Source organism: Flavobacterium sp. UBA7680, from assembly GCF_002482975.1.
Classification (GTDB): domain Bacteria; phylum Bacteroidota; class Bacteroidia; order Flavobacteriales; family Flavobacteriaceae; genus Flavobacterium.
Genome location: NZ_DLHA01000036.1, coordinates 312 through 108,429, shown reverse-complemented (window position 1 = coordinate 108,429; position 108,118 = coordinate 312). Strand labels below are relative to the sequence as shown.

Annotated in this window: 96 protein-coding genes (1 of these 96 running past the window's edge); 40 read left to right on the top strand and 56 right to left on the bottom strand. The window is 32.2% G+C overall.

Translation table 11 applies throughout. The features are described from left to right. From B3C18_RS17290 to B3C18_RS17275, 4 genes are all read left to right on the top strand, one after another. Positions 1–598, top strand: a 598-nt coding sequence (locus B3C18_RS17290; protein ID WP_291149366.1) for a toprim domain-containing protein, incomplete at its 5' end; no start/stop codon positions are given. 113 nt (positions 599–711) lie between these two features. Then, entirely contained in the window at positions 712–1,647 is a 936-nt protein-coding gene (mdh, locus tag B3C18_RS17285; protein WP_053470983.1) for a malate dehydrogenase, read from the top strand. Positions 1,648–1,874: 227 nt separating this feature from the next. Continuing rightward, on the top strand, positions 1,875–4,865 hold the full coding sequence (gene secDF, locus B3C18_RS17280; protein ID WP_291149362.1) for a protein translocase subunit SecDF: 2,991 nt from the start codon (positions 1,875–1,877) through the stop codon (positions 4,863–4,865). A gap of 85 nt (positions 4,866–4,950) precedes the next feature. Further along, positions 4,951–5,565, top strand: a complete 615-nt coding sequence (locus B3C18_RS17275; protein WP_291149359.1) for an acyloxyacyl hydrolase — start codon at positions 4,951–4,953, stop codon at positions 5,563–5,565. Positions 5,566–5,626: 61 nt separating this feature from the next. Here the strand turns inward: B3C18_RS17275 and lgt are convergent, their stop codons facing one another. The 5 genes from lgt to B3C18_RS17250 all read right to left on the bottom strand — a co-directional run bounded on the left by lgt (position 5,627) and on the right by B3C18_RS17250 (position 10,571). Next, a complete protein-coding gene (gene lgt / locus B3C18_RS17270) occupies positions 5,627–6,559 on the bottom strand; it encodes a prolipoprotein diacylglyceryl transferase (RefSeq protein ID WP_291149358.1) in 933 nt (310 codons plus the stop codon). Positions 6,560–6,626: 67 nt separating this feature from the next. Next, entirely contained in the window at positions 6,627–6,866 is a 240-nt protein-coding gene (yidD, locus tag B3C18_RS17265; RefSeq protein WP_291149357.1) for a membrane protein insertion efficiency factor YidD, read from the bottom strand. 20 nt (positions 6,867–6,886) lie between these two features. Then, the gene (cysS, locus tag B3C18_RS17260) at positions 6,887–8,365 is read right to left on the bottom strand and encodes a cysteine--tRNA ligase (protein ID WP_291149355.1); all 1,479 of its coding nucleotides are present in this window, start codon (positions 8,363–8,365) and stop codon (positions 6,887–6,889) included. A gap of 134 nt (positions 8,366–8,499) precedes the next feature. After that, a complete protein-coding gene (gene folE / locus B3C18_RS17255) occupies positions 8,500–9,171 on the bottom strand; it encodes a GTP cyclohydrolase I FolE (protein ID WP_056204093.1) in 672 nt (223 codons plus the stop codon). 203 nt (positions 9,172–9,374) lie between these two features. Continuing rightward, the gene (locus B3C18_RS17250; protein WP_291149352.1) at positions 9,375–10,571 is read right to left on the bottom strand and encodes a pyridoxal phosphate-dependent aminotransferase; all 1,197 of its coding nucleotides are present in this window, start codon (positions 10,569–10,571) and stop codon (positions 9,375–9,377) included. Positions 10,572–10,693: 122 nt separating this feature from the next. Here B3C18_RS17250 and B3C18_RS17245 point away from each other — a divergent pair, with 122 nt between their 5' ends. The 5 genes from B3C18_RS17245 to B3C18_RS17225 all read left to right on the top strand — a co-directional run bounded on the left by B3C18_RS17245 (position 10,694) and on the right by B3C18_RS17225 (position 18,519). Then, positions 10,694–12,019 carry a PDZ domain-containing protein gene (locus B3C18_RS17245; RefSeq protein ID WP_291149349.1) on the top strand — a complete coding sequence of 442 codons (1,326 nt, stop codon included), beginning with the start codon at positions 10,694–10,696 and terminating at the stop codon, positions 12,017–12,019. A 158-nt stretch (positions 12,020–12,177) separates the two neighbouring features. Next, positions 12,178–14,805 carry a gliding motility-associated C-terminal domain-containing protein gene (locus B3C18_RS17240; protein ID WP_291149348.1) on the top strand — a complete coding sequence of 876 codons (2,628 nt, stop codon included), beginning with the start codon at positions 12,178–12,180 and terminating at the stop codon, positions 14,803–14,805. Between the two features lie 19 nt (positions 14,806–14,824). Beyond that, positions 14,825–15,754 (top strand): PorP/SprF family type IX secretion system membrane protein, encoded by a 930-nt coding sequence (locus B3C18_RS17235; RefSeq protein WP_053470973.1) that lies wholly within the window; start codon positions 14,825–14,827, stop codon positions 15,752–15,754. A 10-nt stretch (positions 15,755–15,764) separates the two neighbouring features. Then, positions 15,765–17,894, top strand: a complete 2,130-nt coding sequence (locus tag B3C18_RS17230) for an OmpA family protein (protein ID WP_291149347.1) — start codon at positions 15,765–15,767, stop codon at positions 17,892–17,894. Between the two features lie 139 nt (positions 17,895–18,033). Continuing rightward, entirely contained in the window at positions 18,034–18,519 is a 486-nt protein-coding gene (locus tag B3C18_RS17225; RefSeq protein WP_291149344.1) for a hypothetical protein, read from the top strand. A gap of 115 nt (positions 18,520–18,634) precedes the next feature. On the opposite strand, the gene B3C18_RS17220 is transcribed toward B3C18_RS17225, so the two are convergent. Next, positions 18,635–19,015: a DUF1573 domain-containing protein gene (locus tag B3C18_RS17220; protein WP_053471178.1), complete on the bottom strand. Its 381-nt coding sequence runs from the start codon at positions 19,013–19,015 to the stop codon at positions 18,635–18,637. A gap of 243 nt (positions 19,016–19,258) precedes the next feature. Between B3C18_RS17220 and B3C18_RS17215 the strand changes: the two genes are divergently transcribed. The 3 genes from B3C18_RS17215 (at position 19,259) to B3C18_RS17205 (ending at position 25,395) form a co-directional block, all read left to right on the top strand. Beyond that, on the top strand, positions 19,259–21,895 hold the full coding sequence (locus tag B3C18_RS17215) for a valine--tRNA ligase (RefSeq protein WP_291149341.1): 2,637 nt from the start codon (positions 19,259–19,261) through the stop codon (positions 21,893–21,895). 175 nt (positions 21,896–22,070) lie between these two features. Next, entirely contained in the window at positions 22,071–23,096 is a 1,026-nt protein-coding gene (locus B3C18_RS17210) for a hypothetical protein (RefSeq protein ID WP_291149340.1), read from the top strand. Continuing rightward, a complete protein-coding gene (locus B3C18_RS17205) occupies positions 23,056–25,395 on the top strand; it encodes a hypothetical protein (RefSeq protein ID WP_291149338.1) in 2,340 nt (779 codons plus the stop codon). Before B3C18_RS17210 ends, B3C18_RS17205 begins: the two co-directional genes overlap by 41 nt. 65 nt (positions 25,396–25,460) lie before the next feature. Here the strand turns inward: B3C18_RS17205 and B3C18_RS17200 are convergent, their stop codons facing one another. Both B3C18_RS17200 and B3C18_RS17195 read right to left on the bottom strand, forming a co-directional pair. Further along, positions 25,461–26,777 (bottom strand): APC family permease, encoded by a 1,317-nt coding sequence (locus B3C18_RS17200; RefSeq protein ID WP_291149336.1) that lies wholly within the window; start codon positions 26,775–26,777, stop codon positions 25,461–25,463. A gap of 177 nt (positions 26,778–26,954) precedes the next feature. After that, positions 26,955–29,249, bottom strand: coding sequence for a TonB-dependent siderophore receptor (locus tag B3C18_RS17195; protein ID WP_291149333.1), 2,295 nt, complete (start codon positions 29,247–29,249; stop codon positions 26,955–26,957). 326 nt (positions 29,250–29,575) lie between these two features. Between B3C18_RS17195 and B3C18_RS17190 the strand changes: the two genes are divergently transcribed. After that, a complete protein-coding gene (locus B3C18_RS17190; RefSeq protein ID WP_291149331.1) occupies positions 29,576–30,529 on the top strand; it encodes a DUF6252 family protein in 954 nt (317 codons plus the stop codon). Positions 30,530–30,647: 118 nt separating this feature from the next. Here the strand turns inward: B3C18_RS17190 and B3C18_RS17185 are convergent, their stop codons facing one another. Further along, complete coding sequence (locus tag B3C18_RS17185; protein ID WP_291149328.1) at positions 30,648–31,373, bottom strand: DUF4198 domain-containing protein; 726 nt, start codon at positions 31,371–31,373, stop codon at positions 30,648–30,650. Between the two features lie 332 nt (positions 31,374–31,705). Continuing rightward, positions 31,706–34,135 (bottom strand): TonB-dependent receptor, encoded by a 2,430-nt coding sequence (locus B3C18_RS17180; RefSeq protein WP_291149325.1) that lies wholly within the window; start codon positions 34,133–34,135, stop codon positions 31,706–31,708. Positions 34,136–34,406: 271 nt separating this feature from the next. Here B3C18_RS17180 and B3C18_RS17175 point away from each other — a divergent pair, with 271 nt between their 5' ends. Further along, positions 34,407–35,567: an MFS transporter gene (locus B3C18_RS17175; protein WP_073482855.1), complete on the top strand. Its 1,161-nt coding sequence runs from the start codon at positions 34,407–34,409 to the stop codon at positions 35,565–35,567. Positions 35,568–35,737: 170 nt separating this feature from the next. Here the strand turns inward: B3C18_RS17175 and B3C18_RS17170 are convergent, their stop codons facing one another. From B3C18_RS17170 to B3C18_RS17135, 8 genes are all read right to left on the bottom strand, one after another. Further along, positions 35,738–36,109: a DUF4844 domain-containing protein gene (locus B3C18_RS17170; protein ID WP_291149319.1), complete on the bottom strand. Its 372-nt coding sequence runs from the start codon at positions 36,107–36,109 to the stop codon at positions 35,738–35,740. Between the two features lie 65 nt (positions 36,110–36,174). Beyond that, positions 36,175–36,651, bottom strand: a complete 477-nt coding sequence (locus B3C18_RS17165; RefSeq protein ID WP_291149316.1) for a DUF6265 family protein — start codon at positions 36,649–36,651, stop codon at positions 36,175–36,177. A gap of 318 nt (positions 36,652–36,969) precedes the next feature. Beyond that, on the bottom strand, positions 36,970–39,273 hold the full coding sequence (locus B3C18_RS17160; RefSeq protein WP_291149315.1) for a type IA DNA topoisomerase: 2,304 nt from the start codon (positions 39,271–39,273) through the stop codon (positions 36,970–36,972). Positions 39,274–39,531: 258 nt separating this feature from the next. Beyond that, positions 39,532–40,980, bottom strand: coding sequence for a hypothetical protein (locus tag B3C18_RS17155; RefSeq protein ID WP_291149314.1), 1,449 nt, complete (start codon positions 40,978–40,980; stop codon positions 39,532–39,534). A gap of 275 nt (positions 40,981–41,255) precedes the next feature. Next, positions 41,256–41,765 (bottom strand): hypothetical protein, encoded by a 510-nt coding sequence (locus tag B3C18_RS17150; RefSeq protein WP_291149312.1) that lies wholly within the window; start codon positions 41,763–41,765, stop codon positions 41,256–41,258. A 1-nt stretch (position 41,766) separates the two neighbouring features. After that, a complete protein-coding gene (locus tag B3C18_RS17145) occupies positions 41,767–42,225 on the bottom strand; it encodes a hypothetical protein (protein WP_291149309.1) in 459 nt (152 codons plus the stop codon). A gap of 3 nt (positions 42,226–42,228) precedes the next feature. Then, entirely contained in the window at positions 42,229–42,657 is a 429-nt protein-coding gene (locus B3C18_RS17140; protein WP_291149307.1) for a copper resistance protein NlpE N-terminal domain-containing protein, read from the bottom strand. Between the two features lie 15 nt (positions 42,658–42,672). Next, a complete protein-coding gene (locus B3C18_RS17135; RefSeq protein ID WP_291149304.1) occupies positions 42,673–43,470 on the bottom strand; it encodes a PhzF family phenazine biosynthesis protein in 798 nt (265 codons plus the stop codon). 213 nt (positions 43,471–43,683) lie between these two features. Between B3C18_RS17135 and B3C18_RS17130 the strand changes: the two genes are divergently transcribed. Continuing rightward, complete coding sequence (locus tag B3C18_RS17130; protein WP_291149302.1) at positions 43,684–44,685, top strand: hypothetical protein; 1,002 nt, start codon at positions 43,684–43,686, stop codon at positions 44,683–44,685. A gap of 71 nt (positions 44,686–44,756) precedes the next feature. Here the strand turns inward: B3C18_RS17130 and B3C18_RS17125 are convergent, their stop codons facing one another. From B3C18_RS17125 to B3C18_RS17115, 3 genes are all read right to left on the bottom strand, one after another. After that, entirely contained in the window at positions 44,757–45,251 is a 495-nt protein-coding gene (locus tag B3C18_RS17125) for an SRPBCC family protein (RefSeq protein WP_291149300.1), read from the bottom strand. Between the two features lie 16 nt (positions 45,252–45,267). Further along, entirely contained in the window at positions 45,268–45,624 is a 357-nt protein-coding gene (locus B3C18_RS17120) for a hypothetical protein (RefSeq protein ID WP_291149298.1), read from the bottom strand. 124 nt (positions 45,625–45,748) lie between these two features. After that, entirely contained in the window at positions 45,749–46,264 is a 516-nt protein-coding gene (locus B3C18_RS17115; RefSeq protein WP_291149297.1) for a hypothetical protein, read from the bottom strand. Between the two features lie 547 nt (positions 46,265–46,811). Between B3C18_RS17115 and B3C18_RS17110 the strand changes: the two genes are divergently transcribed. Next, the gene (locus B3C18_RS17110; RefSeq protein WP_291149295.1) at positions 46,812–47,189 is read left to right on the top strand and encodes a GreA/GreB family elongation factor; all 378 of its coding nucleotides are present in this window, start codon (positions 46,812–46,814) and stop codon (positions 47,187–47,189) included. Between the two features lie 178 nt (positions 47,190–47,367). Continuing rightward, positions 47,368–48,153, top strand: a complete 786-nt coding sequence (locus tag B3C18_RS17105) for a DUF5995 family protein (protein ID WP_291149293.1) — start codon at positions 47,368–47,370, stop codon at positions 48,151–48,153. A gap of 339 nt (positions 48,154–48,492) precedes the next feature. Here B3C18_RS17105 and B3C18_RS17100 read toward each other — a convergent pair whose 3' ends face one another. From B3C18_RS17100 to B3C18_RS17075, 6 genes are all read right to left on the bottom strand, one after another. Further along, positions 48,493–48,861 (bottom strand): hypothetical protein, encoded by a 369-nt coding sequence (locus B3C18_RS17100; protein WP_291149291.1) that lies wholly within the window; start codon positions 48,859–48,861, stop codon positions 48,493–48,495. 136 nt (positions 48,862–48,997) lie between these two features. Next, positions 48,998–49,201: a YqaE/Pmp3 family membrane protein gene (locus B3C18_RS17095; RefSeq protein ID WP_291149290.1), complete on the bottom strand. Its 204-nt coding sequence runs from the start codon at positions 49,199–49,201 to the stop codon at positions 48,998–49,000. A gap of 96 nt (positions 49,202–49,297) precedes the next feature. Then, positions 49,298–49,708, bottom strand: coding sequence for a DUF6157 family protein (locus tag B3C18_RS17090; protein WP_291149288.1), 411 nt, complete (start codon positions 49,706–49,708; stop codon positions 49,298–49,300). Between the two features lie 427 nt (positions 49,709–50,135). Further along, on the bottom strand, positions 50,136–50,702 hold the full coding sequence (locus B3C18_RS17085) for a DUF6705 family protein (protein WP_291149286.1): 567 nt from the start codon (positions 50,700–50,702) through the stop codon (positions 50,136–50,138). 57 nt (positions 50,703–50,759) lie between these two features. Continuing rightward, entirely contained in the window at positions 50,760–51,335 is a 576-nt protein-coding gene (locus B3C18_RS17080; protein WP_291149283.1) for a DUF6705 family protein, read from the bottom strand. A gap of 11 nt (positions 51,336–51,346) precedes the next feature. After that, positions 51,347–52,747, bottom strand: a complete 1,401-nt coding sequence (locus B3C18_RS17075) for a hypothetical protein (protein ID WP_291149280.1) — start codon at positions 52,745–52,747, stop codon at positions 51,347–51,349. A 285-nt stretch (positions 52,748–53,032) separates the two neighbouring features. Here B3C18_RS17075 and B3C18_RS17070 point away from each other — a divergent pair, with 285 nt between their 5' ends. Next, on the top strand, positions 53,033–53,365 hold the full coding sequence (locus B3C18_RS17070; RefSeq protein WP_291149278.1) for a hypothetical protein: 333 nt from the start codon (positions 53,033–53,035) through the stop codon (positions 53,363–53,365). A gap of 164 nt (positions 53,366–53,529) precedes the next feature. On the opposite strand, the gene B3C18_RS17065 is transcribed toward B3C18_RS17070, so the two are convergent. From B3C18_RS17065 to B3C18_RS17045, 5 genes are all read right to left on the bottom strand, one after another. Next, on the bottom strand, positions 53,530–53,931 hold the full coding sequence (locus B3C18_RS17065) for a hypothetical protein (RefSeq protein ID WP_291149277.1): 402 nt from the start codon (positions 53,929–53,931) through the stop codon (positions 53,530–53,532). Between the two features lie 200 nt (positions 53,932–54,131). Continuing rightward, positions 54,132–54,671 carry a hypothetical protein gene (locus B3C18_RS17060; RefSeq protein WP_291149274.1) on the bottom strand — a complete coding sequence of 180 codons (540 nt, stop codon included), beginning with the start codon at positions 54,669–54,671 and terminating at the stop codon, positions 54,132–54,134. 124 nt (positions 54,672–54,795) lie between these two features. Continuing rightward, positions 54,796–56,706, bottom strand: a complete 1,911-nt coding sequence (locus B3C18_RS17055) for an SEC-C domain-containing protein (protein WP_291149271.1) — start codon at positions 56,704–56,706, stop codon at positions 54,796–54,798. Between the two features lie 54 nt (positions 56,707–56,760). Beyond that, on the bottom strand, positions 56,761–57,255 hold the full coding sequence (locus B3C18_RS17050) for a nucleotide-binding protein (protein ID WP_291149268.1): 495 nt from the start codon (positions 57,253–57,255) through the stop codon (positions 56,761–56,763). After that, positions 57,224–57,868: a hypothetical protein gene (locus B3C18_RS17045; RefSeq protein ID WP_291149264.1), complete on the bottom strand. Its 645-nt coding sequence runs from the start codon at positions 57,866–57,868 to the stop codon at positions 57,224–57,226. Before B3C18_RS17045 ends, B3C18_RS17050 begins: the two co-directional genes overlap by 32 nt. Before the next feature lie 393 nt (positions 57,869–58,261). Between B3C18_RS17045 and prfA the strand changes: the two genes are divergently transcribed. Further along, entirely contained in the window at positions 58,262–59,338 is a 1,077-nt protein-coding gene (gene prfA, locus B3C18_RS17040; protein WP_291149261.1) for a peptide chain release factor 1, read from the top strand. 322 nt (positions 59,339–59,660) lie between these two features. Beyond that, entirely contained in the window at positions 59,661–60,992 is a 1,332-nt protein-coding gene (locus tag B3C18_RS17035) for a DUF5723 family protein (protein ID WP_291149259.1), read from the top strand. Positions 60,993–61,340: 348 nt separating this feature from the next. On the opposite strand, the gene B3C18_RS17030 is transcribed toward B3C18_RS17035, so the two are convergent. The 11 genes from B3C18_RS17030 to B3C18_RS16980 form a co-directional block, all read right to left on the bottom strand. Beyond that, the gene (locus tag B3C18_RS17030; protein WP_291149257.1) at positions 61,341–61,721 is read right to left on the bottom strand and encodes a hypothetical protein; all 381 of its coding nucleotides are present in this window, start codon (positions 61,719–61,721) and stop codon (positions 61,341–61,343) included. Between the two features lie 38 nt (positions 61,722–61,759). Continuing rightward, positions 61,760–62,113 carry a hypothetical protein gene (locus B3C18_RS17025; protein ID WP_291149254.1) on the bottom strand — a complete coding sequence of 118 codons (354 nt, stop codon included), beginning with the start codon at positions 62,111–62,113 and terminating at the stop codon, positions 61,760–61,762. 37 nt (positions 62,114–62,150) lie between these two features. Next, positions 62,151–62,435, bottom strand: a complete 285-nt coding sequence (locus B3C18_RS17020; protein WP_053474144.1) for a YtxH domain-containing protein — start codon at positions 62,433–62,435, stop codon at positions 62,151–62,153. 48 nt (positions 62,436–62,483) lie between these two features. After that, entirely contained in the window at positions 62,484–62,636 is a 153-nt protein-coding gene (locus B3C18_RS17015) for a lmo0937 family membrane protein (RefSeq protein ID WP_291149249.1), read from the bottom strand. Between the two features lie 33 nt (positions 62,637–62,669). Beyond that, positions 62,670–63,320 carry a porin family protein gene (locus tag B3C18_RS17010; protein ID WP_291149245.1) on the bottom strand — a complete coding sequence of 217 codons (651 nt, stop codon included), beginning with the start codon at positions 63,318–63,320 and terminating at the stop codon, positions 62,670–62,672. Positions 63,321–63,366: 46 nt separating this feature from the next. Beyond that, complete coding sequence (locus B3C18_RS17005; RefSeq protein WP_291149243.1) at positions 63,367–63,936, bottom strand: DUF4142 domain-containing protein; 570 nt, start codon at positions 63,934–63,936, stop codon at positions 63,367–63,369. A 141-nt stretch (positions 63,937–64,077) separates the two neighbouring features. Continuing rightward, on the bottom strand, positions 64,078–65,859 hold the full coding sequence (locus B3C18_RS17000) for a sensor histidine kinase (RefSeq protein ID WP_291149241.1): 1,782 nt from the start codon (positions 65,857–65,859) through the stop codon (positions 64,078–64,080). Positions 65,860–65,869: 10 nt separating this feature from the next. Further along, positions 65,870–66,319 (bottom strand): response regulator, encoded by a 450-nt coding sequence (locus tag B3C18_RS16995; protein WP_053474140.1) that lies wholly within the window; start codon positions 66,317–66,319, stop codon positions 65,870–65,872. A 21-nt stretch (positions 66,320–66,340) separates the two neighbouring features. Then, complete coding sequence (locus B3C18_RS16990; RefSeq protein ID WP_053474139.1) at positions 66,341–66,892, bottom strand: helix-turn-helix domain-containing protein; 552 nt, start codon at positions 66,890–66,892, stop codon at positions 66,341–66,343. 163 nt (positions 66,893–67,055) lie between these two features. After that, a complete protein-coding gene (locus tag B3C18_RS16985; RefSeq protein ID WP_053474138.1) occupies positions 67,056–67,241 on the bottom strand; it encodes a CsbD family protein in 186 nt (61 codons plus the stop codon). A gap of 105 nt (positions 67,242–67,346) precedes the next feature. Next, positions 67,347–67,820 (bottom strand): Dps family protein, encoded by a 474-nt coding sequence (locus B3C18_RS16980; protein WP_291149236.1) that lies wholly within the window; start codon positions 67,818–67,820, stop codon positions 67,347–67,349. A 160-nt stretch (positions 67,821–67,980) separates the two neighbouring features. Here B3C18_RS16980 and B3C18_RS16975 point away from each other — a divergent pair, with 160 nt between their 5' ends. From B3C18_RS16975 to B3C18_RS16960, 4 genes are all read left to right on the top strand, one after another. Next, positions 67,981–70,164: a DUF5723 family protein gene (locus B3C18_RS16975; protein WP_291149234.1), complete on the top strand. Its 2,184-nt coding sequence runs from the start codon at positions 67,981–67,983 to the stop codon at positions 70,162–70,164. A gap of 109 nt (positions 70,165–70,273) precedes the next feature. Continuing rightward, entirely contained in the window at positions 70,274–71,095 is an 822-nt protein-coding gene (gene pyrF, locus B3C18_RS16970) for an orotidine-5'-phosphate decarboxylase (RefSeq protein WP_291149231.1), read from the top strand. 128 nt (positions 71,096–71,223) lie between these two features. Then, positions 71,224–72,024, top strand: coding sequence for an ABC transporter substrate-binding protein (locus B3C18_RS16965; protein WP_291149229.1), 801 nt, complete (start codon positions 71,224–71,226; stop codon positions 72,022–72,024). Between the two features lie 832 nt (positions 72,025–72,856). Then, positions 72,857–74,350: a catalase gene (locus B3C18_RS16960; RefSeq protein WP_291149226.1), complete on the top strand. Its 1,494-nt coding sequence runs from the start codon at positions 72,857–72,859 to the stop codon at positions 74,348–74,350. A 925-nt stretch (positions 74,351–75,275) separates the two neighbouring features. On the opposite strand, the gene purU is transcribed toward B3C18_RS16960, so the two are convergent. From purU to B3C18_RS16935, 5 genes are all read right to left on the bottom strand, one after another. Beyond that, positions 75,276–76,130: a formyltetrahydrofolate deformylase gene (gene purU / locus B3C18_RS16955; RefSeq protein WP_291149224.1), complete on the bottom strand. Its 855-nt coding sequence runs from the start codon at positions 76,128–76,130 to the stop codon at positions 75,276–75,278. A gap of 101 nt (positions 76,131–76,231) precedes the next feature. Beyond that, a complete protein-coding gene (locus B3C18_RS16950) occupies positions 76,232–76,951 on the bottom strand; it encodes a DUF4197 domain-containing protein (RefSeq protein WP_291149222.1) in 720 nt (239 codons plus the stop codon). Between the two features lie 183 nt (positions 76,952–77,134). Next, on the bottom strand, positions 77,135–77,551 hold the full coding sequence (locus B3C18_RS16945) for a cytochrome c oxidase assembly factor Coa1 family protein (protein WP_291149220.1): 417 nt from the start codon (positions 77,549–77,551) through the stop codon (positions 77,135–77,137). A gap of 241 nt (positions 77,552–77,792) precedes the next feature. Beyond that, positions 77,793–78,134, bottom strand: coding sequence for a hypothetical protein (locus B3C18_RS16940; protein WP_073483061.1), 342 nt, complete (start codon positions 78,132–78,134; stop codon positions 77,793–77,795). A gap of 185 nt (positions 78,135–78,319) precedes the next feature. Beyond that, positions 78,320–79,927 (bottom strand): L,D-transpeptidase family protein, encoded by a 1,608-nt coding sequence (locus B3C18_RS16935; RefSeq protein ID WP_291149218.1) that lies wholly within the window; start codon positions 79,925–79,927, stop codon positions 78,320–78,322. A gap of 294 nt (positions 79,928–80,221) precedes the next feature. On the opposite strand from B3C18_RS16935, the gene B3C18_RS16930 reads away from it, so the two are divergent. From B3C18_RS16930 to B3C18_RS16920, 3 genes are all read left to right on the top strand, one after another. After that, positions 80,222–83,662, top strand: coding sequence for a methylmalonyl-CoA mutase family protein (locus B3C18_RS16930; protein WP_291149215.1), 3,441 nt, complete (start codon positions 80,222–80,224; stop codon positions 83,660–83,662). A gap of 153 nt (positions 83,663–83,815) precedes the next feature. Beyond that, entirely contained in the window at positions 83,816–85,813 is a 1,998-nt protein-coding gene (locus B3C18_RS16925) for an AAA family ATPase (RefSeq protein ID WP_291149211.1), read from the top strand. Further along, positions 85,803–87,113, top strand: coding sequence for a 5-methylcytosine restriction system specificity protein McrC (locus B3C18_RS16920; protein WP_291149209.1), 1,311 nt, complete (start codon positions 85,803–85,805; stop codon positions 87,111–87,113). The genes B3C18_RS16925 and B3C18_RS16920 overlap by 11 nt, the downstream gene beginning before the upstream one ends. Before the next feature lie 513 nt (positions 87,114–87,626). Here B3C18_RS16920 and B3C18_RS16915 read toward each other — a convergent pair. Continuing rightward, on the bottom strand, positions 87,627–87,944 hold the full coding sequence (locus B3C18_RS16915; RefSeq protein WP_291149206.1) for a hypothetical protein: 318 nt from the start codon (positions 87,942–87,944) through the stop codon (positions 87,627–87,629). 202 nt (positions 87,945–88,146) lie between these two features. Between B3C18_RS16915 and B3C18_RS16910 the strand changes: the two genes are divergently transcribed. Next, positions 88,147–88,569, top strand: coding sequence for a helix-turn-helix domain-containing protein (locus B3C18_RS16910; RefSeq protein WP_291149203.1), 423 nt, complete (start codon positions 88,147–88,149; stop codon positions 88,567–88,569). 335 nt (positions 88,570–88,904) lie between these two features. Here the strand turns inward: B3C18_RS16910 and B3C18_RS16905 are convergent, their stop codons facing one another. The 4 genes from B3C18_RS16905 to B3C18_RS16890 all read right to left on the bottom strand — a co-directional run bounded on the left by B3C18_RS16905 (position 88,905) and on the right by B3C18_RS16890 (position 92,123). Next, complete coding sequence (locus B3C18_RS16905; RefSeq protein ID WP_291149200.1) at positions 88,905–89,291, bottom strand: secretion protein; 387 nt, start codon at positions 89,289–89,291, stop codon at positions 88,905–88,907. 372 nt (positions 89,292–89,663) lie between these two features. Then, on the bottom strand, positions 89,664–90,065 hold the full coding sequence (locus B3C18_RS16900) for a secretion protein (protein WP_291149198.1): 402 nt from the start codon (positions 90,063–90,065) through the stop codon (positions 89,664–89,666). Positions 90,066–90,496: 431 nt separating this feature from the next. After that, entirely contained in the window at positions 90,497–90,853 is a 357-nt protein-coding gene (locus B3C18_RS16895) for a DUF3244 domain-containing protein (protein WP_291149195.1), read from the bottom strand. Positions 90,854–91,724: 871 nt separating this feature from the next. Beyond that, positions 91,725–92,123: a T9SS type A sorting domain-containing protein gene (locus B3C18_RS16890; protein WP_291149192.1), complete on the bottom strand. Its 399-nt coding sequence runs from the start codon at positions 92,121–92,123 to the stop codon at positions 91,725–91,727. Positions 92,124–92,573: 450 nt separating this feature from the next. Between B3C18_RS16890 and B3C18_RS16885 the strand changes: the two genes are divergently transcribed. From B3C18_RS16885 to B3C18_RS16875, 3 genes are all read left to right on the top strand, one after another. Beyond that, positions 92,574–93,446, top strand: a complete 873-nt coding sequence (locus B3C18_RS16885) for an AraC family transcriptional regulator (protein ID WP_291149189.1) — start codon at positions 92,574–92,576, stop codon at positions 93,444–93,446. Positions 93,447–93,811: 365 nt separating this feature from the next. Further along, positions 93,812–94,681 carry an alpha/beta hydrolase gene (locus tag B3C18_RS16880; RefSeq protein ID WP_291149186.1) on the top strand — a complete coding sequence of 290 codons (870 nt, stop codon included), beginning with the start codon at positions 93,812–93,814 and terminating at the stop codon, positions 94,679–94,681. 86 nt (positions 94,682–94,767) lie between these two features. Further along, a complete protein-coding gene (locus B3C18_RS16875) occupies positions 94,768–95,286 on the top strand; it encodes a hypothetical protein (protein WP_291149183.1) in 519 nt (172 codons plus the stop codon). A 63-nt stretch (positions 95,287–95,349) separates the two neighbouring features. Here the strand turns inward: B3C18_RS16875 and B3C18_RS16870 are convergent, their stop codons facing one another. The 3 genes from B3C18_RS16870 to B3C18_RS16860 all read right to left on the bottom strand — a co-directional run bounded on the left by B3C18_RS16870 (position 95,350) and on the right by B3C18_RS16860 (position 99,749). Beyond that, a complete protein-coding gene (locus B3C18_RS16870) occupies positions 95,350–97,158 on the bottom strand; it encodes a T9SS type A sorting domain-containing protein (RefSeq protein WP_291149181.1) in 1,809 nt (602 codons plus the stop codon). A 172-nt stretch (positions 97,159–97,330) separates the two neighbouring features. Continuing rightward, complete coding sequence (locus B3C18_RS16865; RefSeq protein WP_291149178.1) at positions 97,331–98,296, bottom strand: TerC family protein; 966 nt, start codon at positions 98,294–98,296, stop codon at positions 97,331–97,333. A 436-nt stretch (positions 98,297–98,732) separates the two neighbouring features. Then, positions 98,733–99,749: a glutamine synthetase beta-grasp domain-containing protein gene (locus B3C18_RS16860; RefSeq protein ID WP_291149175.1), complete on the bottom strand. Its 1,017-nt coding sequence runs from the start codon at positions 99,747–99,749 to the stop codon at positions 98,733–98,735. Positions 99,750–100,176: 427 nt separating this feature from the next. Between B3C18_RS16860 and B3C18_RS16855 the strand changes: the two genes are divergently transcribed. The 9 genes from B3C18_RS16855 to B3C18_RS16820 all read left to right on the top strand — a co-directional run. After that, positions 100,177–102,366: a glutamine synthetase III gene (locus B3C18_RS16855; RefSeq protein ID WP_263763762.1), complete on the top strand. Its 2,190-nt coding sequence runs from the start codon at positions 100,177–100,179 to the stop codon at positions 102,364–102,366. 406 nt (positions 102,367–102,772) lie between these two features. Further along, positions 102,773–103,618: a hypothetical protein gene (locus B3C18_RS16850; protein ID WP_173970448.1), complete on the top strand. Its 846-nt coding sequence runs from the start codon at positions 102,773–102,775 to the stop codon at positions 103,616–103,618. A gap of 69 nt (positions 103,619–103,687) precedes the next feature. Beyond that, the gene (locus B3C18_RS16845) at positions 103,688–104,209 is read left to right on the top strand and encodes a hypothetical protein (protein ID WP_291149168.1); all 522 of its coding nucleotides are present in this window, start codon (positions 103,688–103,690) and stop codon (positions 104,207–104,209) included. Positions 104,210–104,217: 8 nt separating this feature from the next. After that, on the top strand, positions 104,218–104,619 hold the full coding sequence (csgH, locus tag B3C18_RS16840) for a curli-like amyloid fiber formation chaperone CsgH (protein WP_173970407.1): 402 nt from the start codon (positions 104,218–104,220) through the stop codon (positions 104,617–104,619). 23 nt (positions 104,620–104,642) lie between these two features. Next, positions 104,643–104,945 (top strand): CsgE family curli-type amyloid fiber assembly protein, encoded by a 303-nt coding sequence (locus B3C18_RS16835; protein WP_173970408.1) that lies wholly within the window; start codon positions 104,643–104,645, stop codon positions 104,943–104,945. Positions 104,946–104,961: 16 nt separating this feature from the next. Then, positions 104,962–105,117 (top strand): curli assembly protein CsgF, encoded by a 156-nt coding sequence (locus B3C18_RS26045; RefSeq protein ID WP_414655352.1) that lies wholly within the window; start codon positions 104,962–104,964, stop codon positions 105,115–105,117. Beyond that, on the top strand, positions 105,092–105,373 hold the full coding sequence (locus tag B3C18_RS16830) for a curli assembly protein CsgF (protein WP_349680587.1): 282 nt from the start codon (positions 105,092–105,094) through the stop codon (positions 105,371–105,373). Before B3C18_RS26045 ends, B3C18_RS16830 begins: the two co-directional genes overlap by 26 nt. A 1-nt stretch (position 105,374) precedes the next feature. Beyond that, the gene (locus B3C18_RS16825) at positions 105,375–106,736 is read left to right on the top strand and encodes a CsgG/HfaB family protein (protein WP_263763766.1); all 1,362 of its coding nucleotides are present in this window, start codon (positions 105,375–105,377) and stop codon (positions 106,734–106,736) included. Between the two features lie 33 nt (positions 106,737–106,769). Next, a protein-coding gene (locus B3C18_RS16820; protein ID WP_422653616.1) for a carboxypeptidase regulatory-like domain-containing protein crosses the window boundary here: on the top strand, positions 106,770–108,118 show its 5' portion. It continues 88 nt past the right edge of the window; 1,349 of the gene's 1,437 nt are visible here — the first part of the coding sequence; it begins with the start codon at positions 106,770–106,772; its stop codon lies beyond the right edge, outside the window.

The window sequence follows — 108,118 nt, the reverse complement described above, 5'->3', positions numbered from 1 at the left end:
TAACTTTCAGGCGATTTTACCATTGCGTGGTAAGATTTTGAATGTGGAGAAAGCAATGCATCATAAAGTATTCGAAAACGAAGAGATTAGAAACATATTTACCGCTTTAGGAGTTACTGTAGGAACTGCAGAAGACAGCAAAGCCTTAAATCTTGAAAAACTAAGATATCATAAAGTAATCATCATGTGTGATGCCGATGTCGATGGTAGTCACATTTCTACCTTAATATTAACGTTCTTCTTCCGTTTCATGAAAGAGCTGATTGAAGAAGGTCACGTTTATATCGCAGCACCACCTTTATACTTAGTTAAAAAAGGAAACAAAAAAGAATACGCATGGAATGATGTTCAGCGTGATCAGGCGAATGAAAGAATGGGAGGAAGTGCAGCTATCCAACGTTATAAAGGTCTTGGAGAGATGAATGCCGAGCAATTATGGGAAACCACAATGGATCCAAACTTCAGAACATTACGTCAGGTTACAATTGATAGTCTTGCAGAGGCAGATAGAGTATTCTCTATGTTAATGGGAGACGAAGTTCCGCCACGTAGAGAATTTATCGAGAAAAATGCTGTTTACGCAAATATCGATGCCTAATAAAAATTAACTTTCAATTCGTTTAATTGTTTAAATTTACTTAAACGATTAAACGAATTGTCAATTTATAAAACAAACAAAAAAACAAATTAATAACCGATAAAGTATAAAATATGAAAGTTACCATTGTAGGAGCAGGAAATGTTGGAGCTACATGTGCAGACGTTATTTCTTATAGAGGAATTGCCAGCGAAGTAGTGTTGTTGGATATTAAAGAAGGCTTTGCCGAAGGAAAAGCGTTGGATATCACACAATGCGCCACAAATACGGGTTTTAATACTAAAGTATCAGGCGTAACCAACGATTATTCTAAAACTGCCGGAAGTGATGTAGTGGTTATTACATCAGGAATTCCGAGAAAACCAGGAATGACAAGGGAAGAATTAATTGGTATAAATGCAGGAATTGTAAAAACAGTTGCTGAAAATGTACTAAAGTATTCTCCTGACACTATAATAGTTGTAGTTTCAAATCCAATGGATACTATGACTTATTTAGCTTTAAAAGCTACAGGATTGCCAAAAAACAGAATTATAGGTATGGGAGGGGCTTTAGATAGTTCTCGTTTTAGAACATATCTTTCTCTTGCTTTAGATAAACCTGCCAATGATATTTCAGCAATGGTAATTGGAGGTCACGGTGATACGACTATGATTCCGTTAACACGTTTAGCATCTTATAACGGAATTCCGGTTTCGCAATTCCTTTCAGAAGAAGTACTTCAAAAAGTTGCTGCAGACACAATGGTAGGCGGTGCAACACTTACAGGGCTTTTAGGAACGTCTGCATGGTATGCTCCGGGAGCTTCTGTGGCTTATTTAGTAGATAGTATTCTAAACGATCAAAAGAAAATGATTGCATGCTCTGTTTTCGTAGAAGGGGAGTATGGACAAAATGATATTTGTATAGGAGTACCGTGTATAATTGGTAAAAACGGTATCGAAGAAATTGTAGATATTCATTTAAACGACCAGGAAAAGGCTTTATTTGCCAAAAGTGCAGATGCAGTTCGTGGCATGAATGATGCTCTAAAATCGATTTTAGTATAATAAAAACAGGAAAAAAAGAAAAAGGCTGCACTTTTGCAGTCTTTTTTTTGAGATTAATTAATAAATAAATTGGTTAATGTTTTCGTTAATTATATATTTGCTCGATTTAAAAAAAATGTTGTAATTCGTGATCTCGATTTTTTAGTTTTAAAAACTCATGTCAGGGCTTATTTTTAGGGGATTTAAAACCAAAAACAAACATAAAACATAATTAATTTTTAGTAATAATGCAGAATAAAGGACTTATTAAATTTTTCGCAATTCTATTTGCATTGGTAAGTATTTACCAACTATCATTCACTTTTGTGGCAAACAATGTCAAAAGTGAGGCTAAAGCTTTTGCAGGAGATAATCCTGATAAAGAGCTAAAATATTTAGATTCTATTGGTAAAGAAAAAGTGTTTAATCTTGGTTTTACTGACTTCACTTATAATGAAGTAAAAAACAAACAATTAAATAAAGGTCTTGACTTAGAAGGAGGAATCAACGTAATTCTTCAAATCTCTGTTAAAGATGTTTTAAAAGGATTAGCAAACAATTCTAAAAACCCAGTTTTTAATAAATCATTAGCTGATGCAACTGCAAATTTAGAAGGTAATAAGACCTATTTAAATAAATTCTTTGAAGCTTTTGAAGCAAACTCAAACGGAACTACAAAATTAGCTTCACCAGATATCTTTGCAAACAGAAGTTTACAAGGTGAAGGTGGAATTGATTTCCAAATGACAGATGCACAAGCTCAAAAAGTAATCAAAAGAAAAGTTGATGAGTCTATCGAAAGTGCTTACAAAGTATTAAGAGAGCGTATCGACAAATTTGGTGTGACACAACCAAATATTCAAAAATTAGGAGAAACAGGAAGAATCTTAGTGGAGCTTCCAGGTGCTAAAGATGTTGACAGGATTAAAAAATTATTAGGTGGAAAAGCTCAATTAGAGTTTTGGGAAACTTATAAAATTGAAGAAGTTGGTAACTTCTTAGTTGTTGCTAACGAAGCTTTAAAGAAAACTGAAGTTAAAAAAGTAGAAACTAAAACGGTTGCTAAAGATTCATTGAATGCTTTATTAACTGATGCTAAAGATTCAGTTGATACTAAAAAAGGAAACAATCCTTTATTTGACAAAATGATCACTCAAGGTGGAGGTCCTGTTTTAGGATACTTCGCTACAAAAGATACTGCAACAATTAATGCTTATTTCAAAAGACCAGAAATTAGAATTTTATTGGCTGCTGACCAACACAATGCAAAATTTGTTTGGAGTAAACCAACTACTGTAAAAGATCCTAAAGCAAAAGATTTAGCAAGCGCTAAAGATATTGAAGCAGTTGAATTATATGCTTTAAAAGGTAACAGAGATAACGTACCAGCGATGAGCGGTGGAGTTGTAACTGATGCAAAAGATACTTTTGACCAAATGGGTAAACCAGCTGTTTCTATGCAAATGAACAGCCAGGGAGCTAAAGTTTGGGAAGAATTAACAGGAAGAGCTTTCTCTCAAAAAGGTTATATAGCTATTGTATTAGATAACATCGTATATTCTGCACCAGGTGTTACAAGTGGTCCTATTGCTGGAGGAAGATCTGAAATTACAGGTTCTTTTGATGTTGCTGAAACTAAAGATTTAGCTAACGTATTAAACGCAGGTAAATTACCAGCTTCTGCAGATATTATTCAATCTACTGTTGTTGGACCATCTTTAGGTCAGGCTGCAATTGATGCAGGAACAATTTCATCTGTATTAGGATTCTTATTAGTTTGTGTTTGGATGGTATTCTATTATGGTAAAGCTGGATGGTATGCAAACCTTGCTTTATTATTGAACTTACTTTTCTTATTCGGAATTATGGCAAGTTTTGGTTTTGTATTAACATTACCAGGTATTGCAGGTATCGTATTAACATTAGGTACTGCGGTAGATGCGAATATTATTATATATGAAAGAGCAAAAGAGGAATTACGTGAAGGTAAATCATTATCTGAAGCTGTAGCTGCGTCTTACGGATGGCACGGTGCAATGCGTTCTATTATTGATGCAAACGTAACTCACGTTTTAACTGGAGCGATCTTATTTATCTTTGGAACAGGTCCAATCAAAGGTTTTGCTTTAACATTACTTATTGGTATCGTAACTTCGTTGTTTACTTCTATCTTTATTGCTAGAATTTTCATTGACAGAAACATTGCTGGAAAAGGTGATTTAACTTTCTCTACAAACATTACTAAAAACTGGTTTACTAATTTCCACTTTGACTTTATTAAAATCAAAAAATTCACTTATATCTTCTCTTCAATTGTAGTAGTTGTAAGTTTAATTTCTATCTTTTTCGTTAACGGATTGGATGAAGGTGTTGATTTTGTTGGAGGAAGAACTTTCCAGGTTAAATTTGAAAAACCAATTGATGCTACAGTAGTTTCAGATGAATTATCTGCTGCTTTTGGAACTCCGGTTGAAGCTAAAATTTTAGGTGATGACGATCAGTTGAAAATCACAACTAAATATAAAATTAAAGAAGATGGTGTTGCTATCGATGAAGAAGTAAACCAAAAATTATACAAAGGATTACAAAAGTATTTCCCAAATACAACTTACGATAAATTCATCAACTCTTTTGACGGTAAAAAAGTTGGAGTATTACAAGCTTCTAAAGTTGGAGCTTCTATCTCTGAAGATATCAAAACAAACTCATACTGGGCAGTTCTTGGAGCAATGGCAGTTATTTTCTTATACTTAATGATCTCTTTCCGTAAATGGCAGTATTCATTAGGTGCGATTGCAGCTGTTGCGCATGACGTAATCTTTGTATTAGGAATTTACTCTTTATGTTATAAATTCATGCCATTCCACATGGAGATGGACCAGCACTTTATTGCTGCGATTCTTACTGTAATTGGTTACTCTATGAACGATACTGTAATTGTATTTGATAGAATTAGAGAGTTTATCATCGGAAACCGTAAAGGTACTTTCGAAGATATCGTAAACGCTTCTATTAACACTACATTATCTAGAACATTGAATACTTCATTAATGATGATCATTGTATTATTAACGATGTTTATCTTCGGTGGAGAATCAATCAGAGGATTTATCTTTGCCATGTTAATTGGTATTATTGTGGGTACTTATTCATCATTATTTATCGCTACACCAGTATTGGTTGACTCGATTTCTTCTGCTGATAAACACACAATCGAAGACAAGCATAACAAAGCATAATTAATTGCTTAAACTATATAAAAAAGATTCGGTGAAAGCTGGATCTTTTTTTTTGTATTATATTTAATGAACTTTAAAATGATTTATGGGTAGAAAATTACTTTTATGTTTATTGTTTCTTTTCAGTGTTTTAAAAATTACTGCACAAGAAGCTAATTCACGATTCTCTATTGGTTTTAATTATGGTTTTGGAAGTGAATTCAATAATAAAGATTACACTTTTGAAAATCACTTTTATAAAGTGCAGTTATATTATAAATTAAAAGAGACGAAGCATTTTCAATATGAAATTCTGGTTCAGCCCGAAATTAATTTTGCCAAACATCAATTGTTGAATTTCTATTTTGTTAAACCAGAAACTCCGGATTATCAAGAGAAAAGAGATAAATATACGCAGTTAAAAGATGTACGGGAATATGTACTGAATCTTGGTTTTTTAATTCGGAAACCAATTAATAAAAACTGTTCTTTTTATGCTTTGGGAAGTGTGGGTCCAATGATAACAGATACGAAAACCGAAAGAATGTCTAAAGGTTTTGCTTTTGCAGACGTTTTAGCGCTTGGTTTTTCTTTTAGAGTACAGAAGGTTCAATTTGATATTCGCCCTGAAATACGGCACGTTTCTAATGCAGGATTGAGTAGTACAAATGCAGGTTATAATACTAAAAATATAGAATTTGGGATTTCATATCCATTATAAAAAAAAGTCCAGTATTTCGAAATACTGGACTTTTATATTTTATTGATTCTTATTTAATATATTAAGAAGCGGCTAAAGGATTTCTTTGTGCTCTAATAATAAAGAAAAGACCAATTATAATAAATGGAATACTTAACCATTGTCCGGTTGAGAATAAACCTAATTCTTCTTCGATACCTCCCTGGCTTTCTTTTACAAATTCAACTATAAATCGAACAACAAATAAAAGAACTAAAAATAATCCGAATAAGTACCCTGACTTAAGTCTTGCATTAGTTTTCCAATACAAGAAATATAAAATTGCAAACACAAATATGTAGCAAAAAGCTTCATACAATTGTGTTGGGTGTTTTGCAGGAACTTGTGCTAATAAATCAGCAAATTTAGGTTCTGTAGCTATTGCATTATATGCGTCTTTTGGATTAGCGATTTGTGTTGCATTTACCGCTTCGGTCTTGCTAAACTTGTCGTGTAAAAAACGAATTCCGAAAGCCGATGTAGTTTCGTGTCCAATAATTTCTGAATTCATAAAGTTTCCTATACGAACAAAAATAGCACCGCTGGCAACGGGAATTACTACACGGTCTAAAATCCATAATAATGGACGTTTTAAAATCATTTTGCTGTAATAATACATAGCAAAAATAATGGCAATTGCCGCTCCGTGACTTGCTAAGCCTTGAAATCCAGTGAATTCAAATTTTGGTTCAAACTTAACAGGTAAGAAAATCTCAAGCAAATGATTTCTGAAATATTCCCAATCATAAAAGAAAACATGACCTAAACGAGCTCCAATTAACGTTGCTAAAACAGTCCAAACAAATAGTGAGTCTAATTTGTCTAACGATTCATGTTCGCGTTCGAAAATCTTTTTCATTAGGAACCATCCTAAACCAAAAGCAATTACGAACATTAAACTGTAATAACGAATCATAAAAAATCCTAAATCTATTCCTTCTGAAGGATTCCAAACGATGTTTAAAGGCTGTGTCATATAGAGTAATGTTTTTATATATGTTGTAAAAATAAATATTAAATGTGGAGCAAGTCTTTATAAAAAGTTAATGTTTATGTGAACATTTCTTCTCAGGAACGGGATCATACCCAGTTCTTCCCCAAGGATGACAGCTTAAAATTCGTTTCATTCCTAAATATCCTCCGTAAAATAATCCGTGCATTTGCAATGCCTGAATCATATAAGTCGAACATGTTGGCTCAAACCTGCACGAAGCGGGCGTAAAAGGTGAAATCGCAGTTTGATAAAAGCGTACTAATAAAACAAATGGCGTAATGACTTTCATGGTTTATTAGAATTTGTCTTTTAAATAGAGAAGCTCGTTCCTTCTTTACCGTCTTTTAGCTGAATTCCTAAAGCAATTAACTGATCGCGAATTTGATCTGAAAGTGCGAAATTTTTATCTGCTCTCGCCTGATTTCTCATTCCGATAAGCATGTTTACAACACCTTCTAATTTGTCGTTGTTGCTATCTGCTGCTTTCTCATCGCTTAAACCTAGAACATCAAAAACAAAAGCATTTATAGCTGTCGAAAATAATTTTAAATCTTCGGCAGAGATAGTTTCTTTTCCTTCTTTTAATAAATTGATGTAACGAACACCTTCAAATAACTGCGCAATTAAAATTGGCGTGTTAAAATCGTCGTTCATTGCATCATAACAAGCTTGTTTCCATGCAGTAAAATCAACAGAACTTGAAGAACTGGCTGTTATTGCTGGTAATGCTTCAAGAGCTTCTATTAATCTTTTATATCCTTTTTCAGCTGCTGTAATGGCATCATCAGAGAAATCTAAAATACTTCTGTAATGCGCCTGCAACATGAAAAATCTAGTTACAGATGCAGAAAAGGCTTTACTTAATATAGTATTATCACCGCTTAGAATCTCTCCCGGTAAAATATTATTTCCAGTAGATTTTGCCATTTTCTTTCCGTTAAGAGTTAGCATATTGGCGTGCATCCAATAATTTACCGGCGATTGTCCTGTGCAAGCTTCGTTTTGAGCGATTTCACATTCGTGATGTGGGAATTTCAAATCCATTCCGCCACCGTGAATGTCGAAATGATTTCCTAAATACTTAGTGCTCATTGCAGTACATTCTAAGTGCCATCCCGGGAAACCATCGCTCCAAGGAGAAGGCCATCTCATGATATGTTCTGGTTCGGCTTTTTTCCAAAGTGCAAAATCCTGCGGATTTCTTTTGTCTGACTGTCCGTCAAGATCACGGGTGTTAGCAAGCATATCTTCGATGTTTCTGCCGCTTAAAACTCCGTAATTATTAGTTTCGTTATATTTTACGACATCAAAATAAACAGATCCGTTGGCAACATAACCAATTCCAGTATCGATGATTTTTTTGATGATTTCGATTTGCTCAATAATATGTCCTGTTGCAGTTGGCTCAATACTTGGCGGTAAAAAGTTGAAAGCTTTTAGAATATCATGAAAGTCAACAGTATAACGCTGAACAACTTCCATTGGTTCTAACTGCTCTAAACGTGCTTTTTTTGCAATTTTATCTTCACCTTCATCAACATCATCTACAATATGACCAACATCGGTAATATTACGGACATAACGAACTTTGTAATCCAGATGTAAAAAATACCTGAAAATCACGTCAAAAGACATAAAAGTCCTCACGTTTCCTAAATGCACATTGCTATAAACCGTTGGTCCGCAAACATACATTCCAACATTTCCTTCATGGATTGGTTTGAAATTTTCTTTTTCACCCGAAAGTGAATTGTATATTTTTAGGGGTTGACTGCTATATAGTGGCATATTTTTTTAGTTGATTTTTTTTAGGAGCTATTCCTGCTGTCCGCTGTATCTTTTATCTCGTAATGACGAGACCATAAAAGGATGCCGCTTCCATCAGGGCTAGACCATAAATATAATAGAAATATCGTAAAAAATTAGAACTGAGTCTCTAATTTAATATAGTCTAAAAATTCTCTTTTAGTTTGAGGATCTTTGAATTTTCCACCGAATTCAGAAGTTACTGTACTGCTTTCAATATCTTTAATTCCTCTTGAGTTAACACAAAGGTGTTTTGCGTCGATAACGCAGGCAACATCTTCGGTTCCTAAAGCTTTTTGAAGTTCCTGAACAATCTGCATTGTTAAACGCTCCTGAACCTGAGGTCTTTTAGCATAATATTCAACAATACGGTTCATTTTTGATAAACCAATAACTCTTCCGCTTGAAATATAAGCAACGTGAGCACGTCCTATAATTGGTAATAAATGGTGTTCGCAGGTAGAATAAACGGTAATGTTTTTCTCAACTAACATTTCACCGTATTTATAATTATTGTCAAAAGTTGAAGCTTTTGGCTGTTTTGCAGGATTTAAACCACCAAAAATTTCCTTTACAAACATTTTAGCTACTCGGTTTGGAGTACCTTTTATGCTGTCATCTGTCAAATCCATTCCCAGCGTTTGCAGAATGTTTTCAACATCTTTTTTAATTTTTTCTATTTTTTCCTCATCAGTTATGTCAAATGCATCCGCTCTCAGAGGGTTTTTTGCATTACTGCTGAAATGATTGTCACCTATTTCGTCTAAAAAATCTTCGTTATTTATCATTAAAAACTACTATTATAATGGGTATATCTTTTTAAGGGGGTAAAGATAATTAATAAATAGGAAACCTTTTCTATCGTTTTTACTATTTAATTGATCCTTTTTGGATATAATTTAAAATTGGTCTATTTATGACTTTTTTAAAACGCAAAAGACAATAACACAAATGGTTATTGTCTTTTGAAAGTTTAAGTTTAGTTTGTTTTTTATTTACTATTGTACACCAAAAGAGCTTCTTTTAAGATATTTACAGCAATTACTAAGTCTTTTTTATTCAAAACATACGCAATACGAACCTGATTCAATCCCATTCCCGGAGTTGAATAAAATCCTTTTGCAGGAGCAATCATTACTGTTTCGCCATTTAAGTCGTAACTTTCTAAAAGCCATTGAGCAAAATCATCAGAATCTGAGATAGGTAATTCAGCAATACAGTAAAAAGCACCTTTGGGTTTGGTAACAATTACGCCTTCAATTTTATTTAGTTCTGAAATTAAAGTGTCACGACGTTCTTTATACTCACCAATTACTTCATCAAAATAACTTTGTGGTGTATCAATTGCAGCTTCGCACGCAATTTGTTCAATTGTAGGCGGGCTTAAACGTGCTTGCGCAAATTTCATTACTGTTGCCAGTACTTCTTTATTTTTAGTAATCAAGCATCCAATTCTTGCACCACACATACTGTAACGTTTTGAAACTGAATCGACCATGATTACGTTTTGTTGTACATCTTCTAAATTCATTACAGAATAATGAACATCATCACCATCATACAAAAACTCACGATAAACTTCGTCAGCAATTAAATACAAATCGTATTTTTTAATTAAGCCGGCTAATTGTTTAATTTCAGCTTCTGAATATAAATATCCGGTTGGATTTCCGGGATTACAAATTAAAATTGCTTTTGTTTTTGGTGTAATCAACTTTTCAACTTCTTCGATACTTGGCAAAGCAAATGCCGTTTCGATAGTAGAAACAAGAGGAACTACGGTTGCACTTGTAGAAGAAGCAAACGCATGATAATTAGCATAAAAAGGTTCTGGAATAATGATTTCGTCTCCAGGATCTGTAATTGTGGCCAGTGCAAACAAAAGGGCTTCAGAGCCACCAGTTGTAACAATGATGTCTTCTGAGTTAACGTTTACATTTTGGCGCTGGTAAAATTTTGCTAATTTTTTTCTGTAGCTTTCATATCCGGCTGACGGACTGTATTCTATAATACTTAAATCAATATTTTTTACCGCCTCGATGGCCACTTCGGGTGTCTTGATATCCGGTTGACCAATGTTTAAGTGATACACTTTGTGTCCTTTTTGCTTTGCTAAATCTGCATATGGAGCAAGCTTACGTATCGGTGATTCGGGCATGTTTCTGCCTTTGCTTGAAATTGTTGGCATGAGATTTTTTATTGAAGTGCAAATTTGCATTTTTTTTTCGAATTTAACGTAAACAATGCATAGACTTATAAAAATCTAACAATAATAAATATATTTACTAATTTTATAATAAAATATTGTCAATGAAAAAATATATTGTGTTGTTTTTTGGGTTATTGTTACCTTTTTGTGTAAAATCTCAGGATAGTTTTATTATCCAAAATAACAAACAAAAGGCTGTGATCCCTTTTAAATTGATAAATAACCTCATTTTTATTCCGATTAAAGTAAACGGAATCGAGCTGAATTTCTTATTAGATTCTGGCGTCGAAGAAACTATTTTATTCAGCATGGATGAAATGAAAGAGGTTAAATTTAATAATGTCGAAAAAATCAGACTTAGAGGATTAGGATCTGAAAGTGAAATTGAAGGACTTAAATCGACAAAAAATACTTTTGAAACACACGGATTAAGATCTGATAATCATATGTTGTTTGTTATTTTAGATCAAAGTTTTAATCTTTCGTCCCATATTGGTATTCCGGTAAATGGAATTATTGGCCATAAATTCTTTAAAAATAATATCGTAGAAGTGAATTATGAAAAGCGAAAAGTTATTGTGCATTCAAATAACGAATCGATTAGAAAAAAACTCAATAAAAAATTTAAAGCGATTCCTATTACCATTGAAAAATCTAAGCCTTATATTTACACAACTGCAGTTGTAGACAATGAAGAAATTCCAGCAAAGCTATTAATCGATATTGGTAATAGTGATGCTTTTTGGGTTTTTGAAAATAATAAAATAAAGCTCCCAAAGAGAAATTTTCCTGATTTTCTAGGAAAAGGTTTTAGCGGTGATATTGAAGGGCATCGTGCCAGAATTGAAAAATTTATAATTGATGAGTTTGAATTTAAGAAACCGATTGTAGCTTTTCCAGATTCGACATCTATCAGAAATGTAAAGATGGTTCCAGACCGTATTGGTTCTGTAGGCGGAGAAATTTTAAAACGTTTTACAGTAGTTTTAGATTATGCTGATAAAAAACTGTACCTTAAAAAAAATCATAAGTTTAAAGATCCTTTTACTTATAATAAAAGTGGGATTACAATTCAGCACAATGGACTACAGTGGGTTCAGGAAACGGTTCATTTAGAAACAGTAAAGGTTGCCGCATCATTAAGCGAAGGAGAAGCAAACCAAAATAATGGTGGGAATTTTAGATATAAATTTTCTTTGAAACCCGTTTATGAGATTGTCAATATCAGAAAACAATCTGCAGCAGAAAAATGCGGATTACAAAAAGGTGATCTTATTACTTCTATAAATGGTGAACGACCTTATAAATATTCGTTACAGCAAATTAATCAGCTTTTAAAATCTGAAGAAGATAAATGGATTAATCTTGAAGTAGAACGTAACAGTCTGATTTTGAAGTTTAGATTTAGGCTGGAAGATGAGTTGTAAATTGTAGATTATGATTCTTTAAATTTTTTAGATTAAAAGTTTTGTTTCATTAATGATTTTTAAAATTGATTGAATTTTGTGAAAAAATAAGTGTTAAAACTACTTTTTTGTTTAAGAAACATTAATAATTTATTAAGTTTATCAAAAAATAGCAGTTTATGGCCAAAAAATACAATGATTTCTTACGTATAATTTTATTTTTTGTTTTTTTATCATTTTTGCCTCAAATAGTAAATGCTCAATGTGCAGGGGATGATGCAGCTTTCACTGTTTGTGATATTCCTAATCCTAGCAGCAAAACAATAAATTTATTCTCACTACTAGGCGGATCTCCTGTTGCAGGTGGAGTCTGGAAAGATGATAATTCTTCCGGCGGACTAAATGTAGCAACTGGAATTTTAAATGCTCAGTTAATTAGAGCAAGCGGTGTATACCGTTATACTTATACTGTTACAGGAAATACTGGTTGTGTTGATAATTCTGCAACTGTTACAGTAACAGTAGGGGGATATTCAGGTGTTACTTCTCCTAATTTTTCAGTTTGTAGTTCTGTAGTTAATTTTAATCTTTTTCAGGCTTTTAATGGTGTTGAATTGGGACCACAGTCTAATGGACAATGGCATAATGATACGACAAATCAATATATTGGTTCTTCAGTAAATGTTGAAAATTTAGAAGGGGATTTTTATTTCACATATACTATGCCTGCAATTGGTACTTGTCCTGCAATGTCTTCAACAGCAGTTATATCTGTTTTTAGAGCTCCAAAGTCGGGAAATTCAATACCATTAGGTTTATGCGCAAGTGATGGTTTGTCAGCTTACACCAATTATGATTTATTTTCTTTAATTTCCGATTATGATGCTGGGGGTATGTGGGTTGAAGCTAACGGAACTAACGAATTAACTTTTACAGGCGATCATAATATTAATATTGAAAAAATATATAATACTTACGGGCCGGGTAATTATAATTTTACTTACAAAGTGCCTTCTAGTGATTTTGTTTGTCCAGATGATCAAACTACAGTAAGAATAAGTCTTGAAAACAAGCTAGATTTTACAGGTGCAATAGTAGAAGTTAATTCAGATATTTGTGAAACAGAAATCCCCACAGCTTCTTATACAGTGACTATTACCAGAGGACCGACAGCTATTCCGAATGGATTATATTATGTATCCTTCAATGTTTTGGGATCGAGTACAATAGAAACAGTTTCTGCTACTTTTGCAAATGGTGTTGCTACATTTCCCATTAAATCAGATTATTTCCAAAGAGCTGGTAGTTTTAAAGTAAATATCTTAAATATATTTTTGTCCAATAGTGCAAGATTGTGTCAAAACATTATAAATAACTTATCAGATAATTTGATCATTTACCCAATTCCAGATTTAACAGGAGCAGTAATTAGTCCTGCGGTAACTTGTCAAAATCAAGATGCTCTAATTCAAATTTCAAACGCTGTAAAGCTGGCTGATGGAGATTATGATATAGTGTATAAATTATCAGGTGCAACAAATGTCTCTTCACAAGTAGCAAGAATTACAGTGTCAGGAGGAAATGCAACTTTTGTTGTACCAGAAATATTTAATTCAAGAAGTGGTACTACTACTGTAACTATTACAGCAATTACACATGTAGTTTCACAATGTGTTAATGCAGCCAATTTATCTGGAGAGATTCTTATTAATCCTCTGCCAAACGGATCACTTTTAAGATTTGAGATTCCAATTGTTTGTTTTGGCGAAGCTGTGAGAGTTAATGTTTTTGGATTACAGACTTTAACGGACGTTACTTTATCTTATATTTTATCAGGAAAAAATACGTCTAATATCGAAACGGTTAATTTAACTGCAGAAAATGGAAGTGCAAGTTTTGTTGTTCCCGCTTCTTTATTGATCAATTCTGGTAATACAATAATTTCCATTGTTAAAATAAAAAACAATACTACAACCTGCGAAAATGATGTAACAGGAATATTTGGTACATTAATATTAAATCCAATTCCAGCTGCACCATTAGTAAATGATCAGGCATTTTGTAAAAGAGATCAATCGACTGTTGCAAATTTACAACCTCAGGGTGCTCAATATAAATGGTATATTTCTGCAACCGAAGTTACACCTCTCCCAAATACTTATGTTTTAAAATCGGAAGATTATTTTGTTAAGGAAACTTCTGCAGCGGGTTGTGTATCTCCTGCAGCTCAAATTACCGTAACAATTAACGATGTACCAGCGCCATCTTTAAACCAGGATGGGCAAAATTTTTGCGGCTTAGACAATCCTACAATTCTTGATTTGTCAAATAATACAGGATCTCCTTCAACAGTTGTTTGGTATGATGCACCAAATAATGGAAACCTGCTTTCGGCTACAACTCCTTTAGTCGATAAAGCAACTTATTATGGATTTGATTTTTCGCCGACACTAAATTGTGTTTCACAAGAAAATATTGCCATTACGGTTTCATTAATAGTTTGTGATTCTCCGGAATATACATTTTTTGTTCCCGACGGATTTTCTCCAAACGGAGACGGAATTAACGACACTTTTACTATTCCGGATATCGATTTTTTATACCCAAATTATTCGTTAGAAATTTTTAACAGATATGGAAACGGAATGTATAAAGGCTTTAAAAATAAGCCGGCTTGGGATGGAATAAATTACGAACAAAGTGGAATTGGCGGCGGAATAGCACCAAACGGAGTATATTTTTACATTCTCTATTTTAATAAAGACAATAGACCCCCACAACAAGGACGTCTTTATTTAAATCGATAATTTTTAATATAAATTTCAAATGAAAAAAATAATACTCTATATAACTTTCTTCTTCTATATAACATCAGTTTCCGCGCAGCAGGATCCTGAATACACACATTATATGTACAATATGAGTGTGGTGAATCCTGCATATGCAACCGGAGTTCCAGCTATGATGAATTTTGGCGGATTGTACAGAACACAATGGGTTGGGGCAGTTGGTGCGCCAAAAACTTTCACCTTTTTTGGTCACACGGCGATTTCAGATAAAGTCGAAGCCGGACTCTCCTTTATATCAGATGATATTGGTGATGGTGCTAAAAAAGAAAACAATATTTACGCTGATTTTGCATACGTTCTAAAATTGGGAGGAAAAAATAAACTTTCTCTTGGTCTAAAAGCTGGATTATCATCAATGCAAACCAATTTCAATGGATTTAAATTTAATGATCCTGCGACTGATATGGCTTTCGCCGAAAACATAAATGCGACTAAACCTAACATTGGAGTAGGGGCCTATTATTTTAGAGACAATTTATATGTTGGGCTTTCTGTGCCTAACTTATTGAAAACAAAATATATTGAAGAAAAATCGGGAGTAAATGCTTTTGGAGCTGAAAACATCCACACTTTTCTAACCGCAGGATATGTTTTCCAGGTAAATGATATGTGGAAAGTGAAACCTGCGTTTATGACCAAATTCGTAAAAGGAGCGCCAATTTCAATAGATTTAACAGCGAATGTTTTGTATAACGAAAAGTTTGAACTTGGTGCAGCTTATAGAATAGATGATTCGGTAAGTGCATTGTTTAATTTTAATGTAACACCTACTTTAAGAGTTGGTTACGCATACGATTATACACTTACCAATTTAGGTCAGTTTAATTCGGGAACACATGAAATTATGCTGCTTTTTGATTTGGATTTATTAGGTAAAGGATTTGATAAATCACCAAGATTCTTCTAAAATGAAAAATATGAAAAAACTACTCGTTATTATATTCGTATTTTCAATACAGTTTATAAATGCTCAGGATCAGGAATTGATTAGAGCAAAGAAATTTTTTGATAGAACATATTACAGCGAAGCTATTATTTTATATGAAAAATTAGCCGAAGAAAATCCATCTCAGGAAGTCATAAAAAACCTTGCAGATTCCTATTATTATACAAATGATTTAGTAAAAGCACAGCGTTATTATCGTTTGTTGTTTCAAAATTATAAAGACAATTTAGACAGAGAATATTATTTTAGATATGCTCAGACATTAAAAGCAACAAATGCATACAATGATGCAAATAATGTTTTAAAAGAATATTATACAAAATCATCAAATCCCGAAGATGCTGCTAATTTCGAAAAAGACGTTAAAACTCTAGAAAATGTTTCAGCAATTGGAAAACGATTTGACATTAAAAATCTGCCAATAAACACACCAAATTCAGAGTTTGGAGCTGTAAAATACAAAGATAATTTGGTTTTTGCAGGCGTTAAATTAAAACCGGGAATATTCGATAAAAAGTTTAAATGGGATGGCGAAACCTACTTGAATTTGGTTACAGTTCCGTTAAAAAATATTAATGCAGCAGATTCAATTACGCATTATTTTGCCAAAGAATTAAAAACTGGAATGCACGAGTCAAATGCCATTTTTACAAAAGATGGTAAGACAATTTACTTTACCAGAAATAATTCTAAAAACGGAAAGAAAAAGAAAGACGACAAGAAAATTTCAAATCTTCAGATTTTCAAAGCTGAATTAGTGAGTGGAAAATGGACAAATATAACATCATTACCTTTTAACAGTCCAAATTATTCGGTAGAACATCCTGCACTTAGTGCTGATGAAAAAGTGTTATATTTTGCTTCAGATATGCCGGGCTCAATAGGTTCATTTGATATTTATTCGGTAAATATAAACAAAGGAGCATTTGATACTCCAAAGAATTTAGGTTCCGAAATTAATACCAATAAAAGAGAACAGTTTCCTTTTGCTTCCGCAGATAATAAACTTTATTTTTCTTCGGATGGACATTTAGGATATGGATCTTTAGATGTTTTTGTTTCTGAAATAAACGGAAACGAATATTCAAAACCAATAAATATCGGACTTCCGTTAAATTCAAACTTAGACGATTTTGCATTCAATATCGATTCTGAAACTAAAGAAGGATATTTTGCATCAAATAGAGAAGGAGGAAAGGGCGGCGACGATATTTATCAATTTAAAGAAACTAAAGATTTAATTGTTGAAGATTGTCATCAGTTGATTGCAGGTATTATTACAGATATCGACACTAAATTGGTTTTAGAAAATGCTACCGTAATCTTGCAGGATTCAAATAATAAAACCCTGAATACAGCAACAACTTCTGCAGACGGAAAATTTAGTTTTAGAGTTCCTTGTGAAGCTTCGTATAAAGTTTCGGCTTTTAAAGAAAAATATACAAATGAATCTAAAACGGTAACTTTAGATAATATCAGAGATAAAGAAAATGACGCTTCTTTAGCATTAAAATCTTTGGAAAAAATCAAACTCGAAGAAAAAGAAAATGCCGAAAAGAAAAGACAGCAGGAAATTATTATAGAAGAAGAAAACAAGAAAAAAGAAGTTATTGCTGCTGTCGAATTAAAGCAGAAAGAGAAAAAAGCAAAAGAAGCTGAAATCGCTGCTGCAGAAATTAAAAAGAATGAAAAAGTAAAACAAATTTTAGAGCAGGAAAAAGATGTTGTTAGAGATAAAGATCGTTTAATTATCAAAACAGATCCAATTTATTTTGATTACAATATGTGGTACATTCGTAAAGAATCAAAAGTTGTTTTAGGAAGAGTTGTGGCATTGATGAATAAATATCCGGGAATGGTAATCGAAATAGGTTCGCACACAGATTCACGTGGAAATGCAAAATTCAATGAAAATTTATCTCAAAAAAGAGCCAATTCAACCAGAGAGTTTATCATTCAATCAGGAATTGATGCAAAAAGAGTTACTGCTAAAGGTTACGGAGAATCAGTGCCAATTATAAAATGTAAAACCGATGAAGCGTGCTCTGAAGAAGAACACGAATTAAACAGAAGATCTGAATTCGTAATTAAGAATTTATAATTTTTTAAAGTCATACCAAACCCGACAGGTTTTAAAAATCTGTCGGGTTTTATTTTTATAGAAAAGTTTCCTAAAATCTTTTTGTTGCCTTCTTTTTTATTTAATTTTATAAAATAACCTTGAAACAAAATATTGAAATATGAAAAACCTAGTTTTACCTTGTCTGCTAGTTATCTGCATTGGATTTCAAAGCTGCAAAAATGAAGAAAAACAAAAACAGGCAGAAGCAGCAAAAGCTGATGCTGAAATAGTTGTAAAAACAGAGTGTTATCAGGCCATATATGAAAAAGATACTCTTCAACTAAAGCTGAACACTTTAAAAAATGGAAAATTAAGTGGAAATATGATTATGAAAGTTGCACCTTCAACCGTAAGAACGGGTGAAATTAAAGGCGAATTTCATGGAGATACTTTATTTGCAGATTATACTTTTAAGGATTTAGCGACTAAAGATAAAACGTTTAAAAATCCTATGGCATTTTTAAAGAAAAACAAACAGCTTATTTTAGGAAACGGAGCAATGCAGACGACAATGGGAGTTACCTATTTAGTAAAAGACCAGCCAATCGATTTTGATCAAGTAAAATATAAATTTGATGCAGCTGAATGTGCTGTGAAGAAATAAAGAAGATTGCTAAACCCGACAGGTTTTTAAAACCTGTCGGGTTTAATTCAAAATAAAAAAAAGCCGTTTCTAAATTTAAGAAACGGCTTTTAATATTTATTAGATTTAATTTTTGTTATAAAACTTCACCTTTAATTTTTAAGGCAACGCGGCCATCAGGATAATTTACAGCATTGGTTTCAACGGTAATTGTTTTACGAATTGGGCCAGCAGCCATGTTATATTTAACATCAATTTTTCCTTTTTTACCAGGCATTACAGCTGCTGCAGGTTTTGTAACAACTATAGAACTAACTGTCGATTCTGCACCAATAATTAACAGCGGTGCATCGCCGGTGTTAGTAAACTCAAAGGAGCGAACTCCATTATCAGTCTTAGAAATTTTTCCATAATCAATTGTATTGTCCGGGGCTGCAAATTCAATTTTTGGGCCATTTTGTGCATAACCTATTGCGCTAAACAATACGACAGCAATAAAAGAGGCAACATTTTTCATCTTGAAATTATTTTTAAGTTGTAAGTAAATATACATTCTTTTAATTAACACACAAATTATTAATTCGCTTTTTATAGTGTACTTAATTATTTACTTTTGCTGTCAATTACAATTACAAAAATTGAACCAAAGTTTTTGGTTTATTTGTTTAACTGTTTAATCGTTTAGAAGAATCATTCGAAACGATTGACAAATAAACAAATTGACGATTAAACGAATTAACGATTAAAACAACCTATTTAAATGACAATTCCAGCACAATTTGACGCTAAGACGATTGAGAACAAATGGTATGATTACTGGATGAAAAACAACTATTTTCATTCAGAACCAGATCATAGAACGCCGTATACTATTGTAATTCCGCCTCCAAACGTCACTGGTGTCTTGCATATGGGACATATGTTGAATAACACTATTCAGGATGTTTTAATTCGTAGAGCACGTTTAAAAGGTTTCAATGCATGCTGGGTTCCGGGAACGGATCACGCTTCTATTGCAACTGAAGCAAAAGTTGTGGCTAAATTAAAAGCAGAAGGAATCAATAAAAATGATTTATCTCGTGAAGAATTTCTTGCGCACGCTTGGGAATGGACGCATAAATATGGCGGAACAATTCTTGAACAACTTAAGAAATTAGGGGCTTCATGCGATTGGGAACGTACTAAATTTACAATGGATCCAGATATGTCGGCAGCTGTAATTCATTCTTTTGTTGATTTATACAACAAAGGTTTAATCTACAGAGGATACCGAATGGTTAACTGGGATCCGGAAGCTAAAACGACTTTATCTGATGAAGAAGTTATTTATGAAGAACAACAAGGAAAATTATTTTTCTTAAAATATAAAATCGAAGGAACTGAGGAATTTTTGACCATTGCCACAACTCGTCCGGAAACTATTTTTGGAGATACCGCAATTTGTATCAATCCAAACGACGAGCGTTTTACACATTTAAAAGGTAAAAGCGCAATCGTTCCTATTTGTGGTCGTGTAATTCCAATTATCGAAGATGAGTATGTAGACGTTGAATTCGGAACAGGATGTTTAAAAGTAACTCCTGCACACGATATGAACGATAAAACGCTTGGAGAAAAACACAATCTTGAAATTGTAGATATTTTTAATGAAGATGCTACATTAAATAGTTTCGGATTACATTATCAAGGAAAAGACCGGTTTGTAGTTCGTACTGAAATTGCAAAAGAACTGGAAGAAATTGGAGCTTTGGCGAAGACCGAAATCCATTTAAATAAAGTAGGAACATCTGAAAGAACTAAAGCCGTAATCGAACCAAGATTATCAGATCAATGGTTTTTGAAAATGGAAGAATTGGTAAAACCAGCCATTAAATCGGTTTTAGAAACTGGAGATATTAAATTACATCCAAAACGTTTTGAAAACACTTATGCGCATTGGTTAAACAACATTCGCGATTGGAATATTTCTCGTCAGTTATGGTGGGGACACAGAATTCCTGCCTATTATTATGGCGATGCAAAAGAAGATTTCGTAGTTGCTGAAAGCATCGAAGACGCTTTAAAATTAGCACAAGAAAAAACTAACAATCAACAATTAACAATCGACAATTTAAAACAAGATGTTGATGCTTTAGATACTTGGTTTTCTGCATGGTTATGGCCAATGTCAGTTTTTGATGGTATTGTGAATCCTGAAAATGAGGATTTCAAATACTATTATCCAACAAACGACTTGGTTACTGGTCCGGATATTTTATTTTTCTGGGTTGCCAGAATGATTATTGCGGGTTATGAATATACTGGTGAAAAACCTTTTACAAATGTATATTTAACAGGTTTAGTACGTGATAAACAACGTCGTAAAATGTCTAAATCATTAGGGAATTCTCCTGATCCTTTAGATTTGATCGATAAATTTGGTGCCGATGGTGTTCGTGTAGGATTGCTTTTAAGCGCTTCTGCAGGAAACGATATTATGTTTGATGAAGAATTATGCCTACAAGGAAAATCGTTCACAAATAAAATCTGGAATGCCTTCAAATTAATTAAAGGATGGGAAGTTTCAGAAACAATTCCGCAGCCGGAATCATCAAAAGTGGCAATCGAATGGTACGAAGCGAAACTACAGCAAACGTTAGTTGACATTGAAGATAATTTTGAAAAATATAGGATTTCAGATTCTCTTATGGCAATCTATAAATTGGTTTGGGATGATTTCTGTTCTTGGTTCTTAGAAATGATTAAACCGGCGTATCAACAACCAATCGATAAAGCAACGTTTGATAAAGCAATTGAAATGTTAGAAAGTAATTTAAAATTACTTCACCCATTTATGCCTTTCTTAACGGAAGAAATCTGGCAGTTAATTGCTGACAGAACTCCAGAAGAAGCTTTAATTGTTTCGACTTGGCCGGAATTAAAGCCATTCAACGCTAGTTTAATTTCTGATTTTGATAATATTACAGAAGTAATTTCTGGAATTAGAACCATTAGAAAAAGTAAAAACATTGCGATGAAAGATGCTATTGAATTAAAAGCAATCAACAGCGAAAATCTAACAACGCATTTTGATTCAATCGTAACGAAATTAGGAAACGTTTCCGCTTTTGAATATGTTTCTGCAAAAGTTGACGGAGCATTATCTTTCCGAGTAAAATCAAATGAATATTTTATTCCAATTACCGGAGGAAATATTGATGTTGAAGCTGAAATCGCAAAACTGACAGAAGAATTGAATTACACAAAAGGATTCCTGAAATCTGTTGAAGCAAAACTTTCAAACGAAAAATTCGTAAACGGAGCTCCAGAAAAAGTTTTAAATATAGAGAAACAAAAACAAGCCGATGCTTTAGCAAAAATTGCTACAATCGAGCAAAGTTTAGCTGGTTTGAAATAAGAATCAGATTTCTATTAATTCATAAAATTAAACCCGACAGGTTTCAAAAACCTGTCGGGTTTGTTGTTTTTATACGTATCATTTTACGAAAAAATATTTTCATTTTTTAAATTTTATATCTCAAAAATGATATAATTTTAATACGATTTCTATTAAAATAAAATCTCTCTTCTGAATGAAAAAAATTGTGTTGTTTGTGTTTATTTCTTGTCTTTTTTTAGGTTGTTCTAATAAAGTAGAAAACGTTGAAAAATCGTTTTATTTCTGGAAAAGTAATTCTTGGCAGTTATCTGACAATGAAAAGGCAAGAATGCACGATTTACAAGTTAACAAGCTATATGTCAAATTTTTTGAAGTAGATCATGATGAAAATTATGGAGATTTTCCTATTTCAAAAACATCTTTGCGTTATTATGGAGAACAAATACTAACTATTGTTCCTACTGTATATATAAAAAACGAAGTCTTTAAAAACACCAATGAAAAAAGAATAGATACTTTGGCAGATAATGTAAACTTTCTTATAAATAAATACACGAAAGAGAATTTTGAGAAGGCTAATACTGTTACTGAATTTCAAATGGATTGCGACTGGACTTTAAAAACTAAAGACAATTACTTCTATTTTTTGAAGAAATTAAAAGCGATTTCTAAAAAGCAAATAAGTTGTACATTACGATTGTATCCTTATAAATATCCTGAAAAAATGGGAATTCCGCCGGTCGACAAAGCAACTTTGATGTGTTATAACTTAGTAAACCCGCTGGAAAATCATTCTAAAAATTCTATTCTGGACCTTAAGGAATTAGGTCTTTATCTTAATAAAGAAAAAAAATATCCGTTGCATCTCGATATTGCATTGCCCACTTATTCCTGGATGCAGGTGTATCAGAATAATAAATTCTCAAAAGTAATTTATGACAATCAGAAGGAAATTTTAGAATCATTAAAAAAAATAAAACCATTGTGGTATGAAGTCACAAAAGACCAGCTTGCAGGCGATTTTTATTTGAGAATAGGGGATAAAATTAAATATGAAGTATTGACTCCCGAACAAATAAACCAAGCCATTGAAATTATCAAGAAAAATGTTGTTTTTGATCCTGAAACAACTGTAACATTATTTCATTTGGATGAAGAACAATTAAGCAAATACAACGATGAAGCACTTTCTGGTTTTTATACTAATTTTAGCAAGTAATGCTATTTTTGCCTGCGGATTTTATCCTTATGGCGAAGATGTTCGTTTTTCGTTTTTTAATCCGGAAAACTTCAACTATTACTGGTATTCTGGTTTTGATTATTCTTCAGACTCTTTTGGTCCAAATCAAAAGTTTGCAGATGGAATAATAAAAATGGATGCAAATGAAAAACTTTGGATGCAATATTGCAGAAACAAAGTTTCTCTAGAATCGATAAAAGAGGTTTTGTTTGATTTTACTTTAGAAGATATTGCAGATAAAAGTACAAATGAAATGCTTCGTTATCTATATAAAATCAAAGATATTGACGCTGTCAATTATTTGAAGTTTGCCAAAAAATGCGAAGTTTTTAATATTTTTAATGAAAATCTTTGGGAGCATAATCCTGCATCATTAAAGGTTGAAAACAGAACAAAATGTATTGATGAGGCAATTTTGGTTTCAAATTCAATTAAAAACAAAAACCTTAAACAACGATATACTTTTTTAGCCATACGATTAGCGTATTACAATGGAGATTTTCCAAAAATCAGAACTTTATATACTAAGGTTTTCGAAACTCAAAAACAAGATAATATATTAAAATATTGGAGTTTGTATTTCAGGACGTTTGCAGAACCAAACAAAGCTGCTGCTAGTTTTTATGCCTCGCAGGTTTTTGCAAATGCACCGGATAAGCGTTTTGTAGTTTCATCTGCATTTAATTCACAAATTCCGATTGAAGCAGTTTTAAAATACGCCAAAACAAATAAGGAAAAAGCAAATGTTTATTTACTTGGTGGAATAAAAAAAGCAGACCGTTCGCTTAATTATCTAAAACAGGTTTATAAATACAATCCTGAATTGGATGGACTTTCATTTTTGCTATTAAGAGAAGTCAATAAAATTGAAGACTGGGTTTTTACACCTTATTATTCTCTTTTTAATCCATCGATAGTATCTTATGATGAAAATGAAAAGAATTCGGTCAAGGAAATTATGAAACGTGTAGAAAGGGACCGAATTTATGCTGGTGAAGTATTGGATTTTATCAAGAACCTTAATTTAAAAAAAGTACAAAATCCTATTTTTTGGAAAACTTGCAAAGCTTATTTGTCATTTGTAACAAAGGATAATCAGGGTTGTTTAAATCAAATTTCACAATTAGAGAAAAACATACCTAAAAAAGATTCACTTTATAATCAGATTGAGATTATTAAAGCTTTGGCATTAACAGCAAATCAAAAAAACGAAAAAGCAGTTATTCTGAATGATGTTAAACCTATTTTGCTAAAAAATAAAAATCACAAGAAATTTTTATTTGCTATTGGAAGAGAATTAGAATTTAAAGGAAATCGAATTGATGCTTCATTTCTATATTCGAAATTAGAGGAAAATCCAGATAATTATAATTATTATAATTTCGCTTATTGGAAAAGCTCAAAGGCGAAAGTTGGTTACTACACAGATTATTATTCGGACTATTTTACTTATATCAATGTTTTTTATTCTCCGGAACAAGTTCAAACCATAATTGATGAAACTCTAAAAAGTGAAAAAGATTCAGATAAATTTTCTGCTTGGAAACATAGTTTTATTAAAAAAGAAATTCCAAGACTTTACGATTTAATAGGCACAAAATACATTCGTCAGAATAAATTAGAACAGGCTTTGTTTTATTTTGAAAAAAATGATAACAAATCATATAGAGAAATTAATTATTCTGATTGTTTGTGGGAAAAAGAAAATTGTGACTATAGATTAAAAGACCCTTTTCTTGTTTTAAAATACACGCCAGAATTTGTTGTGCAAAAAAAAATATTTAGGTTTGATAAATATGCAATAACTCAAAAATTAATTTTGTATTTAAAACAAGCTTCAAATCCTGTAGAGAAAAATAAAGATTATTATAATTTTTTGGTTGCCAACTGCTACTATAACATGAGTATTTATGGAAGCCTTTGGCAAATGAGACGTTACGGACAAGGAGAAACAACTGATATTAGAGATTTTCCTATTGAAGATAACAATGAATATTATGAATGTAATCTGGCAAAAAAATATTATACACAGGCGTATAAAAATGCTAAAACAGCTAAGTTTAAAGCTTTGTGTCTAAGTATGATGGCCAGGTGCGAGGCAAATAAATTAGCTCATAAATATCCAGATGATTATAATAATCCAAAGAAAAATTATGAAACTTTTCTTTGGAATAAAAATAGATACTATAAGGATTTGGAATTAAATTATGAATATGATTATGAAAGGTTAGCTTTTGGTTGTAATGCCTTTGAAGACTATTTTAAGGCAAGAAGATAAATGATTAAACCTAACAGTCCCGAAGACTCGGGATAAAACCTGTTAGGTTTTTTTATGCGCAATATTTACTTTTTCTTCTTCAAAACCAAAAACAAAGGATAAGAAACTATAGTAATTCCAACGATAACAATAAAGCTTTTAGGATCGCTGTAAATAAAACCAGCCAGTAAGGCGATTGATGCGATAATTGCAATTATGGTTGTCCATGGATACCAAAATGAACGATAAGGTCTTGGTAAATCTGGTTCAGAAGTTCTTAGTTTTAAAAGTGAAAAATAAGCCAATCCCCAAACAATAATGGAGATAAAAGCGGCGAATCCAAACAAAACCTCAAAAGAACCTACAAAAATAATTAACAATAAACTGAAAAAAGACGAAACCAAAAGCGCCACAATTGGAGTTCCGCCTTTATTTACAGTAGTTCCCTTTTCGATAAAAAAACCATCGCGGCTTAATCCGTAAAGAATTCTTGGCGGAATCATCATAAAAGCATTCAAAATACTGATTAAAGAGAATATTGAAATTACCGTAACAATAATAGCGCCGTTTTCTCCAAAAAGAATTTTAGCAACATCGGCGGCAGCCAGATTGGATTTGGCTAAAGTTTCAATTGGTAAAACATGAAAAAAGGCCGCATTTACCAAAACATAAATCGCAACAACAAGCAAAACACCGCTGTATAATGATTTCGGAATATTTTTACCAGGATCGTCATTTTCTTCTGCAAAAAAGCAAACGGCATTCCAGCCATTATAGGTTCCAATTATTAATTGCAATGATTTGAAAAATCCAAATACTAAACCAATTTGAAAGAATGAATTATCCGTTTTTATAGGCGGAATTTCAACGCCTGAATACATAAAGCAAGCTACAACCAAAGCGACAAAACAAATCACTTTCAAAAAACTTGTAATCTGCTGAATTACGCTTCCGTTTTTTACACCGCTTAAATGAATCAATACAAAAGCCGCCAATAAAGAAATTGCCATTACAGTTGAATAATTAGCAAGAGCGGGAAACAAAATGACCATATATTCACTGATTACAATACAGTAAAATGCCGGCGGAATGGCATTTGTAATATAATCAAACCAACCGGATAAAAATCCTGCATATTCGCCAAAAGCTCTTTTGATATAATTATAAGATCCTCCTGCTTTTGGTAACATCGTTGCAAGTTCGGCATACGAATTAGCGCCAAATAAAACATACAAACCGCCAAAAAGCCAGGATGCAAGAATAAGCCAGTAATTATTTAATAAATCTGCAATCGAGCCTGGCGTGCGTAGGATTCCAACACCAATTGTTCCTCCAATTAATACGGCAATATTAAAACTTAAGCCTAAACTTTTCTTTAATTGGTTTTTTGTAGAATCAGACATATTTGGGTTTTGCGATTTAGAATGGTTTATACGAGCAAAAGTACTTATAAAATGAGACACATTTTTTAACAAAACAAAAAACCTCACCTTTTGCAAGATGAGGTTTAAAGTTTCCAAAAACATTCTAATTTATAATAATCAGAAAAATGCTGAATGGAAAAAATCTAATTCAAAATTTTAGAATTTATAACGTAAACTTGTCATTACCTGTCTTGGTGCAATTGGGTTTACACTGTAATTTTCGTGAACGGTATAATTCAATTCGTTTGTTATATTTGATAATCGGCATAAGATGGAGAATTTTTTCCATTCATACCCAAGAGAAGCATCTACAGTAACATAACCTTCCAAAGGAATATCACGATCTCTAATTGTTACCGTATATGTTTTTGGATTGGTTGAAGGTGTGTTTTCTGTCCATAAATAATCATCATTCCAACCTCCTGTACGATCTCCAACATAATTTCCAATCGCTCCAAAAGTTACTCCTTTTAATAAACCGCTAGGCAATTTGTAGAAAAAACTCAAATTAGCAGTGTTTTTTGGAGTTCTTGCTAAAACATCTCCAACAACAAGGCTTCCGCTTGTACCAGATGATTTAGATACTTTGGTTTCATTAAAGCTGTAACCAGCCATAATGTTCAAACCTTCTACGGGGGTCGCCGTAATATCTATTTCGACTCCTTTTCCTTTTGTAGCTCCAACTAATTCTTTTAGATTAGTATTAACGTTTTGTGTAACACCGTCTGATAAATATTGAGCTGTTTGTGCTAAATTATTATTGCTAATTTGATATAGTGTTACGTTAGTAGTCAAAAGACCTCTAAAAAAATCTTTTTTCACACCAACTTCATATTGATCTATAATAGATGGATCTAATGGTTTTGCATCTACTGTAGTTCCTGTATTTGGAGTAAAAGAGTTTGAGTAACTCGCAAACAACGATAAATCTTTAGTTGGCTGTACGACCAATCCTGCTTTAGGCGAAAAAGCTTTGTTTATAGTTTTTGCACCAGTTACAGGTATTGCATCTTCGTAAGCAGTTGTAATGACATTTACATTATTCTTTTTCTCAATCACTTCTTTTGTAGTGGTAACTTCACTTTGCTGCCATGACCAACGTAATCCTGCCAGAACTTTAATGTATTGATTAATCGAAACTAAATCTTGAAAATAAGCTCCAAAACGTTGTGTTTCTGTACTGGCTAATTGCGTAGTTCTTGTTGGATAAGGAATAACAGTACTTTGTGTGCTATAATCGTAAGTATATAAATTTATAGCCGTAGCTTCTGTTGTTAAAAGGTCTGCAGGTTTTCCAGGAGCATAAAATCCAAAAGTATAACTAGGTGCAAGAGAATTTTCATAATCCACTCCTGTAAATATTTGATGTTTAATGCTTCCGGTATTAAAATTTCCCTGTAGACTTAATTGGTCTCCAAATATTTGTTCGGCAGCATCCGCTTTTGTTAAACCACGTTTCCAGTTTCCATTTACATCAATTGTACTTAATTGAGCTGTAGAAGTTTGTGTTCTTCTATAAGATTGGTAAGAAGAATTAAAATTTAATTTCCAATTTTTATTAAAATCATGATTAAATAATAAAGAAGCGCTGGAAGATTTAGTGTTTGCAGTAGACCAAAGTGCTCCGAAGAATTCGTTACGAGGTAAGTCTAAAATTGTTTTTCCGTAAATTCCGGTTCCAAAATCCGGAGTCCAGTCAGCACTTAGATAATCTCCTTGTAATGTAATTTGGGTTTTATCTGAAAGATGAAATAGAAAAGAAGGGTTGATATAAATACGTTCGTTCTTTACAAAATCCCTAAAGCTTTCTGAATTTTCATAAGATCCTGTAAATCTGTAAGCAATAGATTTATTTAAAGGTCCGTAAAAGTCAACAGATGGTTTATAATAAGAGTAACTTCCGATTTGCATAGAAACCTCTCCACCGTTTGTAAATTTTGGCGTTTTGGTAACTAAATTCATGATTCCGCCAGGAGCAACATTTCCATACAATAAAGCTGAACCTCCTTTTAAAAATTCAACTTTTTCTAAAGAAGAAACTTCAGGTATAGAACCGGCATTATATCTAAAGCCATTTTTAAACATATTGTTAGCACTCATATCATATCCTCTTGAAAAGAATGATTCCTGCGCACCACCACGAGCAGATCCTACATAAACACCATTAAGGTTTTTTACTACTTCACTTAATCTAATTGCCTGTTGCTGTTCGATTACTTCGCTGCCAATAACCTGAACGCTTTGTGGCAAGTCCATTACTTTAATACCTGAACGTGCTGCTTCAACTGGTTTTTTAGGTTTATTTGCCGTAATTAATACTTCATTAAGAATTTCTCCTTTTTTGTTTTTTACGGTATCGGCTGCTGTACTGTTTTCTGTACTTGTATAGTTTTGGCTATAAGAAGAAGCAAAGCATAGTAAGGCTAAGAATGTAATTAAATTATGTTTCATGGTATTTATTTAGATTCAATAAAAATTATCGAATGCAAATATAGAACCTCAAATACCTTAACAAAAAATTATGAGGTGATTATCTTGCTTAAAGTTGTGTTAGTTTTATCTTAAGATTGGCTTAAGACTTGTTTTGTTTGAATTTTAATAGCTATATAAATCCTTAGAATTAAATAAACCTTTAAATAATTTATTTAGTTGATTTAGAATTTCTTTCCTAATATTTTTAGTGCAGTTTAATATGTCTTATTCTGATGTTATTTAGACGTTTACGATCAATTTTTTGTTTACTTCTGGATTTAAATTGCGAGCTAATTTTAAAAATAATGATGAAAAAAATTTGTGTTTTATTTATTTCGATCCTAACTGTTGGATCTATTTTTAGTTCCTGTAATAGTGACGAATTTGTTGAAAATGAAAAACAGAATGAAATTCTAGATGTTGCAGCACCTGGAACATTGCAGTGTGATTTTGATAATAAAACTTTTGTTTCTACATCTGTACAAGCATTTGTTGGAGATAACTATGTTTCAATTACAGCATTGCGTTCAACAAAAGGAGATCGTATTCAAATTATTTTGCCGTCAAATAAACTAGGAACATATACATGGAAAAGTGGAGAAAAAGGTGGTTTTGCAATAACGTACAGTCCTATTTCTACAGAGTATAGTTCTTTTATTAGCGGTTCAAAAGAAACTATCGATCATGATTTTGGAGTTTCAGATTACGAGGATACAGCAAGTGTAACGATAACTGCTATTGATGCAAAATCAAAAAAAATATCAGGTACATTTCAGTTCACGGGAGTAAGATTTGATTTGGACGCATTATTAAGAACTAAAAAAATTACTAACGGTTCTTTTAATGAAATTACTTTTAAAGATGATACATCTGTTTTAGGCAATAACAGTTTTGCAGCAAAATTAGACGGAGTTAATTTTAATCCTACCAATATAAGTGGAAGTTTGATTTCTGGATATATTACTGTAGTTGCTAAAAGCAGCGATTTTATAAACATTAAAATAAAGATGCCGTCAACAATAAAAGGAGGAGGTAATTATAATTATAGTACAGTATCTAATGAAGACGATATTTTGATAGAGTATAATGATGAAAAAGTGAAAAAGAATATGTTTATTTTAGAAAAAGGAACGATTGATATTTTAAGTCATGATACTGCCAGAAAAACAATCATAGGAACATTTACAGCATCTTTTAAACCCACTCAGCCAGATAAGAAACATGAAATTACTGATGGAGTTTTTAATATTTCTTATTAAATATAAAACTTCTGAAAATGAATCAAAATCCGCTATTATGCGGATTTTTTTATAAAAAAACCTTGCCCAAAAAGAGCAAGGTTTAATCGAAAATTAAAATCTAAAAAAGGTTTGAAAATTATTTAACGGCAATTAAATAGGTAGCCATTTTCCAGATTTCATCGTATTTTTTGCCGTTATGGTCTCCAGAAGATTTATCAGTATGAGCATATTCTACCATGTAATTTCCTGACCAGATTGGTGTAAAAGAAAATTCACCTTTTTCATTTGTCCATAATTCTTTTTCCCATCCGTTTGGAGCAATTACTTTAATTTTAGTTTCTTTAGCTATAGCTCCGTCGTAAGATGCAACTCCTGTAATCTTAGAATCTTTTTTGGCAGCATCTGCATTTTCTGAGAAAACAGCAATTTTATTCGTGTTAGATGCAATACTGTTTCCTGCATTTTTATTTCCAACTACAACAGTTGCGCTTGAGTTATAATCTAGTTTCATTGTACCGTAAACATCTTTTACTGTATGCTGCATTACGATGGTATAAACTCCGTCTTCATCTGGAGTAAAAAATGCCTGATATTTATTATCTAAGGCTTTTGAAGTAAGTTTTGTTTCTTTTTTTGATGGAGAAACCAATACTAAAGTAAAATCTTTTAAATCAGAGAACCATTTGTCTGCTTTTGTAATATCATTTTCTGAAAATTCTCCAAAATAAATTGAAATTTCCTGTGCTTTTCCTTTTGTTCCGGTTGCTTTTGTTTCGATCCAAAGTGCGTGAGCAAAAAGTTGAGGTGCTGCAAAAAGCATTAAAAATGCAAATGTTATTAATTTAAAAGTTTTTGATTTCATGATAATAAGATTTAAAATTAATATTGAAAAAATCCTGATAAACACTCAGAATTTTTGATTTATAGGTTATTATTTTGTGTAACAAATGTACTGTTTAATATTCGTTGCACAATGTTTATTTAGATCAATTATTAATAATATTTTTAAAATAATGTTACAAAGTTTTTAGAGTAATGAAAAAGGGACTAATAAAAATTAATCCCTTTTTTGATATTTAATTAGAATGAAATTGAGCTGTCACCCTGAGCGAAGTCGAAGGGCTTTACTGTGCGGAGGGCTTCGACTTCGCTCAGCCTGACAATGCATTCGATTTAGCTCAATCTGTCAATTTTTTAGAATTTATAAGCAAAACTCGCTACAACATTTCTAGGTTTTTGAGGATTTACTGTCGACCAGCCTCCATTGAAGTAATCTTTGTTTGCAATATTATTTACATTGAAGCTTATGCGGAATTTATTTGAATTGTAAAAAACAGATCCGTTTATAATCGTATATGCTGGTAAAATGAATTTTCCAGTTACAGAACTATCTAAAATAGCATTATCGCTAGCATAATTTCCTCCAAAACCAATACCGAAATTTTCTAATAAACCTTCGTCAAATTTATAAGTTGCCCAAAGATTTACTAAGTTTTTTGGTCCTGCCCAAAAAGGTCTTTGCCCTTGATCCAACCAAACATTTCCTTGATCTCCTTTTGTAATTTTACTATCATTGTAACTATATCCGGCAATAATACTTAAACCTTTTACAGGGGCAGCATTCAAATCAAATTCAAAACCTTTGCTTCTTGCTTCACCGCCTTGTGCGCTGTACATTGGGTTGCTTGTCACTAAATTAGCAACGTTAATAATATAAAAACTTGCAGTTGCCGTTAATTTATCTGAAAATAAATCAGTTTTTATTCCGGTTTCTAACTGATTAGCATGTTCAGGTTCAAAAGTTTGAGATCTGATAAAATTTCCATCATTATCATATATCGCCGACGGAGCTATATTTCTAAATCCGTTCATGTAATTGGCAAATACAGATAGATGGTCTTTAATAGGCTGATAAACAAGTCCAAATTTTGGTGACAAAGCCGTTTGGTTATAATTGTCATCGTTTGTTTTTACCTCTCCTTCAGTATCAAAATAATCAACTCTTAAACTTGCCATTGCTAATAAAGTAGGAGTGATGTTTAATACATCTGATACGTAAGCGCTGTAAGTTGCATCTTTAGAATGATAATCCGGTCCTGCTTCTGCAGCAAGAGCTTTATCTACAGATTCTACAGTTAGATAATTTGGATTAAGATCATCAAATTGTCTCACTTCTCCTTGTGCCGTAAGATTATAAAGTTTTGCATAACCCGTACCTCCAAAAGTTACGTCTCTTTTAAAGTAATCAAAACCAATAACAATACGGTTTCTCATAGGGCCAATTTTAAAATCGCCTGTAAAATTCTGCTGAATATCTGTCGTTGCAGTCTGCGATTTTTCTTTGGTAATCCAAAATCCAAAATCTTTGTTACCGTCTTCATTATCATAGATATAAGAGTAATAGCCGTTTGATTTAGAAGTTCCTCTTGAAAATACAGTTTGTGAACTCCATTTAGATGAAATCTTATAATTCATATGCGCCTGCAAATTGAATCGAGGATTTTTTATCGATAAATCATCATTGTAAAATGACAAATTGGTATTGTAATTTAACTCCGCCAAATTAGCATATTGCAAAGGTGCATCTCTTCCTAAAAACAACATTGACGGCGTTGTTTTTTCTTCCTGCATAAATTCTGTATTCAGTAAAAAAGAGAGTCTTTCATTTACTTTATAAGACAAAGTTGGAGCTATAAAATAAGAAGTTCGAAAACCGGCATCCTGAAAACTGTTTTCTGTTTGAAAAGAAGAATTAACTCTAAATAAAATGTTTTTATTATCATCCAGCGGTGTATTGATATCTGCTGTAGCTCTGTTTAAACCAAAGCTTCCAACAAGATAAGAAACTTCACCTCCAAAACCTTCGTAAGGTTTTTTGGTAACCGTATTAATCAGTCCGCCGTAACTAACCAAACTGCTGCCAAATAAAGTTCCAGATGGCCCTTTAATAACTTCAATACGTTCGATATTGGCAGGATCTAATGTTCCGCTAGTTAAACCCGGCAGTCCGTTTACGATATTCGCCTGAACTTCAAAACCGCGAAGCGAATAATAAGAACCTCCATCGCCGCCGCGTCCTGTAGATTCCCATAATTTCTGAATTCCGGGAACATTTTTCAAGGCGTCTTCATAATTCGTAATCGCTTGTTCTTTCATCAATTCAGATGAAACTATGTTGTAAACCTGTGGATTTTCAATGTTTTTAAGTGGAAGCTTCGAAACGTATGTACTTTGCTTAGGAAATGCTTTTCCTCTGTTAGTGGTAATGATAACTTCCTTTAATTGTTTGTTAGAAACGGTCAATTTTAAATTAAGAGAAGTTGTTTCATTTGCAGTTACATTTATTTGTTTTTCTAATGTTTCATATCCAGTTAATGAAACTTGCAGCGTGTAAGTATTAGGTTTTACGCGGTTAAATTCAAAAGCACCATCTTCATTAGTAATTGTGCCGTATTTTGAATTTTTAAGGATGATATTAACCCCAACGGCAAGTTCTCCGTCAGATGTAGTAATTACTCCTTTAATTTTACCTAAGTTTTGCTGTGCAAATACATTACAGCTGAAGAATAGCAGCAAACAGATTTTGGTAAGGATCTGTTTAAAGCTGAAATTTGAATAATTCATGGGATTTCTTTTTTTGGATACGTTTGTTATTTAGAATAAATAAAAACAATACAAATTTAAAAATTTTAATCTCTTTACCAACAAATACGGGACTTTTAAAGAAAATATTTTTAAAATTTAATGATAGAAATCTATTTTTAGAAAAATATAGGAGCATGGAATAAGAGTAATTGGAGGGAATAAAAGTGAAATTTACAGGTTTTTATTAAATGTAAAAAGGACAGTAATTCCCTTTAAAAGCTTTATTTTTGCAATCTGAAAAACAGACTTCATGATTTTACCTTTCTTCAAAAAAATACAAAATACACCTCGAGGATTTCGTATAGCAAATACTGTGTTTTTTTTCCTTTCCGGATTTGGCTATTCTTCCTGGGTATCGAGGATTCCGCATATACAGGCGCAATTGCATTTAAGCGAAGCTGAGTTTGGAGCTGTTTTATTTGCATTTCCAATTGGATTAATGCTTACAATGCCGTTTACAGGGAAGTTATTAAATAAATACAGCAGCCGTTATATTATGCTTTTAGGAGCGATTATGTTCAATATTGTGCTGTCTTTACCGGGTTTAGCTGCTTTTGTATGGCAGCTGGTAATTATACTTTTAATTTTTGGTGCTTCGCGTAATATTTTCAATTTATCGATTAATGCGCAATCTCTTGAAGTGCAGAAATTATATCCAAAATCGATTATAACCCGTTTTCATGCGGTTTGGAGTATTGCTGTTTTTTCAGGGGCTGGTTTGGGTTATGTGATGGTTACGCAGCATATTGCACCATCACATCATTTATTAGGAGTAAGTGTTTTTATGCTGGCGCTTACGGCTTGTTTTTATCCGTTGAGTATTCATAACGAACCTGTACCGGTTAAAAAGAAGTTCTTTTCGATGCCGGAAAAAAATCTTGTCAAGTTTGCCCTGATTTGTTTTGTTTCGATGGCTTGCGAAAATACGATGTATGACTGGAGCGGAATTTATTTCGAAAATATACTAAAAGCTTCACCAAAATTAACCAGCGCAGCGTTTGTATTTTTTGCTACAGCGGTAACTTTAGGACGTATATTTGGCGATTATGGTGTAATGAAATTTGGAACTAAAAAAATTCTGCTTTACAGCGGTATTTTAATCACTGTGGGTTTTGCTCTTTGTTTTATTTTGCCGTATGCTTATCCAACTATTTTTGGTTATGTTTTAATAGGGTTTGGGGTGTCCTGTGTGGTTCCGTTAGTGTTTAGCATTGCCGGAAGATCTTCGAAACTCAGCAGCGGTTCTGCCTTAACTTCTATATCTACTATTGGTTATCTTGGGTTTTTATTAGTTCCGCCAATGGTTGGTTTTATCTCTGAATATCTAAGTATGAAATGGGCGTTTTTAATAATGGCGCTTTTAGGTATTCTGATGATTTTTATGGTGAATAAGATAGGGGAAAATGAGTAGTTTTTTTGCTGGTTGATTTGTAAACTGGACTGAAGTCCAGCTCTACAAAATTTATCGAACCTCCGGTTCTTTTGATATTGTGAAAATTTAGGAGGAATGAATTATATTGCAGCAAGGGATTTCAATTCCTTTGGAATTGAAGTAGAAAAATTAAACCTTAAAGATTATTCTTAGTTTTGATTTGGATCAAAATCATACATAAAATCATTCAATTGTCCATCTGAACTTTCCAGACCTACAATATCCATTAATTCTTCAAAATAAGTACAAATCCTTTCACGATTTTCAGTATCCAATTTGAGATAAATTTCTGAAAATCGATTAAGTCCAGTTTTTATTGCATTTTGATAATCTTCATCTGTAGGATTGTTTGATTCTGCAACCTTTTTGAAATCATCTGCCGCTGAATTAATTTTTTCTGTCAAAATTGGTTTTAATTTTTCATCACCAATTCCTGGATAAAAAATGGTATTGTCTGGTAGAAATTTTTCTTTGTTTTTGAAATTTTCAAATTTAGGCATAGCATCAGTTGATGTTTTCATTTTAGTTTGTCCACAAGATAAAAATGAAAGTATTACGCTTATTAAAAGTAACCTTAATTTCATTATTATTTCTTCGTCATAACAAACTTCTCTGAACTGACTTTCCCATTTAATTTCCCGGAAATCTCAGCAGTTAAAGTATTATTTGCACCTTTTGTATACGTTATTTTTTGAGGATAATCGTGTTTTGTGTTTTCAAAAACCAATTGTTTGTCTGATTCTGCAGTTGATGGAAAAGCTACGGCTTTATCTTCGTTTTGTCCTTTTACGGTTGCGAAATAGGTTAGGGTTTCGCCTTTTTGAGCCAAAACAATAGTTTCAAAATGCAAAGTATCTTTTCCTTTTATATAATAAGAATAAGCATTGAAAGTACTGTCGTTTAGTTTTTCCCAGTTTTCAGTTAAAACACCGTCTGGTGAAGTATTTTCCCAGTTTCCAATAAGCCAGTCCGCGATTTTGATTTTATCTTTTTCAACAGATTCCTTTTTCTGGCAAGAAATAACAGCTAATACAAGCGCTAAAAGAGTAATTTTCTGAAACATATTTATGAGTTTTTGATCTTAAATGGAAGCACTAAAGTATGAAAAAAATTGTTGCCACAAATTACACGAATTTTCACGAATTTATTTTTGAAAAACTGGAAATGTTTTGCCACAGATTTAAAGGATTAAAATGATTTTGTCTCACGCAGATTCTGCAGATTTAGGCAGATTTAATTTTGATTCAGAATTATATAAATCTGCGAGTATCAGCTTAAATCTTTTCAAATCTGCGTGAAAATAAATTCGTGAAAATTCGTGTAATTCGTGGCGAAAAAGAAAAAAAATCATTTTAATCCTTTTAATCTGTGGCTAAAAAAACTAAACGCTTTCCTCTAAAATCGAATACACCAATTCTTTCGTTGGTTTTTGATCTTTTAGTTTAGCGCGAACTTCATCAAAAGTGACTTTAAAATCACAGCCTGATTTATATTCAGCACAGCCGTAAGCCGTTTTTCCTTTTAAGATGGTTCCTTTTTTGCATTTCGGACACATTAAAGAATCGGATGTTTCTTGCTTTGCCTTTTTTTCTTCGGTTTTCTTCGGTTCTAATTTAAGTTTGTAATTTTCTTCAAAACGAATTAAACCTTCAACAGTACCTGACTCGGTTTTGAAACCTTTTATGTTTACGGTTGAACCTTTTTGAACCAATCGCAAATACTGACTTTCTGTAATTTTTTTATCTAAAAAAACATAAGGAAGTACAAAATCACAACCCGATTTATATTCACTGCATCCAAAAGCCGATTTCCCTTTTATAAGATTCCCTTTCTGGCATTTCGGACAAGTTTCTGCCGAAATTCCGTCAGCTTTCTTTTTCTCTGGTTTTACAGTGGGTTTTTGAATCGTTGCAGCATGCGAAATATTAGCGTGTCTCGTTTCGCTTCGAACTTCTGTAACCAAAGCTTCAACCATGCGTTTCATATTTCTAATAAAAGCAGCAGCGGTAAAAGTTCCTTTTTCAATATCTTTTAACTGTTTTTCCCAAGAACCTGTAAGTTCAGCCGATTTTATCAATTCATTTTGAATCGTATCAATCAATTGAATTCCGGTTGTTGTTGGCAAAACCTGTTTTTTATTTCGAACAATATACTGACGTTTAAAAAGCGTTTCAATAATATTCGCACGAGTTGACGGACGCCCAATTCCGTTTTCTTTCATCAGTTCGCGTAAATCTTCGTCGTCAACTTGTTTTCCTGCGGTTTCCATGGCGCGCAGTAAAGTTGCTTCGGTAAAATGATTGGGCGGTTTGGTTTCTTTTTGAAGGAAAGAAGGTTCATGCGGACCTTTTTCGCCCACAACAAAACTCGGCAGTAAATCGGGTTCTTTTTCTTTTGCATTTGGATCTTCAAAAACAACACGGAAACCTTTTTTTAGAATTTCTTTTCCTGTCGCTTTAAAAGTTACATCGGCCGCTTTTCCAATAACTGTTGTATTTGCAACGAGACAATCATCATAAAAAACGGCAATAAAACGTTTTACAATAATATCATAAACCTGCTGCTGATTGTACGGCAGATTAATCTCAATTCCTGTTGGAATAATCGCATGGTGATCGGTTACTTTTTTATCATTGAAAACCTTTGGTGATTTTTTTATTTTCTTGCCTAAAAGCGGCTCTGTTAAATGCGCATAATGCGTCAGTTTTTGTAGAATTCCCGGCACTTTTGGATAAATATCTCCTGGTAAGAAAGTTGTATCAACTCTGGGATATGTAATGGCTTTTTGCTCGTATAAAGTCTGTGCAATTTTAAGTGTTTCTTCTGCCGAAAATCCAAATTTTTGATTGCAATATACCTGTAAACCTGTTAAGTCAAACAGTTTAGGGGCATATTCATTTCCGTTTTTTTTGTCAACAGAAACAATTTCGAAATCACTTTCTTTAACTTTTTCAGCCAGAATTTCTCCATCTTCTTTTTTCAGAAAACGTCCTTCTTCATAACTAAAAAGAGTTTCTCTGTATAAAGTCTGCAATTCCCAATACGGCTGAGGTTTAAAGTTTTCGATTTCTTTAAATCGGTCTACAACCATTGCCAAAGTTGGCGTTTGCACACGTCCAATAGACAAAACTTGTTTGTAACCGCCATGTTTTACGGTATACAAACGTGTAGCATTCATTCCCAGAAGCCAGTCGCCAATCGCTCTTGAAAATCCGGCGTAGAATAAATTATCGTAGTTTTCAGATGGTTTTAAGTTGTCAAAACCTTCTTTTATGGCTTCGGTTGTTAAGGATGAAATCCACAAGCGTTTTATTTCGCCTTTGTAATGCGCTTCGTTCATAACCCAGCGCTGGATTAATTCTCCTTCCTGTCCGGCATCCCCGCAGTTTATGACTAATTCGGCTTTGTCGAAAAGACTTTTGATGATTTTAAACTGCTTTTGAATTCCCGAATTCTGAACAACTTTGGTTTCAAATTTTTCGGGAAGCATTGGTAAGTTATTTAAATCCCAGCTTTTCCAGTGAGGTTTGTAATCGTTAGGTTCTTTTAAAGTACATAAATGCCCAAAAGTGTAGGTTACGGCATAACCGTTGCCTTCGTAATACCCGTCATGTTTGGTATTGGCGCCCAAAACGGATGCAATTTCACGTGCTACACTTGGTTTCTCAGCAATACATACCTTCATTTCTCTCTTTCTTATTCGAAAGCGAAATTAGGAATTTAAAAAGTGGTATTGAAATTTAAAGAGGCAAAGTTACAAAGTTGCAAAGCCGCAAAGGTTTTTTTGTTTCAAGCAGATTTAAAAGAGATTTGAGCAAAATCTGCACACTATAATTTAAAAAATCGAATAGAATTTTTAATCTTATGATTCATCAATAAAGCATAAAAACCACAAACAGAAGCTTGTGGTTTTTATATTGATTAGATTTAAAAGTAAATCAGCTTATTTTTTGGTTCTTAATTTTAGACGCAGATTGAATTGTTTAACAATGTCTTTAACATGTTCGTCTTTGATTTGTTTTCTGTTTAAACCTTGTAGATCTCCTACATATCCTGTAAATACATGACTTATAAAAAGAGGAGAAACATTTGACTTATAATATGTATTGTGACAAGAGAAACAATTAACAAGATTAGATACCGAATTTCCGTGTATTGATGTAGGGCTAAAACCTACCTGAACATAAGTTTCCATAGTAATATTATAGGCTGAAACCGAACCTCTGGTTAATTTTCCAGGAGCAGAATTTGAAAGATCATAACTCAAAGAATCTAATAAAGCCGCTTGTGCCGGAGTACTATTGTATCCTGCGGTATTTATCCATAATGAACCATTATAAAAATAATTGTTCCAAATACCTTTTAGCTGTGTTTTAACGCTTTGATTAATAGTACGAATATTATTTAAGTTTTGTGAACCATTTTGGCTGGTTTGCATAAAAAGCTGAACATTATGAGTGCCTTTCATTGCTTTTTCAACTGGAACACCATATTTGTAAACAGAAAAAACATCGGTATAAATTCCGTTTCCTGAGGTTATATTGGTAACCGTTGCAGTACTAGCTTTATTAAAAAATGGATAATCAACTGTACTGGTCACCGGCGCATCTGTTGTTGGTGTAGCTTTTGACCAATCGTAAGCAGGTGCAAGATTTTCATGTTCAAAAGTAGCCCACACAAATTCAGGATGATTTTCTACAATTCCCACTACGTGCATCCCCAAAAGTGCTACTTTTGTTTTTACTCCATTTATTACTCCTTGAGTAACAAAATAAGAAGAAGGATCTTTAAGAACGCTTGCATCAATCCAGGAAGTTTTAAGTTCTAATGAACCTACAGGAAAAGCTATATCTTTTAATTTAGTAGGGTCATTTTTTGCTATTGGACCATATTTTAGCATAGTTCCATACATAAGTTTATCCATAAATATAGAATAATAGACCGTAGTCGATTTAGGAACACCCGATGGATAATTTGGCGTTTTTAAAATATCAGTACTACCACTTGCCTGAGCAGTATCTGTTAAAACAATCCCGCTGCTTGGGTTTAATCTCTGACCAGCGGCATTCACCTGAATCAGGTTAGTCATAAAGAAAGGTTGTCCGTTGACCTCATTAGTCAGCCAAAGAAATTTTTGCCATGACCATTGATGAAAGTCGCAGTTTGTTACTGTTGCATTGTTAGCAAATACGCTTGTTGGTCCTTCATTTGGTGGAGGTGTTTGGCGAGTGTTGTTTACGATCGTAAACCAATTAGCAGGAGCTAAACACTCAGAAGCTGCAGCACTTTCTTTTACAGTTGTATAATTATCTTTTTCTCCCTTTGAGTCCTTTTTACAGGCACCAAATGAGATTATTATGATAAAAAGTAATACCATTTTTGTAGTTTTCATAATATGGAGCTTTAGTTAATTTTTGGTAATTATTTCTTTTTGAATACCTGAAAGTAGATAATTAAGAAAGTAACTACAAAAAAAATGTCGTAAGTCCGTCATATTTAGGTATAAAACCAACAAAAAGAGTTACTAAGGTTTTTAAGATACTAAGATCCTAAGTTTTTTGTTTTGGTGCGTTGGTTCTCGCGAAGCACAAAGTTTTGTCATTGGAATGAAGTAATCTCATTTAGTCTACTGCTAAATTATTATAATCGTTTTCATGATGTTTTCTTTTAGTACAAAGTAATATGTGTATTTTTAACGATAAAATCAATGGTTAATTTTAGTTTTTCTGGCTTAGTTAAGATCAAAATCCTTTTTTTATTAGCATTACTTTCATCAGTAATGAATATAGTAAAACAATTCTCAGAATAATTTAAATCAGGTTCCCATTTATGTAATTCTTTAATGTCGTTTGAATAGGAATAATTAGTAGAAAGTTTACCTTTTATTATGAAAAACTGTTGAAAATTTGATGTTTCGATAAAGTTTTTTCTTAATGTTAATCCAAATAAAAAAATAACTTTATATAGTCTTTGGTTTTCTACTGAAAACCCTTTTTTAGTGCATAAAATTAAAATGAATATAAGACATAATAGAAACAAAATAGTTTCAATAATATAATAAGATTTGAAACTTACGGAATTAATCATTCCAAGAAATATCATTCCAGTTATAAACGTCAGGATAATCAGATTTTGAAATTGTCTGAAATCTAAATTTCTTTCTAATATAATTTTCATTTTACAAATTGGTATCTATATAAATTACTTTCATATTTTTATAATTAGGATATTTTTTTCTGTTGATTTCTAAGCAAACAAAAGACGAAGCAGCTTCACCAACAGGTTCATGCATATAATTTCCTTTAAAATTTATTTGAATGGTATCGTTTTTAATTTCTGCTGAACAATTTTCTACGGGAACGTACATGCCACCACCTCCAATTATAAATAAATGTTCTGCAATTTCTTTATATAGACTATCTAAGTTTCTTTCGTTTAGATTTGAATCTACAAAAGTGAGTTTCGTTTTAAGAGCATCTTCTTTATTATCAATCCATTTGCTGTAATACATTGGATCGTTATATTGAGATTGATCAAATTCACAAGAATAAAATTTGAAGTCTGGATTTTCTTTCTTGCAGCTGGTTATAAAACCTATTAATAATATTATAATTCCAAATTTGAAGCCTTTTTTCATCGTTTATATTCTAAAAACATCAATTCTTTGCATCCAGAAAATTTCTGATTCTAAAAATTGAAGTTTAGTCTTCACTACTTTATCACTTTTATCTCTCGGATTTTTAGTTATAAATCTGGCTATAGAATTATTAAAATCTAAAGTGTTTTTTTCGTCAAAATCTTCTTTTTTGTTTGTTGAAAAAGTAATAAGATTGTCTTTTGCGCTCCATTTTCCTTTTCCATATTTATTTGCTTCTGGCGGAGTTCCGCCTTGAATTTTAGAATACGAATGAAATACAAATGTTCCATCTTGATTTAAGGTCAATTTGTACTCAATTATATGTTTTCCTTCTTCGCCAAGTGAACGGGAATAATCGCCCGCAAATTGATTTGATTGAGCAGATAAAGTAATACTGCAAATTAGAAATAAAGTAGTAATTAATGCTTTCATAGATTTTTTCAAGATTTATAAAATAAATTCACCTTCTAAAACAATCACCGCTTCTCCAAGAATATAAACTTTATCTTTTGAAAGTTCTGTACTCATAGTTCCGGTTCTTAAAGAAGATTGGTAAGCGTTCAATTTTGTTTTATTGAGTTTTATGGCCCAATATTTTGTCAAAAAGGTTTGAATTCCGCCCGTTACAGGATCTTCATTTGTTCCTGCCCAAGGCCAGAAATATCGGTAATGAAAATCAAAATTTTCGTTGTCTGAAACAGCAGTTACGAGAACGCCGTTAATTTCGGTATGTGAATTTATCAAAGCTGTAAAATCTGGTTTTAAATTTGCCAGTTCCTGAGCACTTTCAATTTCTACTAAAATTATTTTGTTGTTTGGACTGTACCTTTTTTCTACAGTTTCAGAAATTCCAAGAGCATCTAGCAGTTTTTGAGGAAGTTCTGTTTCTTCGGTATCATAAACAGGAAATTGCATTTTGATTTTATTCGCTTCTTTTTCAATATTCAATTCAACATTATCGCAGTTGATAAATTTTATGCTGTTTAATGCAGTGGTGCTGAAAAGAATTTTAGAAGAAGCCAATGTTGCATGTCCGCATAACGGAATTTCTGTTTTCGGACTAAAAAATCTAATGCTATATGTATTGTCTTTTATTTGTTTTATAAAGGCAGTCTCCGAAAAACCAATTTCGGTGGCAATATTTTGCATACTTTCTGTATCTAATTCTGTATCGGGAAGGCAAACCGCAGCAGGGTTTCCTTTAAATTTTTCATTGGTGAATGAGTCAACAAAATAAGTTTTCATTTTTATTTGGGAGTACATTAAATGCTATATTTTAGTTAAACGAAAATACGATTAAAAATCATATTCCTCTAAAATAGATTCAGATTATATTTACGAATTTGATGCTTGTTTGAGCCGAAAAAAATCTTCTAATGATTTCTAATTAAATTTATATATTTTTGATCAAAATAAAATTTAACTCCCAAATAACCACTTCAGAAACCTGCCAGCTTTATGAGTAACTCTACCCAAGAAACCAGTTTACCAAAAATTTATAATACTACCGCATTAATTGCCTACATCTACGCTGCCTTAATTATTGTCTTTGCCATTTACAAACAATTTTTTTATGTAGACAAAACCTGGTTTCATGGTTTTTTAGCAAATGGTTTTGCAGTTTTTAGTGCTGCGGTTTGGTTTGGAATACTACTGGTTTTTAAACTTTTTTTAAATAGAGTGCTTAAGTATGGCAAGGCCGATTCATTAATAATTATATCTTTAGTTTTCCTGGCAATACCAATTTATTCTTTAGGTTCAGTTTTATTCAGTTCAATACCAATATATTTCGCACAAGAAGAACAAGGTTTTAATTCATTAGCTTCTTTTGCTTCGACCTCTATTTCGAGTGCAATATTGCTGATTCTCTCTAATATTGTAATGATAGTGGTTACTATTTTATTAGGAAACCGTATCAGAAAAATTGATGTTATTCTGAAAGATCTTTTCATGATTTTAGGTTTTTCGCTTATAATACTTGGAGTTGGTTCTGCGTTGCAGGCAGTTTCTGTCATTGACAGCGATATCATTATATTTTTACCAAAAGCAATTGTGGCTGCCGTTTTAGGCTATATTTTGAAGGAGACTTATCAAATGAACTATGCTGAATTATCTTCGACGTTAAAAGTTGAAATAAATGAAAATGTGAACCTTACTAAAGCTAAAGTTTCATCTCAGAAGGAATATGAAAAAGTAGAAAAAATAAATGTTTCCAAGAAAAAAGAGGCAATTGTTACGGGACCGGAAGTAGTTTCTTATGTTGATATTAACGAACTCGAAAATAAGGAACAAGTACTTTCTTATTTTGATAATTTATCAACGGATGAATTAAACAGACTTGAGATTGTTGTGGCCAAAAATTATACTCAGAATTTGACCGACGATCAAAAAAAGAATCTTATTATACAATATATCTCAGAGAGGAAATCGTATGATCACAATCGTTATGCACCAAAGTAAAAAGGTGTTTTATAAAAGGATGAAAATGAAATAGAAATTAAGAATAACGATTTGTTATAGAATCGTTATTCCTAATTATTAATCATAGGATTCAAATTCTCATCTTTGTTGCGTAAATCTAAACCGCCTTCATAGACTGATTTAAGATTAACCAAGTAAAAACCCCAGCCGTTTGAACAGCCAAGCCTGATATATTGTTTAGAATAATCATCTGCAGCGATATTGTGCTGACGAAGTTCAACTACCGTATAACCATCTGTTTCGGTTAGTTTTATATCTACCAGACAATTTCCTTCAAAAGTAAATTGCAATTCGTCTTTTCCATTGGCAGAAATAAATTTCCCTTTCATGGAATCTTTATACAAATACCAAAGCCAATCATAAGTTGTGCCTTCTGCAGCATTTTTATCTTTGCTAATTGGTTCTTGATTTTTATCAAAAAAAGAAACTTTTTCGAGAAACCATTTTTCTAATTCATCCGCAATTGTCCATGCATTATAAATGTCGCTGAGTTTAGCCTTAATTGCTATTTTTTTTGTGAAGGATGTCCAGTCGAAGTTTTCCATGGTTTGGTTTTTTATTTTATTCACACAACAGAGTATCAAATTCTAAATGAAGCTGTGTTGCTTCATCACCAACATTAACCCATCTATAATTTCTTAAGATATAAGCATTTCCTCCATCTAAAGTTACCCATTCATCTATTCCTCTTGCTCCATTTCTTAAATCATCTTTTGCAAACAATCCAATTGGAGCAGTATAACTTCTATTTTTAGTTAGGTATTTACAATTGCTTGTTTCTATTTCTGATTGGGAAATGTACTTTGATTTTGTGAAAGTGGGAAGTGTATTATTCACTTGGATTGGAGACATTGAAGAAGAACAGGAACTAAGAAATAAAATCGCTCCAATAAAACTTAGGTAGATCAGCTTATTCATTGTAGATAGATTTAATTACAACAAATATAAGATATTTCTTGTAAGTTCTTATATTCTATTTATAAGGTAATCAAGAGGAAGAAATAAAAAAGCGCAAAGTCAGAGACATTTGCGCTTTATATTATTATAGCGAATTTTCTAATTTATATTTACCTTTTTTCATGATACTATAAACATTATAACTTTGATAAAGGTTTCCACTAGTATCTCGTATGGTAAGATATATTTTAAAATTAGAAGTTTGGTTTCCAGTGTCAGAATAGTAAGTGTCTGGAACAGACATAAAATAACCAGTTGCACCCCAGCCAATAGCATAAGGAGCTTCGCCGTTATTGTTTACTTTTGAATACCACCAAATAATGCTGTCTAAATCAGGATTTGGGATACTGCCAGTGTAAGTCCATGTAAATAAATTTGTTCCAGATTGAAGATAATCTGGTCCTGTAGCAGTTACTAGCGATGTCACCACGGTAGCAGTTGTGGTTTTTGATGTTTTACTGTCTTTTGATAACGCTTCTTTTTTTACTCCGTTTTCAATACTGTTTGAATCTGGGTTTTCTTCAGAACAATTTTGAAATAAAAACAGGGCTGAAATTGCAAAAGCAAACAGCATCGATTTACCAAATAATTGGTTTTTCATTTTTTTCATAATTTTCAAATTAATTTGTTTAGGAAATTTTTTGAAGCATTTATTATAAAATTTAGCTGCTAAACAATCAAAAGATGAATCTGATAGTTAAATATATTTCATAGGTTTTTTGAAATAATATAGTAACAATCTAAAACTTATAATAAACCTCTATCTCAAAATTAACTGCTTTAAAATCGATTATATTACGGAGAAACCGTAAAGTTGTTTTTGTAAGAAAAGAACTGTATATTGCATCGAAATTATAATTGTTATAATAATGGTAACTGCAAATTTTTATTTGGTAAATAACGGTTTGATGTGCTTGATGTACACCTTATTATATCTGCATGATGATACTTTCTTAAAAAACTCAAAAGAGTTTATCAATTGTGCCCTGTCGCAACTCTAGGCAGGGAAACCCTTTATTTATATAGTTCGTTTATTTAATCTTCAATTTTCATTCAGGATATGATATCACTGAATTAGATGGAGCTGCAAGATATTCAGTGAAGAGTTGTATATCATACTTTATGAAAGTGAAGCAAACAAGAAAGTCATGTTACAAAATATTATATTAACAACAGGAACATACGATTTAATTAAAGATCATGTAAGAAGAAAAAAAGTAACGCCTCAAGAGGAAGAATTGTTATTGAGCGAGTTAAAAAATGCCTCACAGGTATTGAGAAAAAATCTGCCTGAAAATATTGTTTCGGTAAACCGAAAAGTAACCTATAAAGACCACATTAATAATGAAGAAAAAACAATTCTTCTTGTTGGTCCCGAAAAAGTAAAAGTGAGTAAAAACAAAATTTCGGTTCTTTCTGATGAAGGTATTGCAATGGTTGGTTACAAGGTTGGAGATCTTGTAGAATGGCCAGCTAAAAAAGGCAATTTAAAATTAGAAATTTTAAAAGTAGAAGTAGAGGCCTAATACGCAGCTGTTTTCGATTTAAGTTAGTAACATCCCAAAAGAGTTTTCTTTTGGGATATTTTTTTATATCAAAACGAAAAAAAATAACAAGATAATTGCTTCAAAAAACGCATATTAAAAGATTAAAATACTTATATTCGTTCTTCTTAAAATTAACTATAACCAACTATAAACGATTATGAAACAAGCAAATACTATTGATGAAGTAATTCAGTTTTTGGATGAAATAATAGAAAAATCAAAGATTGATCAAAGCAATATAGGTTTATTTGCTATTTTGTATCGTGAAGTTACTATAAGAGTCAAACAAGGTATTCAGGCTGGTTCTTTTCAAAATGGCGAACGAATGGAAAAGCTGGATGTTATTTTTGCCAATAGATATTTAAAAGCTTATTATCAATATCAGGCCAAAGAAAAACCATCTGAATGCTGGGGATTTGCTTTTGAACAAGCCGAAAAGTTTTGGCCAATAGTTTTACAGCATTTACTACTCGGAATCAATGCTCACGTAAACCTTGATTTAGGAATTGCCTCGGCTCAAATTAGTACGGTAGAAGATATCGCAGATTTAAAACATGATTTTGACCAAATAAACGCTATTCTTAGCAGTTTGGTAGCAGGTGTCGAAAAATGTTTAATTAAAATTTGGCCAACACTTACGTGGATATTAAAATATACGGGCAAAATAGATAATTTCTTTATTGATTTCAGTATGGAAGAGGCAAGAAATGGTGCGTGGAAATTTGCCAATGAATTTGTGGCGGTTCCAGAAAACGAAAGAGAAGCCTGTACAAAACTAAGAGACGAAAGAATAACAGAAATCGCCAGATTAGTTTCAAACCCCGGATATTTTGTTAGTGCCGTTTTCAAATTTATTCGCTTATTTGAAAGAGGAACTGTCGCTCAAAAAATAATCGATATGCAGATAATGGAAGAAAAAAATATGGAATGTGTTACTGTTTGATTACAATTAGAAGGAAAGGGTTATCTCAAGTCTAAAATAAAACTAAGCAAATTCTCGACAATTATTTTGAGCCAGTTTTTCTTTTTGGGTTCAGTCATTTTATATTGGAATTATAGGGTTTTTAGATTTTTTTTGAGCTATTAAAAGCCCCCATATTGCAATTCCATAAATAGTTGAAAATACAATATCACTTTTATCAAAATTTTCAGAGTCAAATAAGAAGTTCATAATTACACTAGCGAAACAGCATATTATTAGTTTTAATAACTTGTTTTTTTAAGTTTTGTCGTGATAATTCCACTTTTGTTGTGGTATAGTTTTTTTCATTTTGGATTGAGATTAATCCAGTTTTTCTAAATTGAAATTAAGGCTAATTCCTTCAAACAAAGTTCTTCCTTTGGCTTTATTTCCATTTATATCAAATAATTCGACAGATATGGTTTTTCCTAAAAATTCGGGTCTCGGACATTTTGTAAAAGTGAATTCATAATTGCAATTGGATTTCCAAATAATTGAGCCTTCAATTTCGTCTTTTGATTCTTTTATTGTTTCGGTTTGGGTTGTTTTAGTTCGGGTTACAATTATATCCGGAAGTCCTTCGGCTGTATAAAGAAATTTTCCAGTTTTAAATTTTTCGCAATTCGATTCCTGAGAAAAACCTTTAAGAGAAAGGGAGCCAAGTAATAGAAAAAAATATACTTTTTTCACAAAATGAGGTTATAAATTATTTATTAAGATGCTGATTTTGATTTGTTTTCTGCAAATTTTCTTTGCAGCAATTCGTCAGCGAGGAAGAAAAAAATATGGAATGTGTTGTGGCGTGATTTTGTTGATCTTTATTCTTTTAAGATTTGGTTTTTATTGCTCTTATTAGTTTCTTATTACGCTGATCAGCTCTTGAATTCTGTAAAGAAATAACAGCCCAAATTGCTGCAGGAATCCAGCCAATTAAAGTTATTTGCAAGATTAGACAAATAATCGAAGTTAATATTTTTCCTCTCAAAAAGAAAGAAGCAAAGGGAAAGAAAATCGCAATTAGTGTCATCATTTTTTTTGTTTTCTGTAAATATAAAAAAAGTTACATGATTTTTTGCAAGTCTACTTTTCAGAATCCAATTGCCTGCCGCTAGCGCGAGCAGGAAAATCATCGAGCAGATTTCATAGCTTTTACTTTTTTGATTTTGGGATCTTTTAAAAACTTTAGGTATTCATCTGTTTCCATGCCAAAAATGGCTATTTTTCCATTATGGTCATTATGAATTCCAAAACCATATGTTTTTGGGAGGGGTGAGGCGCGAAAACAAGCTTGTCCTTTAGAAAAAAAATCTTCTCTGGCTTTTTCGTATTCGCTTTTTGTTAAATCATTCCGATCAGCAAATACCTGAAAAAGAACATCATCTGAGGTATATTTATACGGATTTTTGCTAATTAGCTCGTATTGCATTTCTGCAACTGTTTTTTTGTCTTTGCTTGGTGGTTTTGTTCCGTGAGAAACTTTGCTGTCTTCTGCTGTTTCTATAAAAGTATCAAAATAGTTGGTGGTGTGTATTTTCATCTTCCTATAAATTTGCTTTGTAAATATAGATTTTTCTTACGGGATATTTTTACCAACGAAAATAATGTTTTTTATTTAGTGAGTTATTATATTATGTTTTAACTATGAGATTCGCGCGCCAGCAGAGGTAAAATTTACTTCGTAATTTTAGAAAATCTCAATTCATATAAATGAAAATGGCGCAAAGTCATAGACATTTGCACCGTTTTTTTATTAAAACTCATTATGGTCTAATATTTTCTATTTTCTTTTTAGAAATTTCACAAGAAGAAATAAGAAATACAAAATAAATAAGAGAATTATTAAGATAAGGATTTGCCAAATCAATAATCCAATTTCGAAATTATTGAAAGTTTGTTTCATTTTTTTATAACGCATTTTTTAATATAATTCTCAAGTATTTGTTCTACTTGAGAATTATAAATAATTACTGTTTGGTTAGCATGAAGCCATCTTTAGGAAATAATTGTACTGCAGCACCATTAGGGCAAGTCTGAGAATTTATAAAACCTTGTCTTGGTGATAAAAATAATTTTAAGGTTTTGTAATTGGTACCTTTTTGTGCTTCAATAAATAACTCTCCTGCTTGTCCACAATCACTTTGACGTCCTTGATAAGTTAAAACGAAAAATGATTTTTCATAATACCGACTTGTTGCAATAAACGGACTGTCATTAGGTAATGATCGCGTATCTTCTAAAATTTTACCATTAGAATCAGTTATTAAATAGCGCATTAATAATTGATCTTCATCAATTATAAAATGATTAGTATAATTGGTAAAATATATTTCATAGTTCTTGTTATTATACGATCCTTTCCATACGCCAAGATAATTTTGTCTTATATTATTAACATCTTTGATATACATTGTTCGATCTGGTGCACCTTGATCTACTTTTACATAGTCAATTAATTTTTCCAGAGGCAGAACTTGAGATTTACAAGATATATTAGTTATGATTAAAATACCTAATAATATTATTTTTTTCATAGGCTCATTTTTTATAAAATCCTCAAGTATTTTTTACTTGAGGATTTTAGATATAAACTACTGTTTAGTCAACATTAAACCATCTTTAGGGAAAGTAAGTTCTGCAGCTTTAAATCCAGGACAATCTTGATCTGAAATCACTATTTTATCTGGCTCAAAACCAAATGACATAAGTGTATTTGCTGTATTTTTTATACGAATAAATACTGTTCCTGCATTTCCACATTTAGTATTTTTACCAGAAAAATCTAGTGCGTAAACAGCTAAATCTTTACCAAAATAAGAACCAGTAATGATATAAGGATTGGTATCCGGGAGACTCTGAGTATTTTCCAATATTGTGCCATTACTTGATGTAATTAAATAGCGAATTCGTAATTCATCAAAAGTTACTTTTTCAAAAGTATAAGTATATTTAGTTACGAACAGAGTATAGTTTTTGCTCCCGTAACTACCTTTCCAAGTCCCTGTATATTTTCCAAGCAAATTATTCACATCTTTTAAGTAGGTATTGTCTGGGATACCATTTCCAGCTCTTCTATAATCTATAGCTTTTTCGACAGGTACAATGGTTTGTGCTTTACAGGATATTACTGAAAGAACTATCAATCCTAATATAAGTATTTTTTTCATGTTTGTTTATTTTAATTACAGTTAATAGTTGCTACTTTTCCAGTGTTATCTAATACTTTTTTGGAATTTCCAGAGTTTTCAATTTTATACAATTCTATCCCGTTAATTCCTATTTGTTGATTTAAAAATTTTAAGAACCCTTCCTCTAAACTATTTTTTTTCATTATTTCTTTGTAAATTTTATCAAGGCCTTCATCCCAAGTTATACTGCTGCCTTTTACACTTACATCAGCTATGTTCCCTGTAAATCTCAATTGATAAATTCCTGTGCTGGATACCATTGTGCCATAAACATCGTTAATAGGGATGCTGTATCGATTAGCATTAAGAACCAAAATTAAAAACATTCTCACATCCTTAGGAGAAAATATTTTGATAGGTTCTACTGGGTCTATGTCTCTATTTGCCATTACTTTATCATAAGGGTCTAGATGAGTATGTATATATCCTACTGTATTCGAATCGGGCTGAAAATTCATCTTATCTGCATTATCTGTGCTTGAAGTTCCGGTTATTGCTGTAAAAGGTCCCTGTTTGCTTTGTGAGTATCCAGTTTCAACTTTTAAATTAGTTTTTTTCTTTAATTCGTCTATTTTGGCCGTGATATTAACAATTAGCATTTGTGCTTTTATTTTATCACAAGGATTATTTGTGTTATTTGCATTATCTCCACTTTCGCCTGTACCAGTACCAGTTCCATGATTTGTGTATCCGCCAGTAGTGTCACCTGTATAACCGCCGCCACTGTTATTATATATTATAATATAACCTGTGCCAGGGTTTTGGTAATTATTGTTTACAACTACCTCTTTTAACGGTGTTCCTCCACCGGGTATATCTGTATCACAGTCTGTTCCTACCGGACACGGAACTTGATTTGAAGGGGCTTTAGCAGTTTTATTTTTAGAACGCAGGTTAATAATACCATTCTCTACAAGTTTACCATTTTCAAACTTAGCCACTTTTAGAAACCCTTTTTTGAGATCGCCAACACTTATATAACCAGTAAAAATTTCACTTTCGATTAACGAGCTATCTGGATCTGTGTTATTTTTATCAGGATATATTTCAATCAATGAGGCTTCGTAATTATTTTCCGCCAGTTTATAAATGTACAGTTTTTGCTCCCAATTTTCTGTGGGGTCTTTTTTGACTTCATTAATGGGAACTATAATTGTTTTTGTCCCATCTTCTGAATTTGTAATTGCTGCATCGCTCCAGTTGTAGTCTAAATTCTGAAATAATGCATAATTACTTCCTTCGGTTTCATAGTTTTTAAACCATTGTTTGGCAGATAAAAGGGTTTTATCATTTGCCTGTCCTAAATCATCATCTTTCTGACACTTTGTGCAAGTGGCTAAAATCATAAAAACGACAATTAATCTTGCTGCATTCTTAAATTTTTTTCTCATAGTGTTATGGTTATAAGTTAATTAAAACCAATTTACCATGCTAAAAATCAATATCTTGCCACTAAAAGTTTAGAAAATATCAATATAAGACAATTCTCTAGGATTGAATTGTTTAAATTTCTTTGCAATAGTATTTATTCCAAAAAATATGATTTGAAAAGCTAAAAACAAACATAATTCATGTAAGTTTTAGGTTTTAAAACTCGGTTGTATACACTCGATTGTTTACAATCTCTAAAAAATAATCTGTTATTTCTAATTTCGTTTTGAAAAAAAATCATAGAAATGAAAAATAAAGAAAGAGCCGAAGAATTGTTAGAATTAATGAATAAAAGAAATTATTTCACCAAACTAAAACTGGAACATAAAGAAGACACTTCATTTACAATACCGCTAAAAGTTTCTTCTTATAACGAATTAAATCTAATAGTTTCAGATTTGCTTAAAGCCAGTATTGTTCTAATGAATAAAGAAGCGAGAAGTTTAGCCGTTTTTCATAAAGAAACAGATATTAATGTATTGACTTTACTTGAAATTGCATTACAGCTTCTGCCGGAAGAAGAAATGGAGTTATTGGATGATTTGCATAAGGTTTATTTACAGTCTGGTATATTATAAATTTTCTGCAGCTAGCGCAAGCGCTTGGTTCAGGCTGAAAAAGAAATGACTGAGTATTTTGGGAAATTGTTAGGGAAGTAGTTTCTTTTTTAATATAAAAGGAAATGCGCAAAGGATTTTTTAAAAGTTTTTGCGCATTTTTTTTAATTGTGAGGAATTAAATTTTATCTTAGGCTTAATAATTTATTTCGTATTTGATCCAATTTCATTATACCATGTCCAATATTTTCGTGGCGCACATAAACTTCATTTTCATCATATTTAATTCCCATAGATCTTCTTTCAAAATTTTGTAGTTCTTCGAATTCTTCATTAAACTCATTTATTTTGATATCTATAAAACTGATAAAGCTATTTATGAATTCTTCTCTATTTTTAAATTTAAGAATTTCTTTCTCACTTTTAAATAGAATTACATAATTTTCATTTTCCAGAACTACATTTTTTACTTGTAGAAAGTTATCAAAAACAATTGGACTATCTTTCAATTGTGCTTTAAACTTTAAATTAAAAAGGGAAGATAACTTTTCATAAATATCTTCATGGGATGGTTTGTTTTGTGTCATTGTAATGTTTTGAAAAAGAAATCTTGATCTACATAATGTTAATTTCTATTAACCTATTAGAGCGAATTGAAATCTGTGCTCACGGAAATTCGGTTTTTGGGCTTTGAATGTTAATATTATGTCTTATTATTGTGGATGCGGATTGCAAGTCCGCGCTTTTGAACATGAAGACATACACACAATCTAAAATTTTTACTTTATCAGTCTATATATTTAAATTCTTTATCAGGATTTTTACTGACAATAATTAAGCGATTATATGAGTCATGAATTCTTAAAAAATCAATTTCATTAAAATCTTCTCGATCTAATATTTCTTCTTTAGAAACTATTAAACGTTTATTTTTTGCTTTATTTACATCTGTTGCTAGATGGGTTACTATAAACTTTAGATCATGAAACTGTTGAATTTCGATAACTGAACAATTTGTTAAAATATCATTTTCAACTGTTCCCATAAAAGCTAAAATTACTTCAAGTCGTTTATAAAAAATTGAGACATTAGTTAAATTTCTAGCTTGATCTGCATGGAAAAACCTGTCTTTACTTTTCAAGGGATAATATTTTAATGGTGGTTTTGATGACTGTATGATTTTAATCAGTTTCGCCATTTTTTTTTTACTTTTCCAATTCTCTACTTGTCTATCTATATAAAATTTTATATACAATGCAATTACTCCTAGGGTGAAAGCAATTAATGGTCCTATTAATGTTCCATAATCTTTTAAAAAATCTTTCATTTTTTTAATCTTTTGAATCTATATATTATATGATCAATTCCCTCTGTCAGCGAGAGGGCCTTACTGTTGACTAATATGTATGTAAGTGAACAAACGTGGTGTTTACGTTAACAAGGTGTATAGATTATAAATTAATTACCCATTTCTTAGTCTTCAATTCTAATAAATCTAATTCTTGCAACTTTTTGATGTCTGGCATTGATATAATTCTTGGAAATTTTAATTCTTTAGAAATAAATAGTTCATCTTTCTCGTCTAAACTCCAAATATATTCCGGATTTGTTGATATAACTAAGGGACAAATATATTTTATATTTTCAGGTAATTTTTTATCTAAGTCATTCTTGTATTTGTGTATGAATTTTGCCTTTTCATTTACTTCCTTTAAGGCACTTTTCATTTTATTTATTCTATAGTTTACTGCGACTTCATCACCTTTATCAAAACCAAATGAAACATTTATTGCTTTTGCTTCGATCAAAAAAAGTACATCATCAATAATAAAGGAAGCGTCAATTTCCTTTTTAAATTTATTAGAAGTAATTTCATTTTTGCATATCCACATTTTTTCTTTGGTATAGATTGATTCTATTTCTGATTCTAAGGAGTTTTCAAAAAAAATGGCCCTCCTATTACCAATATTTCCATCAACACTAGTAATTTCTTTTACGATATATGAAATGATTTCTGTTAAACCGGAATAATCAACGACCATAAATTCATTAGATAATTGATATAAAAAACGTTTTGGACCTCTTGTCCATAAGTCAATATCATTTTTATTATCTTTTTGCAACAAGAATGTGTGAAATATTTTATTTGCTTCTATTTTATGGTCAATTTCTGTTTTAAAAATGACTCGATGAATTTCTATATATTTTTGTTCAAAATCTTTACTAAATTCATCAATATTAAATTTAGCTATTATATATGCTCTATTTAAAATTTGAAATTGTGATTCAAAATTAATTGAAATGTCACTTAAGACTTTGTTTCCTAAATATGCAAGAAATAATATAAAGTCTACAACTGCGAATGAATAAAAATCTTCAAACTCTTTTTCAAACAAAATTAAGAAATCATAAATATTAATAATGTTGTTTGCTCCTAATAAATAGTTAGTTGCAATTTCAATTTTGTCATTTTCTGTTTTAAATATTTTTGAATATTCGGTATTCTTAAAATTAAAAAATTTTGTTTTTATTTTATGATCTACATTCAATTGAAAATGAGGACAAAACCCATCGTTTTCTATGCTAAAAGTAGTGTCAACATAAGCCCCTATTCGTGAAAAAATATTTGAATTTATAAGCCTCTCATCATACATGTCAATAAGAAATTCAATATCTTTATTAGGGGCAGACATAATTTTTCTATTAATATTATCGAAAATTATAGTGCCTCCTTTATTAGCTATTCTATAAAATTGTGTTGCTCGTATATATAAATAGCTTAAGATTTCTATTCTAATAACATCAGAGATCACTTTGTAAATACTTTCAGGTAAATTTTCATTTTTAAGTTTGTCTAAAACTACAAGGTATTGTAAATCATTATATTGTTCCATGCTATTTGGGTGTACAGAATGATTTGCACCAATAAGAATATTTTCTTCACTTATTCCATATTTATAAAAACACAAACTTTGAACATCTCTATATAACATTACTGAAAGTTCTGAAATCTCAAAAATATTTAATGGTGCTAATCGTCTAGACCAAAATAATAATTCATAGGTAGAGTATTGTGAAGAGATATTTCTCATTAAGGTTTCAGTTACTCTTATATAATCTTTTAAAATATCGGGATTACTTTTCTTAGAAAATGAAATAGAATTGTATATTTCGGTTTCGTATTTTTTTAATTCTTTATCAACATCAATGTGTTGTTCGCTAATAAATTTATGAATAATTAATTGATAAATAGGAGGTAATATTGGAGTTGTATTATTTATTATCTTGTTTTTTTCTAAACAACAATTTTTGTATTTTTTATTGCTTCCGCAAGAATACTTATCATTTCTTCTTTCTTTCATAAATTGATTAGCTTAATTACTAGGTGTTTATTTAAATAGTTAACCCATTTACAATTAATTTTTTCGTTTTTGGATTAAATCCCTAATTTGATCACAAGCATCACTTACGGCAGATTGTAAATTAGTGTTAGTAGGATCATAATCAAGGCAAGTAATACCAAGAACATCTGTCATTATTTTAATATCGGCACCTCTTGGAACGATAAAAAATGCCTTTTTTCTAGTATGTTTACCTAAAAACATTCCATATTCAAAAATCACATTGTCTCTTGGAATTGACAATTTTTTACCGCGACTAAATATTGTATCGTCTGGATTGAATACAAAGATGCCATATTCATAATTTACTAATATATCTTCTAGTACTTCAATATAAGCTTTTCCTGGTTCATCAAATAATCCATCTGCCCAAGTGTCAACATGTGCATCATATTTCAGCCCAGTTTTTATCTTTCTTGCTATTGATAAACCTTCAGTTGAAGATCCAATAAATATTTTTGATTTAGCATTATCTGAGTTAGTAGATGTTTTTGGCTCGCCTTCTAACAATTGCCCCCGCTTTAGAAAGTAATCTATCAATAGACTGAAATTGAGATTCGGACATTTTTTTTTCATATTTTCTAATCTCTCTTCTACAATGATCACAAATTGCATTCGCTCTCATACTTTTAAGTATATCTATTTTTTGTTGCATAAAGTCAAATAAGCACCCCTTTTCAGATGGAATGTCATGGTTATATTTACCAATAAAAAGTAGCTTCATTAAAGTTCGAGCAAAATAATAAACAAAATATGCCTCAATTTTTTCTCTGGGAATAATTAGATCAGGAACGTTGTTAGTAGTAATTATTGAAACTCCATTTTCAGAATGAGTATGAGCAAATAAATTCCCCCAGCCATCTGCTTCCAATGGATTTCCAGAAACAAAAAGCATATATGGAAAATATCCAGATAAACTATTTTTAACTTCAAAAGAGTCATTTAAGAATTCATTACCGTCATTATTATCATAATGTATGAGTTTGAATTTTTGAGTTATAGTTTGATCTGATTTATGAAAAATAAAATCATGCTGAATTGCGTTCGCAATTGTAATTGCTGTTTCAAGCTCATAATCTAAATCTTCGTTGAAGTTTACTATATCCAATGGAAATTTGCTCATTTATTTTAAGAATGAAATTGTTAATATTTAACTTTTTATAAAAACAAACATCGGTTTTATTCTAAATTAATTACCACGTAAAAACACCTGATTTTCAATAAAAAAGGTCGTTTGATAATTTTTCAAACATAATTTCTTTAAATTCAAAATTCTTACGGGAAACCCGTAAACAATCTTTTGAAAACAATTTTTTAGCCCTGATAGAAGTGAAAATCCTTTTGTGCCGGGGTCCGGCACAAAAGATTGTAACGGATAGCAGGAAACAGCTCCTAAAAAAGATTATAAATCCACTAAAATTTCTCCCAAAACCACCCTCAAAATTCCCAAAAAATCAACACTAGAATTTTCCACAAAAATTTTGTAATTTTGCAGTCCAATAAAAGGAATTAGAAAATGTTAGATAGACTTCAATATGTAAAGCAGCGTTTTGATGAGATTTCGGATTTGATTATTCAGCCGGATGTTATTGCTGATCAAAAACGTTATGTGCAGCTTAACCAGGAATATAAAAGCATAAAAGCTCTGGTTGAAAAGAGAGAAGAATACATTCTTGTTTTAGCAAATATTGACGAAGCAAACGAAATTATTGCTGACGGAAGCGATGCTGATATGACCGAAATGGCCAAAATGCAGCTTGACGAAGCAAAAGAACGCTTGCCTCAACTTGAGGAGGAAATCAAATTTATGTTGATTCCTAAAGATCCTGAAGATGCTAAAAATGTAATGGTTGAGATTCGCGCCGGAACGGGTGGGGACGAAGCTAGTATTTTTGCAGGGGATTTATTTAGAATGTATACTAAATATTGCGAAGGCATGGGCTGGAGAACTTCGGTTGTTGATATGAACGAAGGAACTTCTGGAGGTTTCAAAGAGGTTATTTTTGAGGTTTCGGGAGAGGATGTTTATGGAACTTTGAAGTTTGAAGCGGGTGTTCACCGTGTACAGCGTGTTCCGCAGACTGAAACACAAGGTCGTGTGCATACATCGGCAGCTACTGTTATGGTTTTACCAGAAGCAGAAGAGTTTGATGTTCAAATCGATATGAACGATGTTCGTGTAGATTTCTTCTGTTCATCTGGACCTGGAGGACAATCTGTAAATACTACGAAATCGGCAGTACGTTTAACGCACACTCCAACTGGATTAGTAGCGCAATGTCAGGATCAGAAATCGCAGCATAAAAATAAAGATAAAGCCTTAATCGTATTACGTTCTCGTTTGTACGAAATGGAATTAGCCAAAAAACAAGAAGAAGATGCTACAAAACGTAGTTCTCAGGTAAGTTCTGGTGACCGTTCGGCTAAGATTCGTACGTACAACTATGCTCAAGGTCGTGTAACCGATCACAGAGTTGGTTTAACGCTTTACGATTTAGGAAACATCATGAATGGTGATATCCAAAAAATTGTTGCCGAATTACAATTGGTAAACAATATGGAGAAATTGAAGGAAGCGTCGGAAGTATACTAATCTAAGGTTCTGAGGTGCTAAGATACTGAGGTTCTGAGTTTTTTTTAGATTGTAGACTTTGGATTTTAGATTAAAATATAAAAAAGCCGAACTTATGTTCGGCTTTTTTTATTATCAAAAAAACTTAGCATCTTAGAATCTCAGAACCTTAGCCCCTTTCAAAAAAAGTATCTTTTTTATGAATCTAGCTTTTCTAATTATAAAGGTTTTCTGAGAAACTTAGAACCTTAGCATCTTAGAGCCTTAGAAACTTCCAAAAAATTTTATATTGTCATTTTTTATTTCATATTTGCGTTACTAATCAACCAATTATAGCCAATTTATGAAGAGAACTTTACTATTATTATGCTTCTTTGGAAGCTTTTTTTATGCCCGGAGTCAGTCTTATTTTGGGTTTCGGGACGACAATTACGCCGGAATTCAGGGAGTATTATTTAATCCGTCGGCAATTGTAGATTCTAAATACAGAGCCGATGTTACCATTGGTTCTGCCAGTGCAACGGCACAAAATGATTTGTACGGAGTTAATTTTGCCGAAATATTTGACGGCGGTTATGATCTCGATACAGATGCCAAAAAGAAGTTTAAATCGAATAATAGAGGGAATTTTAATGTGGATATTTTAGGCCCTTCTTTTATGATGAATATTAATGAGCAGCACAGTATTGGCATTTTTACGCGTGTGCGAAGCATAACCAATTTGGTTGATGTAAACGGACAGCTTGTTGATGAGGTCAATAAAGATATTGATGTTTCAAACAGTTTTTTAATATCGGGAGGAAATCCTAACGGTGTCTACAATTCGTGGGCAGAAGTTGGAGCCAGTTACGGAACGATTTTATTAGATCATGATGTGCATTTTCTGAAAGCGGGGATTACCGTAAAATATTTAATGGCAGGAGTAAACGGTTATATCAACGGAAATAATTTGAGCGTTGCTTTTAATAAAAATGATGCAGATCCAGCTTTGAGTTCCTATAACTCAACAGGAACTTTGAAAACAGCCGCAAGCTACGATTATGAAAACGGAAAAGATCCTGAATTTGATTTGGCTTCGGCTGGTGTCGGTCTTGATTTAGGCTTTACTTATGAATATCGAACCAATTGCCATACTTGTATAGGAAACAGATATAAGCTTAAAGCTGCTGTAGCTGTAACGGATATTGGTAAACTTAATTATAAAAATCTTACTGAAAATACTTATGATCTAACCGGAAATGTTACTCAGGAAGACATTGACAGTGCAGACGATGTTTTTAAGTTTTTTGATACTTATTATACCAAAATCTCATCCAGAAAAGGGGTAAAAGCAAATTTACCAACGGCATTACACACCAACTTCGACTGGAATATTGACAACAAGTTTTATTTGAATTTAAGCAGTGATTTTAGTTTAGTCGATGCAAAAAAAATCAACGGAACTGCGATTGCAAATTCGGTTACATTTACTCCCCGATACGAAACGAGACAATTCAGTTTTTATGTTCCCATAACTTATATGGAATACAGCGGAACGCAAATTGGAACTGGTTTTAGAGCGGGCCCGTTATTTATTGGTTCTGGATCTTTGATTTCGAATTTGTTTTCAAACAATTCTAAAGCAGCGAATGTATACGTTGGTTTGAAACTGCCAATTTATCAAAATTACAATTAAAGGTTCTGAGATGCTGAGGTTCTAAGGATTTAAAATGAAAAAGAGATTGTTTTACATATGTAAAACAATCTCTTTTTTGGTTTTGAAGCTTTATTTAAGCTTTGAATAAGAAACTAAAAATCTTAGCATCTTAGAACCTTAGCACCTCAGAACCTTAAAAATATATTAAAAGTATTAACTGTTTAACCGTTTGTTATAGCAGAAACGTATAAACGAGTTAGATACCAAAAAATACTCGTGTGTATTCAAAACATTTATATAGATTAGAGTACATGTATACACCGTTTTTTAATACTATGTGGCTTAACTTTTCCATAATGTTTAAAATTTAAGTTTAACAAATTACTCTTATGATGGTTCGTATTGTGATGATTCTTCTTCTTCTTCTGAAGTATCATGCGAAGATTCGCTTGGTTTCGAAACCAGATTGGTTACAATAAGCTGAACGATTGAGCCCAAAATTCCTTTAAACATCGAATCGCCTTTACCTACAATAAATCTTTTAGCCAGATATCCAATTCCGATGCTGATGGCAGATTGTGCCAGGTGGCTTTTAAAACCAACCGTTTCGTTGATTTCCTCGACCGTATTTCGAATGAGATTAATAGGTTTTAAATTCTCTTTAATATCCTCTATATGGTCTTTAACAGCGTTCCATTCTGTATCCTGACGATCTTCTAATAGTTTTATTCTCTGATTTAATTCATCAATAGTGTAAATAGGCTCCATAATAGTCTTTTTAAGTTATTAATAGTTTTAAATCAGTTTTATTTTTCTTTTAAAATGCTCGAAATAATCGAGTTACCAATTGGGGTTTTTATCAGCTTGTGATGCGATTTGTGCAGTACAATGGCAATAATTAAATAGAAAAGCGCCATGATAAAAAAACCGAAATAATATTCCCCAAGTTCTTTCCCAATCCATAAACTTAAACCAACATTAAGGAACAAGGTAAAAAATGCAACAACAACGCCAACTGCGATCTTTGATGCTAATGATGAGACACCATCGGCTACTGAACATACTGTTTTGAGTTTTAATAATTCTAAACTCGTTTTGGTATAATTTTCAGCTTTTTCATATAGATTAAAATCCTCGTTTGTTGTTGCATTTGGTTCCATGTTGTTGGTATTTATGGTTTGAAAAAATCACTTTGTATTAGTAGTTCGATTTTACAGTTTTAGCTTCATCTTTAACTGTATTGAAATCATCTTTTACCTGGTTGAATTTTGCTTTTCCTTCCTCGATGATGTCTTTACCGTTTGAAGTGATTGTGCTTACAATACCATCAAATTTAGTTTTGATATTATCTCCGTAATCTTTCGATTTATCTTTGATTTTTTTTCTAGTGTTTGAACCTTTGTCCGGAGCAAATAATACTCCTAATAATGCTCCTGCTGCTGCAGCTCCTACGATTCCTAAAATTGTGCTAGATGCTTTCATAATATTGATTTTTAATAGATTAATATATTTATTTAATGTTGATTAATTTTAAATCTCTCGGCCTTTGATAAGTCTCAGTAAAATGGCGATAATGGCGATTACTAATAAAATATGGATGATACTTCCGAAACTGTATACAAAGAACCCAAGAGCCCACAGAATAACAAGTATTACTGCTACGGTATATAATAAATTTGACATGGTTGTTTATTTTAATGGGTTAGTAATTATTTTTTAATTTAACTTATACGAAAGGTATAAAGTCAAATTGCTGTTTTTTGCGTCTGGAAACGTATACGTTGTTCCGGCAACAGTTCTTTCTTTTCCAACAGTTGTAAGACCATAATTGTAACGTAATCCGATGCTTATAGGGTTAAAATCTACTCCAACACCTGCGGCAATACCTGCATCAAATTTGTTTAAGTCATCTGTATCAATGTCTTCATTAAAATCAAAATCTCCGCTTCCTGTAACTTTAGAACTTACCAGATATGATGCATATCCACCGGCATGTACATTAAAGTTTTTAGTAATGTTTACTCTTACTAAAAGAGGAACTTCAATATAGTTTAATTTGAATTTAGCATTTCCTGATGCAAAAGCATTGTCGTATTCAAATTCAGAACCCTTTGTTGTAAATAAAATCTCTGGTTGAATTGCTACAAAATCTGAAATTGGTAATGTGGCATAAACACCGGCATTAAAACCGTATAGAACATTTTCATCATTAGGTTCGTTCTCACCATCAGATATTAAATTCGACATGTTGAATCCTCCTTTTACACCAAACTCTGTGTTTACATTATTGTCCTGAGCGTGCAGCATTCCAAATGAAGCTGAGATAAAAAGGGTTAAGGCGCATAAAAAATTGTTTTGCATTTTCATAATAAAATAATTTAGTTAGTAATCCGGGCTTTTAAATAATTCTCTTTTAATTTTTTTCATTACTGATTCTTTCGGTTTCCCTTAAGAGATCAAATTGTTCAGGCAAATACTTTAATACTAATTTTAAAATTATTTTATCGTTAGTTTCTTTCGAAACGGTTTCTAATAACTTAATTTGCTGTTCCAGGCATTCTTTCATAGAATTTAAATAAACTCTGTTGAAATCCTTTGGATTTGCGGTAATCAACTCATAAGTATCTCTTCTGTGTGTTGCATTTATTTCAGAAATTATAATGAGCTTTTTATTCGCTAATTCTGTTATTTCCTGCAGCAGTCGATTTTGATGTCCTTCGATATTTTTACCTAAAATCACTATTGAATTGTCTGAACTTTTTTGTTGTGCAATTTGACTTTTCGAAATAATTGTTTTTCCAAGATTTGCCGTTTCAATAAAAAAAAAGGCTATTGTTTCTTCCTCCTCGTTTTTTGTAAAAGCTTCATTTTTTTTTAATGTATTTTCTATCGAATTATTTTTTTTGCATGATGAAACACAAATTATAATCAATAAAATTAGTACCTTAAAAAAAGCAGCTTTTAGTACTTGGATTTTTTTCATTATTACTTCTTAAAGTATTACATTACAAAGATGCTAACGAATACAACGTTTTGCTTTACAGCATAAAAAAGAAACGTTATATAATTCCCATAAAGAATTTATATAACGTTTAAAATGTAGTGTTTTAGGGAGCTGACGAATTTAGTCAGGAAGAAATATGGTAAAAACAGAACCTATATTAGGTTCACTGTCGGCCATAATAAAACCTTTATGGTTCTCTACGATTTTCTTACAAATCGCTAAACCAATTCCGGTTCCGGGATAATCTGTTTTTGAATGTAAACGCTGAAACAAAATAAAGATTGTTTCCTTAAACTGAGGATCAAATCCCATTCCGTTATCCGTAAAAGTTATTTTGTGGAATTTTTTAATATTTTGATCTAATTTCGGATAATCTTCAGCATTGACTTTCGTACTTTCAATAGTTATAGAAGGTATAACATTTGGTTTGCTGTATTTTAAAGAATTTCCAATCAGGTTGATAAAAAGCTGTTCTATTTGATATGGAATCACGGCAAGCTTAGGAAGTTTATTCGAAACGATAACCGCGCTTTTTTCATCAATAATTTCGGTTAATTCAGATTCCGCATTTTCAAGCAATTCTTCTAAGTTTGTTTTTATAAATTCTTTCTTAGTCGTATTGGTTCTCGAAAATAAAAGCAAGTCATCAATCAATACACGCATTCTTTTTGCCGAAACTTCAATTTTATCAATATAATCTCTGGCACTTTGTGACATAACCGCTTTATCAGCATCAGAAACCCTCGAAATAAAAGTCTGGATTTTTCGCAATGGTTCCTGTAAATCGTGACTAGCAACGTGGTTGAAAGATGCAAGTTCCTTATTACTTTTTTCCAATTCTTTATTACGTTCCTGTAATTCAATGTTTAGCAAATGCTCATCGGTAATATCAAAATTAATTCCCAGTAAAATTTTACTTCCCTGCTGGTCCGTCAATAATTTCCCGGTAGATTTAAAATATCTCACTTCGTGGCTCGGAAGCAGTACTTTATAATACACAAACGGAAGCTGTCTGTTTTTTATAATTCCTTCAATAGAATTCGAAACATTTTCTTTGTCATCAGGATGTACAAAATCTAAAAAAGTTTCTTTTACAGGCACAAATGAACCCGGATCATATCCCAATAAACGATATTGATTATCAGAATAATCAATTTTATTAGAATCTAAATCCCATTGCCAGGTACTAAATTTCCCGATAGTTTCAGATTCTGAAATTAATCCGTTTGAAATTAAAAGTCTTTTATTGAAAATTTTTAAACGCTGAAAATCCTTGCTGATTTGTCTAAAAGCCAAAAGGATAAAAAATAAAGCCGTTAAAAAAAGAGAAATAGAGAAGAGCGGACTTAAAGAAATTTCGTCATCATAAATTTTAAGTCTGTTTTTTAAATACGTTTTTTCGATGTCGTTCATTTCGTCCACTTTAAAACGAATGTTTTCCATCAGAATTCGTCCCCCAAACATATGATTGTCGAGTCGTCGTTTATCATATGTTTTGGGATCGCTGTATTTTAAACAATTTTCGAAAGAAACAAAACGCTGAATAATGAGTTTAAATAACCTTCGAAGATTTGCCTGCTGAACGGGATTATCTGCAGTTAATTTTTTTAAAGTAATGAATGAAGTGTTTACCTTGTCTCGCGAATAAATATAAGGCGTTAAAAAACGGGCATTGCGGGTAATAATATAACCTCTTTGTCCGGTTTCGGCGTCCTTAATTGCTGACATTAATCTTTCTAACTGAATGTTTATTTCGTAAGTATGCATAACCAGTTTACTTGATTCGTTCAAGTCCTGATTATGTTTATAAGCAATAGAAGAAAGAAATAACAGAATGAAAACTGCGATTACAAAAATAACTCTCAAAGAGTTTGAAGAATTAAAATTTGGTATCCATTTCATTGGTATACTTTTATTTTAGTCGCAGCAAGAAATTATCACGATTTAACCCAGAGGTATGATAGTGCCAGTTTACGGTCACGACTTCATTAATTATTTTTTTCAGCGTATTAAAATCGCTTGGTTTTTTGATATAAATATTGGCACCCTGAATAAAAGTGTCTTCTATATCTTCTTCAGAAGATGAAGTAGAATAGATTGCAATAATTATATTTTTAAGATGCTCTGTTTTTTTAATTTCAATCAAACACTCTTTACCAGTTTTCTTTGGCATATTTAAATCCAGAAATAAAATATCCGGCAGTTTGTTATCCTGGTCCATTAAATGCTCCATTAACTGCATTCCATCATGAACAAATTCTACGTTTGTTTGTATCTTGATTTCTTCAAAAGCATCCTTAAAAAAAAGACGATCATCCTCGTCATCATCCGCCAGTAAAATATTTAATGCGTTTTTTTGCATTTTAGTGTGGTATTTGGTTTTTTATTTTAAATTTTCTCTTCGTTTCTTAATTATTCTTTGAAATGCCGACGGTGTAATTCCGGTCGTATTTTTAAACTGCGTGCTTAAATGCGCAACGCTGGAGTAATTTAACAAAAAAGCAATTTCTGTCAAACTCATTTCATTAATAATAATTAATTGTTTTGCTCTTTCTATTTTTTGTAAAATGATGAAGTTTTCGATAGACGAATATGTAACTTCTGAAAAAACATTAGATAAATAACCATAACTATGGTTGAGTTTTTCTGCTAAAAATACAGAACTTTTATAATTGTTACTGTCTTCCATAAAGACCAGTTCAATTATGGCATCTTTTATTTTCTGTACTAAAACACTTTTCTGATTTTCGACGACTTCAAAACCATGCGGAGTTAAATTATTTTTTAAAGTTTCGAGTGCATCAGCATCAAGATTGTCATCAATCTCAATCTCGCCAAATCCTAAACTGGTAAAATTTATATTTTGTTGTTCCAGGTTTTGTTTCAGATAAAGTGAACAGATGGTATTTATGTCGAACTTTATAAATAGCTTCATTTTTGTAAAAAATTTGGTTAAAGATAAATAAATTATTTGGGGTTACCGCGTTTAATGTTTTTTAAAAATCGATAAACAGTAATAATAATCGCTAAAAGTTTCAAAAAAATACCGCCTAATACATTTAATTACTAGACGGTATTTCCTGATTGAGCCAGAAGGTTTACAAATCTGACAAAATTTGATGAAATTCTTCCTTAGTTTTACCTAATTTTTGCTGAAGTTTTCCATACAATTCATCTTCTTTTCCTTCAGCATAAATTAAATCATCATCTGTCAACTCAGCATATTTTTGCTTTAGTTTTCCTTTTAACTCATTCCAATTTCCTTTTATTTCTGTAGTATTCATGATCGTGTTTGTTTTTATTATTACAATGTAAAGTTGCAGTTTCTCAATAAAATTTGTGTTACAGGAATTTCGATGATCGTTGCATAATTCACATTTTGCCTTTATTTACGCCTGATAACGACGTAAAACCCAAGCCATTTTTTCGTGTTCCTGCAGCAGTCCCGTAACAAAATCTGCAGATCCGGCATCTTTTGTTTCATTTTCAAAAACCGGAATATAACCTCTAAATTCGGTAACCAATTGTTCGTGGTTTTCCAGAAGTTCCTCAAGCATATGTTTTTGCGAAGTATATTCTTTTGGAGATTCTTTAAGAGTCGAATTTTCGATAAATTCCTTCATCGTGCCAATTGTTTTTTCGCCAAGCTGACTAATTCTTTCAGCAACTTCATCAATCTGCGCTTCTAAAATGCGGTATTGATCCTCAAACAATTTGTGCAATTCCATAAAACTATTTCCTGAAATGTTCCAATGAAATTTTCTCGTTTTAACGTAAAGTGTCATTTCGTTTGATAAAATCGTAGCTAATATAGTAGAACTCTTTTTTAAGTTTGAAGCAGATATTCCGATATGTGGAGTCATAATTGTTGTTTTTTTGGGTTCAGTTCAAAAATAAAAAGGAAGAGCTTGGCGCATCTTACATAATTAGTAAAAGATGTTACATGAATTCAATGTTTTCATAACATATTAATGATTCCAAAATTGTAGTTTTGCCGCCAACTAAAACTAAAACCCCTGATTAATGAAAAAACAGTTATTCATTTTATTTATTTTTATTACTTCCGTATCAGCCAATGCACAATCTTATTTAGGTTATTTTCAAGATAATTACGCGGGTGTACAAAGCGTTCTTTTTAACCCGGCTTCTATAGCCGATTCCCGTTTTAAAACAGATATTAATATATTTTCTGTTAGCGGATCTTTACAAAATGATTTGTACGGCGTTAAAATTTTCGATACTTATAAAAAAGGTTACGATTTTGACAGTGAGTCTAAAATGTTTCCAAAAAATGCCAATAATGCATTAGTAAATGTTGATATTATGGGACCGTCATTCATGTTCAATATTGCCCCAAAACATACAATTGCAGTGTTTACAAGAGCAAGATCAATTACGAATGCTAAGAAAATCAACGGATACTTGGTAGATCAGGTAAAAGATGGTTTAGATGAAGCGAGCGATTTTAATTTCAATTTAGGAAGTCCAAACGGATCTTCACATGCTTGGGGAGAATTAGGAATCTCATATGCGGCGGTTTTATACCAAAACAATCAGCACTTTTTAAAAGGAGGTTTAACTGCTAAATATTTACAAGGCGGAGCAAATGCTTATGTTCAGGGAAAAGATGTAAGTGTAAGGTATGTTGAGAACACAGCAAATCCGAAATTGGGAGTATTACAATCAAGTGGAGAAATTACAGTAGGAGGAAGTCAGGATTGGGAAAATAATGAAGATTATGATTTCGACTCTGCTTCACGCGGATTTGGTTTTGATTTTGGATTGGTTTACGAATGGAGACCAGATTACGATCAATACGATTTAAGAAATGCAAGACCTGCAGATAATAATTTCAGAGATTTAAATAAATACAAATTACGTTTCGGATTATCGGTTACAGATATTGGATCTATCAACTACAAAAATTCTAAACTGGATAAGTATAATGTAAATGGTATTGTAACACAGCAAATGATTGATGATGCAGACAATTTATACGATTTCTTAAACGATCATTATACTAAAGTTTCTACTTCAAAAGGAGTTAAAACAAATTTACCAACAGCGATTCATGCTGATGTGGATTGGAATATGTACAATAAATTCTATTTGAATCTTAACGGAGACATTAGTATGGTTTCTGCTGATAAATTAAATTCATACGGAATTGCAGATAGAGTAACCTTAACGCCTCGCTATGAAAGCAGATGGTTTAGTTTTTATGTTCCCGTAACGTATATGGAATACAGCGGTATGCAAGTTGGTACAGGTATACGTACAGGAGTTTTCTTTATAGGTTCTGGTTCTATTTTGAGCAATTTAGTTTCAAAAGAATCAAAAGGAGCAGATTTTCATATTGGGATGAAAATTCCGGTTTACGAAAAACAATTTAAAGATACAGACGGAGACGGAATTATTGATAAAGAAGACGCTTGTAAAAAAGTAGCCGGCCCTAAAGAAAATAATGGATGCCCATGGCCAGATACAGATGGTGACAAAGTTTTTGATAAAGATGATGCTTGTCCGGATATAAAAGGTCCAAAAGAAAATAAAGGATGTCCATGGAAAGATTCTGACGGAGATACTTTATTAGATAATGTAGATGCTTGTCCAGCAGTTGCAGGTCCGGTAGAAAATAAAGGATGCCATTGGCCAGATACAGATGGAGACGGCGTTTTAGATAAAGATGATGCGTGCCCAAATGTTGCCGGATTAGCAGCAAACAAAGGCTGTCCGGATCTTGATGCTGATAAAGACGGCGTTTTAGACAAAGAAGACGATTGTCCGCTTGTAGCTGGACCAGCAGATAATAAAGGTTGTCCTAAAGTAACCAAAGAAACATTAGCGCAATTAAAAGTGGAAGCGAAATCTATTTTCTTCAATACAGGAAAAGCAACTTTAGACAATGCTAAAATGGGAGAAACTTCAGGAAGATTAGACGCGATTAAAGAGATTTTGAAAAACTATCCAAACGCTAAATTTGCGATTAACGGACACACTGATAATGTAGGGAATGCAAAAGCAAACCAGAAATTATCTGAAGCAAGAGCAAAAGCCGTAATGGATCTTTTAATTGAAAAAGGAGTAAATCCTGCTAATTTAACTTCTAAAGGTTATGGAGCTTCAAAACCTGTAAAAACAAATAAAACCGCATTAGGAAGAGCCGAAAACAGAAGAACAGAAATTGTTTACTTAGGTAATTTATAATTGCTATTGAATATAAAACCAAAAAGCCATTCTTAATTGAGTGGCTTTTTTTATTTTTGCATACTTTCTAAAAAGAATAAAATCTTTGAAAAAGAACTAAAAAAACAATATGACTACACAACAACTACACGAACAAATTCTTCAAAAAAAATCATTTTTATGCGTAGGCTTAGATCCTGATCTGGCTAAAATTCCACCGCATTTATTAGAAACAGAAGATCCAATTTTTGAATTTAATAAAGCGATAATCGATGCAACTCACGATTTAACCGTTGGCTACAAACCAAATACCGCTTTCTTTGAAGCATATGGAATAAAAGGATGGATGTCTCTGCAAAAAACAATCAATTACATCAACGAAAATTATCCGGATATTTTTACGATTGCCGATGCTAAACGCGGCGATATTGGAAATACGTCGAGCATGTATGCCAAAGCTTTTTTTGAAGATTTAAATTTTGACAGTGTAACCGTTGCACCTTATATGGGAAAAGATTCTGTTGAGCCTTTTCTGGCTTTCGAAAATAAACATACAATCATGTTAGCTTTAACTTCAAATGAAGGTGCTTTCGATTTTCAGACTTTAAACACAAACGGAACAGAATTATACAAACAAGTTTTAGAAACCTCTAAAACATGGAAAAACAGTCATAACTTAATGTATGTGGTTGGCGCTACAAAAGCGGAATATTTTGCCGATATTAGAAAAATTGTTCCAGACAGCTTTTTATTAGTTCCCGGAATTGGCGCTCAAGGCGGAAGTTTATCTGAAGTATGCAAATACGGAATGAATGATAAAATTGGATTATTAGTAAACTCAGCAAGAGCCATTATCTACGCTTCAAAAGGAACTGACTTTGTTGAAAAGGCTAGGGAAGAAGCTTTATCAGTTCAAAAGGAAATGGCAGAGATTATTGATGCTAGGTTTTAAATAACTTTATAAATAAATTAACCGCAAAGTTCGCTAAGGTTTTAACGCAAGGTTAGCAAAGAAATAAACTTTGCGTTCTTAGCGTAAATCTTTGCGAACTTTGCGGTTAAAAAAGACAATCTAAATAAATGAAACAGTTAACTGATCAAATAGGAACCATTCATTCTTTTGAGACAGCTCCAAAAAGAATTATTTCTTTGGTTCCTTCTCAAACCGAATTATTATATGATTTAGGTTTAGAAGAAAAGATCATCGGGATAACAAAGTTCTGCGTGCATCCGTATCATTTAAAATCTACCAAAAAGATTGTTGGCGGAACCAAGAAAATCCATTTCGAAAAAATAAAGCTATTACAGCCCGATATTATTATTTGTAATAAAGAAGAAAACACAGAAGAAATTGTAAACCAATTGCAGGAAATCTGTCCGGTTTGGGTTACGAACATTGTTTCTATAGAAGATAATTTCCAGATGATTTCAGATTTTGGACAATTATTCAACTGCAGAACCGAATCTCAAAAGTGGAATGATAAATTGACTTTCGCCTTGAGCGATTTCAAAAAATATATTAAGGATATTGAAGTAAAAAAAACGGCTTATTTTATTTGGAAGAATCCTTATATGGTGGCAGGAAAAGATACTTATATAAATGAGTTACTAAAGCTGAATCATTTTAAAAACATCTACGAAGATAAAGGACGTTATCCTGAAATCGAACTTAAAAAAGTCCGTTTAGAAGGCGATCCGGATATCGTTTTTCTTTCCTCAGAACCTTATCCTTTTAAAGAAGAAGATGCTTTCGAGATTGGAAGGTTTACACATCACGCCAAAACCATCTTCGTCGACGGCGAAATGTTCTCCTGGCACGGCAGCCGATTATTAAAGGCTTTCTCTTATTTTAAACTACTACACGAAAGATTGAAGAATTAGTTTTCTTTTGTTTCAAGTTTCAGGTTTCAAGTTTGTTGAAAGCTTAACCGCAAAGAACGCTAAGATTTACGCAAAGTTCGCAAAGTTTTTTACACAAAGCTTTGCGAACTTTGCGTTTTATATAAGTCTGGTAGATAAAAAACCTTGCGTTCTTTGCGGTTAAATATGTTCAAAGTAAAGCAACATGAAACCTGAAACAAAATAAACCAAATTGGCACAAAAAAAGAATGCCGACATCACGAAGACGCCGGCATTATTTAACTAACCAAAACCAAAATAATAAATAACCAGTTTATTACATTACAAAGATCCGACATATATCAATCTTATGCTGTTAAGTTCTTGTTATTACTTTGTTGGAAATAAGTTAATGTCTAAGCTTGAATTTTTAATATATTTTTTTTTGCCACGAATTACACGAATTAAGACGAATTGAATTAGTGAAATTAGCGTAATTCGTGGCAAAAAAACTTAGCGAACTTAGCGTAAATCTTAGTGCTCTTTGCGGTTAAATTATACTCAAAGTAAATCAAGTTAGCACAAAAAAAGAATGCCGGCATCTCGAAGACGCCGGCATCATTTAACTAACCAAAACCAAAATAATAAATAACCAGTTTATTACATTACAAATGTCCGACATATATCAATCTTAAGCTGTTAAGGTTTTGTTATTACTTTGTTGACCATAAGTTAAGATTTGTCAAAACGCGTTTTTGAGCTTTCTGCAACGTTATATAATTTTTGATTATTAAAATATAATAACAATCAATTTTGTTTATGAATATCGTAGGAATTAGTTTGTATATTTGATAAAACATTAAAAATCAGCGATATGGATTCAAACAAAAAATTAACAACTGCTACAGGAACTCCAGTTCCAGACAACCAAAATATTCAAACAGCAGGTCCGCGAGGCCCCGTTTTATTACAAGATTTTTGGTTCTTAGAAAAAATGGCACATTTTGATCGAGAGGTAATCCCGGAACGTCGTATGCATGCGAAAGGATCTGGCGCTTACGGAACTTTTACGGTAACTCACGATATTACAAAATACACAAGAGCCGATTTGTTTTCGGAAATTGGTAAAAAAACAGAAATGTTTGCTCGTTTTTCTACTGTTGCAGGAGAAAGAGGTGCTGCTGATGCCGAAAGAGATATTCGAGGCTTTGCTTTGAAATTTTATACGAATGAAGGAAACTGGGATTTAGTTGGAAACAATACTCCGGTATTCTTTTTTAGAGATCCAATGAAATTTCCTGACTTAAACCACGCCGTAAAACGTGACCCAAAAACCAACCTAAGAAGTGCTGATAACAATTGGGATTTTTGGACATTATTACCGGAAGCTTTACACCAAGTGACAATTGTAATGAGTGATAGAGGAATTCCGAGATCATACAGACAAATGCACGGATTTGGCAGTCATACATTTAGTTTTATTAATAAACAAAATGAGAGACATTATGTGAAATTTCATTTTGTAACGCAGCAAGGAATTGATAACCTTTCTGATGAAGAAGCAGCTAAATTAGTAGGAGGGGACCGAGAAAGCCACCAAAGAGATTTATTTGATGCTATTGAAGAAGGAAACTTCCCAAAATGGAAATTATTCGTTCAAATCATGACCGAAGAACAAGCTGAAAATTACCGTTTTCACCCGTTTGATTTGACAAAAGTTTGGTTGAAAAAAGATTTCCCATTGATTCCTGTTGGAGAATTCGAATTAAACAAAAACCCTGAAAATTATTTTGCAGAAGTAGAGCAGGCTGCATTTAATCCGGCGCATGTTGTTCCGGGAATTAGCTTCTCACCAGATAAAATGCTGCAAGCGCGTTTGTTCTCTTACGGAGATGCACACAGATACCGTTTAGGAGTAAACAACTTCCAAATTCCGGTAAATTCAGCAAGATGCCCATACAATACTTTCCATAGAGACGGAGCAATGCGTATAGACGGAAATAACGGATCTAAAAAACATTATGAGCCAAATAGTTTTGGTGAAATGCAAGAACAGCCAGAATTTAAAGAACCACCATTGAAACTTCATGGTGATGCCTGGGCTCATAATTTTAGAGATGATGATAACGATTATTTCACGCAGCCAGGATTGTTATTCAATTTGTTAACCCCAGAGAAAAAACAATTGTTGTTTAAAAATACAGCAGGACAAGTTGGAGGAGCCCAAAAGTTTATCCAGATTCGTCACATCAGAAACTGCTATAAAGCCGATCCAGCTTACGGAGAAGGTGTTGCAAATGCACTAGGTCTAACAATGGATGAAGTAAATACTTTTGATGATCCAAGATTGTCGATTGTGGTTCGTTAAAAAAGGTTCTGAGTGGCTAAGTTTCTAAGATTCTAAGGTTTCTCTCGGATGCAAAACAATAAACCCGACAGGTTTTAAAACCTGTCGGGTTTGTTATTTAATATGAATATTATTTAAACTGGACTGAAGTCCAGCTCTACAATATAATTTGTTCCTTCGGAACTATAAAAGAGCCTTTGGCTCGATCCATATTGTAGGGCTGGACTTTAGTCCAGTTTTATATATACAAAAGAACCCGATGGAATTTTAAATCCCCTCGGGTTCTTATTTAGGTTCAAAGATTAATAAAATAAATCCGCGAAACCCCATTTTAGCTATTAAATCCGTGGGCAAAAATCTATACACAAAACCTTTGTAAACTGGACTGAAGTCCAGCTCTACAATATAATTTGTTCCTTCGGAACTATAAAAAGAGCCTTCGGCTCGATGCATATTGTAGGGCTGGACTTCAGTCCAGTTTTGTATGTACAAAAGAACCCGATGGGATTTTAAAATCTCATCGGGTTCTTATTTAGATTCAAAGATCAATAAAATAAACCAGCGGAAACCTGTTTATTCAGTTAAATCCGCGGGCAAAACTATAGACAAAAACCTTTGTAAACTGGACTGAAGTCCAGTTCTACAATATAATTTGTTCCCTCAGAACTATAAAAAGAGCCTTCGGCTCGATCCATATTGTAGGGCTGGACTTCAGTCCAGTTTTATATATACAAAAGAACCCGATGGAATTTTAAATCCCCTCGGGTTCTTATTTAGGTTCAAAGATTAATAAAATAAACCAGCGGAAACCTGTTTAATCAGTTAAATCCGCGGGCACACTATAGACAAAAACCTTTGCGTTCTCCAAATATATTTGTAAAACTTCAGCACAAATCTTTTGCGTCCTTTGCGAAAAAACCTTAGCGAACTTTGCGTTAAAAAAGCACTACGAAAAAACAACCGTCTTATTACTGTAAACCATTGTTTTACGTTCAGAATGTAATTTTATAGCTCTAGCCAAAACAATACGCTCTAAATCACGCCCTTTCATAATAAAATCTTCAACTGAATGTATGTGAGAAACTCTGGCAATATCCTGTTCGATAATTGGCCCTTCGTCTAATTCTTCGGTAACATAATGACTTGTTGCGCCAATAATTTTCACCCCGCGTTTAAATGCCGAATGATAAGGTTTTGCACCCGGAAAAGCAGGTAAAAACGAATGGTGAATATTGATGATTCTATTTTCGTAAAGTGAAATTAATTTCGGAGTAATAATCTGCATATAGCGCGCCAAAACAATAAAATTAATCTCATACCTTTTTAAAAGTTCAATTTGCTTCGCTTCGCCTTCTTCTTTATTATCTTTTGTAAAAGGAACACAGTGAAACGGAATATCAAAACGTTCAGCAATAGATCGTAAATCATTATGATTGCTTATAATAACCGGAATTTCAATATTCAATTCACCAGCACTATATCTTCCTAAAATGTCAAATAAACAGTGATCATATTTAGATACAAACAATGCCATTTTGGGTTTCTGCTCCTGATTATACAAATCCCACGACATATTAAAATCGACCGCAAGCGTTTTATTAAATTCGTCTTTTAAGGATTCAATGGTAATTTTCGGATTGGTAAATTCACATTCCAATCGCATAAAAAATACATTTTGCTCCACATCAACATGTTGGTCGATGTAGGTAATATTTCCTTCCACTTTCGCAATAAAAGTAGTTACTGATGCAATGATATTTTTTTGGTCTTTGCAATGAATCAGAATGGTTATTTTTTGCATTTGGTTATTGGTTAATCGGTTAATCGTTGATTTGTTTAATCGTTTAAATTCTAAATCGTAAATTCAGTTAAACAATTAAACGATTAAACAGTTCAACAAAATTACTTTCCGTCCTGCATTGCAAAAACACTTTTTAATAAAGGTGTTGTTCTTGCACTGATATTATTACGGATATCTTTTTCTTCTACGGCAATCATTTTAAAAACTCCTGCTAGTGCCTGATTTGTTGTATAATCAGTTAAATCAGGATTTACTTTTTTCACTAACGGAATAGTGTTGTATTTGTTAATGATTTTTGTCCAGACAACATCGGCACCTACTTTTTCAAAAGAGCTTTTAATTACTGGATTAAATTTTCCGTATAAAGCTGTTGTTGTAGTTCCTTGTAAATAACTTGTTGCTGCACTGTCGTTTCCTAACAAGATATTTTTAGCATCTGTAAAAGACATATTTTTAACTGCCGAAACAAATATAGGTGTTGCTTCTTTTACAGCATCTTCGGCTGCGCGGTTTAAAACTTTGATTCCTTCATCAGCCAGCGAGCTAAGACCAATTTTACGCAATGTAGCATCTACTTTTTGTAATTCTTCCGGCATTAAAATTTTTACGGCTTCATTTTTATAAAAACCATCTACTGCGGTTAATTTACTTACTTGTTGCGTAATTCCTTTGTTAAGAGCTTCTTTTAATCCAGAAGCGATATCAACGCCGCCAACTCCCGGAATCTGTGAAGATATTTGCGGTAATTGGTTTAAAGTCTGCTGTACCTGCGCACATGACGTTAGAGAAAATGTAATGGCTAATAAAAAAATCTTTTTCATTTATTGGGGTTTTATTAAGGTTCAAAAATACTACATATTCAAAAATAAAGCCACAATTTATTTAACGACACGTAACATTTTGTTTTATTATTAACAATCACAATGTTTTAATTTAATGCAAAATCAAATAGTAGAAAAAACTCAGCATCTCAGCTCCTTAGAATCTTAGAAACTTTAAAAAAACTATTTCTTAAATAAGTCAATTTCTTCTTTAGTTTTCTCAATATAAACAGACATTTGATCGTATTTCCATTCACCTCTTTTTGTTGCAACAACAAATAAAGTAGCTTTTCCTTTTGGGCCTTTTATCGGAATTTGTAAATCGCAATTTCCGGTATTGTTGTTTGTACTGATGCTTCCGGATATCATACCGTCGGTTTCAATTGGATTTCCTAATTTTTCGATTACAATTTTATTATGCTGAACAGCTGACATCGATTCTTTAAAAGCATCAGAATCTTTCATCATTGCTGTTACTCCAAAAAATATTCCGCCAATAAATAAAGCAAAAAGTATTATAAGACTTAAACATCCAGTTGGCACAAACCATTTCCAGTTTCTGTCCCACCAATTTTTTTGAGGTTGAAAATCATCATTCATAGTAATAAAGGTTAGTTTGTTGGTTAGGTTAATTTTCTGAAAGATATTAATTTTCAAATGAAACGAAAACAAAAAAAATCACCTTATAAAATTTATAAGATGATTTAATTTTTTGCTTTGATAAACAAATTACTAAAAAGCATTTTTTTCAGGCAGAGTAGGGATTGCCTGATTGTCTGGATAGCTTTTGGTTTACCGAAACATATTTATAACTAAGATTTTTAGGGACAAAAAAGGCAGTTTAAACGTATTGTAAGCAGTATAGGTTTGGGTTGTAGACAGGATTTATGGTTTTTAAATCTGCCAGTACTGCGTGAGTGTAATTTTGACCGCCAATAGCTAAATAAAATAAAGATTTAGAAAGATAAAGTGGTCTAAAGGGTATTGTATGCCAGCAATTTGCTATATTTTTTAAAAAGTGTTTTATGGCATATTTAAAAGTTTTTTCTTCGGGACGAACAAAATAAATAGTATAGCTTTTAAATTTGGTCATCATATTAGGAAACATTACAAATCTTGCTCCTTGTTGAATTAATAAATTTATTTCAAAAAGTGTTAATCCATCGATATTCTCTGTTTTCATGATAAATTGATTTTGCAATTAATATTAGTGGTAGTATTACACTGCAAAGTTGCGACAGAAATGAAAATATTTTTAGACTTAAAAGTTTTAAAACTAATAAGTTAGGTTGTTTTTAAAAAATGAAAAATCGAGAATCCATTTAACTGAATTCCCGATTTTATTTCATTTAAAATTTAGTATTATATTTAGTTTGAAGCTACGCCATCAACTGGAAATAAGAAATTATTTAATTCTGAATCTTTTTCATAAACATCCTGATAAAAGCTTATTTCTCCAGAATCATGAACCCATGAAGTAAAATAAGTAATGTAAATAGGCACTTTATTTGGCAGTTTAAAAGTTGTTTCACTTTTTCCTTCCATTGCAGTATTTATTTTTTCAGTTGTCCATTCCGGATAATCTTTAAGCATGGCAATAGCTAACTCTTTTGCTTTGTTTACGTTAATACAACCGTGGCTGAAAGTTCTTCTCTCAAAATCAAATAATGATTTTGCAGGAGTATCGTGCATGTAAATATCTTCTGGATTTGGGAAAATAAATTTCACTAATCCAAGAGAGTTGTTAGGACCTGGTTTTTGTCTTACTTGACCATTAACCATTTCCATATTTTTTTCTGCTAAATAATTAGGATCAGCAGCCATTTTCATTTTCAATTCGTTATCAACAATACTTTGAGGAACTGTCCAGTACGGGCTGAAAACAATTTTATCAATATTTCCGTTAAATATGGTTGTTTTAGTTACCGCAGATCCAACAAAAACTTTAGAGGTAAGTTCCGGTTTTCCGTTTTTTACATATACCAATTCAAAAGAAGGAATATTTACAATAATGTATTCTTTGTCTTTTAGAATTTTTGGAGAAATCCAACGGCATCTTTCCATATTGACCATCAAGGTATTAATCTTGTCTTTCAACGGAATGTTCATTTCTTTAATATGATCTTCAGACAGAATGTAATTTGGTTTAAACCCATTTCTAAGTTTATATTTCATCACACCATCCATTAATTCACGATCATAAAAATTACTTTTTGAATCATGATCTAAATCACCCAAAATAAATAATCTCGTTCTAACTTGTCCAATTGTAGGTGTATTGGCGTCAGGTCGTAAATCTTTATAAGGAGATTCGGCAACAATAGGTTTCCAAACACCAGCTTTCTCTATTTCTCTGTATTTTTTAAGAGCATCCTGCAATTTATAGTATTGGTTAAAAAGAAGTTCGTCGTTTTTCTCTAATAAAGTAGGTTGAGTCATTAGAGAATCTAACAAAGTATCATAAGATATTTCTTTTTTTGGAAGAAGCCATCCTGTTTTCTTAGCAGTTTCGGCATCTAAACCCACATACACACGGTTCATATATATAATGTATGCAGCGCTTAAAAGCATATCAGAATCTGCTTTTGATGGTTTATCGTTTGATCCTTTTTTGAAAATTTGATCAATTTCATATTTATAAGGAAGTTCAAAAATTAAACCTTCCTCATAAGTATCATTTAATTTGTCATACAAGGTTTTACCAAATTCATTGATTTTGTCACCTTCATACCAAATTGATTCATAAGATCTCGTTTTGTACAATGAGCTAACCTCGTTTTGATATTTTTTTAAATCAGAATATCTTTTAAAGAAATCAGTTAATACTTCACTGTCAACTTTTGTATCTGAATTGTTATTTAGATAAGATTTATTCAAACTTATGTTTTCTCTGGTGTTACTATTATTATGCTTTCCAAAAGATAATATAGTGAAACTTAGAGCTAAAATTATGCTTAGTGGATATGTCGTTTTCATTTTCATTTCAATTTTTACGTTACTACTTAGATTCGAAAGTTCTGGGTAAAAATTTGGGGCCTTTTCTACACTGCTAAATTACTTTAGGTTATTGATAATGAGTTGCTTTATTACATTTAGATTTTGCAAGATTGCCATGTTGTAGGTTTATATAGTATAAATCAGCAGGTTAGCATATTTGTTACCCTAGTTATTAACGAAATCGATATATTTTTTAAAAACATAAAGGTTTGATCATCATCAAATATTAAAATATTTTGTAAATTGCGTCCATAAAATTATCATATTCATAAAATGGAACAACAAATACCATATATTCCTAAAAATAAAGTAAGAATTGTAACCGCTGCTTCGCTTTTTGACGGCCATGATGCAGCGATTAACATCATGCGTCGTATAATTCAGTCAACAGGAGTTGAGGTAATTCACCTTGGACATGATAGAAGTGTGGAGGAAGTGGTTAATACCGCGATTCAGGAAGATGCTAATGCCATTGCGATGACATCTTACCAAGGCGGACACAACGAATACTTTAAATATATGTATGACTTGCTTCATGAAAAAGGAGCAGGGCACATTAAAATTTTTGGCGGCGGCGGCGGCGTAATTCTGCCAAGTGAAATTTCAGAATTACATGAATATGGAATTACCCGAATTTATGCTCCAGATGACGGTCGTTCGTTAGGACTTCAGGGAATGATTAATGATTTAGTGCAGCAGGCTGATTTTCCTATTGGAGATAAACTAAACGGAGAAATCGATCATATCGAAAATAAAGTTCCTACAGCAATTGCACGTTTGATTTCTGCAGCCGAGAATTTCCCTGAAATTGCAAAACCAGTTTTTGATAAAATTCACGAAAGCAATACCAATTCTATAATTCCGGTTTTAGGAATTACAGGAACGGGTGGTGCCGGAAAATCTTCTTTGGTTGATGAATTAGTTCGTCGTTTTTTAATTGATTTTCCTGAAAAAACAATCGGGTTAATTTCTGTCGATCCTTCTAAGAGAAAAACCGGAGGAGCACTTTTAGGAGACAGAATCCGTATGAATGCCATTAATAATCCTCGTGTATATATGCGTTCGCTGGCGACACGTCAGTCGAATTTGGCCTTATCTAAATATGTTGCTGAAGCGATTCAGGTTTTGAAAGCCGCAAAATACGATTTGATCATTCTGGAAACTTCGGGAATTGGTCAGTCTGATACTGAGATTATGGATCATTCTGATGTATCCTTATATGTAATGACACCGGAGTTTGGAGCGGCAACACAGTTGGAAAAAATCGATATGCTTGATTTTGCCGATTTAGTAGCTTTAAACAAGTTTGATAAAAGAGGTGCACTTGATGCTTTACGCGATGTAAAAAAACAATATCAGCGCAACCATAATTTATGGGATAAAAATCCTGATGAAATGCCGGTTTTCGGAACAATTGCTTCGCAGTTTAACGATCCGGGAATGAATACGCTTTATAAAGCGATTATGGATAAAGTGGTCGAAAAAACGAATTCTGAATTGAAATCGACTTTTGAGATTACGAAAGAAATGAGCGAGAAAATCTTTGTGATTCCGCCTCACAGAACGCGTTATTTATCTGAAATTGCAGAGAATAACAGATCTTATGATGAAATCGCGCTTTCGCAGCAAAAAGTAGCGCAGAAATTATATGGAATTTTCAAAACCATAGAATCGGTTTCTGGAAAAATGCCTCAAATCAATAAAGCAGGAATCGATGATTCGACTGTTTTACCAAGCGCAGCGCAGCCACATGACGAAAACAGAATCTTTTTAAATCTTTTACTAAATCAGTTTGATAAAGTAAAAATGGATTTAGATCCGTACAATTGGGAAATTATCCTGAATTGGGATGAAAAAGTAGCAAAATATAAAAATCCGGTTTACTCGTTTAAAGTTCGTGATAAAGAAATCAAGATTGCAACGCATTCTGAAAGTTTATCGCATTTACAAATTCCAAAAATTGCTTTACCTAAATATGAAGCGTGGGGCGATATCCTGCGTTGGAATTTACAGGAAAATGTTCCTGGAGAATTTCCTTTTGCTTCGGGATTATATCCGTTTAAACGTGAAGGCGAAGATCCGTCGAGAATGTTTGCGGGCGAGGGCGGACCAGAAAGAACCAATAAACGTTTTCATTATGTAAGTGCGGGATTGCCGGCAAAACGACTTTCGACTGCTTTTGACAGCGTTACTTTATACGGAAACGATCCAGATTTACGTCCGGATATTTACGGAAAAATTGGAAATGCGGGAGTTTCAATCTGTTGTTTAGATGATGCTAAAAAACTGTATTCAGGTTTTGATTTGGTTCATGCTTTAACTTCGGTAAGTATGACGATAAATGGGCCTGCGCCAATGCTTTTAGGCTTTTTTATGAATGCGGCGATTGATCAGCAATGCGAATTGTACATTAAAGCCAATGATTTAGAAAAAGAAGTTGAAGCTAAAATCAACAAAATATATGCAGGAAAAGGTATCGAAAGACCAAAATACCAAGGCGATTTACCAGAAGGAAACAATGGTTTAGGACTAATGCTTTTAGGTGTTACCGGAGATCAGGTTTTACCTTTGGATATTTATAATGAAATAAAAGTAAAAACGTTATCACAAGTTCGTGGAACGGTTCAGGCCGATATTTTAAAAGAAGATCAGGCGCAGAATACTTGTATTTTCTCAACCGAATTTGCTTTGCGATTAATGGGCGACGTTCAGGAATATTTTATTACTAAAAACGTTCGAAATTTCTATTCGGTTTCGATTTCTGGATATCATATTGCCGAGGCGGGAGCAAACCCAATTACGCAATTGGCATTTACGCTTTCAAATGGTTTCACTTACGTGGAATATTACTTAAGCCGCGGAATGAACATCAACGATTTTGGACCAAATTTATCGTTCTTTTTCTCAAACGGAGTAGATCCAGAATATTCTGTAATTGGTCGTGTGGCACGTAAAATTTGGGCAAAAGCCATGAAAAACAAATACGGAGCTAATGAAAGAGCACAAATGCTGAAATATCATATTCAAACTTCGGGACGTTCGTTACACGCGCAGGAAATTGATTTTAATGATATTAGAACGACTTTACAGGCTTTATATGCTATTTATGATAACTGTAATTCATTGCATACCAACGCTTACGACGAAGCGATTACAACGCCAACAGAAGAATCTGTGCGTCGTGCAATGGCGATTCAGTTGATTATTAATAAAGAATTAGGTTTAGCGAAAAACGAAAACCCAATTCAGGGTTCGTTCATTATCGAAGAATTAACCGATTTAGTGGAGGCTGCAGTTTTACAAGAATTCGACAGAATTACAGAAAGAGGAGGAGTTCTTGGCGCAATGGAAACGATGTACCAAAGATCTAAAATTCAGGAAGAAAGTTTGTATTACGAAACTTTGAAACACAACGGCGATTTCCCAATTGTGGGTGTAAATACTTTCCTGAGTTCAAAAGGTTCACCAACGGTAATTCCAGCAGAAGTTATTCGTGCTACCGAAGAAGAAAAACAATATCAAATTACGATGTTAGATAACTTGCATCAATTTCACGAAGCAAAAGTTAATGAGCATTTAAATAATTTGCAGCAAGCGGCTATTAAAAACGAAAACTTATTCGACCATTTAATGGAAGCTACAAAGGTTTGTTCTTTGGGTCAGATTACTTCGGCGTTGTTTGAAGTTGGTGGGCAGTATAGAAGGAATATGTAGATAATTTATTTTTTTAATGATATGGAAAAACCTCTCAGTAATGAGAGGTTTTTTTGTTTTTATGATTACAAATTTTATGACTTTACGGTTTTCCTCAATTTTAGAGGAAAATCTTTCTATATATTAGCATAGAAACTTAGTATTATATAAAAAATGGAAATTAATAGAGACTTTTTTGTTTGCAGTGTATGCGCACCGGGCGAAGATTATTGTAATGAAAATTTTAAAAGAATTATAGATAATAGAGGTTTTGTCTTATATAGTAAAACTCAGCAAAAAGGTACTTTTTTTGACATTAAAGTAAACGATATCTTGATTTTAAAGTACAATAATTATTTGATAGCATATGGAAAAGTAAAAAAAATTGAGGTAGGTAGAGATATTGGATGGAACCATTGGGCTTATGTAGATGATTGGGTATTTAAGAACGAAAACAATAAGGAAGACGGAATTCATAAATATGGTATTGGATGGAGCACTATTGGTGGTGGACAAATGGGAACTGTAAAAACTGTTATAAGTAAGTTTGCAATCGAAAAAATTAAAGCAATAAACAAGTCCTCTAACTTATTTTTAGAATTAAAACAAGAACTTAAAAGTAATATTGAAGCTGAAATTATGCAGGAAAAAATAAATATATTAGAATATAAGAAACAAATTATTCTTCAAGGACCTCCGGGAACTGGTAAAACTCGTTTAGCAAAGTTAATGGCTGAAGAAATGACTAAATCGTCAGAAATTATAAATCCAATAGAAAAAATTAATTTATTTTTTAATTCTATTAATACAGTTGATTCTGTTTTTTTAGAGAAAAGGCAATATCATAAAGATCTACTTGATAGGTTTCAGCAAAGATTTCCAATAGAATCACTATTAAATATTACAAAGGAAAATTATGCATTAGGAACAGGGTCTAATGATAGTTTTTGTTGGTGGATTGAAAGAGGGCTGAAACCTTTAGGGTATTATTTTCCCGGAAGTGCAAGATCTTACCTATTATTTTGGAAAAAATCAATTGAAGATTATAGCAAACATGGCTTTGTAAAGGCAATCGATGATAATGATGAAGCAATGGGGAAAATTGCTGAAAAACTTAATGAAGCTGTAAAAGACAAGAATTATGCAGATTTATCTAAATATTTTGGATATAGTTTTCTCCTAAAAGTGTTGCATAGTTATTATCCTTCAGAATTTTTTCCCATAAATAGTATTGTTTGTATTGAAAATGCATTAAAAATTTTCAATGTAGATTATTCTAATCTTAATCCCTTTGAAAAAAACATTAAACTTCAAGAAATATATCTTCAAAAGAAAAATGAATATAATTCAGATATAACAAATATTGAATTCATGAGATTTTTATTTGATCAATTTGAATTAAAAGGTAATATGGAGATTGACTCCAATAAATTAATTACGAAAGGAAAATATAAAATTGTTCAATTTCATCCATCTTTCAGTTATGAAGATTTCGTACGAGGAATTTCGGCAAAGACAAACTCAGAAAATAAAGTTGCTTATAAAGTTGAAGATCGAATATTAATGGAATTTGCAAATGAAGCTCTGGATAATTCAAAAAGTAAATACGTTTTAATTATTGATGAGATTAATAGAGCCAATTTATCATCAGTATTAGGAGAGTTAATTTATGCATTAGAATATAGATATAAACACGGTTTTGATAATAATGGAGAAAATGAAGTTGAAAGTTTATATGATATTTCTGAAGATGAGAATGAATCTAATAGAATATTAAAGTTACCTGATAATTTATATATAATAGGCACAATGAATACTGCCGACAGAAGTGCTGGTCATATCGATTATGCAATTAGAAGGAGATTTGCATTTTTAAATATATTGCCTGAAATATTAGATCAAAATTTTCAAATTGACAAATTTAAGGAGGTATCTAAATTATTTGTATCAAATCATGATGAATATATAAAAGATAAAAAAACGGTTTTAATTAAATCAGACTATTTATCTGAAGAATTTAAACCTGAAGATGTTTGGTTAGGACATAGTTATTTTATTTCTGAAGATGATTTTGATATCAGAATGGAGTATGAGATAAAACCATTGTTGTATGAATATGTTAAAGATGGAATTTTAAAACAGTCAGCAGAAAAAATTATCAATGAGCTATAGTATTATTGAAATACATGAACAATTTGGGTATAATAATCCTAAATGTTTAGAGATAGATATTTCAGAATATTATCCTATTTTAAATAAAAAAACATTTAAGAAAGAGTTTACTCAAAAATGGGGTAGAAAAAGTCCATGTTATCAGATCAATTATAATGAATTTAAAGAAAATTATATTTTTGAAGCATCATATTTTGTTGGAGTAGATTGGATTGTAGAGAACAAACTTCCTATTTACATAAAACCTAAATTAAATGATAATGAGTCGCAAGTCAATTACATTCGTATGTTATTTGATGCGGTAGAAAAGCTAGATAATTTTAATTATTTAGATCATCTATATGAAATTCGTTTTGATAAGCCAGCAATTGAAATAGATCAGGCAAAAGATTTATTATCTCCATTGCTAGTAATTCAATACTTACAGATATTGAAAAAGATAGTTCAAAAAGGTTTAAAAAAAAGTTATTATCCTGTAATTAGTGACCTTAATGCAAAAGTAAAAGGGAAAATATTGATTAATACAACCATAAAAAAAAATCATGTAAAAAATAAAATTTTAAATAATTATTGTAAATATGAAGAGTTTGGTATTAATTCTGTTGAAAATAAAATATTAAAGAAAGCATTACAGTTTTGTCAAATAGCTATGAAAAATATAAATGGAGTTGAGGTACAAAAACTCCAAGAGCTATTTAATTACATTCAGCCTGCATTCTACAATGTGAAAGATGAAGTAGAAATTGATCAGTTAAAAACGATAAAACCTAATCCATTATACAAAGAATACGAGCAAGCTTTAAAATTGGCAAAACTTATATTAAAAAGATATGGCTTTACTATTTCAACCATCAATTCAACCACAATAAAAACACCTCCATTTTGGATTGACATGAGTAAATTGTTTGAATTATATGTTTTTGCAAAATTGAAAGAAATATTTCCATTGAGAGGAGAAGTTAAATATCATTTTGCAACAAATTATCAAGAATTAGATTTTATTATTAATTCAAAAGATAAAAATTATCAAATGGTTGTTGATGCAAAATATAAACCGAGATATAATAATGATAATGTTAGCAAAGAAGACATTAGACAAGTTTCAGGATATGCGCGAATGAAGTCAGTTTATGAAGAGTTAGAAAAGGACCATGAAAAAAATGAAGTTATTGATTGCTTAATTATATACTCAAATCAGGACTCTGGAAGAAAAGATTTTGTAAATGATAATTTTAAATTTGAATCAGAAAAAAATTATGTGAAATTTTTTAAGATTGGAATTGAGTTACCAATAGTATAATCGAATCATAAAAAGCCCCCGCTCGTGAACGCAAAGAAATGTACGAGCGAGGCGCTCGCGTCAGCAGAAAATTAGCATTATTGAGTTTCGAGAGCGATTTCTCCTCCGTCGAAATGACAATATTGTGATTATTTTTTATAAAGTGGTATAAAGAGTTCCGAAGGAACGAAACATATTGTAGAGATGGATTTTAATCCATCATGACAAAGAAATTCCGTAATTGATTCCATTTGCTCGCACTAGCAAAACAATAAAATCCCATGAAGTTTGTCATTTCGACCGAAGGGAGAAATCGCACTAGAAGCTCGACAATGCAAGTCGCCAATCTTTGCGGAATTACTAGTGCGATTTCTCCCTTCGGTCGAAATGACAATATTGAGGTTATTTTTTATAAAGTTTTATCAAAAGTTCCGAAGGAACGAAGCATATTGTAGAGATGGATTTTAATCCATCATAACAAGAAATTCCGTAATCAAAATCCATTTGCTTACGCAGAAAAAAATCATCAGAGGATCATTCCTCAACAACCTCTTCAACACAACTCAAAAACTCCATTTCACTCAAAGGGAACATCTGCAAAACAGTTTCTAAAATAAGACTCACATTTATAGCTTGGTTTTTCTTTTCTGGAACATTATGCATATCGTGATCGAGTGCGAGGATGCATAATTTTAGCATATCGGTAATAACGAAGCCCAATTCGAGATAATTTAAAACCTCAATTTGAGCTATATAATTTTTAGATTCGTCATTGGCAGGTTTTAGAGTTCGGAAATGCAGGGCAGTTAATCTTTTTAGGTTTTTTACAATTTCAATTTCATTTGTTTCCATAAGGCGTGTATATTAATTGTGTTAGATAATTACTTTACAATTTGGCTTTTATAATTTGTTATAAGAAAAATTGTACTTTTGTTTGATTCGGCGAAGGAAGAAATACATTGTATTTTACCAAACCATTTCTGCTGGTATCGTACTTTACTAAATAAGTTAATTACCAAAGGAAGTTTTCACACTTAATTATTATCTTTGAATTATGAGCACACTAACAAAACCAAATCATATAGGGCGAAAAATAAGCCGTATTCGTGAACTTCGTGATATGAAACAGGAAGCTTTGGCGCAGGCTTTGGGAATAAGTCAGCAAACAATTTCGGCTATTGAAAACAGCGAAACAATAGAAGAAGAAAGACTTGTTGAGGTTGCAAAAGCTCTTGGTGTTACGGTTGAAGCAATTAAAAATTTTTCAGAAGAAGGTATGATTAATTACTTTAATACTTTTAATGAAACAGTTTCAAATAGTAGTTTTGGAAATGGAGCATGTAACAATAATTGCACTTTCAATCCATTAGATAAATTAGTAGAATCTTTTGAGGAAAATAAAAAACTTTACGAACGTTTGCTTCAGTCAGAAAAAGAAAAAATAGAATATTTAGAGAAATTGCTAAAAGGAAAGTAATTAGTATTTTTAAAATATAGAAAACCTCTCAGAAATGAGAGGTTTTTATTTTTGATGGAGAGTTAAAGAATACAATTCTATACAGTTTGTCATTTCGACGAAGGAGAAATCGCACTCGAAACTCGACAATGCTAATCACCAATCTTTGCGGATTTACTAGTGCGATTTCTCCCTTCGGTCGAAATGACAATATTGGGGCTTATACAGTTCTAAGGAAGTTCCGACGGAACGATGCATATTGTAGAGATGGATTTTAATCCATCATAATCCATAAAAAAAAGCAGCTCCATCTTATAGAGCTGCTTTCATTTTTTTTGTGGGGCAAAAAAAGTGGTTTAACGACGAAACCCAGGACTTTCGTTTACTGACTCGTCTAACTTAACAGTTTTTGCCTTTTTTGCAACAACTTTAATTTCGTGTTTAGCAACTTTGTCGTTTGCTTTAACTTCTAACACATAAGTTCCGGCTGGTAATCCTTCTAAACTTATTGTTTTCGAAATTTCTAATTTGTTTGCTGCAGAATCTCCCGCATAAAGTAAATTGTGGTTTTCATCGAAGATAGAAAAAGATGATTTTTCAACTGTGTTTAAAGTAAAGCTAACTACTTTTCCATTTCCAGTTTGAATGTGTAAAATGTAATCGCCTTTTCCATCAATCGCGTAAGAAAATAATGTTGCAAAAAAGAAGGCTACAACAAGACCCGTTTTGGTAAATTTTGTCATGTTTTTTTAAAGTTTTATTACTAAATGTGGAACGGTCAAAACTACAAATACAAATTTAATTTTCCGCAAAAAAATAGTATTTTTTGATACTTAAAATGCTGAATTAAAACTATTTCTGTGTTTTGTCTACGCTATGTACGTAAATACTGGGCTTGCGGTTTTTAAAAAAATGAAATTTTTTAATGCAATAAAAACCAGACACATACAATTATTAAGAATAATTTTTCAAAAATTTTAAATTTTTTCAAAAACCGAAAAATTTAACATAAAAAAACAGCTCAATAACCACAATGAGCTGTTCCTAAAACTTACGTTTTTTAACTTTACTAACTATCTAACCTTAGTTTTATACTTACAAGAAGTATAACTTTTTTAGCGCACTGCTACGCTTGAATTTTTTTCTGAAACTGTTTTATAAACAGATGAAACTGCTTTTGCAGATAATACAGTTGTATCGTCTGTAATTGTAATTTCGTGTCTCACTTTTTTTACATTGTCTTCAGCTTCTAAAAAGTAAGTCCCCTCAGGAAATTCTTCTAAGCTAAAAGTTCTTAATATTCCATCTTTACCTGAAGCAGTTTCAGAATAAATTAGATTTCCGTCTTTGTCATAAATTGCCAGGGTTGCTTTTTGCAATTTGTTGATCGCAAATGTGATAAGCTTTCCATTAGCTTTTATTACATGAAGATTAAAGTCTCCATTTCCATCAATTGCATATGTACTTCCTGTAAAAAGTACTGCACATACTAAACTCAATTTTAAAATCTTTTTCATAACTGTTAGTTTTAAATTTATTAGTTTAATTCTCTGATGTAAAAGTATTACAGAAATCCAGTTTTTTTAACAACCCTATTCTCCAATTTAGATGCTGTATTCTCATTTACGAAACCGTTATAGGTTAAAATTTGAATTATTTATATCGTTTTTGTTAATTCAGTTATTATTTTTTAATGTTTTTGCAAATATTTGAATTTACGTTTTTCTTACATTTTAGTAATAAACGAAACCATAAAGAAGTGAATTTGTAAACCAGGTTTTACCAAAAAGTAAAGAGCAAAAAAAAACAGCTCAATAACCACAAAGAGCTGTTTCTAAAACTTGCGTTTTCTAACTTTACTAACTATCTAACCTCATTTTTATACTGTATGCGAGTATAAATCTTTAAGTGTATTTGGGGCAACACTATATTTTTTGCAGAAATCTGCTTAATTAATTGATTTTGTAGACAAAACTGTTGCATCACTTGTAACGGTGATTTCGTGTCTTGCTTTTTTGAAGTTATCTTCAATTTCTAAAAAGTAAGTTCCGGTTGGAAATTCTTCTAAACTAAAAGTTCTCAAGATTCCGTCTTTACCAGAAGCGTTTTCAGAATAAATTAAATTGTTGTTTTTGTCATATATACTAATACTTGCTTTTTGAGTTTGGTTTAAAGCAAAAGTGATTAGTTTTCCGTTAGCTCTTAATACGTGAAGATTAAAAGCGTTGTTTCCGTCAATTGCATAAGTACTTAATCCTGATAAAAGTACAGCACATACTAAACTCAATTTTAAATTCTTTTTCATGGTATTTGTTTTTGATGTTATTATCTCTAATTCTCTGATGTAAAATTACTTCAGATATATATGTTTTATATCAACTCTATTTTCCAATTTCGATGCTGTATTCTCATTTACGAAACCGTTATAGGTTAAAATTTGAATTATTTTTATCGTTTTCGTTAATTCAGCTATTATTTTTCAAAGTTTTTGCAAAATATAATTTTAGGATTTATGTGCCTTAATATATAGGTATACAATGCAAAATTAACTTTGTGTTCCTGTGGTTAAAACCACGGGCTATATTGAAATTCGGTGTGATTTTAGGATATAAGATATTTATAGGTTTATTGTATAGATACTATTGAAAACATAGCCAGCGGTTTCAACCGCTGGGAAACGTAATGTAATCACAATACAAAATCAACTTTGTATTCCCGTGGTTGATAACCACGGGCTATATTGAAATTTGATATGACTTTTAAAATGTAATAAATGTGAAGATGTATAGTTAGAATTGAAAACATAGCCAGCGGTTTCAACCACTGGGAACGTAATGTAATCACAATACAAAATCAACTTTGTGTTCCCGTGGTTGAAACCACGGACTATATTGAAATTCGGTGTGATTTTAGGATATAAGGTATTTGTAGGTTTATTGTATAGATACAATTGAAAACATAGCCAGCGGTTGAAACCGCTGGGAACGTAATATAATCACAATAAAAAATCTGCTAAATCTGCAGAATCTGCGTGAAAACAAATTAAGCGCCTTTTCAAAAAGTAAAGAGCAAAAAAAAACAGCCCAATAACCACAAAGAGCTGTTTTTAAAACTTACGTTTTTAACTTTACTAACTATCTAACCTTAGTTTATACTTATGAGAAAGTATAAGTTTTTTAGCGTACTGCTACGCTAGTATTTTTGTCTGAAACTGTTTTGTAAACAGATGAAATTGCTTTTGAAGATAAAGTAGCGATTTCGTTATTTACATTAATTTCATATCTAACTTTTTTTGCATTGTCTTCAACTTCTAAGAAGTAAGTTCCGTCAGGAAACTCTTGTAAGCTGAAAGTTCTTAAAATTCCGTCTTTACCAGAAGCATTTTCAGAATACAATAAAGTACCATCTGTATCGTATATAGCTAATTTTGCTTTCTGAGTTTGGTTAAGACCAAAAGTGATCATTTTTCCGTTTTTCAATACATGAAGATTAAAGTCCTCATTTCCATCAATTGCATAAGTGCTGATTCCTGATAAAAGCACCGCACACACTAAACTTAATTTTATCTTATTCATAGTATTTGTTTTTAAAAATTATTATCTCTAATTCTCTGATGTAAAATTACTTCAGTTATGCGAAAATAATATCAACTCTATTTTCCAATTTATGTGCTATATTCTCATTTACGAAACCGTTATAGGTTAAAATTTGAATTATTTTAGGTGTTTTAGTTAATTACGTTGTTATTTTTCAATGTTTTCTAAATGTTAACGTTTTTAAAAACTTCCAATATTCTTACAGAAATAGTGAATGTCTATAAAAATGGTCGAATAAATACGATATCTTAAAAAAATCTGGAATAAAAATATGGGTTGTTTAAAAAAAGGCGTTTTGGTGATAATTTGTTAGATTATCTTTTTGTTATTTTAATGAAAAATTCTCATTTACGAAACCGTTATAGGTTAAAATTTAAATTATTCTAGGCGTTTTTGTTAAATTTGCTATTATTTTTTAAAGAAATTATCATGAAAGCAATTGCCCCAGCTCTTGAAGTGATAACTAACTCATACGGAAGTTCTTTTACCTACACTAAACACGCCGAAAAGACCAATAGCAAAGCTCATTTATGGCATTATCATCCAGAGATTGAGTTGGTTTATATAAATGGCGGGGCAGGAAAAAGACAAATAGGAAGCCATGTTTCCTATTATACAAATGGTAGTTTGATTTTGATAGGGTCTAATTTGCCGCATTGCGGCTTTACGAATGAACAAACGGGAAACGTAAACGAAACAGTTATTCATATTAAACCTGAATTTTTAGGGAATGGCTTTTTTGGAGTACCGGAAATGAGAAAGATTCAAAATGTTTTAAGTCAGTCTAAAGGCGGAATTGCTTTTGGCGGAGAAACTAAAAAACATATTGGAAAAAAAATCGAAGCAATGGAAGACCAGCTTCCGTTTGAACGTTTGCTTTCTCTTTTAAGTATTCTGGATGAATTAGATTCGTCTGAAGAATATACAATGCTGAATGCAGATGGTTTTGCAATGGAACTGCAGACTCAGGATAACGATCGTATGAATGTAGTTTTTAATTTTGTTAAAGATAATTTTCAGCAGTCTATCGCTATCGACGAAGTTTCGAATTTAGTGAGCATGACAACACCTTCTTTTTGTAGATATTTTAAAAAGATTTCAAACAAAACATTTACAGAGTTTGTAAACGAATATAGATTGGTGCATGCCTCAAAACTTTTAGCCGAAAAACCAATAAGTATAAATGAGGTTTGTTACGAAAGCGGTTTTAATAATTTCAGCCACTTCAGTAAATCATTTAAACAATATACAGGTAAAAGCGCATCGCAATACCGTCACGAACATAAGATTATTATTAGTTAATAGTTTTATGTTTTTGCCACAGATTACACAGATTAAAATGATTTTTTTTAGTTGCCACGAATTGCACGAATTTCCACGAATTAGTTTGTGAAGAATGTTTGATGTTTTTTGCCACCGATTAAAAGGATTAAAAAGATTTTTAGAATCCGTTTATAAGCCAAATTGAAAAATAAATTCGTGGAAATTTGTGTAATTCGTGGCAAACCAATTTTTCAAAGAAAATAATCCATAGAATCCTTTTAATCTGTGGCAGGAAAAATAACAAATCCATAATCCGATTAGTATAAAAGCTGGTCGGATTTTTCATTTAGTTTGTTCAGAAAAAAGGTATATTTACACTCCTTTAATCAAAAAAAACTATCAAAATGAAAAACCTTAAAATTTTAGTATTCTTTGTTTTTCTGTGTGTTTCGTCAATGACATACGCAGCAAAAGTAGATACTTTACAAATTGCAAGTACCGCCATGAACAAAACCTATAAGGCGGCTGTAGTTTTACCAAATTCGTATGCAAAAAGTAAAACCACATTTCCGGTAATGTATTTACTGCACGGCGCATACGGACATTTTGGTGACTGGTTGAAAAATACTCCAAATAAAAAACTGGTTCAGAATTTATCTGATCAATATAATTTAATCATTGTAATGCCCGAAGGAGAAACGTTTAGTTTTTATCTGGACAGCCCTGTAAATAAAGAAAGCCAATTCGAAACTTTTGTTACACAGGAAGTAATTCAAAAAGTAGACAAAACATACCGAACAATCAGCAATAAAAGCGGAAGGGTTATTACCGGACTTTCGATGGGTGGACACGGCGCTTTATATCTTTCTGCCAGACATCCTGATTTATTCTGCGCTGCCGGAAGTATGAGCGGGGCAGTTGATATGAGTACAATGCTTAACCGTGAATCTTCGGCGCAGGTAATAAAATTAATGCAGCCTGTTTTTGGAGACAGAAGTGATAATTCTGAATTATATGCACAGCATGCCGTTATGGGAATGCTTGATAAAATAAAAGAAAATAAATTGCCTTTAATTATTGACTGCGGAGTAGATGATTTCCTGATTGAGCCCAACAGAGAATTACACCGCCGATTAGTTTATAATAAGGTAGAACACGATTATACCGAACGTCCCGGTGCACATACTTGGGAATATTGGGAAAATTCACTACCTTACCATGTATTATTTTTTAGCAAAATTCTGTTTAAGAATCAGGTTGTTGCAAAAAAATAATACAAAATTTCATTTCAAAACCCATTTAACAAAATTTTTGGTTTGGTTTTTGGAATGCTTTTATAAACTTAAAAAAAATATATATTATGAAAAAGATACTTACGTTATTCGCTGTTGTTGGGTTATTTGCATTTACTGGTTGTGAAGGAGATCAAGGACCTGAAGGACCTCCAGGAAGAAATGTAAACGAGGTTTTTGAAATTTTTAACGCTGACTTTGGATTTAATGCTACTGATGGGTATAATATTTCTGGAAACTTTAACCCATTGTTAGCCGATGCTGATACTGTTTTAATTTATAGACTTGCTGGAACAATAGATGCAAATACACCTATTTGGCAGTTAATTCCGAGAACAATTTATTTGTCTAATAATAGAGAGTTAGATTACGATTATGATTTTAGTAGAGAAGATTATAAAATTTATGCAGCTGGAAATTATGATGAAGCTACTACACCAGATTTATTAGATAATCAAACTTTTAGAATTGTAATTGTTCCGGGTACTTTTACAGATAAATCAACTAAAAAACCTGATTACTCAGATTATTATGCAGTTATTAAGAAATATGGCATTGATGACACTAATGTGAAAAGATTAAATTAATTTGTAATCAAGCACAAGCATAAAAAAAGGAAATCTTACGATTTCCTTTTTTTATTTTAAGATTTAATTTTTAATAAATGTAAACTTTTGAGTTGTTTCTCCGTCTGCGGATTTAATGTTTATGAAATAATTTCCTATAGATAAGTTTGAAACGTCCACACTTACTAAATTAGCATTTATAATTGAAAAATTATTTGAAATTACAGGAACTCCCATAATATTTACAATGGTGATTATAGAATTACTTAAAGTATTTCCATTGTACGATCTTGTACTTGTGTTTTCTATGTTTATAATCGAAGTGGCAGGATTTGGGTAAACTTTTATAGTGGGAGTATTTTTATAACTTAGTCCAGATAAATTTATCTCATTACTATAAGAATATTTGCCATTATAATATTGTGGTTCTGTTACACGTCTATAATTATATGTTACAGGAGTTGTCCAGGTAGTTTCTCCTCTGCGATCGTTTGAAACAAGTTGAAGAGCAGGAGGTAAATAATCTTTTGATGTAGCTCCAGCAATATTTGACCAAGGACTAATTTTTCCTCCATTATTGTAATCAATAGATTGACTTTGCCATTGATATTTTAAATACCCTGCTTCGGGAGTTGCATCTGAACCAACAATAAGACTTGGGTTATCAATAGTATTTGAAGCTGATATTATAAGAGTTTGATCGCAACAAATTGTATTATTATTGCGAATAGTTCTTAATACTAGTTTTAAGGTATTACTTACCCTTTTTATATTTTGATAAATAGCAATTCTTCTTAATAAATAATGATTGTCTTCTGTAGTAGAAATATCTGAAGGATTAAAAGATTCTAGAAAATAATTGTTTTCTCCATTTATTGGTACCCAATTCTTAGTTCCTCCTAATACACTATTTGTTTTGGTGTATTCCCATTCAAATCTTTCAATATTTGTGAAACTATCACCTCTTTGAGAAGTGTGAAAAGGGTCTTGTAAAATAGTTAAGTTTACTAGACTTGTATATCTAGTACCGTTTATGCGTTTTGGATCATTGGTATTTATTATTTCTACAAAACCATTAGAATTTACTGGAGCATCTATAGAAATTTCATTTGTAAGAATTGGCGAAGGGACAACAGTAATAGTTGCTGCATTGCTTTTATAAGGTTTGTTAAGTTGGCTAGTAGAACCTAAGCTTCTAACTACTGTAAAATTTCCGGGCTGTTCTACATAGTCAAGAGTTAAAACTTTATTTACATCATCTAAATTTAAAATACTAACTGTAGGATTTCCACTTACTTCCCATGAAGAACCAACAGCCCACTGTTGTCCTTTATAAGGATCTAAATATTGTGATCCCGTTATCGGAGCTGGTTTATCTCCTAATCTAACTGTTTGATTACAACATAAAGTATTAGGGATTTTAGATGGGTCAGGAGCATCCGCAGGTGGTTGAGCAGTTCCACCGCCTTGTGTAGCATTTTTAGTAACAGCAAGATAAGTGCTTTTATATACAACACTCCCGCTGGTTTTATATTCAGCATAAATATAACTCCCAGAAGTAGCAAAAGAACTCCAAAGTAAGTTTACAACAAAACTACGGGATGCAGATTTCCCTTCACCAAAAAATAAGGTTCCTCCGTTTCCTCCGGTTACAATGTTGTCGTTTAAACCATTTATGGAATGAATGGTTATTGTTCCACTATTTCCTGGTATTACGGGCATTTCAACTGTAACGCCTAATCCGACGGTTGAATTTGGTGTGCCGCCTAAATTAATTGGTCCTCCACTAACGCTTTGACCATTTACTGTAGTTGGTGTGAGCGTAACTTTTTGCCCAAATGAAGTAAAGGCTAATAAGAAAACAAAAATGGCGTAAATGTAATTTTTTCTCATGATAAAAATTTATGGTTTATAATGAGATAAAAGTAGACTTTAAATATGTAATATCTTATTTTTAAAAGTTAAAATATAATATTTATCTTATATTTTAACAATGAGCTAAATAGATATAAAAAAAGGAAATCGAAAGATTTCCTTTTTTATGAATATATGTTTTGAAATAATATTACAAATCAGAATCAGTAAGTTCTTTTTCTTTTCCGAATTTAAGCGAAACCAAAATTCCAACTAAAAGTGAAAGCGCAATAAATCCTAACGAAGCCCATTCTGGAACGTGAATCCATTCGTGAAGAAGCATTTTTAAACCTACGAATGCTAAAATAGCTACTAAGCTATATTCTAAGAAACTGAATTTTGCCAGCATGTTTGCCAGGAAGAAATACATAGAACGCAAACCTAAAATGGCAAAAATATTAGAACTAAATACTAAAAACGGGTCAGAAGTAATGGCTAAAATCGCCGGAACACTGTCAACAGCAAATAAAACGTCCATAACTTCAATTACAATCAAAGCAACGAAAAGCGGCGTTGCTGCCTTTTTTCCTTTTTCGGTTAAAATGAAAAATTTCTCATGTTCCATGTGAGAAGTAATCGGGATAATTTTTCCTAATGTTTTGTATACAAAAGAATCTTTCGGGTTAAAATCTTCATCTTCTCCAGAAAACAACATTTTTATAGCTGTAAACACTAGGAATGCCCCAAAAACATAGGTTGTCCAGCTAAATCTATTAATCAGCATAACGCCAAAGAAAATCATTAAACCACGAAAAACAATCGCACCCAGAATTCCCCAGAATAAAACACGGTGCTGGTACTTTTGCGGAATTTTAAAAGAAGCAAAAATAATTGCAATTACAAATATGTTGTCAACACTTAAAGACAATTCGATTAAATAACCTGTAATAAACTTCATCGAAGCCACGGCAGGCTTTAAGCCGTCGGGATTTGCAATATAATCTGTAGTATAAAGCCAATAGATAACTCCAGAAAACAAAAAGGATAAAGTAACCCAAATCAAGGTCCATTTACTGGCTTCTTTGGTGCTGATAATATGCGGTGTTTTGTTGAATACACCTAAATCTAAAGCAAGAATAAAAACTACGGCCAATAAAAAGAGAGTCCAGACTATCATGATGGTTTTTTTAAATGAATTACAAAGATAAGTTTTGAAGTTTAAATTAAAAATTATTTATAAGAAAGGTACTTTTAAAATTAAGCAATTTTGTGAGATGGTGGGTGTGAGAGGTGAGAAGGTTCTTGACTTTATTAGAACTTTGTCAAAGTTTAACGCAATCTTGTCATTCCGAGGAACGAGGAATCGCACTAGTAATTCTGCAAAGAAAGTCGTCAATCTTTGTAGAGTTTCGTGTGCGATTCCTCGTTCCTCGGAATGACAAAACTACGTGTTTATTGAAAATGATAAAAAAATCTGTTTAAACCAGTGTTATCTGTGTGCCATTACACAAGCTTTGTACTTTTTGTTAGTGTGATTGCTTCGTTCCTCGCAATGACAAAAAAAAGTGCCAACAATTACGATGGCACTTTTAGGATATATTCTAAGCTTTAAATTATAGCGCTGATTTAACAGTTTTGATAATTCTAGCAGCAATTTTGTATGGATCTCCGTTTGAAGCAGGTCTTCTGTCTTCTAACCAACCTTTCCATCCTCTTTGAACAGTCATTAAAGGAATTCTGATAGAACATCCTCTGTCTGAAACTCCATAAGAGAAATCGTGAATAGAAGCAGTTTCGTGTTTACCAGTTAAACGTTGGTCATTGTAAGCTCCGTAAACCGCGATATGCTCAGCAGTAACAGGACGGAAAGCCTCACAAATTCTTTCGTAAGTAGCTTGATCTCCACAAGTTCTTAACACCTCGTTAGAGAAGTTAGCATGCATTCCAGAACCATTCCAGTCTGTATCTCCTAGAGGTTTTGGGTGATATTCTATATAGTAACCATATTTTTCAGTCAAACGATCTAATAAGTAACGAGCAACCCAAATTTCGTCTCCGGCTTTTTTAGCACCTTTAGCGAATAATTGAAATTCCCATTGTCCGCAAGCAACCTCTTGGTTAATACCTTCAAAGTTAATTCCTGCAGCGATACATAAATCAGCATGTTCTTCTACTAATTTTCTTCCGTGAGTGTTTTTTCCACCTACAGAACAGTAGTACATACCTTGTGGAGCAGGGTATCCTCCAACTGGAAATCCTAGTGGAAGTTGAGTTTTAGTATCCATGATGAAATACTCTTGTTCGAAACCAAACCAAAAATCATCATTATCATCATCAATTGTAGCTCTACCGTTAGAAGGGTGTGGAGTTCCGTCAGCATACATAACTTCTGACATAACAAGGTATCCGTTAATACGAGTTGGATCTGGATAAATTGCAACAGGAACTAATAAACAGTCTGAAGATCCACCTTCGGCTTGTTTTGTTGATGAACCATCAAATGACCAGTTTCCAAGCTCCTCTAATGTTCCTTTGAAATTTTCATGCTCTTCAACTTTAGTTTTACTTCTAAGATTTTGAGTTGGTTCGTATCCATCTAACCAAATGTACTCTAACTTAATTTTAGCCATAATAATATAAATTAATTTTTTTGTTTTTTTCGTTGGGTCAAATATAGATTTATTTTTTTAGCCGTAAAAATTAGGGGGCTATTTTGTTTATGTCTCTACTATTTTTTGGATAAGCGCAATTTTGAGAGGGGTATATTTTTAAAAAAGCAATTTTTAACACTATTAAAAAATAAATTCGTAAAAATTAGGGAGGTTTTTTGAGTTTCGGGGTTAAGGAATTATGAAAAAATGTTTATTTAATGAAGAATACTGATGTATTTTGTTACATTTCTTTAAATCAAATTCATTATTCTTTGAAAAAAGCTTCTTATGTTGAAAAATCGTCGAATAAAAATCTCAAATTTATCTTATAAACAGGCTTTTTATTTGTTTATATTTGTCGATCATTTTTTAGTAGAAATTATTACAAATTTTAAACTTATTATACATGTCAACATTACGTTTCCAGGCTTTAAGAGATGCTTCTACAAGAAAGCCAGTGCATTTTGAAGAAATCGATAGAAAATCTAATATTTTTGGTTCAAATGTATTTAATGAAAAAGCAATGAAGCAGTTTTTGACTTCTGATGCTTTAAAAGGAGTTAGAGATGCTATTCAGCACGGAACTAAAATAGAGAGAAAACTGGCAGATTATATTGCCATGGGAATGAAGGAATGGGCATTATCTAAAGGAGTTACTCATTATACACACTGGTTTCAGCCTCTTACAGGAACAACAGCAGAAAAACATGATGCTTTTTTTGAAGTTTCGTATGACGGAAGCGATCCTGTAGAGAAATTTGGAGGAGCACAATTGGTACAACAAGAACCGGATGCATCAAGTTTCCCGAATGGAGGAATTAGAAATACATTCGAAGCAAGAGGTTATACTGCGTGGGACCCAACTTCGCCGGCATTTATTTACGGAACTACTTTATGTATTCCAACAGTATTTATTGCCTATACAGGAGAAGCATTAGACAATAAAATTCCGTTATTAAGAGCTTTATCTGCCATAGATGAAGCCGCTACAGAAGTTTGCAGGTATTTTGACAAAAATGTAAAAAAAGTAACTGCTACTTTAGGCTGGGAGCAAGAGTATTTTTTAATTGATAAAGCATTAGCAAATTCTCGTCCTGACTTAATGATGACGGGAAGAACTTTATTAGGACACACTTCTGCAAAAGGACAACAATTAGACGATCATTATTTTGGTTCTATCCCAACGCGCGCCCTGACTTATATGAGAGATTTAGAGCAGGAATGTATGTTGTTAGGAATTCCGGTAAAAACGCGTCATAACGAAGTGGCACCAAATCAGTTTGAGTTGGCTCCAATTTTTGAAGAAACCAATCTTGCTGTAGATCATAACTCATTATTGATGGATGTAATGCAAAGAGTGGCAGAGCGTCATGATTTTAAAGTATTATTTCATGAAAAGCCATTTAAAGGAGTGAACGGATCAGGAAAACACAATAACTGGTCGTTGGCAACAGATACAGGAGTTAATTTATTGAGTCCGAGTAAAACGCCAATGAGCAATTTGCAGTTTCTTACTTTCTTTATTAATACGATAAAAGCAGTTAACGATTACGAAACGTTATTAAGAGCTTCGATCGCAACAGCAAGTAATGACCATAGGTTAGGGGCAAATGAAGCACCACCGGCAATTATTTCTGTATTTATTGGAGCACAACTAACAAAAGTATTATCAGAATTAGAGAGTGTTACAACAGGGAAATTATCTCCTGAAGAAAAAACGGATTTAAAACTGAATGTTGTTGGTAAAATTCCGGACGTTCTTTTAGACAATACAGACAGAAACAGAACATCGCCTTTTGCTTTTACAGGAAATAAATGGGAGTTTAGAGCAGTGGGTTCAAACTCAAACTGTTCAAACGCGATGACAACTTTGAATGCAATTGTAGCCAAACAATTAAAAGATTTTAAAATTGAAGTTGATACTTTGATCGAGTCTAAAGACATGAAAAAAGATGATGCTATTTTTAATGTTTTAAGAGAGTACATCAAACAATCTAAAAAGATTCTTTTTGAAGGAGACGGATACAGCGAAAGCTGGGAGAAAGAAGCTGCAAAAAGAGGTTTAAGCAATTTTAAAACGACTCCGGAAGCGATTAAAGCCAAAGTTTCGAAACAGGCTTTAGATTTATTTAGCGAATTAGGGATTTTAAATCATATTGAGGCCGAAGCGCGTTACGAAATTGAATTAGAAGAATACACTAAGAAAATCCAGATCGAAGGAAGGGTTTTAGGAGATATTGCCAGAAATCATGTTATACCAACGGCAATACGTTACCAAAATACTTTAATCGAAAATGTAAAAGGATTAAAAGAAATCTTCGGTGCAGCGTTTGAGACGATTGCAAAAGAGCAAATTGTTTTAATAAAAGAGATTTCGGGTCATATTGAAGGAATTAATTCTAAAGTATTGGCAATGACTGATGAAAGAAGAACAGCAAATCATTTAACAGATGCGCAAAAAATGGCCGAAGCATATTGCAATAAAGTGAAGCCTTATTTTGAAGATATTCGTAATCATTGTGATAAATTAGAGCTACTTGTAGACGACGAAAGCTGGACATTAACCAAGTATAGAGAGCTATTGTTTACCAAATAAATAGTAATTTAACAGTTCTACCAAGCCCATCGAATTAAGGTGGGCTTTTTTTTGCTGTAATGTTAAAATAAAGTAAAATTAATATTGATTTTTGCATTTCAAGGCATTAAATGTTAAGGAATTATGATAATGAAGTAATTTCCTACTTATATTTTTAACGGATTCAGTAGTTCATCGAGATAGTTTTACAGTTCATCGAAAAATGATTAAGTTCTTGTAAAATAGGTAATTATACTTGATTTGATTTTCGAGAAGTTTTCTAATTTTGGTCATGAAGAAAGAAGATAAGACCTAAAAATTTATTTTCGAATGATGATTGAATGATGATTTTTTAAAGCCATGATTTCCCCAAATCACACTGACCTACATAATAAGTTGTATTAATAACCAATTAAATATATCTATTATGAAAAAAGTAATTTTAAGCATCTCAGCGATGCTGTTTGTAGGGGCAATCGGATTTGCACAGGGAAACACTTCATCAGTGAATCAAGTAGGAAACTCAGATCAGGGTCTTGTTACTCAAAACGGTTCAAATAACGGATCGCTTGTTGATCAAAAAGGTGATAACAACAAGTCTGAAGTTTTTCAGGGAATTCAACCAGGATTGTATGCAGCAAAAGACAACAAAGCTGATGTGAAACAAGACGGTAATGGTAACGGGGCTTTTATTTCTCAAAGTAACCATGATAACGAAGCTTATCAAACACAAAAAGGAAATAGCAATAGAGCTACAATCTGGCAAGATCAAATTGTAAATGCACCAAGCTCAACAGGTGGATTTGACAAAGCCTGGCAAACTCAAACAGGAGACAGCAATACTGCTACTGTAGATCAAGGTACAACAGGTAATGAGAAACCAACAGGAGCTCCTTTTACTGCTGCTCAAATTGGGCATGTTAATGGTGTAGCTGTTCCAGTTGGACCTCATAACAACAATAAAGCTTGGCAAACACAAAAAGGAGATAACAACGTAGCGTATGCTAGCCAAGGAGGTCAAAGAAATGAGTCTACACAAACTCAAACTTCTCCAAGCGGTACTTCTGCAGCTAACAAAAATACTTCAAACCATTATCAATATGGAGATGATAACAAAGCTACATCTGTACAAAACGGTACTAAGTTAACTGAAGATACTTTGCAAATTGGTAACTTAAATAAAGCTACTGTAACTCAAACCGGAGCATCTCACTCTAGTATTGCATTTTCAAAAGGAAATTCAAATACAATCGTAGTTACTCAAACTAACTAATAGCATAAAATCAATAATGAGATAGTCATAGAACGTGACTATCTCATTTTTTAATCTAAATCAATCAGGATGAAAACTTTCATTTTAAATATTGTATTGCTTTTGCTTTTTTCTCCTGTATTTTATGCACAGGAAAAAGAAGATAATTCAGATTTTAAACCTTACAGCTCCTCCGTCTTTAATTCAAAAGAAAAAGCTTTTAGTGTGGTTTCGAGTATGGATAAAAAAGCACAGAATGATTTAAATCAAAAAATTCAGTCTGGCATTCAAATCCAGCAAATAGGAGATTTAAATAAAGTAAAAGCATTTTTAAAATCAAACGAAACAAAAGTTGCTGTCAATCAAAATGGAGATCGTAATGAATTGTTTTTGGATAAAAGTGCTAAAACATTGACACAAAACATTGTTCAACAAGGAAACAACAATAAGATTAACGATTTTACATTAAACACAAATTATAATGTAAATATGGAAATGATCCAAAAAGGCGATAATCAAAACATTCAAAATATTGGAACCAATTCACTGTCAAAAAACATGAAAATCACTCAGACAGGAAATGGCGCTTCAATAATTCTTATTAATAAATAAATTTAAACATGCGTTTTTTATACCGACATATCATTTTTGTTTTTCTGGTTTTTACTGCCATAGTATATGGTCAGGTCCCCCAAGACAAAATAAAAGCAAAGCTGGAAATTGAAAAAGTTGAGGGTAATGTAAAAATTACCGGTACTGCCGAAAATCTTACTGATGTCATCCGGAGTGCCGCCTACAGAATGTCTGTTATAAAAAATAATAATAAAAGTAATAATCAGTCTAATAATGACCAGGTTGGTGTTTTTACCTTACAGCCAAACGAAAAACAAAAGTTATCTACTTCTCAGATTAATTTATCAGAAGATGATGAGGTAGTCGTACTATTATTGTTCTACGATGAAGACAAGCAAATAATAGCGAAAGATCGTGTGGTTATAGGTGAAGAAAAAAAAAAGATGTAATTGTATTACCAGTTGACGGATTTGTGTTACGAGGAATCATTACAGACGATACAAAAACCAAAATAGGAAAAGATTTTTACGACAGATATTATTACAAGTACAATGATATTGGAATAAACGCTGAAAAAATAGTCACAATAGGTGAAGAATATAGTTTTGCAAGAAATACATCCATAACCATAAGTATCGACAACGAAGTTATTTATGAGTTTCTGGCCAGGCCAGATGATGAATTTTTAGATGCAGTTGCAGAAGAATCTGTAAATGCCACCTTCACTTACCTGAAAGAAAAAGAAAAAGAGCGCAAATATTTCACTCAGTATTAATTTTATTATTAACGACATGAAATTTATAATCACCCTCGCAGTATTACTGCTTGCTTCTCCGTTTATAAATGCTCAGGCATTAGTTTATAAACCCGTAAATCCGGCTTTTGGCGGAGATACCTTTAATTATCAATGGNNAATGGCTTTTGAGCAGTGCAGAAGCTCAGAATAAGCAAAAGGATAAAACAGCTGAAACGAAAACGCAAACTGACTTAGAACGGTTTAAAGCCAATTTAAACTCGCAATTATTAAGTCAGATTTCAAGCACACTCTACAAACAGCAATTTGGTACTGATGGTATAAAAGAAGGTTCCTATACTTTCGGGAGCTATTCAGTCGATGTTTACCCCTCTTCAGACGGCCTTACTCTGAATATTTTAGATACTAATACAGGCGAACAAACTCAAGTAATTATCCCAAATAAATAACATGAGATTACATCACTACCTATTTATAGTATTCGGATTTCTTTTATCGGGTTGCGGTGCTTATTACAATCAGCCAACCGGAGTTCAAAAAGCAGTTTTAGGAGAAGGAACTCCTGCAACTTCATTATTAAAAGATCTGCCAAAACCAAAAGAGCAAGTTGTCGTAGGTGTCTATAAATTCAGAGACCAGACCGGACAATATAAACCGCAGGAAAACGGAAGTAGTTTTAGTACCGCCGTAACCCAGGGCGCCACTTCTATATTGATAAAAGCTTTAGAAGATTCTAAATGGTTTATACCTATAGAACGTGAAAATATTGGAAATTTACTTCAGGAGCGAAACCTTATTCGGGCAACACGCCAGGAATATGTAAAAAATGCCAATCCAAACGAACCTCAGTTAACGCCTTTATTATATGCGGGAGTTTTATTAGAAGGCGGGATAGTTTCATACGATTCTAATATTATTACCGGCGGTTTTGGAGCACGATATTTTGGAGCAGGAGCGTCTGTGAAATACCGTCAGGATCGTGTTACCATCTATTTAAGGATGATTTCAACCTCAAACGGAAAAATTTTAAAATCAGTTTATATATCAAAAACAATTCTATCGCAGGCAATTGACGAAAGCTTGTTTAGATATGTCAATTTTAAAAGACTTTTAGAAGTTGAAACCGGCTACACTACAAATGAGCCTGTACATATGGCAGTAACCGAAGCCATCGAAAAAGCGGTAGAATCTCTGGTTTTAGAAGGTATAAAAGATAATATCTGGGAAGCAGATGCACCCAAATGGCAAGTCGATAATTTGATTAAAGCCTATAATGAAGAAACTAAAACTGCCGATGTAACAGCGCTTTATGACAGAGTGCTGGAAAACAGAAGAAGTAAGTTTGCCATAGAAATTTCAGGAGGAGCTACGTTGATGGATGGTGATTATCAAGATCCGCTGCTAAGACCTTTTGGCCGGGGAGCGTTAAAGTATTTTATAACGCCCAGCATTAATTTTAGTGCTTCTACCAATGTCGTCAATCTCGCCAATAAAAATTTACTCGATGTAGGTTACATTACCTATGATCTTAATCTCGAATGGGTTTTACTCCCTAAAGATCGTTTTACCCCTTATCTCTACGGAGGCGGAGGATATGCAACGAACCGGAAATTCGAGAATGCTTATGGTAAAGTTCAATACGGTTTGGGGCTCGAGTATCTCGTTTCTGATAAAATAGGAATCAAATTATTTGCAGAGCAAAATATCAATTTTAGTGATAATGTCGATTATATAAAGGCAGGAACCCGTGATGATTACTATTATAAATTCGGGTTGGGACTAACTTATTATTTTACCAAAAAGAAAAAGTAATAATTAGAAAATCAGAATTTTGAAAACATAACGATGAAGTTTAAATTTAAAAACAAAGTAATAATGAAGTATTTATACAAAATAGCAAGCGTACTTTTTTTATTGTTTTTGGTTTCATGCAGTGAAGAGAAAATAGGAGAAACGTCATATGGTACCGTTAGCGGAAGAGTAGTTAATGCAGATACATTTGAACCTATGGAGAATGTAAAAATCCTCTCGAGCCCAACCACCAGTACTGTTTTTACAGATGAGAACGGTAAGTTTACGGTTTCGAATGTAAAAGTAGGCGAATACTCGTTTCAGGCACAAAAAGACGGTTTCGTAGCAAAATTTGAAGCTACAACGGTTACAGCAAACAATACATCAGAAATTGTTTTTGAACTTAAAAAAGCAACAGCCAACAATAAGCCGCCAACAGTTCCCGTATTAGTAAGCCCCGTTGATAATAGTACCGCTCAGGCCGTGTCATTAGACTTAACCTGGACAGCTACAGATCCTGATAATGATGCTCTCACTTTTAAGATAACACTTAGAAACGACAGCAATAGCGAGGTGAAAATTTACGATGGAATAAAAGAAAAAAAGTTAACCCTTACCAATTTAATATACGGAACAAAATACTATTGGCAGGTTGAGGTTACTGACGGAACAAATACGCCTGTTTTAAGTGCTGTAAGCGCTTTTTCGACGATACCATTTCCGCTAACCCGATATTTGTTCGTAAAAAATATAAGCGGCAATAATGTGATTTTTACTGCCGATGATGCAGGAAAACAATACCAGCTAACAAGTTCAGACAAAAATTACTGGCGTCCGAGACGAAATAATCAGGCTAATAAAATTGCTTTTATAGGTACAAATGGTTCTCAGAACGATATATATACGATGAATTTTGACGGAACCGAAGTTAAAAAAGTAACAAGCTCAATTCCTGTCGCTGGTTTTAATTCAGATTATCTCAATTATTCCTGGAATGCTTCCGGAAGCGAATTGATTTACCCTAATTTCGATAAATTGTACAAAATTAATAGCGACGGAAGTGGTTTGACCAAAATTTTCCAGACACCAAACGGTAAATTTATATCAGAGTGCGATTGGAGCGCCGATGGAAATAAAATTGCTTTAAAAGTAAATGATGCCAACGGTTACAATGTAGAAATTTATGTTATCAATCCCTCCGGAACCGTAACAGCAACTATTCTTTCAGGCCAAACCGGAGCTGCAGGTGGACTGCACTTTTCAATAACAGGGCAAAAATTGGTATATACCAGAGATGTTTCCGGTTTCGAAAATTTAAATTACCGCCAATTAGATTCCAGAATTTTCGAATATAATTTTGCAACAGGAAATTCAACCCAAATCATAACAGAGAAAACCTTAGG

Coding starts and splice junctions, on each gene's coding strand:
- B3C18_RS17165 (WP_291149316.1), bottom strand. CDS start 36,651: ATGTTTCAGAAAATTACTCTTTTAGCGCTTGTATTAGCTGTTATTTCT.
- mdh (WP_053470983.1), top strand. CDS start 712: ATGAAAGTTACCATTGTAGGAGCAGGAAATGTTGGAGCTACATGTGCA.
- B3C18_RS17205 (WP_291149338.1), top strand. CDS start 23,056: ATGAAGCACTTTCTGGTTTTTATACTAATTTTAGCAAGTAATGCTATT.
- B3C18_RS16920 (WP_291149209.1), top strand. CDS start 85,803: ATGAGCTATAGTATTATTGAAATACATGAACAATTTGGGTATAATAAT.
- B3C18_RS17145 (WP_291149309.1), bottom strand. CDS start 42,225: ATGAAAAAAGGCTTCAAATTTGGAATTATAATATTATTAATAGGTTTT.
- B3C18_RS16960 (WP_291149226.1), top strand. CDS start 72,857: ATGGATTCAAACAAAAAATTAACAACTGCTACAGGAACTCCAGTTCCA.
- yidD (WP_291149357.1), bottom strand. CDS start 6,866: ATGAAAGTCATTACGCCATTTGTTTTATTAGTACGCTTTTATCAAACT.
- B3C18_RS17125 (WP_291149300.1), bottom strand. CDS start 45,251: ATGGAAAACTTCGACTGGACATCCTTCACAAAAAAAATAGCAATTAAG.
- B3C18_RS16915 (WP_291149206.1), bottom strand. CDS start 87,944: ATGGAAACAAATGAAATTGAAATTGTAAAAAACCTAAAAAGATTAACT.
- B3C18_RS16860 (WP_291149175.1), bottom strand. CDS start 99,749: ATGGCTAAAATTAAGTTAGAGTACATTTGGTTAGATGGATACGAACCA.
- B3C18_RS17195 (WP_291149333.1), bottom strand. CDS start 29,249: ATGAAACATAATTTAATTACATTCTTAGCCTTACTATGCTTTGCTTCT.
- B3C18_RS17060 (WP_291149274.1), bottom strand. CDS start 54,671: ATGAAAGATTTTTTAAAAGATTATGGAACATTAATAGGACCATTAATT.
- B3C18_RS17155 (WP_291149314.1), bottom strand. CDS start 40,980: ATGAAAACTACAAAAATGGTATTACTTTTTATCATAATAATCTCATTT.
- lgt (WP_291149358.1), bottom strand. CDS start 6,559: ATGACACAGCCTTTAAACATCGTTTGGAATCCTTCAGAAGGAATAGAT.
- B3C18_RS17075 (WP_291149280.1), bottom strand. CDS start 52,747: ATGAGAAAAAAATTTAAGAATGCAGCAAGATTAATTGTCGTTTTTATG.
- B3C18_RS17135 (WP_291149304.1), bottom strand. CDS start 43,470: ATGAAAACTTATTTTGTTGACTCATTCACCAATGAAAAATTTAAAGGA.
- B3C18_RS17185 (WP_291149328.1), bottom strand. CDS start 31,373: ATGAAATCAAAAACTTTTAAATTAATAACATTTGCATTTTTAATGCTT.
- B3C18_RS17105 (WP_291149293.1), top strand. CDS start 47,368: ATGAAACAAGCAAATACTATTGATGAAGTAATTCAGTTTTTGGATGAA.
- B3C18_RS17225 (WP_291149344.1), top strand. CDS start 18,034: ATGAAAAACCTAGTTTTACCTTGTCTGCTAGTTATCTGCATTGGATTT.
- secDF (WP_291149362.1), top strand. CDS start 1,875: ATGCAGAATAAAGGACTTATTAAATTTTTCGCAATTCTATTTGCATTG.
- B3C18_RS16905 (WP_291149200.1), bottom strand. CDS start 89,291: ATGACAAAATTTACCAAAACGGGTCTTGTTGTAGCCTTCTTTTTTGCA.
- B3C18_RS17215 (WP_291149341.1), top strand. CDS start 19,259: ATGACAATTCCAGCACAATTTGACGCTAAGACGATTGAGAACAAATGG.
- B3C18_RS16940 (WP_073483061.1), bottom strand. CDS start 78,134: ATGAAAACAGAGAATATCGATGGATTAACACTTTTTGAAATAAATTTA.
- B3C18_RS16990 (WP_053474139.1), bottom strand. CDS start 66,892: ATGAAGCTATTTATAAAGTTCGACATAAATACCATCTGTTCACTTTAT.
- B3C18_RS17275 (WP_291149359.1), top strand. CDS start 4,951: ATGGGTAGAAAATTACTTTTATGTTTATTGTTTCTTTTCAGTGTTTTA.
- B3C18_RS16925 (WP_291149211.1), top strand. CDS start 83,816: ATGGAAATTAATAGAGACTTTTTTGTTTGCAGTGTATGCGCACCGGGC.
- B3C18_RS17000 (WP_291149241.1), bottom strand. CDS start 65,859: ATGAAATGGATACCAAATTTTAATTCTTCAAACTCTTTGAGAGTTATT.
- B3C18_RS16870 (WP_291149181.1), bottom strand. CDS start 97,158: ATGAGAAAAAATTACATTTACGCCATTTTTGTTTTCTTATTAGCCTTT.
- B3C18_RS17245 (WP_291149349.1), top strand. CDS start 10,694: ATGAAAAAATATATTGTGTTGTTTTTTGGGTTATTGTTACCTTTTTGT.
- B3C18_RS17065 (WP_291149277.1), bottom strand. CDS start 53,931: ATGACACAAAACAAACCATCCCATGAAGATATTTATGAAAAGTTATCT.
- B3C18_RS17045 (WP_291149264.1), bottom strand. CDS start 57,868: ATGAGCAAATTTCCATTGGATATAGTAAACTTCAACGAAGATTTAGAT.
- B3C18_RS17210 (WP_291149340.1), top strand. CDS start 22,071: ATGAAAAAAATTGTGTTGTTTGTGTTTATTTCTTGTCTTTTTTTAGGT.
- B3C18_RS17240 (WP_291149348.1), top strand. CDS start 12,178: ATGGCCAAAAAATACAATGATTTCTTACGTATAATTTTATTTTTTGTT.
- B3C18_RS17230 (WP_291149347.1), top strand. CDS start 15,765: ATGAAAAAACTACTCGTTATTATATTCGTATTTTCAATACAGTTTATA.
- pyrF (WP_291149231.1), top strand. CDS start 70,274: ATGACTACACAACAACTACACGAACAAATTCTTCAAAAAAAATCATTT.
- B3C18_RS17150 (WP_291149312.1), bottom strand. CDS start 41,765: ATGAAAATTATATTAGAAAGAAATTTAGATTTCAGACAATTTCAAAAT.
- B3C18_RS16875 (WP_291149183.1), top strand. CDS start 94,768: ATGAAAAAGATACTTACGTTATTCGCTGTTGTTGGGTTATTTGCATTT.
- B3C18_RS16880 (WP_291149186.1), top strand. CDS start 93,812: ATGAAAAACCTTAAAATTTTAGTATTCTTTGTTTTTCTGTGTGTTTCG.
- cysS (WP_291149355.1), bottom strand. CDS start 8,365: ATGCCACTATATAGCAGTCAACCCCTAAAAATATACAATTCACTTTCG.
- B3C18_RS16855 (WP_263763762.1), top strand. CDS start 100,177: ATGTCAACATTACGTTTCCAGGCTTTAAGAGATGCTTCTACAAGAAAG.
- B3C18_RS16890 (WP_291149192.1), bottom strand. CDS start 92,123: ATGAATAAGATAAAATTAAGTTTAGTGTGTGCGGTGCTTTTATCAGGA.
- B3C18_RS16900 (WP_291149198.1), bottom strand. CDS start 90,065: ATGAAAAAGATTTTAAAATTGAGTTTAGTATGTGCAGTACTTTTTACA.
- B3C18_RS17130 (WP_291149302.1), top strand. CDS start 43,684: ATGAGTAACTCTACCCAAGAAACCAGTTTACCAAAAATTTATAATACT.
- B3C18_RS17025 (WP_291149254.1), bottom strand. CDS start 62,113: ATGGAACCAAATGCAACAACAAACGAGGATTTTAATCTATATGAAAAA.
- B3C18_RS17030 (WP_291149257.1), bottom strand. CDS start 61,721: ATGGAGCCTATTTACACTATTGATGAATTAAATCAGAGAATAAAACTA.
- B3C18_RS17175 (WP_073482855.1), top strand. CDS start 34,407: ATGATTTTACCTTTCTTCAAAAAAATACAAAATACACCTCGAGGATTT.
- B3C18_RS17110 (WP_291149295.1), top strand. CDS start 46,812: ATGTTACAAAATATTATATTAACAACAGGAACATACGATTTAATTAAA.
- B3C18_RS16935 (WP_291149218.1), bottom strand. CDS start 79,927: ATGAAAACGACATATCCACTAAGCATAATTTTAGCTCTAAGTTTCACT.
- B3C18_RS17250 (WP_291149352.1), bottom strand. CDS start 10,571: ATGCCAACAATTTCAAGCAAAGGCAGAAACATGCCCGAATCACCGATA.
- B3C18_RS16845 (WP_291149168.1), top strand. CDS start 103,688: ATGAAAACTTTCATTTTAAATATTGTATTGCTTTTGCTTTTTTCTCCT.
- B3C18_RS17010 (WP_291149245.1), bottom strand. CDS start 63,320: ATGAAAATGCAAAACAATTTTTTATGCGCCTTAACCCTTTTTATCTCA.
- prfA (WP_291149261.1), top strand. CDS start 58,262: ATGTTAGATAGACTTCAATATGTAAAGCAGCGTTTTGATGAGATTTCG.
- B3C18_RS17070 (WP_291149278.1), top strand. CDS start 53,033: ATGAAAAATAAAGAAAGAGCCGAAGAATTGTTAGAATTAATGAATAAA.
- csgH (WP_173970407.1), top strand. CDS start 104,218: ATGCGTTTTTTATACCGACATATCATTTTTGTTTTTCTGGTTTTTACT.
- B3C18_RS17200 (WP_291149336.1), bottom strand. CDS start 26,777: ATGTCTGATTCTACAAAAAACCAATTAAAGAAAAGTTTAGGCTTAAGT.
- B3C18_RS16850 (WP_173970448.1), top strand. CDS start 102,773: ATGAAAAAAGTAATTTTAAGCATCTCAGCGATGCTGTTTGTAGGGGCA.
- B3C18_RS17055 (WP_291149271.1), bottom strand. CDS start 56,706: ATGAAAGAAAGAAGAAATGATAAGTATTCTTGCGGAAGCAATAAAAAA.
- B3C18_RS17015 (WP_291149249.1), bottom strand. CDS start 62,636: ATGTCAAATTTATTATATACCGTAGCAGTAATACTTGTTATTCTGTGG.
- B3C18_RS16885 (WP_291149189.1), top strand. CDS start 92,574: ATGAAAGCAATTGCCCCAGCTCTTGAAGTGATAACTAACTCATACGGA.
- B3C18_RS17160 (WP_291149315.1), bottom strand. CDS start 39,273: ATGAAGGTATGTATTGCTGAGAAACCAAGTGTAGCACGTGAAATTGCA.
- B3C18_RS16995 (WP_053474140.1), bottom strand. CDS start 66,319: ATGCAAAAAAACGCATTAAATATTTTACTGGCGGATGATGACGAGGAT.
- B3C18_RS16930 (WP_291149215.1), top strand. CDS start 80,222: ATGGAACAACAAATACCATATATTCCTAAAAATAAAGTAAGAATTGTA.
- B3C18_RS16950 (WP_291149222.1), bottom strand. CDS start 76,951: ATGAAAAAGATTTTTTTATTAGCCATTACATTTTCTCTAACGTCATGT.
- B3C18_RS17115 (WP_291149297.1), bottom strand. CDS start 46,264: ATGAAAAACCAATTATTTGGTAAATCGATGCTGTTTGCTTTTGCAATT.
- B3C18_RS17120 (WP_291149298.1), bottom strand. CDS start 45,624: ATGAATAAGCTGATCTACCTAAGTTTTATTGGAGCGATTTTATTTCTT.
- B3C18_RS16895 (WP_291149195.1), bottom strand. CDS start 90,853: ATGAAAAAGAATTTAAAATTGAGTTTAGTATGTGCTGTACTTTTATCA.
- B3C18_RS16985 (WP_053474138.1), bottom strand. CDS start 67,241: ATGAATACTACAGAAATAAAAGGAAATTGGAATGAGTTAAAAGGAAAA.
- B3C18_RS17170 (WP_291149319.1), bottom strand. CDS start 36,109: ATGAAAACATCAACTGATGCTATGCCTAAATTTGAAAATTTCAAAAAC.
- B3C18_RS17035 (WP_291149259.1), top strand. CDS start 59,661: ATGAAGAGAACTTTACTATTATTATGCTTCTTTGGAAGCTTTTTTTAT.
- B3C18_RS17190 (WP_291149331.1), top strand. CDS start 29,576: ATGATGAAAAAAATTTGTGTTTTATTTATTTCGATCCTAACTGTTGGA.
- purU (WP_291149224.1), bottom strand. CDS start 76,130: ATGCAAAAAATAACCATTCTGATTCATTGCAAAGACCAAAAAAATATC.
- B3C18_RS16825 (WP_263763766.1), top strand. CDS start 105,375: ATGAGATTACATCACTACCTATTTATAGTATTCGGATTTCTTTTATCG.
- B3C18_RS16910 (WP_291149203.1), top strand. CDS start 88,147: ATGAGCACACTAACAAAACCAAATCATATAGGGCGAAAAATAAGCCGT.
- B3C18_RS16945 (WP_291149220.1), bottom strand. CDS start 77,551: ATGAATGATGATTTTCAACCTCAAAAAAATTGGTGGGACAGAAACTGG.
- B3C18_RS17090 (WP_291149288.1), bottom strand. CDS start 49,708: ATGAAAATACACACCACCAACTATTTTGATACTTTTATAGAAACAGCA.
- B3C18_RS16965 (WP_291149229.1), top strand. CDS start 71,224: ATGAAACAGTTAACTGATCAAATAGGAACCATTCATTCTTTTGAGACA.
- B3C18_RS16865 (WP_291149178.1), bottom strand. CDS start 98,296: ATGATAGTCTGGACTCTCTTTTTATTGGCCGTAGTTTTTATTCTTGCT.
- B3C18_RS17095 (WP_291149290.1), bottom strand. CDS start 49,201: ATGATGACACTAATTGCGATTTTCTTTCCCTTTGCTTCTTTCTTTTTG.
- B3C18_RS17180 (WP_291149325.1), bottom strand. CDS start 34,135: ATGAATTATTCAAATTTCAGCTTTAAACAGATCCTTACCAAAATCTGT.
- B3C18_RS16975 (WP_291149234.1), top strand. CDS start 67,981: ATGAAAAAACAGTTATTCATTTTATTTATTTTTATTACTTCCGTATCA.
- B3C18_RS17220 (WP_053471178.1), bottom strand. CDS start 19,015: ATGAAAAATGTTGCCTCTTTTATTGCTGTCGTATTGTTTAGCGCAATA.
- B3C18_RS17085 (WP_291149286.1), bottom strand. CDS start 50,702: ATGAAAAAAATAATATTATTAGGTATTTTAATCATAACTAATATATCT.
- B3C18_RS16980 (WP_291149236.1), bottom strand. CDS start 67,820: ATGACTCCACATATCGGAATATCTGCTTCAAACTTAAAAAAGAGTTCT.
- B3C18_RS17235 (WP_053470973.1), top strand. CDS start 14,825: ATGAAAAAAATAATACTCTATATAACTTTCTTCTTCTATATAACATCA.
- folE (WP_056204093.1), bottom strand. CDS start 9,171: ATGATAAATAACGAAGATTTTTTAGACGAAATAGGTGACAATCATTTC.
- B3C18_RS17005 (WP_291149243.1), bottom strand. CDS start 63,936: ATGAAAAAAATCCAAGTACTAAAAGCTGCTTTTTTTAAGGTACTAATT.
- B3C18_RS17020 (WP_053474144.1), bottom strand. CDS start 62,435: ATGAAAGCATCTAGCACAATTTTAGGAATCGTAGGAGCTGCAGCAGCA.
- B3C18_RS17080 (WP_291149283.1), bottom strand. CDS start 51,335: ATGAAAAAAATACTTATATTAGGATTGATAGTTCTTTCAGTAATATCC.
- B3C18_RS17140 (WP_291149307.1), bottom strand. CDS start 42,657: ATGAAAGCATTAATTACTACTTTATTTCTAATTTGCAGTATTACTTTA.